The organism is Halopenitus sp. POP-27 (assembly GCF_029889855.1).
Classification (GTDB): Archaea; Halobacteriota; Halobacteria; order Halobacteriales; family Haloferacaceae; genus Halopenitus; species Halopenitus malekzadehii.
Genome location: NZ_JARANU010000002.1, coordinates 55,200 through 168,711, shown reverse-complemented (window position 1 = coordinate 168,711; position 113,512 = coordinate 55,200). Strand labels below are relative to the sequence as shown.

Below are 113,512 nucleotides of genomic sequence, written 5' to 3'. Positions count from 1 at the left end.
CGTGTCCGAGACGCCGATGGACTTGAGCTTCTCGAGCCGGTCGGCGATCACCTCGTTCAGCGCGTCGCGGATCGCCAGCAGCTCATCGGGGAGTTCGATCTGCTCCCAGCGAACGTCGGTGTCGTGGGTGTACTCGTCGACGTCGGCGTCGTCCTCGGTCATCACCTCGACGTTGTCGATCCCGAGGTTCTCACAGACGATCTCGATCTCCTCGAGGTCGCCGCCCGGGGAGGCGGACATCCCGGTCACGAGCGGGTCGGCGGCGTCGGCGTGGTAGCGCTCGGCGATGTAGACGTACGAATAGTCCCCGGTGGCCCGGTGACACTCGTCGAAGGTGAGATGCGTGACGTCCCGCAGCGATATGCGGTTGCCGACGAGGTCGTTCTCGATCACCTGCGGGGTCGCGATCACGATCCGCGCCGACTCCCAGAGATCGCCGCGGTCGTCCGGCGAGACGTCGCCGGTGAACACGACGATCTCGTCGTCGGGGACCGACAGCGCCTCCCGGTAGAAGTCGGCGTGCTGTTGGACGAGCGGCTTGGTCGGCGCCAGAAACAGCGCCGTCCCGCCCGCCTCCGCGAGTCGGTCGGCGGTGACGAGCAGGCTCACCGTCGTCTTTCCGAGGCCCGTCGGGAGACACACGAGGGTGTGGCCCGCACGCGCCGCGGTCGCGAGCTCGATCTGGTAGCGGCGTCGCTGGAGAACGCCCTCGACGAGCAGGGGGTGGTCGATGCTCACCGCGTCGGCCTCGGTCGCCATCGGCGAGTCTTGGCCGGCATCGCGGAAAAGGGTTCGCGAAGCGAGGTGGAAGTGGTCGGCGGACTCGAGGTCGGATCCGTCGGCCGCTGACGCGAGCCAGCGGCCGAATCGAACCAGCGACCGGAGGCGGGTGACCTATCGGTCCGTGTCGTCGTCGGGGATGCGGTCCTCCGACAGCCGGTCCTCCGGGACGTCCTCGCCCACGAGCGCGGCCCACTCCGCGACCCGCGATCGGCTCGTTCCGGCCGGGGTGGTGGGTGTGTGACCGTTCATCACTTGTACCTGATCGAAGCCGTCGTCTTAATCGTTACTCCGGTTGCCGCCGCTCGGGAACCCGTTCGGCGTCGTTGTCGGCCCGAAGCACCCGATACCCCTCGAGTACGCGACCCAGTCGGGGCATCGAGGCGACGACGGCGTCACAGGACGGTCGAACCGCGTCTTTCGGGACGAATCCGATCGAGAGCCCGGCGACCTCGAGCATCGGGAGGTCGTTGGCGCCGTCGCCGATCGCCACCGTGTCGGCCATCGGGACGCCGACCTCCTCGGCCAGCGACTCGAGCGCATCGTCCTTGGTCCCCTCGATGAGCGGCCCCTCGGCGTCCCCGGTCAGGCGACCGCCGGACTGCGGTAGCCGGTTCGCGACGATCGTGTCGACGGAGACGCCCTCGCGTTCGAGGGCCGCCTCGACGCCGCGCTCGAACCCGCCGGTGAGGATCGCGACGTGATGGCCCGCCGCCTGTAGCCGTTCGATGAGAGCCGCCGATCCCGGTCGAACCCGGACGTCGTCGAAGGCGGCCCCGACGTCCGCCTCGGGGAGCCCCTCCAGCAGTTCCGCTCGCTGGTAGAGGCTCTCCGCGTAGCTGATCTCGTCGTTCATCGCCCGCTCGGTGATCGCCGCGACCTCGTCGGCGACGCCGGCGCGCTCGGCGAGCAACACCGTCATCTCGGAGTCGGAGAGCGTCCCGTCGAAGTCGAACGCGATGAGTCGCATACCCACGGTTGCGTGGCGATCGATTAAACGTCGATGATCCGTCGTCTGGACGGATCGCTCCCGAACACCAGACTTCCTCCCGAACACCAGACTTCCTCCCGGACACACGACTTTTTACCGGACAGGCCGTCAATGACGTATATGGGTATCCTCTCACGCGCCTCGTACGTCATCCGCTCGAAGGTGAACTCGATCCTGAACCGGGCGGAGGACCCGACCGAGACGCTCGACTACTCCTACGAACAGATGCGCGACGAGCTCCAGGACGTCAAACAGGGGATCGCCGACCTGACGACCCAGAAGAAACGGCTGGAGATCCAGAAGCGTCGCCTCGAGGAGAACGTCGAGAAGCACAACCGCCAGGCGCGGGAGGCCGTCCAACAGGACCGCGACGACCTGGCGCGGCAGGCCCTCGAGAAGAAGAACTCCAAGATGCAGCAGATCGAGGAGATCGAGGGCCAGATCGCCGAGCTCCAGTCCACACAGGACTCGCTGGTCGAGAAAAAGAACGAGCTCCAGAGCCGGATCGAGGAGTTCCGGACCAAAAAGGAGACGATGAAGGCGCGCTACGAGGCGGCGGAGGCGTCCACGCGCGTGTCGGAGGCGATGACCGGCGTCGGCGACGAGATGGACGACGTCGGGCGGGCGATCGAGCGCGCGGAGGACCGGACCGACGAGATGGAGGCGCGGTCGCAGGCGATGGACGAACTCCAGGACACCGGCGCCTTCGACGACGCCCTCTCGGACAAGGACAGCATCGACCGGGAGCTCGAGGAGGTCTCCTCGGACCGGGAGGTCGAGACCGAGCTGGAGACGCTCAAGTCCGAGGCCGGAACCGGTGCCGATGGCGATGGGTCGGGTTCCGCGGCGTCGACGGACGAGGTCGAGTCGGAACTCGCCGATCTCGAGGCGGAGGTCGACACGGCGGACGCGGACGAGGACGTCGATGTGGCCGACCTCGAGGCGGAGGACCTCGAGGCGGAGGACGTCGACGCAGAGAATCGGTAACCGCCCGTCAGAACGCCGACCTCACTCCGTCCGAACGCCGATCCCTTACTCCCGGACGCCGATCCCCTACTCCCGAACGCCCGTTCCGTTCGCGTCCGCATCGAGCCGGATCCGTCCACTCGAGAGGTCGGGGCCGGTGAAGGGATCGGCGGCAAGCAACAGTGAGCCGTCGAGGTCGGCGTAATCGACGAGCGGCGCGAGCTGTGCCGCGGCGGCGATCGACGCGTTCGTCTCGATCATACAGCCAAGCATCACCTCGAGCCCGTGCGCGCGGGCCGCCGCGATCATCCGCCGCGCCTCCCGGATCCCTCCCGTCTTCATCAGTTTCAGGTTCGCGATGTCACACCGGTCGGCGATCCGCGGGACGTCCGAGAGCGTGACGCAGGATTCGTCGGCGGCGATGGGCAGCGCGGACCGCTCGTAGGCCACGCGCAGCCCCTCGGGATTCTCCGCCGGCACGGGCTGTTCGATGAACTCGACTCCGTACTCCGCGAGCCACTCGCTTTTCCGGACGGTCTCGGACGGTGACCACGCCTCGTTGGCGTCGACCCGGATCGTCGCCTCCGGCGCGGCCGACCGGACGGTCTCGATCAGCTCGCGGTCGCGGTCGGTCCCGAGCTTGATCTTCAAGATCGGGTATCCGGCGTCCACGGCGGCCTCGGTCTTCTCGCGGACGCGCTCAGTCGTGTCGAGGCCGATCGTGTAGGAGGTCCGCGGGGCCGCCGCTGGGTCGAGCCCCCACAACCGGTGGAGGGGGACGCCGAGCCGGCGGGCCGCGAGATCGTGTACGGCGATCGAGACGGCCGTTCGGGCGGCGGGATTGCCGCGAACCGTGTCGGCCATTCGGGACTCGATCGCGGCGAGCGCGTGGGGGTCATCGATCTCCTCGACGACGGCGAGCAGGTCCGGCAACACCGCCGCGACGGTCTCCGGCGTGTCACCGTAGTGGGCCGCCGGCGCGGCGCCGCCGATGCCGGTCATTCCGCCGCCGTCGGTGACCCTGACGATCACGTTCTCGGCGTGGGTCTGTGTTCCCCTGGAGATGGAAAAGGGGGTCTCGAGCTCGGCGGAGACGCGCTCGAACGACGTCGAGAGGCTCATTCCTCGAGGACCTCCGCCTCGATCGCCTCGACGATCGGGCCGGCACCGAAGCGGACCGGGTCGCTGACGGGCGCCGCGAGGTCGGCGGCCAGCTCGTCGACGGCGCTCCGGGCTGTGGCGTCGTCCGCCACGTCCTTAGTGTTGAGCGCGCCCGCGATCACGTCCGCGTCCGCGACCGGGGCCGAGAGGCCCTCGTAGAGGTCGACGTACTCGGGGATCGGCGGCAGCTCGAAGGACTCGTAGCCGTGGATCGCCTCGCGGCCGGCCGCGTGACACAGCACGAGCGCGTCGGGCATCGACCCGTGAAGGATCCCGCAGGTGACCGCCGAGTAGGCCGGGTGGACGATGCTGCCCTGTCCCTCGACGACGAGCAGGTCGTGTTCGTCGCCCTTCTCGAGGATCATCTCCTCGACCGCGCCGGCGGTGAAATCGGATATCACGCGGTCGATCGGGTTGCCCCAGCCCTCGATCAGGATCCCCGTCTGGCCGGTCGGTATCGCGGCGGCGTCGATCCCGCGATCGCGAGCGGCCGCGACGATCTCCATCGTGGCCGTCATCTTCCCGACCGAGCAGTCGGTTCCGACGGTACAGATCACGTCCGCGTCCACGTCGCCGGCACGTCCCTCGGCGACGCCGAGCCCCTCGTGGGGATCGCGCACGTCGATCAGTTCGACGCCGTGCTCGGCTGCGAGCGTGGCGAACTCCTCGTCCTCGTTGAGGAAGTAATGAAGCCCTGCAACGACGTCACAGCCGGCCTCGATCGCCGCCCGGATGTCCGCGCGCCAGGAGTCGTCCAGGCCGCCGCCGATCGGCGCGATCCCGACGAGAAGGGCGTCGATATCGTGGTCATCCGCGCCACCGTCTCCCGCCCCCGCCTCCGTCTCCGCCTTCGCCTCCAGCGCCTCCGCGAAGGACGCCGTGATCGGCGCATCGTCGATCGTCGCCGCGTCGCTCTCGACGAGGTGGTCGTGAACGCGCGTGCCGGCGGTTTCGCGGTCGAGAACCGCAGCGACCTCCTGATCACCGTACCGCATCACGCCGAGGGCGGTCTTCGCTCGGTCCGGGAACTTCTCGTGGGCGAGGATCGCGATTCGCTGGTGGTCCATACCGGATACAGATCCGGGATGGATATAAAAACGAGCGACTGGTCCTCGTCGAGGGCGCCGTCGAACGAGGTTCGAAACGCCGATGGGCCGGCGATCAGTAGAGCAGGTCGTCGTTGTTCTCGATCATGTACAGTGATCGGGCCGCGATATTGACGCCGTGATCGCCGACGCGTTCGAGATCGCGGATCGTGAGTAGCAGCCGTGAGACGTCGCGCATCGTCCCCTCGATGTCCTCGTCGCTTCCGAGCTGATCGCGCTGGATCAGGTCGCGCACGACCAGTTCGCTGGCAGCCTCACACAGCTCATCCACCTCGTCGTCCATCTCCGAGACCGCATAACACGCCTCGGCCGTCTCCTCGCGATAGGCGTTCATCGCGGTCTCGAGCATCTCCAGCGTGGCGTCGCCGATACGCTGGATGTCGACGTCGGGGTAGAGCTCCTGGTGTGCCTCCCCGGCGTATCCGCCGAGATTGGTGGCGAGGTCTGCGATCCGCTCGAGGTCGGTGATTATCTTGAAGGAGGCGGCGATGAACCGGAGGTCACCGGCCACCGGCTGTTGGAGCGCGATGAGGTCGATACAGTCCTGTTCGAGATCGAGATAGAGCTCGTTGACCTCCGCGTCGCCGGTGATCACCTCTTCGCCGAGATCGCCGTCCTGCTGTTCGAGCGCGTCGAGCGCCAACCGCAGGCGCTCCGCGACGACCTCGCTCATGTAGAGCACGTCGTCGCGCAGTTCGTCGAGTGTGGTCTGGTATTCCTTGCGAACCATCGGTGAACCCGTATATCGGTGAATCCGTGTCGTCGTTCCGTGCGGAGCATAACGCCCCGCCTCCGCGCGTCGATCCGATCGCTTCCAGTCGAATGGTCGGGGATACTTAAATATGCCCCCCGCCGCCGGTCGTCGGGTGTCTCATTCCGTAGTCACAGTCGATCGTCAACTGCCGACCGCTGAGCGGCGAACGTCCACCGCTGAGCGGCGAACGTCAACCGTTGACTCCCCGAAGCGGCGTGTGGCTACCCGAACTTGCCGGTGATGTAGTCCTCCACGCGTTGGTTCTCGGGGTTCTCGAAGATCTGGTCCGTGTTACCGAACTCGACGAGCTGGCCGCCGGTGAGAAACACCGCGGTCTTATCGGAGATCCGGGCCGCCTGCTGCATGTTGTGCGTGACGATGATCACGGTGTACTGTTCGGAGAGGTCCGCGATCAGGTCCTCGACCTTCGCGGTCGCGATGGGATCGAGCGCCGAAGCCGGCTCGTCCATCAGGACGACCTCCGGATCGGGCGCGATCGCGCGGGCGATACAGAGCCGCTGTTGCTGGCCGCCGGAGAGGTCGAGTCCGGAGCTGTCCAGTTGGTCTTTCACCTCGTCCCACAGGGCGGCGTTGCGCAGCGCCTCCTCGACGCGAGCGTCCATGTCGCCCTCGAAGCCCTGGATCTTCAGTCCGTAGGCGACGTTGTCGTAGATCGACTTCGGGAACGGGTTCGGCTTCTGGAACACCATCCCGATCTTCCGCCGGAGTGCGACCGGATCGATGTCCTCGGCGTAGATGTCAGTGCCGCGGAACCGGACGGTTCCCGAGATCTCTGCGGCGTCGATCATATCGTTCATCCGGTTGAGACACCGGAGGTACGTCGATTTCCCACAGCCGGACGGACCGATGATCGCCGTCACTTCCCGTTCGGGGATGCCGACCGTGACCGGCTGCAGCGCCTGTTCGTCCCCGTAGTGGACGGTGAGCTCCTCCGATCGGATCACCGATTCCGATTCGGGAACGTTCTCGATCGTCGGGACGAGCTCCTCGGTCTCGCCGGGCCGAACCGTCCCAGCGGCGGACGATCCATCAGTGGACGGTTCGCCGGGTGACGACTCGTCGGTGGCTCGGTCGTCGGTGGACGGATCGGCCGGGGATGACGAGTCGGCGTCGGTCTCTTGGATGTGGTAACTGTCGCTCATTGGTTGGTCGATCGCGATCGGAACACGCGTGGAGACTGCGTCGGGACGTGGGGGAGCCGTCGACGGCGACCGGCGGCGATCGAGGGCCCCTCGCGCTCGTCCGTCATCACTGAGAGACAGTTCTCGAGCACGTAAATAACCTACTATAAGGACTATATAGATATATGTTCAGGTACGAATATCCGCGCTGATAGTGCGGGATGATCGTCGCCGTCTGTTGCGTAGTACGGCCCTCCACTCGGCCTCGTCCCCGAATCAGTTGATCGATACGTCTTCCGATCGAGACAATATATATACAGTTACATTTATACATAGCCTACGGTGAGATACACTATGGAAACGCGGAAGGTCCAGGTGACGGGTGGGTCCACGTACACGGTCTCGATCCCCAAGACGTGGGCGAACCGGAACGACGTCGAGGCCGGCAGCGAGGTCGAGTTCTACCCCGACGGGGACTCGCTGCTTTTGAGCCCGCGATCCGACGACGAGGGGACCACCGGAACCCTCGACATCACCGACCTCACTGATCGCGAGCTCACTCGGGCAGTGATGACGATGTACGTGAGCGGCTTCGACGTCATCGCGCTTGAGGGCTCGGAGATCACCACCGAGCAGCGGTCGACGATCCGGGACGCGACCCAGAGCCTCGTCGGGCTGGAGGTGCTCGAGGAGACCCGCGATCGAGTCGTGGTCCGGGACCTACTCGACTCCTCGGAGCTGTCGATCCACAACGCGGTCACCCGTATGCGGCTGATCTCGACGTCGATGCTTTCGGACGCGCTGACGGCGCTTCGCGACCTCGACGACGGTCTCGCGCGCGACGTCATCCAGCGTGACGACGATCTTGACCGGCTGTGGATGGTCGTCTCCCGCATCTTCCGGTCGACGCTGCGGACGCCGAAGGCGGCCGAGGAGCTCGGGTTGCCCCGTGAGGCGTGTTTCGATAACCACTCCAGCGCCCGCCAGCTCGAGCGGATCGGCGATCACGCGACCAAGATCGCCCATCTGACCCTCAACATCGACGAGCCGCTCCCCGACGACGTCCTCTCGGCGATCGATGACCTTCACGAGGACGCCGTCGAGGTGATCGACACCGCCATGGACGCCCTCTTCGAGGACGACACGGAGCAGGCGACGGCGATGGCGAACGACGCGCGCGAACACGTCCGCGACATCGACGACCGGGTTCGCCAGATCGACGAGCTGCTCCGCGATCTGGACCCGACGCGGGCACAACTGCTCGGGCTCGTCGTCGATTCGGTCCTCCGGAGCGCCGATTACGGCGGCAACATCGCCGAGACGGCGCTGCAGAAGGCCGCTCCGACGCCGTAGATCCGGTCGATCGGGTTCCTGGATCCGGGGCTGTCGGCCGGTCCCGCAACCTCTTTCCGCTCGCTCCGCGAACCGCTGGGTATGAGCGACGAGCCGTTCGATCCGGACGAGATCGAGAGCTACCGGGAGGCGGGAGCGATCCTCGCCGACGCGATGAACGAGGCACGGGAGATGGTCGATCCCGGCACGACCCATCTCGAGGTCGCCGAGTGGACCGAGGACTACGTCCGGGAGCAGGGCGCCGGGCTGGCGTTTCCCGTCAACATCAGCGTCGATGAGGAAGCCTCCCACGCGACGCCGGGCGCCGACGACGACGCGACGATCAGCGAGGAGATGGTGTGTCTGGACGTCGGCGTCCACGTCGACGGCTACATCGCCGATGCCGCCGTGACGGTCGACCACACCGGCTCGACCGAGCTCGTCGAGGCCTCGGAGATGGCCCTCGAGGCCGCGGTCGACGAGGCCGGTCCGGGCGTCCCGGTCGGCGAGATCGGGCAGGCGGTCGAGGACGTCATCCGCGGCTACGGCTACACCCCGGTGTTGAACCTCTCGGGCCACGGCGTCGAGCGGTACGACGCCCACACCGGCCCGAACGTCCCGAACCGCGGCGTCGACCGGTCGGTCACGCTCGAGCCCGGCCAGGCGGTGGCGATCGAGCCGTTCGCGACCGACGGCCGCGGCAAGGTCGGGGAGGGGCCGACCGAGGAGATCTTCGAGCTCAAACACGACCGGAGCGTGCGCGACCGTCGCTCCCGACAGGCTCTGGAGGCGATCCGGGAATTCGACGGGCTCCCGTTCGCCGCCAGATGGCTCGACGTCGACGGCGTCGAGATGGCGCTGCGCCGGCTCAAACAGCGGGACGTGATCACGGGCTACCCGGTGCTCAAGGAATCCGACGGGCAGCTCGTGAGCCAGGCCGAACACACGATCCTGGTCACCGAGGACGGCGTCGAGGTCACGACCGCGGGCATTCACCGGTTCGATTGAGGCTGAGGCTGCTACGGGGTCGAGTTCGGTACGGGATTCGGGTTCGGTGCGGGGCCGGGAGCGGGTTCGGTGCGGGGCCGGGAGCGGGTTCGGTACGGGATTCTGGTTTCGTGTGGGATGAAACGTCCCGAGCGTCGTCGCGTCAAACGTCGTTCATCCGGGTTACGGTCTCGCGACCACAGCGCGTACAGACCGCAACGCGGTACGGCTCCCGGGAGAAGGCGGCGTTCTCGGGGTCCTCGCTTTCGGTCCGGATCTCGACGCGGACGCGATGGTGGGTCTCCTCACCGCAATCGGCACAGCGCTCACGAACGTCGTCGGGACCGGCGGCGGGCATCGCCATACGGCTCCGCCTACTCGGGAGCTCCGCAAAAAGCCTCGCCTCCCGGCGGATTTCGATCGATCCCGACGGCAAGCGGCGCGTCGATCGGGACGACCGCGAGCGTCCCGAACGAGTGGATTCAAGTCCGCGCCCTCGCAACCGGAGAGTATGAACCCAGGGGATCGCGTCCGCGTCGAACGGGCGGACGTCACGAACGAGGGCGTGTTGATGCCCTCCTCGACGGCCGAACACCTCGTGATCAAACTCGATGGCGGATACAACGTCGGCGTCGACCGCGAGGCGGCGTCGGTCGACGTCCTCGAGTCGGACGTCCACGTGGTCGACGATGAGCCGGATCCCGAGGCCGGCGACGTCTCGGAGATCACCTTCGACGACGACCTGCCGACGATCTCGCTCATCTCGACCGGCGGGACGATCGCCTCGACGGTCGATTACCGGACCGGCGCGGTGACCGCGCGGTTCGACGCCGAGGACGTTCTCCGGGCGGTCCCCGATCTGGCCGGGCGGGCCAACTACCGCGGGCGGGTGGTCGCGAACATCCTCTCGGAGAACATGGATCCCGCCATCTGGCAGGACCTCGCGCAGGCGGTCCACGAGGAGATCGCGGCCGGAGCCGACGGCGTCGTCGTGATGCACGGCACCGACACGATGCAGTACTCCGCGGCCGCGCTCTCGTTCATCCTCGAGACGCCGGTCCCGATCGTTCTCACGGGCAGCCAGCGCTCCGCGGACCGCCCCTCCTCGGACAACGTGATGAACGCGGTCTGTGCGGTCGAGGCAGCCAAATCCGACTGCGCGGAGGTGCTCGTCTGTATGCACGCCGATGAGTCCGACGATGCGTGCGCGCTCCACCGCGGGACGCGCGTGCGGAAGAACCATACCTCCCGGCGGGACGCCTTCGAGACGGTCGGCGCGAAGCCGCTCGGGGAGATCGACTACGAAACCGCCACGGAGGACGGTTCGGACGGGGCGGTCGCAGACGAGGCGATTACGCTCCGCCGCGAGTACGCGAGCCGCGGAGAGACCCTCGACATTGAGCCCGACCTCGCCGCCGACGTCGAACTTGCCACCTTCGCTCCGGGAATGGACCCGGCCGCCTGGGAGTACCTCGAGGACGCGGCGGGCGTCGTGGTCGCGGGCACGGGGCTCGGACACGTCCACACCGATCTCATCCCGCGGATCGAGGCGCTCGTCGACGACGGGACGCCGGTCGTGATGACGAGTCAGTGTCTCGAGGGGCGCGTCTGTGACCGCGTCTACGACACCGGCCGGGACCTGCTCGATGCGGGCGTGATCGAGGGCGGCGATATGCTTCCCGAGACGGCGATGGTGAAGCTGATGTGGGCGGTCGCCAACGCCGACGACGTCGCGGGGACGATGCGAACGTCGCTTGCGGGCGAGCTCACCGCCGAGTCACGGCCCTGGCGATGACCCGTCGCGATCGATCCGGCTGCGATCGGCGGTTCGGGGGCCGTTGATGGCGCCACCCGCCGCCTCCGATCTCCTCGTCACGGTGGTTCCCCTCGCCGTCGACCTCGCGACGGTCCGGTCGCTCGTGTATTACGGCGCCATCTACGGCGTCGTCCTCGCGGTCGCGGTCTGGATCTATCGCGACGCACGCGACCGCGAGATCGGGTATCCAGCCGTCTGGGCGGTCGCGACGCTCGTGTTGACGATCGTGCCGGTGCTTGCGTACCTCTACGTTCGCGGCCAGCGAACCCGAGAGCACGCGACCGAGCCGGCCGATCGGGATCCGTAGGGAACGGAACCGCCCGATCGAGACTTCCCAGAACCGACGGGAACTTGCCTTATGCCGTCTCGGTGTCCGTCTCGGCCCCGTTTCGTGGGAGCACGATGACGGGTCGATCGCTGTTCGTTACGAGCTTCGTGCGAACGCTGCCAGAGAGGAAATCGAGGATCCGTCCGCCGCCGCGTGACCGAAAGGCGACCGTGGTCGCATCGTGCTCGGCGGCAGCGGCGGTGATCGTTTCGGCGACGTCGGTTCCGTAGTGAATCGCGGTCTCGATCGGGACGTCGTCGTTCTCGGCGAGCCCGCGGATCGCCTCGAAGGCCTCCTCGGCGACCTCGCGACGCTGTTCGACGCTCGCCTTGTCGATCCCGCCGCCGGCCTTTTCGATCACGTTGATGACGACGAGTGCGGTCTCCGTGTCGAGGTATCCCGAGAGGGCGTCGTAGGTGGCGACGGCGTCGGCCTCGCTCGAGATCGGGACGAGTATGCGGTCGGTGAGATCGGTCATACTAGACGGTTTGAACCCCGTCGGTATAGTGTTGTGCGCTTCAGATTTCGCTCGCCCACACCCGGTAGTCGTCGTCGAGCTCGAAGACGGTTCGGAAGGTCCGCTCGATGAAGTCGGCGATCCGGTTGGCGTCCGAACGAGCCGTGATCACGGCGTTCGTCCCCTCGGCGTCCTCGGGGCTGTGCAGCTCGTCGATCCGGAACTCGGGATAGTCGTCAAGCAGGGTTTTCAGTCGATCGAGCTCGTCGTCGGTGACGTCGAGCACGACCTCGGTGCCCGCCACCTGGATCCACGGCGGGAGGTCGTCCTCGGTCGTCGTGGTGTCGCTGTCGGCGTCGACGTCGAGGGTCGCCACCGGGCTCGACCGGGCACGGTGGGCACTCACCGCGTCGGCGAACAGCGCGTGCCGCTCCGTCTCCTCGGCGGCGTCGAATCGGGTCATACGGCACGGTTTCGCGGCGGGCCTAATAAGGCGGGCGGTGGGACGGAGTTCTCGGATAGTGGAACGAGTTTTGGACGGTGGGACGGAACATACGATCTCGATGTGGGAGCATTCGATCGCGATGCAGGATCGATCGACAACGCGCGTCGCAGCTGAATGGTGGCATAGCGCAACTATAAATATATAAATTAAATATAATATATTGAATATTTATAATTCTGCAGATTAAAAACGCAGGAACTGGTACCATCGACCCCCTCCGGACCGGTTTGGGATCGACGGATGAACTGTTTGATCAACGAGTAGCGACGATAGAGCGACCGTACTACGGAGAAACGGCTGAGAAAGACCACTCAAACACTCCTTTCGGTGACGGCTGTTCACGGCTGATCGCCGAGTGACGGCTGCTCGACGCCGACCTGCGATCATCTTATCCACCGGAATCGTGGCGGTCTCCCGGACGATAGATAGTATGTATTTAAGTAAAATATACAATGTATTTGTATATTAGTATTATAACTAACCGTTCTGCCCCGCGATCGTTTTTGGTAATGACAAAAACTAACCGTCTTGAACGAGATGTGGTAGTATGGCTCGTGAGACCGAAAAACGAACCATCCAATCGGTCGATCGGGGGTGTGAGATCCTGGAGACCCTTCGCCGGAACGGACCGTCGACGATCTCGGAACTGGCGGCCGACTCGGAGCTGTCGGCCGGCAGCATCCACACGTACCTTGCGACGCTGCGGGATCACGGTTTCGTCGACAAGGACGGGACACAGTATCGGCTGGGATCGATGTTCATTCCCTTCGGCGTCCGTGTTCGAAACCGATCGGACCTCTATGCCGCCTCGAAGACCATCCTTCAGGAACTCGCCCAGGAGACCGGCGGCTGTGTCCACCTGACACGTGAGTACGACGATCGGCTTCTGATACTCGAGGAGGTCTACGGAGCGAACGCGATCGGCCAGGAGTTCCACGTCGAAAAGCGTGGCCGGCTGCAGCGACATCTGCACTGTACGGCGAACGGAAAGTCGATCCTGGCGTATCTGTCCGACGATCGGGTACGGGAGCTGCTTGCGGACCACGGACTCCCGTCCCGAACCTCACACACGATTACGGACCGCGAGACGCTGCTCACGGAACTCGAAACGATCCGGGAACACGGATACGCGCGGAACGATCAGGAACATATGCCGGGCATACGGGCGGTCGGCGCACCGATCCGCCGTGATGAGGATGGCGCGGTCATTGGATCGGTTAGCGTCTCCGGATCGGCCGCGAGCTGGACCGGCACCCGGTTCGAGGAGACGATTCCGGCTGCCGTCACGGAGGCGGCCACCGACATCGAAATACGGATTCACTCGCGAGAACGAGAGGTTTGGTGAGACGGGAGTTGGGGGGGCTTGGTGAAGCAAGAGCCAGGGAGATCCCTCGTCGATCCTCCGGAATAATTACACGTATATAGGTGTAATTCACCGGGGTGTGATGGCGAGATCTGTCTGGCTCGGCGCGCGAATACCCGCTGAGTTTGACTGTATTTGTCATTACCAAAAGATCTCATCGTGAGGCGATTCGGTCCTCGGGCGGTTGGCACAGCGATCCGTACCGGGCCGACGGAGTCGATCGACGACTCGTTGGAGGGCTGACGACGGAATGGGTGCGGTTTTCTGTCACGATTATAGTCCCACGGAATATGTTCACAACCACCGGAATATTTATAACGATTGTAACCAAGAGTTCGGTCGCATGGCAGAGGATGACTACTACGTGAGCATCGACACCGGTGGGACCTTCACCGACGGTTACGTGTCGTATCCTGATGGATCGACGACGGTCAAGGTCCCGACGACGGACCACGACCTCACGGTGTGTTTCCGTAACTGTATCGACAAGGCGGCGGATAAGCTCGACAAACCGACCGAGGAGTTCCTCGTCGACACGGACGTTATCCGATTCTCGACGACGATCGGGACGAACACGATCATCGAGCGGTCGGGACCGAAGATCGGGCTCATCGCGACGGCCGGCGAGGAGGACGGCCTGTTCAGCGCCGAGGACGATGACGGTCTGATCTCGGGGGAAGACCTCGTGATCGGCGTCGAGGAGCGGACCGACGCCGACGGCGAGGTGGTCGATCCCGTGGACGCCGACGAGGTACAGGCGGCCGCAAAGACCCTGATGAACAGGGGCGCGAAGCTCATCCTGATCAGCTTCGCCAACTCGTTCCACGACGAGACGAACGAGGAGCGGGCACGCACGGTCATCGAGACCGAGTATCCGCCCCACTACCTCGGCCCCAACCAGGTGCTGACCGCCAACGAGGTCAGCAGCCGACCGGGGTATCGAACGCGCACGTACACGGCTCTGGTCAACGCGTACGTCCATCGGCCGATGGCCCGCTCGCTTTACAAGGCGGAGGACGACGCCCGAAACAGCGGCTACTCGAACCCGCTGCTCATCGGCCAGTCGACCGGCGGCGTCGCCGGCGTCTCCAAGACCGTCGCGTTGCACACCTACAACTCCGGCCCGGTCGCGGGAGTGCTCGGCGCCGACGCGTTCCGGGAGCTGTACGACCTGGAGTCGGTGATGAGCGCGGATATGGGCGGCACGAGCATCGACCTCGGCACGATCGTCGACGGCGAGCTCGAACGAAACCTCCTGCCGGAGGTCGCCGATATGCCGGTCCACGTCCCGATGATCGACGTCCACACGGCCGGCGCCGGCGGCGGCAGCGTCGCCTCGGTGAGCGACGGGGAGCTCTCGGTGGGCCCCGAGAGCGCCGGTGCGGAACCGGGACCGGCGTGTTACGACCTCGGCGGGTTCCAGCCGACGACGACGGACGCGGACGTCGCGCTTGGGTACATCGACCCGGACTACTTCCTCGGCGGGGACCAGCAGCTCAGCGCGGACCGGGCCGAGGAGGCGATCGAGCGGCAGGTCGCCGACCCGCTCGACGCCTCGGTCGCGGAGGCCGCGCTCCAGGTCAGACGGCGCGTCGACCGAAACATCGCCGACAGCATCGAGTCGCAGCTGGCCGAGCGTGGCGAGGACCCGGCCGACGTCACCCTGATCGCCTACGGGGGCGCGGGGCCGACCCACTGCTGTACCTTCGCCGCAGCGGCCGGCGTCAACCGCATCATCACCGCCCCTGCCGCGGCCGAGTTCAGCGCCTTCGGCGGCGCGACTCTGGACGTCGAACACCGCTACTCGGCGGCGCTCGGCGAGACCATCGCCGGAGACGTTCCCTCGGTCGACGGGAACGCGTTCCGCCGAACCGTCGAGCGGCTGGAGGCGGAGGCGATCCAGGACATGGCCGGTGAGGGATTCGACGCGGACGACGTCGCGCTCCAGACGTCGATCCTGGCGCGTCTCGGCGACGAGACCCACGAGGTCGACGTGCCGTCCCGAATCGGCGGTCCGGACGACCTCGACCCCGTGATCGACGCGTTCGACGCCGATCCGGAGGACGAGATCGACCTCGACACGCTGGTGTTGACCGCGGTCGGGCCCGTCGCCACCGAGGATCTCGATCGACACGAACTCGGGGACGCGGATCCCAGCGACGCCCGGAAGGGATCCCGCGAGGCGTACTGGCCCGTCGACGGCTGGGTCGAGACCGACGTCTACCAGCGTGAGGAGCTCGAGCCCGGCAACGTCGTCGAGGGACGGGCGCTGATCGAGGCGACCGACACGACCTACGTCGTTCCCGACGACTGGACCTACACGATCGACGAATACGCCAACGGGATCATCGAACGATGAGCTTCGGATCGCCGCCGGCCGTCGACTACCTCGAAGGACTCTCGACGGAGCAGCCGTTCGTGCCCCTCGTCGACACGCTGGCGGCGGAGATCAACCAGGTGCCCCACGAGATCTACCACCGGAACGCCACGCAGTCCGCGAACGGCCGGCAGCGCGCACAGCGGCTCTTCGAGCACGACGCAGTGGCGACCACCCTCGACCGGACGCTGCTGTGTGACGTCCTCGACGCGGCCGTCGAGTGGAGCGATGACGCCGATCGCTTCGTCGTCGACTCAGTCTCCGGCGGCGGCGAGCTGAGCGCGCCGACCGACGTGGCCGCCGCGGGACGCGTCCCGACGGTCCTCGACGTGGCCGAACGACTCACCACGACCCTCGAGGACGTCGCGGTCGTCGGCGGACTCCCCGGTCCGGTCGCGACCTTCAACGAGCTGCTGCCGGACGCACGCCTCGACGCGAACCAGGAGACGACGGCGCTGATACGGGAGGTCTTCGGCGACGTGGCACGGGCCTACGGCCGGGCGGGCGTCGACGCGTTCCTCGTGACCGAGTTCGCCACGGGAGCCCAATCGCCGTCCGCCGTCATCGAGACGAACGTCGCGGCGTTGGAGATGCTCGGGAACATCGCCGAGTTCTTCGGCGTTCCCGTGGCGTTCGTGCCGGAGGGGTACGACGTGGACGTCGCGGCCGAGATCGCCGAGCGGACGTCGATCGACGGCGTGCTCCTCGACAGCAGCGATCCCGCGACGCTCGCCGACCGATTCCCCGACCTCCGCGTCGGCGGCGGGATCACTCCCGAGCTGCTCGCGGAGTCGACGGACGAGATCGAGTCCACGATCGAGGATCGCTTCACGGACGCGCCGGACGCGGTGTTTCCCGCCAGTGGAACCGAGATCCCGCCGGAAACGCACCCGAGCAAGCTCACGGCCGTCTCCCGCGTCGTGGAGGCGACGACGTGAGCGGACCGAGAAACCATGACAGGACATACCGACACATCGAACTCGACCGACCGCATCACAGCGACAGACAGCATCGACCGGCCAACCGAGCAGACCGACGGAACCGATCCGACTGACGGAATCGCAGCGACCGACGCGTTCGAACACGACCGACGGAGTGAGACCAGATGAGCACGACGAAACGGATCACGGAATACCTGGAGATCGACCTCGAGGACCGGACGTGGACCTGCACCGAGTGTGCCGAGACCATCGCGCCGGCCGACGAGAACTACAAACGCGGCTGTGTGGTGCGTGAACGCCATCCGCACGAGGTCCATCGACCCCTGATCGAGGACGCCGAGTACTCGTTCGCGCCGGACCCCGACTGGGTGCGGATCGTGGAGTTCTACTGCCCGGGCTGCGGGACGATGATCGAGAACGAGTACCTCCCGCCGGGTCATCCGATCACCCACGACACCGAGTTGGACGTGGACGCGCTCGTCGAAAACGGAGGGTCGCGATGACGACGCGCATCAACATCGACGCGGGCGGGACGTTCACCGACTGCTTCACCCTTCACGACGGCGAGGCGGTGTCGGCGAAGACGCCGACGACCGAACACGACATGTCGGAGTGTTTCTTCAAGGGGATCCGCAAGTGTGCGTCCCAGCTCGATGTCGACCTCGACGAACTCATCGCCGACGTGGACTCGATCCGGTACTCCACGACGACCGCGATGAACCGACTGATCGAGCGAAAGGGGCCCAAGCTCGGGCTGCTCACCACGGCCGGCGTGCAGGACTACCCGCAGATCGGTCGCGGCCCGCGGTGGGCGGACGGTCTCACCGACAACGAGCAGCGGAACATCTCCGACGCGGAGAAGCCGGAGTACCTCGTCCCCGACTCCCGAACCAATGGGATCCGTGAGCGCGTCGACAGCGAGGGAACCGTCCTCCGGCCACTCGACGAGGAGCACGCCCGCGAGCAGATCCGCGACCTCGTCGACCGGGGCGCGCGGGCGATCGTCGTCAACCTGCTGTGGTCCTACGAGTACCCCGAACACGAACAGCGGATCCGGGAGCTCGTCCGCGAGGAGTACCCGCCCTCGTACCTCGGGAGCATCCCCGTGTTCCTCTCCTCGGAGGTAATGCCGACCAAACAGGAGTACGAGCGGACCAACACGACGCTGCTGGACGCCTACCTCTCGGAGCTGATGCAGGAACACATCGCCGACATCAAGGAGCGGCTGGAGGCGTACGGCTACGAGGGGGACGTTCAGATGCTGCACAACACCGGCGGGATGGCCGAATCCTACAAGACGACCGCCGTCGAGACGTTCAACGGCGGGCCCGTCGCCGGGCTGAAGGGAGGCGAGTACCTCTGTGACCTGCTCGGCTACGACAAGGCGGTCGTGACGGACATGGGCGGCACGAGCTTCGACATCGGCATCCTCACCCAGGGCGGCGTCCAGTCCTACGAGTTCGAGCCCATCATCGACCGCTGGCGCGTCTCGGGGACGATGATCGAGTCGAAGTCGATCGGCGCGGGCGGCGGGTCGATCGCCTCCGTCAACGACGAGCTCGGCGGCCGGCTGGAGGTCGGCCCCGAGAGCGCCGGCGCGGACCCCGGTCCGGCCTGTTACAACCGCGGCGGCACGAAGCCGACCGTCACGGACGCGGACGTGGTGCTCGGGTTCATCAACCCGGAGAAGTTCTACGCCGGCAACCAGCGGCTGGCGGTGGACCGCGCCGAGGAGGCGATCGAGACCCACGTCGCCGACCCCGCGGGAATGTCGGTCACCGAGGCCGCGCGCAACATCCGCCGGATCGCCGACGGCAATATGGGTAACACGGTCCGCAAGGAGACGATGCTTCGGGGTCACGATCCCCGGGAGTTCATCCTCTACAGTTTCGGCGGGGCCGGACCCCTCCACGCCGCCTCCTACTCGTCGTACCTCGACATCGACACCGTCGTGACGACGCCCTACTCGCCGGTTTTTTGCGCGATGGGGTCGGCGACGATGGACACGCTGCACCTCTACGAGCAGTCCAACTCGATGTACCTGCGCGAGTCGGGCGAGGAGGCCGTCTACTCGGCCGACTACGAGTCGTTCAACGAGACCGTCGCGGATCTCCGTGCGAAGGGGCGTCGCGACATCGAGAGCGAGGGCTACGACCCCGACGACATCACCTACGAACTCGAGCTGGATATGCGGTTCGGCGGACAGATCCACGTCGCCCGCATCAGGTCGCCGCGGCTCGAGATCCACGACGAGTCCGACGTCGAGGCGATCTGTGACCACTTCATCGACCAGTACACGGACCGCTTCTCCTCGTACTCGGTGACGCCGAGCCACGGCATCACCGTCGAGAACTTCGCGCTGAAGTCCCGCGTCGAGAGCTCGGACATCGACCTGCCGACCACGACGGTCGGCGAGCGCGACCCGGCGGCGGCGAAGGCGGGCTCCCGGGACGTCCACTGGGAGTCGAGCGACGGGACCGTCTCGACCCCGGTCTTTGAATACGACGACGTCCGGCCGGGAATGGCGATCCGGGGGCCGGCAGTCGTCGACGCGGACTACACGACGACCGCGGTCCCCGACGGCTGGACGTACCGGATGGACGAATACCGCAACGGAATCCTCGAAACCGACGGAGCAACCCAATGACTGTCAACCGCGACCAACTGATCGACTGGCTCGACCTGGAAGAACCGACCGACGAGGAACTGGCCTGTATGGACGACCTCGGCCACGGCGACTACGAGATCTACTCGGAGCGCCTCCGGCTGATCCTCGACGAGGGCGTCGACGTCTTCGTCCGCTCGGGCGTCTCACAGTTCATCGCCGCCCGCGACCTGGCGGTGGCGATCTACACGCCACAGGGGGACCTCATCGACTCGGCGGCGGGAGCGTACCTGCACGTCGTCACGGGCATCCCGCCGCTGAAGTACGTCATCAACAACTTCGCCGACGACGAGACCGTCGGCGTCGAACCGGGCGACGTCTTCTACGCCAACGACGCCCTCTACGGCGGCATCCACAACCCGGACCAGATCGCCTTCATGCCGATCTTCCACGAGGGGGAGATCATGGCGTGGGTCTCCGCCGCCGTCCACACGACCGAGACCGGCGCGATCGAGCCCGGCGGGATGCCCATCTCGGCGCGGACCCGCCACGACGAGGGGATGAAGCTCTCGCCCATCAAGATCGGCGAGGACTACCAGCTCAAGACCGACATGCTCGAGATGCAGAAGAACTTCATCTCGCGAGCCCCCCGGATGCACGAGATCGACCTCCGGGCGCGGCTGACGACCTGTGACCGGGTCAGACGCCGGGTGAAAGACCTAATCATCGAGAAGCAAGGGCCCGATTTCTTCAAGGGACTCATCCGCCGGAACATCGAGGAATCCCGGAAGGGCGCGAAAGAACGGGTCGACTCCTGGAACGACGGGACCTTCCGAACCGTCCACTTCGCCGACTCCGTCGGGTACGAGGACGGCCTCTGGCGGCTGAACACGACGATGGAGAAGGAGGGACCGGAGATCTCCATCGACTACACCGGGACCTCCCCGGAGAACGACGGATCGTTCAACTCCCAACCGGTCGCCTCGATCGCCCACACGGCGAACTACCTGTTCAGCGTTCCCTTCCACGACCTGCCGAAGAGCAACGGGACCTACGACCTGATCGACTTCGAGATCCCGAAGGGATCGATCCTGTACCCGGACGCCGAGGCGTCGACCGTCCAGGCCGTGATGGTCAATCAGGTGGTGATGGACTCCACGACGACGCTGTTCTCGCGGTCGATGTACGACGACGAAACCGAGAACGAACACGTCACGGCCCCGATGGCCAACACCGGCGCCGGATACGCCTTCGGGGCGGTGAGCCAGCACGGGGAGCCGGTCGCCGACCTGATGTCGCACGCCCTGAACACCGACGGCACGGGGGGACAGGCTCGCCGGGACGGCGAGGACGAGGCGATCTTCCCGTGGTGTCCGTTCGGGCACGCCTCGAACATGGAGTTCGTCGAGAACGAGTACCCGTTCACCCACCAGTACTTCCGGCACGGAACCGACTCGTGTGGCCACGGGAAACACCGCGGCGGGATCGGGATGCAGATGGCGTACATGCAACACCACGTGCCCGCCGTCGAGTGGCTCTCGATCTGTCACAACTCGAAGCTCGTCACCGGACAGGGGCTGTTCGGCGGATATCCGCCCCGAACCATCCCCGGTCTCACGGTCACCGATTCGGACCTGAAGGAACGGATGGCGAACGGGGAGTACGTCCCGGACGACATGATCGAGCTCCTCCAGGAGCAGCCGCTCGACGCCGACTACAACGTCACGAGCCACGTCCGGGAGTCACAGCCCTACGAGAACGGCGACCTCTTCATCGGCCACTCCGGCGGCGGCTGCGGCTACGGCGACGCGCTCGAGCGCGACCCCGAGGCCGTGATGGAGGACATCGAAGCCGACCGCGTCTCCCACTGGGCCGCCGAGAACATCTACGAGATCGAATACGACGAGGAGTCGCTGACCGTCGACGAGGAGGCGACCGAAAAGCGCCGCGAGCGCTACCGGGAGCAGCGCCTCGAGGAGGCGGTCCCGTTCGAGGAGTTCCAGGACGATTGGGAGCAAAAGAAACCGCCCGAGGAGATCCTCGAACACTACGGCAGCTGGCCCGAGGCGGAGAAGGAAGGTCCCGTGCTCCGGATGTAACGATCCGGTGCCGGTATCGACACACATATTTCACTATCAACACACCATGACCGACGTATACGACCCGATCGAGACGGACCCGTGGGACGACGTCGTGGCACGCCACGAGTCGCTGCTGTCCGACCAGCTCGCGTACCTCGCCGAGCACTCCGACTACTACCGCCGGAAGTTCCGGGAGTGGGACGTCGACCCGGCGTCGATCACGACCCTCGAGGCGTTCCGGGAGATCCCCTTCACGACGAAGGAGGACGAGCGACGCAACCAGGCTGACCCGGACCCTGACCAGCCCCTCGGCGCGCACCAGGCGGCCCCGACCGCGGACCTGAACCGCACCATCTCGTCGTCGGGAACGACCGGCAAGCCGACCTACTTCGGGCTGACGGCGAGCGACCGCGAACACTGGAACGCGGTCATCAAGCGGTGTTTTCACGCCACCGGAATTCGCCCCGAGGAGACGGTGATCTTCGGCGTCGGCCAGACGATGGTCCCCGGCGGCACGCCGTATTTCGAGGCGATGACCGAGCTGGGGGCCAACGTCGTCCCCGCCGGTGGCGGGAGCACCGAGCGGCTGCTGGACGCCCTGCAGGACCTACACGCGCCGGTATTGTTCACGACGACCTCGCACCTTCGGTACCTCACGGAGCGGGCGCCGGAGATCCTCGACCGGAGCGTCGACGAGCTGCCGGCCGTCAAGCTGATCGGCGGCGGCGGGCCGGGGATCTCCTCTCCCGAGATCCGCCAGGCGCTTTATACGGAGTGGGACGCCGATCTGGTCCGCGAGCTGATGGGTCTCGGCGACGTCGTCGGCTGTCTGTGGGCCGAGTGCGCCGCGGAGGCCGGGATGCACTACTGCGGACAGGGACACGCCCACGTCGAGCTGCTCGATCCCGACACGGAGACGGTGATCCCGTTCGAGGAGGGTGCGGAGGGCGAGCTCGTGTACACCCCGCTCGGCCGCGAGGCGACGCCGCTGCTCCGGTACCGGTCGGGCGATTACGTCCGGATCACGGGCACCGACTGCGAGTGCGGGCGCACGTCGCCGCGGATGCAGTGTATCGGCCGCGTCGACGAGATGCTCATTTATAAGGGAATGAACGTGTTCCCGTCCGCGATCCGCGACGTCGTCGCCGAAGTCGAGGGCACGCTCCCGTACGCCCGGGTCACGGTTCCCGACTCCGACACCGTCCGCTTCGAGTCGCCGATCCCGGTGACCGTCGTGCTGGACCCGGATTCGGACCGGGAGGCCGACGCCGTCGTCGAGGACGCGATCGACCGCGTCCGGTCACGACTCAAGGTCCGGATCGACCCGCAGCCGGTCTCACCCTCGGCGATCGAGCTCTCCGAGTACAAGACGAACCTCGTGGAGGTGGAGTCGGAAGCGACGGAGGCGTAGGCGTCTCTCGGACGAACTCAATTATATACGATATAGTATATAAATATAAACCATTCATTCTACAAAGACGTTTGATCAGCGACTGAACGTCGATCGATGGCGGGTTCTCCGGTCCAGGACGCTCGATCGAGTCGTCCCCTCCCGCTTTGTCGTGTCGATCCGGGCACAGGATCAGCTCCCGCCATACTGAGCGACGTAGCGCCGGTGCGGGTCGAACGACCACATATACATTATAAATAAACACGGTGACTACCGCGTTCGAACCGGTGACCGCCGATCGCCACTGCGGAGACGCGACCCGCGCGATCGAGGATCGGTGGTTCCGAACGATGCAGTCGAACGCCACATAAATATTTAATATACATACATATAACTTACAATATATTTGGGACACGAAATTGGAGAGAGGGTACCGTGACGGAGCCGCGGCTCACGATCGATATCGACCCACCCACGGCCGGGCCACCATCGGACGCCGATCGACCCACCCACGGCCGGGCCACCATCCGCGCCGATCGACCCACAGGTCTTTCCCCTCGTGCGGTGACCGGACGGTATGAACCGACGGGAACTCGCCCCGCTGATCGACCACACCGTCCTCGGACCGACGACGACCTGGGACGACGTCCGGATCGTCCTCGAGGCCGCGGTCGAGCACGGGATGAACGCGTGCGTGCCGCCGTGTTACCTCGAGGAGGCGACCGCGTTCCTCGATGCGGAGTCGGACGGCGCGTCGGCGGAGACGCTGCTCGTGACCGTGATCGACTTCCCCCACGGACAGGGCTCGACCGCCGCCAGACGGGAGGCGGCCGTCGCCGCCTGGAACGACGGCGCCGACGAGTTGGACGTCGTGATCTCCATCGGTCGGCTGAAAGCCGGCGCGGACGACGCCGTCGCCGCCGACCTGGCGGAGGTGGTCGCCGCGGTCCCGATCCCGGTGAAGGTCATCGTCGAGACGGCCCTGCTGACCGACGCGCAGACGCGACGCGCCTGTGAGGCCGCGGTCGCCGCCGACGCCGATATGGTCAAGACCTCGACCGGATTCGCCGACGGCGGCGCGACGACCGACGACGTCGAACTGATGAGCGAACACCTCCCGGTGAAGGCGTCCGGCGGGATCGGCAGCTACGAGGCGGCGATGGCGATGATCGAGGCGGGCGCGGAGCGGATCGGTGCGTCCTCCGGCGTGACGATCCTCCAGGGCGCGCCGGAGTGACGGGCGGGCCCGAGTACTGGGCGGTCCCGAGTACGATCGACGACGAGTACCGATCCGATCGACCGTCGGCTCGATCTCCGGGCCGGCTCGGTCCTCGCGTCGGATCAGTCCCTGGATCAGTCCTCGCGTCGGCTCAGTCTTCGGATCGGTCGTCGTCGGACGTTCGCGACCGAGCGCCCGATCCGAACAGCCGGGACCGGATGCCGCGGTCGTGTTTCTTCTCGGCGAGCAACACCGAACAGTCGACGTCATAGAGGACGTCGAGCACGAGCGAGCCGCGCACGAGCCGCGAGAGCAGCCCCTTCTCGGTGGCGCCGATCACGAGCATCGTCGCGTCGGCGGCGGCCTCGGCGATCCGGGTCTGGACGTCGCCGGATTCGATCCGAAGGGTTGCGTCCGCGAGGTCGTTCTCACTCGCCCAGTCCTCGAGGAACCGCCGTCCTGCGGCCGGATCGTCGGCGACGTGTAACAGCGTGACCTCGGATCCGTACTCCGCACGGAGCATTCGGGCGACCGCGGCGGACAGCTCCGAGTCGGGGCCGCCGGCGGTCGGGATGAGGATCCGCGAGGGGTCGTATCCGCGGTCCTTGAACACGAGGATGTCGCTTGGCAGCGAGTGGGCGATCTCGTCGATCGCGGACTCGGCGCGACCGGGCGAACCGTGGACGTCATCGCCCCATCCCATCACGGTGAGGTCGGCGCCGTAGGTTCGGGCGGCGTCGAAGACCTCCTCGAACGTTCGGTGCGAGAGGATCACGTGCGTCTCGACGTCGACGCCGAAGGTCTCGGCGTCCTCCTTGGCGCGCTCGAGGAGGTCATAGGCCGCATCGTGAGCCCCGCGTTCGCGGGCCGCCTCGAGGGAGGTCTGGTCGGGAACGTTGGCGATGTTGACGGCGACGACGGTCCCGTCCCGCTGCTTGGCGACGGCGGCCGCAAGCGAGATGAGGTGGCCCTCGGTCGCGGGGTTCGCGAGGGGGACCATCACGCGGTAGTCGGCGGCATCGGGCTGGACGGACGTGGCCGCGGAGACGGCCGCATCGGGCATCTCCTCGGCGCGGTCGAGGACCCACGTCCCGAGCACGCCGGAGCTCTCCACCCGACTCCGGGCGTAGCCGAAGTACCAGAGGGTCGCGAACGCGACCAGTCCGGCCGAGAGCACGATGACCCGCGGTTCGATGTAGGCGATGAGCGCGAAGGAGGTGATCGCTCCGACGATCGGGACGATCGGATACAGCGGCACCGTGAAGTCGGGATCGTAGCCCTCGGGCTCGGCCTCGCGCATCACGATCAACGCGATGTTCAACAGCCCGTAGACGATGAGGTGAAGCACCGACCCCGCCGTCGCGAGGGTTTCGAGGTTCCCGAACACGAGGAAGACGATGATGAGCGCGCCCGTCACCGCGATCGATTTATACGGTGTCCCGAATCGACCGTGGATCTCGTTGAGCTTCGGGGTGACGATCTTCTCCCGACCCATCGCGAAGTTGATCCGGGACGAGGAGAGGATCGAGGCGTTCGCCGAGGAGGCCGTCGCGAGCAGGCCGCCGAACAGCAACGCGCCCCAGCCGAGAATCCCGATGCTGTACCCCAGTATCGAGTACTGGCCGAACAGCAGCTGTGCGGCCTCGACGACTGCGGTATCGTTGTTCGCCACCATCTCGGTCGGCACCGCCGCAAGCAGGACGACCAGGAACAGCGCGTAGATGGTGGTGACGATCACGACGGAGCCGATGACCGCGATCGGGAGGTTCCGTCCCGGGTTCTTGATCTCCTCGGCGACGGAGGTGATCTGGACGAACCCGAGGTAGGAGACGAAGATGATGGCCGTAACCGGCAACACTTCCCCGGCGGCGCCCGGCGGGGCGATCGGGCGCAGCGACGAGAGCTCGGCGTTCAGCATGCCGACGATCGTGAACAATCCGAGGATCCCAAGCAGGGTAAGCACGATGACGTTCTGCAGGCCGCCGGTCTCCTTGGCGCCGACGTAGTTGACCCCCACGAACAGGACGGCCCCGATCAGGCCGATCGTCTGGGCCGCGGACAACGATACCGGGCCGAGCGCGAGCGCCGGTGCGCCCACGAGCGCGTTGACGTACTCGCCGAAGCCGTACATATAGAACGAGGACGCGAACGCGAGCCCGAGCCAGTTCGCCCACCCGCTTATCGACCCGAACAGGGGCCCGAGTGCACGGTTGATGTAGAAATACGCCCCGCCGGACTTCGGCATCGCGGTCCCGAGCTCGGAGGCGGACAACGCCGTGAACAGGGCGACGACGCCGCCGATCACGAACGTGGCGGCCGACAGTGGTCCGGCCCGCGCCACGGCGGTCCCCGGAAGGACGAAGATGCCGGCACCGATCATCGTCCCGATACCGATCGTCAGCGCCGCCAGCAGCCCGAGGTCCTTCGCGAGCTCCTCGTCACTGCTCACGTGTGGTACCCCCCAGTGGTTTCCGATCGTCGGGACTGCCGGTGGGTCGATGGCTTGCTCACAGTAGCCGGTGACTCGTGTGCGAAGGATCGACGACTTCCCGAAAATCGATGCTCGAACATACCCGGTGTTCCACGCCAAGCCGCTTAGTTCGTTCCTTCTTCGCTCGTTGTGGGGTCAGTCCGACGACTCCTCGTCGTCTTTCATCTCGTCGAGCCGACCGACGAGATCGTCGGTCGAGGCGTCACTCTCAAAGGACATCGAGCCGTCGTGGTCGTTCTCGTGGACGTTGACCGCCTCGGAGTCGTCGTCCTCGTCGTCCCGGTTCGCGTTCTCCTGTTCGGATTCATCGTAGCTGCCGAAGCCCATACCGACACTTTACGGGCTCCCTGAAAACACCCCCGTCCCGGGACCGCAGTGGGGATCGGTACCGCACGTCGACGCCCCGCGGATCCGCCGTGCTTTTGGCCGCAGGCACGCTACCGTGTGTAACCGATGGCGACGTATCACATCGAGACGTACGGCTGCACGTCGAACCGGGGTGAGAGCCGCGAGATCGAGCGGGCGCTGCGCGACGGCGGCCACCGCCCCGTCGCGGGGCCCGACGAGGCCGACGTCGCCATCCTCAACACCTGTACCGTCGTCGAGAAGACGGAGCGAAACATGCTCCGCCGCGCCGAGGAGCTCGCCGAGGAGACCGCCGACCTGATCGTCACGGGCTGTATGGCGCTGGCGCAGGGCGAGCAGTTCCGCGAGGCCGGCATCGACGCCGAGGTGCTCCACTGGGACGACGTCCCGACCCACGTGCGCAACGGGGAGTGTCCGACTCCGGCGTCCGACACGGAGCCGATCCTCGACGGCGTCGTCGGGATCCTCCCGATCGCGCGCGGCTGTATGAGCAACTGTTCGTACTGCATCACCAAGTTCGCGACCGGTCGCGTCGATTCGCCGCCGATCGAGGAGAACGTCGAGAAGGCGCGCGCGCTCGTCCACGCCGGCGCCACGGAGATCCGAGTGACCGGCCAGGACACCGGCGTCTACGGCTGGGACGACGGCGATCGGAAACTCCCCGAGCTGCTCGACCGGATCTGCGACATCGACGGCGAGTTCCGAGTCCGGCTGGGGATGGCGAACCCCGGCGGAATCCACGGCATCCACGAGGAACTGGCCGACGTCTTCGCGCGCAACGAGAAGCTCTACGACTTCATCCACGCGCCGGTTCAGTCGGGCAGCGACGAGGTTCTCGAGTCGATGCGCCGACAACACCGCGTCGACAAGTTTCGCGAGATCGTCGAGACGTTCGACGACCGCCTGGACCACTGGACGCTCTCGACGGACTTCATCGTCGGGTACCCGACCGAGACGAGCGCCGACCACGAGCTGTCGATGGACCTCCTCCGGGAGGTCCGCCCCGAGAAGATCAACGTCACGCGCTTCTCGAAGCGGCCCGGCACCGACGCCGCCGAGATGAAGGGCCTCGGCGGCACCGTCAAGAAGGAGCGCTCGAAGGCGATGTCCGAGCTGAAGATGGACGTCGTCGGCGAGGCCTACGAGGCGATGATCGGGACGACGCGCGACGTGTTGGTCGTCGAGGAAGGCACCGGCGACTCGGTGAAGTGTCGCGACTCCGCGTACCGACAGGTGATCGTACAGAACGCCACCGATCACGGGCTCGAGCCCGGCGACGTCACGACCGTTGAGGTCACCGGCCACAACACCGTCTACGCGTTCGGCGAGCCCGTGTGACGCCGGACTGAATCCGGAGTGGACCCCGGACGGACCGCCGTTACCGCGGCGTCTCCGTCCCCCACTTCTCGATCGCCGTGGCGAGCGCGGGCTCCCGCTCGGCGGCAGCCTCGATGGCCTCGCCGGCCGCGGCCGCGTCGACGGCTGCCCGGAGCGCCTTCGCGCCCTCGTGGGTCCCGTCCGGGTGGCCGTGGATCCCGCCGCCGGCCTGGATGCACAGTTGCGTGCCGAGCCGGTCGACGAGCTCCGGGACGAGACCCGGATGGAGCCCGCCGGAGGCCGTGGGCAGCACGTCCGACAGGCCGTACAGCTCCGAGCCGAGCCACTCGTTGATGCCGACGGTGTCCTCGTTGGCGAGCTTGCCCAGATCCGCCGTCCCGGTGTGGATCTGGTCGACGCCGCACAGCCGGGCGATCTGGGCGATGACGCGCATCGAGACGCCGTGGTCGGGCAGGCGGTCGAAGCCGGCGTGCATCGCCCGGTGGGCGTGGATCGCGAGCCCGTGACGGTCACAGCGCTCGCGGACCTGCTGGACCGATGCCCAGCCGCAGGTGACGACGTCGACCATCACGTACTCGCCGCCCGCCTCGGCGACGGCGTCGACGCGGTCGAGCATTTCCCCGCCGGGTGCGGTGACGTTGACCAGGTACGACTTGCGCTCCCCGGTCTCCTCCTCGGCGCGGTCGCGCGCGGCGAGGCTCTCTGTGAGCCGGTCGTGGAACGGGTTGAACGCCTGGTCGGTGAGGTTCTCATCGTCCTTCAGCAGGTCGATCCCGCCCGTCCAGGCCTGGTAGCCGACCTCGACGTGCTGGTCGGTCGAGAGCCCGACCTTCGGCTTCGGGACCGTGGCCGTGATCGGCCGGTCGCCGGCGTCGAAGATCCGGTCGCGCACGGCGGAGCCGAAGGCGGGCCCGGGAAACGACGTCGCCAGCGGCTCGGGCCACTCGCAGTCGCGCAGTCGGATCCGGTTGACCGCCTTCATCCCGAGGATGTTGCCGGCGATACACGACAGCACCTGCGGCATACTTCCCGGTTCGAACAACGCCATTGGGTAGGCGACGCCGACCTCGTAGCCCTCGCGGCGGTCGGTGCCGGGCGTGTCGCCGCCCACGGTCGCCGGCTCGATGTCGAAGGCGATCGCCGAGAGGTCGGTGACCGACCCCTCGACCTGCAGCGCCGCCCACGTGCCGTTGGAGGATTCGGAGGCGACCCGCGAGGCGGCGGCCTCGGCGTCCATGTCCGCCGCCGGCTCGACGTAGAACCGGCAGACGAGGTCGTCGTCCGTCGGCTCGTAGGAGCGATCCAGGAAGTCCTCGTAGGTGATTCCGACCATGTCCCGTGATTCGGTCGGCCGGCGTATAAAGCCTCAGGGCGGCGGGGTCACTCAGGGTGGCGGCGTCGTCCCGGGACGATTGGCCGAACCGTCCCCGCAAACGGCGGTCGTCGATCCGGAACGCCGCGATGAAAAGCGATCGAGTCGCGCGGTTACTCGACGTCCTCGTAGACCCACGTCGTGCCCGAGCGGGTCCAGTCGACGAGCTCCTCGTCGTCGAAGAAGAGGTCGATCTCGCGCTCGTTGGCGCCCTCGTCCTCGTGATCGGAGGCGTGGATGACGTTGTGGCCGAGATCGAGGCCGAAGTCGCCGCGGATCGTGCCCGGGGCGGACTCGGCGGGGTCGGTCTCGCCGACCATCGCGCGGACCTGGCGGGTGGCGTCGGCGCCCTCCCAGACCATCGCGAAGACCGGGTCGGAGGTGATGAACTCGACGAGGCCGTCGAAGAACGGCTTGTCGGCGTGCTCGCCGTAGTGTTCGTGGGCGAGCTCCTCGTCGATCTGCATGAACTTCGCGCCGACGAGCTGGAGGCCGCGGTCCTCAAAGCGGGAGACGATCTCCCCGATGAGCCCGCGGTTGACGCCGTCGGGCTTGACCATCACGAAGGTACGCTCGTCGTGGTGGCTCATTCGTTCTCGCCCTTGTTGGCCTGCCCGGCCTCGGTCCACTCGAGGTCGCGGGATTCACGACCCATGAAGTAGTTCTTCTCCGCCTTCGAGTCGACGAAGTGGAGGATCGTTCCGTCCGTCTTCACGAACATCGTGCCCGTGCCGGGCTCGATCTCCTCGCCGGTGTAGTCACAGGTTCGTGTCTCGACCATCGTCATTGCCCCCCGATGGAGTCGGCGTCACGCTGGGTCTCCCGCAGCTGGAGCACGTCGCCCACGCGGGCGGGCCCCAGGACGTTTCGCGTGATGATGCGGCCCTGATTCGATCCTTCCTGGATGCGGCATTTGACCTGCATGGCCTCGCCGTGCATCCCGGTTTTGCCGACGACTTCGATGACCTCCGCGGCCGTCGAGTCGCCGGTTCCCTCTTCTGCGCTCATAACCGCTTATCGGAGTTCCTCGACCTTTCCGGCGATGTCCTCGACGTCGTCGGACGCCTCGCCGGCGTCGACGATCGCGGCCGCCGCGGAGCCGACCTCGAGGCCGGCCGCGTGACCGACGTCGTCCTGGGTCTCGACGAAGACGACCGGGATGCCCTTCTCCTCGGCGAGTTCGGGGAGGTGCATCACGATCTCCTCCGGCGAGACGTCCTCGGCGACGAAGGCGAGCTTCGCGTTGCCGCGTTCGACGGACTTGGTCGTTTCGTTCGTGCCTTTCTTTACCGTACCGGTGTCTCGGGCGACCTCGAGCGCGTCGAGCGCGCGGTCAGCGAGGTCGGCTGGGGTGTCGTAGTCTACGTAAACTGCCATAGTTGGTCACCGTTCCCCTTCGTGGGCTCGCGTGGCCGCGCCGCGGTCGGTCCCTATCGGCGCGCCACATCATCAACCCCGAAGAGGCTGTGCCCCGTGATACTTCGGGATGGCATAAAAGGGCTTTCAAACCGCTCGGAGCGTGCGAGGCGGCTGCATAGCACGCGGCGTCGTTCCTCCCGGTCGGGTCGGCGGCCCGCCGGCCTCAGAGCCCGAGGTACAGCTCCATCAGCTCGTCCTCCTCGGAGAGGTCCTCCGGCGGGCCGTGGAACTGTACCTCCCCCTCCGCGAGAATGTAGACGTAGTCGGCAAGCCGGAGCGCTGCTCGGACGTTCTGTTCGATCAGCACGACCTGGGCACCCCGGTCGACGAGCCGTTCGATTAGGCCGAACGCGTCGTCGACGAGCCGGGGTGCGAGGCCGGCCGAGGGCTCGTCGAGCAGGAAGGTGTCGGCGCCGGTCATCATTGCCCGGCCGAGGCTGACCATCATCTGCTGGCCGCCGGAGAGTTCCCGTGCCTTCTGGTCGAGCTTGTCCTCCAGTGCCGGAAACACCTCGAGCACCTCGGCCTTCCGATCGGCGATCGCGTCCGCGTCGTCCACGGTGAACGCGCCGACGTCGAGGTTCTCCTCGACCGAGAGGCTGGCGAAGATGCCGCCGCCCTGCGGCAGCGTCGCGATGCCGTGAGTGACGATGTCCTCCGGTTTCTCCTCGGTGAGGTCGACGTCGCCGTAGGTGATCGTGCCGTCCCAGACCGGGACGATCCCGTTCAGCGTCTTCAGGAACGTCGACTTGCCGGATCCGTTCGGGCCGAAGATGCACGTCACGCCGTCGCGGCTCTCGAAGGAGATCCCGTGGAGCACCTGGTGCTGATCGTAGCCGGCTTCGACGCCGGTCGCCGAGAGCGTCGGGACGGCGTTCGCGTCCCGGGTCCGGCCGGATCCGCTGCCGGTCGCGTCGGTCGCGTCGACCCCGTCGGTCGCGTCGCTCATACCGGCACCTCGTCGTCCTCCGCGGTCGTTCCGCCGAGGTACGCCTCCCGGACGGCCTCGTCCTGGGAGACCTCCTCGAAGTTGCCCTGTGCGATGTGGCGCCCGGAATCGAAGACGGACACCGTGTCGGCAAGCGTCTTCATCACGTGCATATCGTGTTCGATGACGACGAAGGTCGTCCCGTCGTCGTTCAGCTCGTGGATGTGGTCCATGATCCGTGACTCGAGTGCCGGGTTGACGCCGGCCGCGGGCTCATCGAGCATCACGACGTCAGGATCGAGCATCAGCACGCGGCCGAGCTCGAGCAGCTTCTGCTGGCCGCCGGACATCCCACGGGCCTCGTTGTCCGCGATGTGGTCGATCTCGAGGAACTCGAGGATCTCCCCGACCCGGTCGCGCTTCTCCTCACGGGAGCGGCCGTCGTCGGTCTGGACCGCGAGCATGTTCTGCCGGACAGTCATGTTCTTGAACGGGGAGACGATCTGGAACGTCCGCCCGAGCCCGCGCCGCGCGAGCCGGTGGGGCTCCCAGCCGGTCACCTCCTCGCCGTCGAAGTGGACGGTTCCGCCGTCCGGCTCGTAAAAGCCGGTGACGGTGTTGAAGAAGGTCGTCTTTCCGGACCCGTTCGGGCCGATGATTCCGCGGATCTCGCCGCGCTCGACCGCCAGCGAGATCTCGTCGTTGGCAGTCAGCGCGCCGAAGCGCTTCGTCAGGTCGGTCGTCTTGAGGATGGTATCGTCGTCGGTCATAGTAGATCGAACTTCTCCCCGAGCTCCTTGAGATTCTTTCGCACGTCCTCGCGACCGACTTCGCCGCGGAGGATCCCGATGATCCCGCTGGGCGCGAAGAGCACGGTAATCATGATGAGCAGCCCGATGAGCGGCAGGTAGAACGTGGTCGATCCGAGGAACACCGACGAGAGGCGTTGGAGCAGGAACACCAACAGCCCGCCGAACACCGGTCCGGTCAGGGTTCCGAGTCCACCCAGCAGCGCCATGATCACCATCCGGTCGGTGATGATGGGCGCCAGCACGTCGTTCGGGTGGATGAAGACGATGTACCACGCGTACACCGATCCGAAGGTCGCCGCGACGACACAGGAGAGGACGTACACCTGTCGCTTGACGCGGGTCGTGTCGATTCCGAGCGACTCGGCGGCGTCCTGATCGTCACGCAGCGCCTTTACCCGGTAGCCGAACTCGTGACGCTCGAAGAGGTAGTACGTGATGAGCATCGTGGCCGTACACAGGACGAGCATCGCGTAGTAGAAGAACGTCTCCGAGATCGCGAACGGGACCGCGATCCCGATGAACGTGTCCGGCGACCGTGGCAGACTCAACCCGAACGTTCCGCCGGTGATCTCGAGGATCAGCGCTGCCTGCTTGATCGACTCGGCAAGCGCCCACGTCGCGATCGCGAAGTACGCGCCCGTGAGCCGGAGCGTCGGCACCGCCACCAGGTACGCCAGGACGGCGGCCACGACGATCGCGAGGACGAACCCGACGACGAACGGATGGCCGAACTGCACCATCGCGATCCCGGCCGCGAAGCCGCCGATGCCGAAGTAGGCGCCGTGGCCGAAGTCCAGGTAGCCGGCGTACCCGCCGATCATGTTCCACGACTGGGCCAGTCCGATCCACATCAGCGCGCCGAGGCCGATCCGCGCCCAGAAGGTCCCGAACAGGAACGGCCAGGCGAGCAACAGCACGGCGATCGCGGCGAACCAGTATCGCCGGTCGCCGGGGAGCCGTCCGATGACGGGAGCGGACGCGCTCATGTGGCCCACTCCCCCTTCCCGAGAATGCCCGCCGGCGAGACGAGCAACACGACGTAGATGATCCCGAACAGAACGAGCAGCACCGCGTTCCCGCTGATGTACACCGCCGTGAACGACTGAGTGAGTCCGAGCACGACCCCCGCGATGATGACTCCCGGGAGGTAGCCCATCCCGGCGAGCACGACCATGAAGAACGCGAACGCCGTGTACTGCAGGCCCATTCCCGGGCTTGCGTTGAACGTCATCCCGATGAAGACGCCGGCGCTCCCGGTCAACGCCGCGTAGGCGCCGTAGGCGATCGACTGGTAGCGGTTGATGTTGATCCCCATCAGCCTGGCGTTCGTTCGGTCCTCGGCGATCGCACGGATGGCCATCCCGCCGCGCGTTCGGTACAGGTAGTACATGAACACGGCCAGGCCGCTCACGCCGAAGACGGCGGTCACCGTCCGAACCACGGGGAACGTTCCGAGTCCCGGCACGGCGATGCCGCCGGTCAACAGGGACGAGGGGACGTCCTGGCTGTTCGGGCCGAAGATCGTGAGCACGCCCCCGCGAAGGAACGTCGCCAGCCCGAACGTGAAGACGAGCCCCATCAACAGCGGATGGGGCCTATCGCCGGTCGTCACGTGGTGGATCAGCGGCTGGATGAGCGCGCCGACCGCGAAGAAGACGACGAGCACGATCGGGATCACGAAGATCCCCTCGGCGCCGAACAGGGGTGCAAGCACCGCGCCCATGAACGCGCCGACCATCACGTACTCGCCGACCGCGAAGTCGACGACCTCGAGCACGCCGAACGCCAACGAGAAGCCGACGCCGATGGTGACGTAGATCCCTCCGAGCAGGAGGCCGTTGATCACGATCTGCGTAAAGAGTCCAATATCGACCATTTATAACTGGTGGCGAGAGGATTACCGCTCGTCCCAGGCGGGGACGGGGTAGTTGGCCTCGCCGGTCGCGGCGTCCTCGGGACCGACGATCGTCGGTGATCCGTCCTCGCCGAGCTGGATGAGGAGGGTCTGCGTGTTGATGTTGTTGTGGTGGTACTCGCCGCCGACCTCGAAGGTGACGTCGCCGTAGAACGTGTTGACCTCGATCTCCTCGAGGATGCCGATGAGCTCGTCCTTGTCGTCCTGGGAGAGCGGCGGGGCCGCGTTGAGCTCCTTGAGTGCCTCCTGGTAGACGATCCCGGCCGCGGTCGAGCCGGCCTGCGTGTAGTCCGGTGCGGAGCCGTACGCGGCCTCGGACGCGTCGGCGTACGCCTGCGGGGAGTCGAACAGCACGCCGCCGGACCGTTCGACGCTCGGGATCCACACGGTCGCGCCGAAGGTGTAAGGCGCCTGGGCGCCGGCCCCGTCCTTGTAGGAGCCCGTGTTGACGCCGTAATGCATCAGGAACCCGTTCGGGGTGTACCCGAGCTGCTCGGACGCGCTGACGAGGTCGACGTGGCTTCCGATGTGGCCGCCGTGGAGGTGCAGGTCCGGGTCCGCGTTCTGTGCCGCGCTCACGACGTTCGTGTAGTCGGTGTCACGCGGGAACAGCTCGTAGTTCTCGACGGTGACGCCGGCCTCCTCGGCGGCGTCTCGCATCGAGACGGCGGTCGCCTCCGAGAACGGCTCGTTCACGCCCGTGACGTAGACCGATTCGGGCTGGGGCTCGAGGTTCAACAGCGCGGACGTCGCCTCGTTGCCGATGATGCTCACGGTCGGGATGGTCCCGAAGCTGTACTCGTAGCCCTCCTGCCAGATCTGCGGCGATTCGGCGCTGCCGGTGATGTGCGGCATCGAGTTCTGCTCGGCGATCGGGCAGACGGAGAGGGTCACGTTGCTCGAGTACGGCCCGAGGAGCGCGTCGGCGCCGGCGTTGATCATCTGCGAGGCCGCGTCGGCGCCGGCCGACGGGTTCGACTGCGCGTCGGCGTACTCGACCTCGACCTCGTAGGTGTCGCCGCCGATCTCGATCCCGCCCTGCTCGCGGTTGATCGTGTCCGCCCACATGTCGTAGCCGCGCTGGGTGACCCCGCCGCCGAACCGAAGGTCGCCGGACAGCGAGGTGACCGCGCCGAGCAGGAAGGTATCCCGTTCGGGGCCGCCCCCGAGTCCGGCACAGCCCGCGAGCCCCACGGTGGTTGCCGCAGCCCCGACGCTTTTGAGGAAGGTTCGACGATCGTCGTGTTTCCGTGGCATAGGTACACTTTCGCATATGAGCCATAGTACATAAACGTTTATGCTGTGAACGACTTTTGTGTTGGAATCGGCTGAAAACATCAAACCGTGTTTCAATATCCGGGTTGAGATGGAACGGTATCCACGGATCGGAACGGCGGCCGATGGGTTCCGTGGTATTCATTCTCCCTCGTCCGCGGGTTTCCTCATCTCCGTCCGCGGGTTTCCTCATCTCCGTCCGCGGTTCCTTCATCCCGATTTCCGGTTCCGATCCACTGGCGATTCACGTCGATAAACCGGCTATCTCGTGTCGATCGTGGCACCCCGCGTCGATCCCTTTTATTCGGTCCCCCACGTACGATCGATATCCGATGCCGCGCCTTCTCCACCATTCCGACGTCGAGAACGTCTTCGACACGCCCGCGCGGGCGGCCGCGCTTGCCGGCCGGCTCCGGGACCTTGACGGACCGGATGCCGTCGTCGTCGGGACCGGCGACACGGTCGCGCCGGGCGTGTGCTCGCTGGTCGCCCGCGGTCGCCAGGCGATCGACTTCTACGCGGCCGCCGGGACGCGCCTCGAGACCTTCGGAAACCACGAGTTCGATTACGGGCCCGACGTGCTTCGGGAGATCGTCGCCGACGCCGGCCCGACGTTCGTCTCCGCGAACGTCCGCGACGAGGACGGAGATCCCTTCGGCCACGCCGAGGGCGTCGTTCCATACACGGTTCGAACGATCGACGGCGAGCGCGTCGGGTTCGTCGGCGTCACCGACCCGGCCACGGACTCGTTGAACCCCCACGCCGCGGACCTCACCTTCAACGATCCAGTCACCGCCGTCCGAACCGCCGTCGCGGAGATGGTCGACCGGGAGGCCCCTGACCACGTCGTCGTCCTCTCACACCTCGGCGGCCGGGACGAGGAGCTTGCCCGCTCGACGCCCGTCGACGCGGTCCTCGGCGGCCACGTCCACGATCGGCGGGTCGACGTCGTCGATGGAACCCTCCTCGTCCGGCCGGGCGTCAACGGCCGGGCCATCGCGGAGGTTGACCTATCCGGGTCGGAACGATCGGGACCGCCGACGGCGCAGCTCCACGAGCGTGACGGCGCCGACCCGGTACCGGCGCTCCGGACCACGCTCACGGACCGGTTGGAGCGGGCGAACCTCTCGGACGTGGTCGCGACCGTTACCGAGCCCATCCACCGCGACGATGCGGTGGTTCACGGCGGCGAATGTCGGGTCGGGAACTTCGTCGCCGACGCCTTCCGGTGGGCCGTGGACGCCGACGTCGGGCTCTCGAACGCCGGCGGGATCCGGTCCGGCGACCCGATCGTCGGGTCGGTGACGAAGGCGACGTGTATCGGTCTCGTCCCGTTCGAGGAGCCGGTCGTTCGTGCCGCGGTCACCGGCGCGGAACTGCGGTCGATCCTCCGGGAGATGGCCGCTCCGGACGTCGATTTCGGCGCTGACGACTGGTGGCACGGCCACGTGTCGAACGCCCGGATCGTCTGGGACGCGGACGCCGAACGGCTTCGCGAGGCAACCGTCGGCGGCGAACCGATCGATCGCGACGCGACGTACACGATCGCGACCTCGGAGTACCTGCTGCACTCCGACCACGAGTTCCCGACCCTCGAGGAGCGTCACCGGGTCGGCGAGGGAGGCATCCAGTATGAGGAGCTGTACCGCTATGCCGCCGAACACGGGATCGATCCCGCGATCGAGGGACGGATACGGATCGTCTCGGAGGTGGATCCGGCCCGACCGAACTCGTGACGCCGAACCGGTCCCGAGGTCCGTGAGTGCCACCGAAACCGGCACCACGGTCAGGGAACGGCAGGGTCTTGTAACGGGCGGGCGAGGTGTCGGGTATGACCCTCGTCGTGGTCCCCGTTCGGTACCCGCTGACGAGCAACTCCGCGGCCACGCTCCGAGAGGCGACCCGGATCGCCGAGGACCGCGAGGCGGCCCTGACGGTGCTTCACGTCGATCTCTATCAGGACAGCCACAACGTCACGCGCGTCGACCTGAAGCGGGCCGTCGAGCGGGAGTTCGGGACGCTCGACCGGGCTCGGTACGTCGTTCGCAAGGGGTTCCTCGTCGAGGAGTCGATCCTCGAGGAGGTCGCCGCCGAGGGAGCCGACGTCGTCGTGATCGGGTCCCGACAGGCGAGTCGATGGCGTCGGACCCTCCGGAAAGTGTTCTCCGACCCGGACATCGACGAGTTTCTGCGCGAGAAGCTCGACTGCGAGGTCGTCACCGTCGACGACTCCTGAGCCGCGCTCCGATACTCCTGCCCGAGTTCGCCAGCGATCCTGCCTGCGTGCCCGTCACTCGAACTCGACGTCCGAGAGCGTCGTCGTCTCCCCGAACAGCCAGTCGGCGTGATCGACGGCGTACTCGCGATGGTCCGCCTCGATGTAGCCCAACGCGTCCTCGACGACGACGGGTTTGAAGTCGCGGAGCCCCGCGCTTCCGGCGGTGTGGAGGACGCAGACGTTCGCCAGCGTCCCACAGATCACCAGATCGCGGATACCGCGCGCGGACAGCCACCCCTCGAGGTCGGTCCGGTGGAACGCGTCGTAGGTGTGCTTCTCGACGACGTGGTCGTCCGCCCGGACCGATAGATCGTCGACGATCTCGGCCTCCCAGGACCCCTCCGTAACGTGTTCGCCCCACCGGTCGAACTCGTCGTAGTAGTGGGCGTCCTCGAACTGCTCGGGCGGATGGACGTCACGCGTGAACACGATCCGGGACCCCGCTTTGCGCCCGCGTTCGACGAGGGTTGCGACCGGCTCGATCGCCTCCCCGCTGGGCGGCGCATACAGGCTGCCGTCGGGGTGACAGAAGCCGTTCTGCATGTCGACGACCACGACCGCGGTCTCGCTCGGATCGAAGCGCATATCGATCGGTTGATCGAGGACCGCAAAAACCGTTCCCCGTCGCTCGACCGCGATCCGTCCGATCGTCGGTGCTCCGCTGATCGGTGCTCCGCTGATCGGTGCTCCGCTCGTCAGTTCGGTAAGGTACTTACGCCCCTGTGCCTATGACCCGGTATGCGACGGGTTCTCAGCCTCTTCGTCGCCGTGCTGTGTCTTACCGCGCTCGTGGGTCCGGTCGCAGCGTCCGCCACTCCCGTCGCGTCGGCCGGATCGGTCGAGGAGATGGAGCAGCCCGCGACGGTCGCCGCTCCCGCTCCCGAGACGGTCAGCGCCGATCCTCCGGGCCCCGCACGTCCGGCAGGATCGTCACAGGTCGACGGGACGTGTACTGCGGCCACAAACGAGACGATCGGGTACTGGGGCGGCGTCTGTCACGATGCCGACCTCGACGTCGACCCCTCTGACGGCCTCTCGGAGGCTGAGCTCACCGACCTCGTTCATCGCGGGATGGCGCGCGTCGAGTACGTCCGAAATCGGAGTTTCAACCGCTCGGTGCCCGTCGAGACGATGACGCGCGAGGAGTACGCGGCGACGTTCACGAGCGCCGATTCCGGATCCGACGCCGGCGACGAGAACACGTCCGCGGACGGGAACACGAGCGCGGACGGGAACGCATCCACGACCGGGAACGCCAGCACGTTCAACCGCTGGAACGACCAGGTCTGGAAGGCCCTGTTCATCGTCGGCGAGAGCGGGTCCTCCGAGCAGGCGATCCAAGGGACGCTCTCGGGGTCGGTCGCCGGGTTCTACTCGCCCGCCGGGGACCGGATCGTGATCGTGGTTCCCGAGGGAGAGACTATCCGGATCGACGAGGCCACGCTGGTTCACGAGTTGACCCACGCGATGCAGGACCAGTATCACAACCTCTCGGACCCGCGATACGCCGGACGGACCCAGGACACGGAGCTCGCCGTCAACGGGATCGTCGAGGGCGAGGCGTCCTACGTGGAGAACCGCTACCGCGAGCGGTGTGCGGCCGACGAGTGGCAGTGTCTGCCGACCCCGAACGACGACGGCGACGGGGGGAGCGGAAGCAGTCCCGAGAACTGGGGCGTCTACCTGACGGTGTTCCAGCCGTACTCGGACGGTCCGGCGTACGTCGCCGACATCATCGACGAGGAGGGCTGGAGCGGCGTCGCGGAGCGGATGGAGAACCCGCCGACCACGACCGCGGAGACGATCCACCGCGAGCCACGCCACCCCGCGAACATCACGTTCACCGACACCGCACGGAACGGCTGGCGGACCTATCCCGATCAGGGCGTGAACGGCTCCGACACCGTCGGCGAGGCATCGATGTTCACGATGTTCTGGTACCAGAGCCGCGAGTACGGCGCGGACACGTTCGACTGGCGATCGGTGTTGTTCGAGACTTCACACCCCGAGTCCGTCTACAACTACAACCATCCGTCCACCGCCGGGTGGGCCGGTGACCGGCTGTTCCCCTACCGGAACGACGAGGGGACGGCCGAGCGTGACGGCTACGTCTGGGTCACCGAGTGGCGGTCGTCGACCGACGCCAGGCAGTTCCAGGCGACCTACCGGCGAATGCTCGCGGCCCACGACCCGGTCCGTCGCGAGGACGGTACGCGGTACGTCGCCGACGGTGGGTTCAGCGGCGCCTACGCGATCGAGCGGAACGACACGCGGGTGACGATCGTTCACGCACCTACCCCTCAGGCCGTCTTCGACATTCGGCCCGACATCGATCCGGCCCAGCCGACGGCCGAACCCGAGACGGACGACGGCGGGATCCCGCCCTCGATCCCGGACGATCCGACGACCGGCGACGCGACGCCGACCGAGACCGACCCGACGGCGGAGCGGACGCCCGGATTCGGGGTCGGCGCCGCGGTCGCCGCGCTGACGGCGGTCGTTCTCGCGACGCTTCTACTGGGTCGGCGACGACCCTGAGCGACCGATCATCGCCGCTGTGGATCGGCGGGGGGCGGCGACGGATGGCTTTTTGCCGGCGCGGGCGAACCGTCCCGTATGAGCGAGTTCGACATCGTCGGCGCCGACGCGATCCGGGAGGGTCGGGCGACGGACGCGTATTTCGACCGAACCGAGCAGGTACTGGCGGCCGCCGGCCGAAACCCTCGGGTGGTCGCCGAGGTGACCGCGGACCAGTTTCCGGACGGTGACTTCGAGCTGTTCGCCGGGCTGGAGAACGCGGTCGAACTCCTCTCGGGGCTCGACGTCGACGTCGACGCGATCCCCGAAGGCCGGCTGTTCGACGGCGGCCCCGTGATGCGGATCGAGGGACGCTATCTCGAGTTCGGCCGCTTCGAGACGTCGCTTTTGGGGTTCCTGTCGCACGCGTCGGGGATCGCGACCGCGGCGCTCGACTGTCGGATCGCCGCGCCGGAGTCGGCGGTGCTCTCCTTCGGCGCCCGACACGTCCATCCGGCGATGACCGCGACGGTCGAACGATCGGCGCTCGTGGCCGGATTCGACGGGTTCTCCCACGTCGCCGCCGGCGACGTGATCGGCCGGGAGGCCTCGGGGACGATGCCGCACGCGCTCGTCATCTGTTTCGGGAACGGAAACCAGGAGGCAGCCTGGCGGGCCTTCGCCGACGAGGTCGACGCCGACGTGCCGCGGATCGCGCTCTGTGACACCTACTCCGACGAGAAGGATGAGGTCATACGGGCCGTCCGGGAACTCGGCGACGACCTCGACGGCGTCCGTCTCGACACGACCGGATCCCGGCGCGGCGACTTCCGACACATCGTCCGCGAGATTCAGTGGGAACTCGACGCGCGGGGCCACGAGGACGTCGACGTGTACGTCTCCGGCGGGCTCGATCCTGCCGATCTCCGCCGACTTCGCGACGTCGCGGACGGGTTCGGCGTCGGCGGCTACGTCTCGAACGCCGACCCGGTCGACTTCGCGCTCGACATCGTGAACGTCGGGGGTGAGCCCGCCGCGAAACGGGGCAAGCTCTCGGGGCGCAAGCAGGTCTACCGGACGGCTGACGGGGGCCACCACGTCGGCCTTGCCGACCGGGAGGGTCCAGCGGACGGCGAGCCGCTGTTGGAGCCGCTGCTCCGGGACGGCGAACTCGTCGACGACCGGTCATTCGACCTCGATGCGGCCGCGGAGCGGGCGCTGGTCGACGCCGATCGAGTCGGATACGGGTCCGAGGAGTAGTCCGTCAGTTCTCGGTCGAGAACGCCTCGACTGCGCCGCCGTCCTCGCGCTCTCGGAAGACCTGTCCCTCGATGAGCGTCACCATCGTGTCATCCTCCTGCCAGGCGTTTGGGGGCAGCTGGGCCTTCCGGCAGGCACGCGAGAGGAACTCGGCTGCCGACCAGTCGTTCTCGACGGGCAACATCGGGTACATCCAGCCGTGGCTCCCGTCGGCGTCGATCGCGACGCCGTGGACCCCGAGCTCGATATCCGCGATCGGATCGTCCGTGAGCGTCGTCTGGGAGACGATACACACCGAGATCTGCAACGAGTCGAGCTCTTTGGGGCCGACCTCCGAACCGCAGGAATCGTCGGAGGCAGCGGTGATCGCCGCGTCGACGATCGCGTGGCCGAGCTGGTCGCCCTCGCTGTAGGTTCCGGCACAGCCGCGGAGTCGACCGCGGCCGCGCGTTGACTGCAGACGGACGAACGCGCCGGTGCGGTTGTAGAAGGCGTCGCGCATACTGCCCGGCTGCTCACGCTGGCCGTGTCGTACGAACGATTCGACTGATTCACGCGCCAGTTCGACCGCTCGCGCGCCGTCCTCGTAAGAGAGCCGAACGGCCTGAGCCTCGGACATATCCGATCACAAGCGGGCTGGCGACTTGAACGTGTTCCTTCCGAGTGGACGATGATGAAGGATCCGATCACGACGACGCGTGGCGTCAATCACGGGAGGTAGCGAACGCTCACGAGGCCGGGCTCCGAGCGGATCTCGACCCGGTTTACGCCCAGCCTGGCGGCTCGAGAAAGCGTTGCCTCCCGGTCCTCGGCGACGTCGGAGACGGCCTCCTCGGTGGCATCCTCGGGTACCGTGAGTACGTGGAGTTCGCCGTCGCCTGCCCGGGGCTCCCGCGTGAGCTCGCCGACGGGCTGGTCGGCGGCGATCGACCGCTCCTGGGTCGTCGGTGGTTCCTCGCTCGTCTGGATCGGGACCGTTCGACGCCGGTCGACGGCGACGACCTGGTAGGTCACCTCAAGCGGCGGATCGGGGGCGATCGTGGCCTCGAGCACGTCCTCGGTCTCGACGCCGGGGTTCGAGCTCACGGTATGCACCTGCCCGTCGTGGACGTCCTTGAGCACCGCCGAATCCGTGTCGGCGTGGGTCACGAGGAACGTTCCGGCCTTGCCGTCGGCGGGGACGTCGTCGGTCGCCGTGCCGTCAGCGTCCCCGCCGGCGGGCGTCGTCGGGGGCTCCTTGTCGGTCATACGGTTCGATAGACGGTCAACCCTTTTCGGCGTTTCGAGCCGTCACCCGCCGAGGCGTCGATGGGCGAGGATCATCACGGCGGCGGCGACGAACGGCGGGAGGAGACCGAACAGCGGGTGTGCGGCGTACAACAGCGCCAACACCGTCGAGTCGGTCGGCGTCTGGAACTCCGGCGGCGCGGAGATCACGAGTGCGAGGTACAGGGACGCGAGGAACGCGTATCCACACGCCGCAAGCGCCTGGTCGTACTGTCGGTGAACGGCGGTCCCGAGCCGGTGGCGCCGCGCCACGAGCAACACGGGAGCGACGAGGGGCCCGACCGCGAGGAACCCGACGAGCACGAACAGCGATCGGGAGAACGAGACGAGGCCGCCACGAACCAGGTCGGCGGTTCGAGCCAGCTCGACGATCAGCCCCATCCCGACCACGAGGGCGATGAACAGTGCGGCCAGCGAGCCGACGAGCCAGTACACGCGGAAGAACCACGAGTCGCTGGCGCGAACCGCGTACGGAAACGCGCCGAGCGCCCCGCGATACGCCTCGGTCATCGCCCGGACTTCGAGTCCTCGAGCGATAAATCCCGCGACCTCGGTCCAAGGCGCGGATCGACCAGCAACCCGTCACCGGGCCGCGGCCGTCAGAACGCCCGCAGTTCCTCGAGAACCGCGGCGGCGGATCCGTCGTCGATCGCCTCGCGTGCCGCCGTCAGCCCGTCCGCGAGCGTCTCGACGTCGTCACGAGCGTAGATCCGGAACGCGGCGTTGAGCGCGATCGCGTCCGCGAAGCGGTCGGTTCGGTCGCCCTCGAGGACGGCCTCGGTGATCGCCGCCGAGTCCGCCGCGACGTCGTCGACCGCCAGGTCGTCCGTCTCGAAGTCCATCCCGTACTCGGCCGTCTCGATCTCGTAATCCGTGAACGTCGGGCCGTCGTCGGCATCAGTGGCGTCGTCGGCAGCAGCGTTCCACTCGGCGACCTTCGTGTAGCCGGGACGGATGTCGTCGTAGCCCTCCATCCCCTGGAACATGATCACCCGATCGAGGTCGTGGAACCGACTCGTCGCGAACGTGTCACAGATCTTCTTCGCGAACGCGAGGTGATAGAAGGATCCCAGGTGAACGTCCGCGCCCGCGGGATTCGCGAGCGTCTCGATCGTGTTCACGAACGTGCGGACGCCCATCCGCTCGCGCCGGTCGTGAAGGTCGTCGATCGCGGGGTTGAACGCCGGCTCGTAATAGAACCCGAAGCCGGTCTCGTCAACCATCGCTGCGGAGTCGCGGGGCGTGAGCTCGGTCGCGACGCCGAGTTCGTCGAGGACGTGCTTGTAGGCGTCCTGCTTTTGGGTCGGCACGCGGTCGCCGGAGTGGGCCACGACCGGGGTGCCGGCGGCGGCGGCGACGATCCCCGCCGCGGCGCCGAGAATCGCGGTATCGCCCTTCCCGTCGTAGTTGGCGCCGCAGTCGACCGGATCGGCGTCCGGTTCGGCGTAGTCGACGCGCTCGCACATCACGTCGGTGAACGCCGCAAGCTCCTCGGGCGTGTTCTTCTTCCACCGGTTCGCGAGCCAGAACGCACCAAGCGTCGTCGGGTCGGGTTCGTCGGCGAGGATGCGCTCGAACGCCTCCGTCGCCTGCTCGCGCGTCAGGTCTTCCGCCGATTTGGGGCCTGAGCCGCAGACCTCGGTCATCAGCCGTTCGAGGGGCCACTCGCCGAACTCGAGGGTCGCGTTCGCCATACGCCGAGTTCGATCGCCGTGCGCAAAAGCGTCCCGCTCGCCGGCCACGAGCACGGCCCTTGACCGAACTACCACTCCGAAAGCCGTAGGTACGCCCCGACCATACCGGGGGTAATGACCCTCGATGCCGACTGGCGTGCCGACCTCGACGCCGTCGACGCCGCGCTCATCGACGGCTACCAGAGCGGGTTCCCGGTCGTCGACCGTCCCTTCGAGACCGTCGCGGACGCGATCGCTGCGGAGACGGGCCACGACGTCGACGGGAACGAGATCCTCGAGCGCGTCCGTGACCTCCGGGAGGCGGGCGTCTTTCGCCGGTTCGGCGCCGTCCTCAATCCGCCGGTCATCGGATCCTCGACGCTGGCCGCGGTGCAGGCGCCCGCGGACCGGTTCGAGGAAATCGCCGAAACGGTGAACGGCCACCGGCAGGTGAACCACAACTACCGCCGCGACCACGAGTGGAACATGTGGTTCGTCGTCACCGCCGGATCCCGGACACGACGCGACGACATCCTCTCGGCGATCGAGTCGGAGACCGGCTGTTCCGTGCTCACGCTCCCGATGCTCACCGACTACTACATCGATCTCGAATTCCCCGTGGTCAACGGCGATCGGTTTGCTCGCGAATCCGTCGCCGGCGAGGATGCCTCGGCGACCCGGATCTCCGAGGACGCGCGCGGGGACCTGTCGCCGCTGGAGGCGGACCTCCTCGTCGCCATCCAGGACGGCTTTCCGCTGTCGGCGACGCCCTACCGGGACGTCGCCGCGGACATCAACTCGTCCTCCACCGGGATCGACGCATCGTCTGCGGCGGTTCGTGCCGCGATCCGGCGACTGTTGGCTGACGGCTGTATCAAACGGATCGGCTGCGTCGTCAACCACGTCGTCACCGGCTTCCGGAACAACTGTATGGTCGTCTGGGACGTGCCCGACGCGGACCTCGACGAGTACGGCGAACGCGTGGGCAGCCTGCCGTACGTGACGTTGTGTTACCACCGGCCGCGACGCCCCGAGCAGGATTGGCCGTACAACCTGTTCACGATGATTCACGGTCGCGAGGCCGAGGCGGTGGACGCGAAGATCGACGAACTCGCCGCCGACTACCTCCCGGTACCCCACGAACGGCTCTACTCGACGGAGACGCTGAAACAGACCGGTGCGCGGTACGAGGAGCTCCTCTCGGAGGCATAGCCGTCCCCGCCCCCGTCGAACCGATGGAACCGCGGAACCCTCGAACCACCGAACCCTCGAACCACCGAACCCTCGAACCACCGAACCCTCGAACCACCGAACCGTCGGACCGTCGAGGCCTGCTCCGGTCATCCGGGACCGACGGCTATTCGTGTCCGCTGGGCGAGCCTCCGGTATGCTCACCTACGTGACGACCAATCCCGGGAAGGTCCGGGAGGCCGAATCGTACCTCTCGTCGGGCTCGATCGACCGCCTCGAGTACGATTATACCGAGATCCAAAGCGACGATCTCGGGCCGATCGCTGCCCACGGTGCGCGGGAGGCGTATCGCCACGCCGGCGACCCCGTGCTGGTCGACGACGCCGGGCTGTTCATCGACGGGATCGATGGGTTCCCGGGGCCGTACTCCTCGTACGTCGAGGACACGCTCGGCGTCGACGGCGTCTGGGACGTCGCCGCCGACCTGCCGGATCGAAGCGCCGCGTTCCGGTGCGTGTTGGCCTACTGTGACGGCGAGGAGTTCGCGGCCACGCCCGACCCGATCGATCGTGACGACCGAGTGGCCGCCGCGGCCACGGCCGGTCCCGACGACGCCGCCGACGAAACGTCCGCCCAGGCCGACGCCACCGACGATCGGTCCGCTCTCCCGGTGAAGCTCTTCGAGGGGTACGTTCCGGGAACGATCGTCGCTCCGCGCGGCGACGGCGGCTTCGGGTACGATCCGATCTTCGAACACGATGGGACGACGTTCGCCGAGATGGACACCGAGCGCAAGAACGCGGTCTCCCACCGCGGCCGTGCGCTCGCGAAGTTCGCCGAGTGGTTCGCCCAGCGGTAGCGGGCGGACACCGGATTCAACACGAGCAACCGGCGATCCCGCCCGGAGGTATATCCGTGATCGGGAAGCACCCCGCCGCGTGCTCGACGAAACCGTCCCGACGTCTCCGCGATCGTGCGACACGCGGCGTCGGGTCGGGGATCCTCCCCACCGCGCACCCGTGTCGCCTGTTCGCCACTGACGCCGACCCACGGTCAGAGTGTCCCCGGCATCGCCACGGCAGGGCCGTGATCGTCGTTACGGTTCGACCGTGAGCCGATCACTCGTGAGGGTCACGGTCCGACCCCGGATACTCGCCACCGACCACCGTCGGGTACAGGCGTTCGGGGTCGAATACCGCCGTGAACGCCCGCGGTTCCCGAACGCTTAGGTCGACCCGGTCACGGAGTGCCACCCCCGCAGCGACGCCGGTCAGATCTGGATCGAAGGAGAGCACGTGCATCGCGCCGCCGCGGTACGCCGCCGCGAGTGCGGGATGGTCGCCGGGTGGTTGATCGACGACGACGAAACGGTCCGCCGCAAGCGACCGCCACGCGGACGCGAGCTCGAGACCCGCGAGATCGCTGATGACTGCCTGCGCGTCCGCAAGGAGGTCGGGGGTCGCGACGATGGTGAGCCACGAGTGACCACGGATCCGGTCCAACGCGGCGCGTGCCTCGCCGCCGACGAGGAGGTCGGCCGCCAGTACGTCCGCGTCGACAACGATCCGCGCGATCGAGGGATCGGGACCATCACCATCGTCCGCCGAGTCGTCACCATCGTCCGCCGAGTCGTCACCATCGTCCGCCGAGTCGTCACCATCGTCCGCCGAGTCGTCACCATCGTCCGCCGAGTCGTCGCAAGCGTCCCCTGTCTCGCTCGTTCGATCGTCCGCCGGCGACTCCGAGATCTCGTCATCCACCGGTGATGAGCGTCGCGCCGCGAGCGCGTCGCGAACATCCGAACGTGTGACTCCCGTCGGCGGTCGATCGAAGAGGTCGCTCCAGTGCACACTCCCGAACACGGGCCGATCGGATATCCGATTTACGACGGCGCCACCACGATCGAAGCCGTCGGTGACCGACGGTTCAGCCGGACGACCGCCGCGCGTCTGACGTGGGTTTATGGGCGTCGGGAATCCCGAATCGACTGGGCGCGCGAATCCACAGTTTCCCCCCATCCTCACCCCGCGCGCCCCCCGTCACACGCTCGTTCAGGGCTACACACCCGTTCGTCGGCCCTGGTCAATCCGAACTTCGCTCACGCGGTCCCGATCAGCGTCGCTTCGACGTCCTCGATCGAACCGGTCGCGACGAGCAGCGCGAGCCTGTCTCCAGCCTCGATCGCCGTCCCCGGGAGCGGGATCGTCAGGGGGTCGCCGTCGCGACCGTGTGCGTAGATGCGGCCGTGATCCCCCAGGTCGACCTCGTTGACGTGATCCCCGATAACCGGTGCGCTTGCAGTGACGGTCACGGTGAGCAGCTGGAGCCCCTCAGTCAGGTCGTCGAGAGCGTTGAAGTCGCCGCCGAGGATCGCGGTTTTGGCGCCCGCAGCGCCGAACCGCTCAGGGTAGATGACCGCATCGGCATCCTTCTCGTACCGCTCGTACGTGTCGCGTTCGACGTCTTCACTCAGCCGCATTACGGTCCGGCAGTCGTACGTCGACCCGATCCGACAGATCCGGTGGTTCGTCTCGACCGAACCGGTGAGCCCACCGACGGCGCGGGCATCGTCGATCCCTGCCTCCTCGAGGACCGACCGAACGCTGCCGTCGCCGTCGGTGACGTGGAACCCTCTCTCCCGAGCTCTGTGGACCTTCTCGCGGTCGTTGTCGACGACACGGACGTCGTGGCCCTCCGCGTCGAGTACCCGCGCAGTCCGTGCGCCGACCCGTCCGAATCCGACGACGAGGATTAGCATACCTCGCCGTACGGCGACCGGCACCAAAAACCTATGCGAGATGTTACCACGATACGGCAACGTCTCGGAGCGGAGGGAGATCACGATACGCCCGACCGGGGAGTCGACGGCTCACCCGGTGGACCGGTATCGGACGATCTCCGCGCGGATGGCCTCCCGTTTCACGAGGAGGAAGCCGCAGAAGATGAGGAGAAAGCCGAGAACGGTCGCGATCGTGATGATCTCATCGAGGAACACCCATCCCGAAAGCGCGGCGAACACCGGCGCGACGTACGAGACGAGGTTGATCTCGATCGGACCGAGGCGTTCGAGGAGGTCAAAGAAGACCAAGAACCCGATCGCGCTGGCGGCGATCGAGAGATATCCCAACGCGAGGATCGCTTCGGAGGACCAGACGACGTCGCCGACCGATTCGCCGAGGCCGATCGAGACGATATGCATAATCGCCGCACCGATCAGCATCGACCATGCCTCCATCGTCTCGATCGGCAGCTGAGCGTCGACGGTTCGCGTGAGAACGGTTCCGAGCGCGAAGGATGCGGCGGCGAGGAACACGAGGAGCTTCGGAACGGCTCCGTCGCCGAGAAGGGATCCAGGGTCGGGGTTGGTGAGCACGATCACGCCGCCCAGTCCGAACAGGAGCCCAACCGTTCCGACGATCGTCAACCGTTCCTCCGGAAGGAACCCGCGAGCGAAGACGGTCGTCAAGACCGGCGACAGACTCACGAGCACCGCGGCGACCGCGCTCGTCACGTGAGGATCCGACTCGCCGATGAACAGGAAGACGTGGTAGGCGGCGATGAGAAGGACGCCGCCGATCGCCACGAGCGTCCACTCGCCGCGCGTTCGCGGAATCGGGTCATCGACGATCAGCGCGGCGTATCCGAGCATCACGACCGCTGCCACGTCGTATCGAAACGCCGCGAACAGGACGGGCGGGAAGTACTCGAGTCCGGCGTTGATCGCCATAAACGCCGACCCCCAGAGGGTCGCAAGCAGGAGGAACAGGAGGAGGTTTCGGTAGCTGCGCACATCCCCACTGCGGAGGGGTTCACCCTGAGGGTTTCGAAGACCGAACTTCGAGCCGGATCCGCCCGGGTTGCGGAGAGCCGTTTCTCCGATCGCCGTCGCGGCGGCTCCGACCGTGTACGGGGCGATACGGCCGTGTACGGAGTTACAAGACCGTGTGTGACTGATACGGCCGTGTACGTTGCGATTTCTGCGGGTCAGTCCAATCCGCGGTCACGCAACGCCCGAATGACGTCCTGTCTGGCGATGAGTCCGACGAGTCGACCGTCCGCGTCGACGACCGGAACCCGGTTTACGTCCGGATCTCCGGAAAGCAGGTCGAGAACGGTTTCAGCGTCGGCATCGGGCTCCACCGTGACGACGTCGGTCGTCATCACCTTCGAGATCGGACGGCCGGATTCGCGAACGAAATCGAGGCCCGTGTCGATGTCGTTCCACGGGACGTCGATCTGGTAGGTGAGCGTGTCGACGAACGGCGGGAAGCCGATCGGGATCCAGAGCGTTTCGTCCTCGGGCTCAAAGAGGTCGACGAGGTCGGATTCGGAGACGATCCCGAGGAGGTACCGCTCGTCATCGATCACCGGAAATCCGGAGAACGAGACGCGAGCAAACCGCTTGAGTACGTCCGCGACGTCGTCGTCCGGCGACACCGTCTGTACGTCCGTGATCATCAGATCGCGGGCCTGCATACGTTCCTCTCGGTCGGCCCGGAAGGTAAACTCTCGGTCACATCGGATCCCATCGCTCATACGGATCGACGGTCAACATCGGGGTATGACCGACGACTACGCGAGCCGCGTCCGTGAGAGCCGCGCGGAGAAGGACGAGTTCTTCGCCGAGCATCCCCAGTCACCGATCCCGCCGGAACGCCGGGACGACTTCGACGGATTGGCGTATTTCGATCCCGATCCCGACTCCCGGGTTTCGGCGACCGTCACGGTTCACGAGGATCCCGAGCCGATCGAACTCGAGACGACCGCCGGACCGAACGTCCGGTACCTTCGCGTCGTCACGTTCGCGTTCGAGCTGAACGGCGCGGATCTGACGCTCGCGGCCTACCGCCAGGAGGGTGACGAGGACGCGGCCCTGTTCATTCCCTTCCGTGACAAGACGACCGGCCAGGAGACCTACCACAACGGGCGCTACATCGAACTCGAACCGGAGGGGGACCTCGTCGACGGCGACGAGGTCACGATCGACTTCAACCTGGCGTACAACCCCTTCTGTGCGTACACCGAGACGTTCTCGTGTCCGCTTCCGCCCGAGGAGAACTGGCTCGAGATCGCCGTGTACGCCGGCGAACGAACGCCGCCCTGGTGACCCTGTTCCCTACGGAAATTTGGGTTTCCACGCCGTACCACGTTGTATGCCCACAGATCCCACGGAACACACTGATGATTCCGCGACACGGTCCGCCGATCCGACACGCATCCGCGTCGTCGTCGTCCACGCCGCCGACGTCGTGACGGCGCTCGAAGCCCGAGAGCGGAGTCGTCGACGAACGGTCCTCCGAGTCACACCCCCGTTCTCAGGACGGATGCGTGCACGGCTTCACGATGCGGCTGCGGCCAAAGACCGCGATGCGGCCCCGGCGGACGGCGATGGCACGGTCGCGGGGAGCGTGGACCCCCCGCACCCGGAGGCGAGTTCGGAATCCGGGAGGGAGTCGACCGAAGCGGTCCACATCCGTCCTCGGGATCTGGTCATCGATCCACCGCCGTATCCCGATCCGGACGACACCGAGGACGCGCTCCGTGCTCGTGACGCCTACGACATCGAGACGCACCGAAGCCGACACGCCGCTGCGGTCGCCGACTGGCGGGACACGGTTCGCGGTCGGATCGCGGAGACGGTCCCCATCACCATCGAGGGAGAGACCGCTCCTCGAGACCAGAGCCGATCGCGGTCGGACGCAGCCGATACCCGGCCGCGAACACACGAGGTCCGTGTGAGCGCGCTGGGAACGTCACCTGACGACTCGGCGGATACCTGACGGGGCGGCTAGTCGTGGGTGTGGCCGGTGCCCTCGTCGTCGTGGTCGTGTGAGCCGGAGCCGCCGTCGCCGACGATTTCGGCGCCCTCTCCGTCGATCATGTCCATGTTCTTCAGGTTGTCCCGTTCTTCGAAGTCCTCGACGGCGGCGACGACGTCCTCCTGGGTGAGGGTCATTCGGTCCTCGGTCAGCGCGCGGAGGACGGCCTCACGAAGGACCATTCGGAGGTCCGACCCCGTCAGTCCCGCGGTCGATTCGGCGATCTCCTCGGGATCGAAGTCCGCGATGTCCATCTCCTCGGTGACGATCCGAAGGATGTCCGCCCGCATCTCCCGGTCGGGCTTGGGGAAGTTGACGATCTCGTCGAATCGTCGCCACGCGGCCGCATCCAGCTGATCGGGGTGATTCGTTGCACCGATGAGCAACACCTCATCGCGGATCAGCGAGATGTCGTCGATCGACTTGAGCAGCGTGTTGACCGCGCGTTTGAGCGCGGCGTGTTCGTCCGACCGGCGCGTCTTCGCGACCGAGTCGAACTCGTCGATGAAGAGGATACACGGGGAGAGTCGCTTTGCGACCTCGAAGGTCTTCTCGACGTTTTTGGCCGTCTCGCCGAGGTACTGGCTCGTGATCATCGAGAGCTTCACCTCGACGAACGGCAGGCCAAGCTCGTGTGCCAGCGCCCTCGAGATGGTCGTTTTCCCGGTTCCAGGGGGGCCAACGAACAGGAGCTTTCCGATCTCCCGGAGGCCGATGCTCGCCAGATACTCGCGGTGTTCGATCGCCTTGACGAGTTTCTGGATCTCCTCCTCCTGGTCGCCGGTGAGAACCAGGTCCTCGAGCGTCGTCTCGATCTCCTCAGGGGCGCGAACGTTGACCAGATCGAGCATCTCCGCGTCCTCCTCCTCGTCGAAATACTCGTCGAGCAGGGCGTCGATCCAGACGCGGTCGGCGTGGATCGGGCGGGTGTCCTCGCGGGCCTCCTCGTGGGTGACCGACGTCTCGAGGTCGTCGTGATCCTCGAAGGCGGCCGCAAGCGTCGGGTTCGTCGCGATCCGTTCGTCGTCGGCGCGTTCGTGGACCCATTCGAGGGCCATCTCGGGCTGGGTAAGCGAGATCTCCCCGGAGAAGTCGGTTCGCTGCGTGAACAGCAGGTCGGAGACGGCATCCCAGGGACGTTCCACGCCGGTCGCGGTGCGCACTGTGTCGTCGGTGGCTTTGAGCGGTCGCTCCACGCCGCCGGGGCCGTCCTCCCCCGGGGTATCCGTCCAGAACACCTGCCGAAACCGTGGCGGCAGGTCGTTCTCGTCGAGATCACGGCGGTCCGAATAGAGATGTGTCGTCAACACGAATTCGACCACGTCGAGGGCCGGGTCACTCATCCCCCAAAAGTTGGGACGGGCGGCGTTTAAGCGCGTCGAAGCACCCCCATACGTGGAGCGGAATCCACACGGAAGACGGATCCACCCGAACTTAAGCCGCCGCCGGCCCGAGCGATCGATATGTCGGCAGCTACCACACCGGTGATCGCGGTCGCCCGTCGGACCCCACAGGGCAAAGACGGCGGGGTCTTCAGCGAGGTTCGCAGCGAGGACCTCTCGATCACCCTCATCGACCACATCCTCGAAACGACCGGATTGACGGCCGATCATATCGACGACCTGATGTGGGGCGTCGCCCAGCAGCGGGACGAACAGGACAACAACGTCGCACGCGTCATCGCGTTGCTGTCGGAGCTCGGCGAGAGCGTCCCCGCGACGACCATCAATCGGTGGTGCGCCTCCTCGATGCAGGCGATCATCTCCGCGGCGGATGCGATCGCTGCCGGCAACCGCGAGTGCATCATCGCCGGCGGCGTGGAGAACATGTCCCGCGTGCCGATGGACACGAGCGCCTACGATCACCTTCACCCGGAGCTGTCCGAGCGGTACGACGTGTTCCAGCTGCAGATGGGGATGACCGCCGAGACCGTCGCCGAGGAGTACGGCGTGAGTCGTCGCACACAGGACGAGTACGCCGCACGAAGCCATCGACGGGCGGCTAAGGCGGTCGAATCCGGGCGGTTCGACCGGGAGATCGTCCCCGTCGAAACCGCCGACGGCCTCATCGAAGTGGACGAGGGAATCCGCCCCGACACGACCGTGGACGCGCTCTCGGAGCTGCCGCCGGCGTTCACCGGAGACGGCACCGTCACGGCCGGAAACGCCTCACAGATCTCCGACGGCGCCGCGGCGACGCTCGTCACGAGCCGGGCGTTCGCCGAGGACCACGGCCTCGACGTCCTCGCCGAGGTCGGCACGAACGCCGTCGCCGGTGTCGATCCGACCGTGATGGGGATCGGCCCGGTTCCGGCGACCCGTGAACTGCTCGACCGGGCCGGAACGTCGATCGAGGACTACGACCTCGTCGAGCTCAACGAGGCGTTCGCCTCACAGTGTGTCCACTCGAAACGGGAACTCGGCATTCCTGACGACCGGTTCAACGTGAACGGCGGCGCGATCGCGATCGGCCACCCCTTGGGTGCCTCCGGCGCACGGCTGCCGGTGACGTTGATCCACGAAATGAACGTTCGCAACGCCGACCGTGGGCTCGCAACGCTCTGTGTCGGCTTCGGGCAGGGTGCCGCGATCGAGTTCGAACGGTAGACGGTCGACGGAACGCGGACGTCAAGAGCGGGACCTCGAGGACGTCGGGGACGACTCAGCCCGAGAGGTCGCGTTTCGCCCGGCGGGCGCGGTCGGCCATCTCCGGATGCCCGTCGACGTCAGCGAGGGTTTCGACGGCTTCCATCGTCCGAATGGAGTCGTCGAGGAACGATCGGACGTCGCCGGTGTACGCGTAGACCAGATAGTCGTCGGTCATCACGTCGACGATCGCGTTCGGGCCGAGCCCCTCTGCCCGTAACTCGAGGAGATAGCGCGCGAACTTCCGCTCGGGACACCCACAGTAGGGGTTCTGGTCGCAGTCACAGTCCAGGAAATCCTCGGCGAAGTCGAGAACCCGATCGCGGGTGGCCGAATCGAGCTTCGCGATCCCGTCGCCGGTGAACAGGAGATCGAGAGTCGCCCCGGAGAAGGCACCCTTCGGCAGGCTCGCCTCCAGCTGGGAGGCGATCTGGCGGTGGTTCTTCACGTAGATCTTGTCCGTGATCGCCACAGTTGGACCGAAATAGGTGTTGGGTGAGTGAAGTGCCTTGGGGTCCAGTCCCGAGGCTTCCTGTTTCCACGACGCACTTTGCAGATTCCACGGTAGTCTCCACAGGGAGTGCAGTCTCCGCAGGCGTGGATTCGGCCTCTCCCCGGCCTACTTGATGGTCACGGCGGAGAGTCTGACCGTCCGTGTTTTTGGACTTGAAGCCAGACTCGAGTGGTGCCGCTACACTCCTTTGTTCGTCGTGTTGAAAATTAATGGTTTGGTTCACGAGTTGTGGGCTTCATCCACCGGGGTCAAGCTCCGTGGCATTCGCCTCGACACCCCGTAAAAGGACCGTGGTGTGTTGTCGACGTGGCGTGAGCGTGACCACCGGCGGCGAAGCATCGTGATAACACGACGCAGAGGGGTCGTAAGCCGTAACGTATATTTACAGGTCTCCGTTAGGTATGAATGCGTGTCCGGGCTGGGGTAGTGGCATCCTACAGGCTTGTGGTGCCTGTGAGGCGGGTTCAATTCTCGCGCCCGGACTCATAATTTAATTTATACTTTCTCCCTGTGAGAGTCCTGGGTATCGATACCGATCGGATACTTTCGCCGTACGGTGGAGATTAATATCGGGTCGCGGCCGTAATCGCAGTATGGCTCATCGGTGTCCGACGTGTGGTCGATCGTTCGAAGCGAAACGCGGCCTCGGCGTTCATCACGCTCAGGTTCACGGCGAAAAGCTACCGAACAGAACGTGTTCTCACTGTGGATCCGACTTCCATAGCCCCCACGAAAAGAAATACTGTTCCGATGACTGTCTCGAGGCTGCCGACTCCTATGGCGGCACGGACAACGGGAACTATCGCGGCGCGAAAAGCGAAGCCGTCTGTGAGCTATGTGAATCGACGTTCACGTACTATCCGTCCGAGAAGCCAGGAAAGTTCTGTTCGGATTGTGTGGAAGAGCGAAGCTGGCGAACACGCCCGAACGTGGATGGAGAACAGAACCCTCGCTGGAAGGGGGGCAAACGAACCATTACTTGCCACGAGTGTGAGGAGGAGTTCGAACGCCATCCGAGCGAGCTTGACGGCGAGGTACACTTCTGTTCGATCGAGTGTCGGTCGCTCTGGCTCTCCGAATCGTTCACGGGCGAAGGCCATCCGAACTGGACTGGTGGGAGCGACTGGAACTATGGGCCGGGCTGGGCTGCGGTCCGCCGACGGGCGCTCGATCGGGACGGCTACGCCTGTGTGATCTGTGGCACGACGCGTGACGAGTTGGGACGCAACCCCGACGTCCATCACCTCCTGCCGGTTCGGCTGTTCGCGGAGTCGGACCGGCATACCGTCGGCGACGCCCACTACCTCGGAAACGTCGTCACGCTGTGTCCGGGGTGCCATCGACGGGCCGAACACGATCGAATCCCCGAGACCCGCCTTCGGGAATCTGCCGGTTTGACGGGATGAATCGCGAGTCAGCCCCGTAGTCAGGACCGTTTCGTTCGCTTTGCGGACATCGTGCGATCGCTGTCGTCGTCGTCGATCGGCCCATACTGGTAAGTATCACCACGACAATAGACACCATATGTCGGATCAAGGTGACCCGAGTCGACTGACGGACGTGTACACAACCCGGATCGGAACGCCGCGAACCGACGACGAAGTGCGGGGATACTGGCTCTTCGCGCTCGGAGCGCTGCTCACGCTGCTCGGGGTGGTGTTGTATACGGCCGGCAATGCGGGTGGATCTGGAACGAGTGCGGTGAACTATGCGTATCGTCAGTACGGCGTCGTACTCAGCGGCGTCGGGGCGCCGCTCGTGATGCTGGGAGCGATCGTTCGGTTCCCGCTTCGACGGCGGGCCACGACGCTTGCAACCCTCGGGACTGGCATCTGCGTCGTCGCGCTCGCCTGGTTCGTGGTGGTCTATCCGGGCAGCTGGGAGCCGGGCGCCGGGCATACGGGCGTGATGGCGCTCTACGCGCTCGGGATCCTGCTCATCGCCCTCGCGGGGGCGATCGTGCCGATCGTCACCGATCCGGTATACGAAGCACACGAGCAGTTACAGGAGACGGCTGCCGGGACGTCGGCGGAACTCGAGGAGACCGAGACGCGCGTTCGCGAGCTAGAGGAGGAGCTGTCGGCGACCGAGGGTGAGCTGGAGGCGGTTCGAAGCAGTCGGGCCCGGTTCGAACTGTACGAGGACGCGGGCGGCAAACACCGGTGGCGGCTTCGCCATCGAAACGGGAACGTCATCGCCGACTCCGGACAGGGATACAGCTCCCGGCAGAAGTGCCAGCAGGGAATGCACAGCGTGATGCGGAACGCGCTCGGCGCCGGCGTGTTACGGATCGAGCCGGCCGAGTCCACGGCCACGGTCGAAGACGAGGCGGCGTCGGAGCCCGACGACGCCGCCGAACCCGATCTTGCGGTCCCCTCCGAATCGGTCGCGAGCCAGAGCAGCTTCGAGCTCTTCGAGGACGCTGCCGGCGAGTGGCGCTGGCGGCTCCGACACGACAACGGCAACATCATCGCCGACTCCAGCGAGGGCTACGCCTCGCGATCCAACGCGGTTCGAGCGATGAACGGCGTTCGCTCCCACGTTGCGAGTGCGGATTACCTCCGCGTCGATCCGACGGCGTTCGAACTCTACCGTGACGCCGCCGGCAAATACCGATGGCGCCTCCTTCACGAGAACGGCGAGATCCTGGCCGATTCCGGGCAGGGGTACTCCTCACGGTCGAAAGCCCGTCAGGGAGTCGACAGCGTTCGGTCGAACGCGGAGGACGCGCCCGTCGAGATCCTCGACGAGGAGTAGCGCTACCGGACCGGTTCGGGTCGACGCCGACGGTTCGGGTCGGCCCGCGATCACCCCTCGTTCGGCGGTACAGTTATGTCGCTGCCCGAACAGTATTACTCGAACCATGGCCGCAACCTTCGAAGTCTACGAGGACGCTGCCGGCGAGTGGCGCTGGCGGCTCCGACACGACAACGGCAACATCATCGCGGATTCCGGGGAGGGATACGCGTCGAAACGCAACGCGACGGACGCGGTCGAGCGGGTCCAGAGCTACGTTCCCGACGCGGACGTGCTCGACATTCAGGACGCCGCCTTCGAGATTTACGAGGACGCCGCCGCCGAGTGGCGTTGGCGGCTCCGGCACCGGAACGGGAACATCCTCGCCGACTCGGGCGAGGGATACGCCTCGCGGGCAGGGGCCGTGTCCGCGGTCGAGAGCGTCAAGCGGGACGCGCCTGACGCCGAGGAAACCGAACCCGACGCCGAGGAAACAGAACCCGACGAGTAGACGTGGAGACCGGGGTTGCCGCTCGACGCGGGTCTGCCCCCGCCGTCCCGATCCTGCCCAGTCCGTTCTCGCTACCCAGTCCGTTCTCGCTGGCCGGCCGGCTATGAACGATCCCCGTCGATCGCGGACGTGCCACGATCGCCGCCGAGCGCTCGGCCGGTGATCATCGTCGGCCGGCCGCTGTTTTGGATCACGTTGAACGCCGTCATCAGGTCGGTCCGCGAGACGAGCCCGACGAGGGTCCCGTCGGCGTCGACGACCGGGAGCCGACCGACGTCGTTGCGCTGCATCGTCTGGAGCGCGTCCATCGCCTCCGTGTCGGGCGAGACGGTTATCAGATCGCGTTCCATCACGTCCTCGACGTGGTAGGCGTCGCGTTCGACTTCGGAGACGCCCTGGGCATCCTCGAGCGTCACCATTCCGACGAGGATCTCGTTGTCCATCACCGGGAACCCGGTGTGGCGCTCCCGGAACATCCGGTCGATCAGCTCTGCGACGGTCGTCTCCTCGGTGACGACGTCGAGTTCGGGACCGGGCGTCATCACGTCGGCGACGGTCACGCCTTCGAACGCGGCGTTGAGTGTGGTCTGTTGGGCCTCGCCGGAGGCCGCGATGTAGATGAACAGTGCGAGGAAGATGAGGAACCAGTTCGAGAACAGTCCCACGATCGCGAGCAGAAAGGCGAACGCCTTGCCGATCGCGGCGGCACGCTGCGTCGCCACCGCGTGGGGGGCGCTCCGTGCAAGCAGCGCCCGCAGCACGCGGCCGCCGTCCATCGGAAACGCCGGGAGCATATTGAACACCGCCAGAACGATGTTCAACACCGCCAGGTAACCGAAGACGAACCGAACGGCGTCGACGCCGCCGAGGACCGCAAGCGAACTCGATGACAGCCCACTCGTGAGCAGGAGGACGCCGTAACAGCCGATGCCGACGGCTATCGACACCGCCGGTCCGGCGACGGCGATCCAGAACTCGTGGCGCCAGTCTTCGGGGAACTCGGTGAAGCTGGCGAGCCCGCCAAGCAGCCACAGGGTGATCGAGTCGATCTCGTAGCCGTACCGCATCGCCACCAGGGAATGGCCGAATTCGTGCAGCAGTACGCCGACGAACAGCCCCAGCGCGGACGCGAACCCCAGGATCCACGGCAGCGATCCACCCGTGAGGTTCGCGGCGTCGATCGAGACCGGAAGCGCACCACCGATCGCCGACGCGATGGTTGCGATGTCCTGTCCGATCAGGAAGGCGAAGAACGGCAGGACCAGCAGGAACGTCCAATTGAGTCTGATCGGGATGCCGAAGGCGCTCCCGATCTTGATGCCTCGCATATCCTTCCGTTCGGGCGCATCCGGTATAAGCGTGGGGCGGACACGTTGGCGATCGACGTGGGACGGACACGCGGGACGTCGGCGTGGCGTTCACCACCCGAATCCCCCATCGAAGCTTTGTCTCCCCTGCCGGTCCACTCGACCGCCTGCTGTGGCTTGCGGTCTCGTTTCACGGGCCGGGAGGGATTCGAACCCCCGACCGTCCGGTTAAAAGCCGGACGCTCTCCCTAACTGAGCTACCGGCCCGCATTCGCCTCTTACGGCAGGGTACGCATAAGCGTTTAGGAAACGACCGTCGGCCGGAGCGATCGCCGTGTCGTCGTCGGGCGAGCAGCGGTCGATCGCTCGGGCGTTCCTCGCGGCGATCGACGCCGACCGTTTAAGTTGCCCGTACCACGCGTGTCTGTATGCTCGATGAGTTGCTCGGCCGGGCCGAGCTCAAATCGCGGATCGAGGAGCTCGAGGAGACGAACCATCACCTCGAACGGCAGCTCGAGGCCGAACGGGAGCGCCGCGCCGAGGCGACTGCCGCCAAACAGGACGCCGAGGAGCGCATCAATCGCCTCGAGGACCGGATCGAGGAGCTCGAGGACCGCGTCGAGCGCGCGAGCGGCGATGACTCGGAGCGGGAGTTCCGACGCGTACACGACGCTCGCGGCGCCAGAACGCGTGACCTGTTGGATCGGTTGTCGGCGATCGAGGCCGGGAACGAGGGCGCGCTCACCGCGATGGTCGCGAGCGAGGATGCCGTTCCCGAGCCGGTCGCCGATCACTTCGGTGACGCCACGCCACTCGTCCGCCGCGCCGCACCCGCGGTCGTGGTCGCCGACGATTCCGGGATGATCAGCGCCGCGTTGCGCCCGCCGATCGAGCCCGCCGAGACGACCGCGAGCTGGGACGCCACGTTCGAACTCCCTCGACACCGATTCCTTCCGACCGGCCGGTTCGGATTTGCGCTCGTTCGATCGGATCTGTTCGCCGTCGGCGTCTATGGGGAGGGCACCGACCCCGACGGCGACGACGTCGAACGAACCGACTACGAGGGGTTCGAAAGCGACGTGAAAAGCGCCCACTCGAAGGGCGGCTTCTCGCAGGGTCGCTTCGAGCGCCGTCGCGATGACCAGATCGACGAGCACCTCGATGCAGCCCGGGACGCGCTCGAACCCCTTGCCGCCGACGCGGATCTCGATCGGCTGATCGTCGTCGGCGAGCGAAGCGTTCTCGGCGACCTTCGGGATCTAGCCGACGTGACGGACGTCTCCGACGCGACCGGCGATCCCGAGCCGGCGCTCGCGGCGGCCTTCGCCGACTTCTGGACCACGCGTGTGTACGCGATCTAGTCTCAGCTTGATCTCTCCTCGACTCAGCTTGATCTCTCCTCGACTCGACCGCTCGCCGCTTCCGATCCGATCTGCTCCATCGCCGCTTGCGAACCCTTTTCCCCGATTCCGGTGCCACGAATAGCCACGATGGCCCGCCGAGTTCGCGTGGCGACCCCCGAGGACGCGCAGGCGATCCGCGACATCTACGCGCCGTTCGTGGAAGAGACGCCGATCGCGTTTAGGACCGACCCGCCGACGACGGCGGGAGTCGCCGCCGACATCGAGGAGACGGTCGAGACGCACCCGTGGGTGGTCGTGGAACGGATCGACGGGGAGAGCACTCCCGAATCGGGGACTGCAGCTGCCCCCGAATCGGGGGGTGGAACCGTGATCGGTTACGCGTCCGCGAGCCAACTCCGCAAGACGGCGGCCTACCAGTGGACCGTCGAGCCATCGGTGTACGTCGCCGACGGGCACCGCGGATCCGGCGTGGGATCGGGGCTGTACGCGGCGTTGTTCCGGATCCTCCGGGCGCAGGGGTTCGTCAGCGTCTACGCGGTCACCACCCTGCCGAACCCGGCGAGCGTCGCCCTCCACGAACGGTTCGGTTTCGAGCCGGTCGGCACGTTCCCGGCCGTCGGCTTCAAACACGGCGACTGGCACGACGTCCGGTGGTGGCACCGGACGCTTCGCGACCGTCCCGTGGACCCCGATCCCCCGGTTCCGTTCGCCGACCTCGTCGGAACCGACGCGCTGCGGGCGCTCTTGAACCCTGACGATCCGGGCGAGGAGTCGCCCGGAGACGACAATCCCTAAGTCCGGTTCGCCCGGTCGTCCGGTATGGACGTCGACATCGGCAATACGCTCGGGACGACCCCGGGCCTGACGACGGAGTACCTCGACCGGCTCGACGACCGGGTCGCGGACGCACACGGGACCATCGCCGACGGGATGGCGACCGAGGAGTTCGGGTATGCAGCCCTGAACCTCCCCGAGACGGCGGATCCGGACGCGATCCGAACGACGGTTTCGGGGTTCGAGGACCCCGAGGCGGTCGTCACCGTCGGGATCGGCGGCAGCGCGCTCGGCGCGGCCACGCTCGCGAACGCGCTCGAGTCGGACGTCGACGCCTACTTCCTCGACAACGTCGATCCCGACCATACGGAGCGACTCCTCGCGGACCTCCCGCTCGCGGAGACGGTCGTCAACGTGGTGTCGAACTCCGGGACGACCGCCGAGACGCTCGCGAACTTCCTCGTCGTCCGCGAGGCGATGGATCGGAACGGCGTCGACTGGACCGAGCGCACCGTCGTCACCACCGGTCCGGAGGGCAACCTCCGGCGACTCGCCGATCGGCACGACCTCCCGGCGCTCGACGTCCCCGCGGGCGTCCCCGGTCGCTTTTCGGTGCTCTCGACGGTCGGGCTCGCGGTGGCCGCGCTCCAGGGCCACGACGTCGAGGCGATCATCCGGGGTGGCGCGGACGGGAAGGCGAGCCTCGCCGGATCGCTGTACGACTCGCCCGCGTACGCGTACGGCGCGGTCGCGTACGCGCTGGCGGAGCGCGGGGCGCTGACGAACGTCCTGTTGCCCTACGCCGAGTCGCTGGAGACGTTCGCCGAGTGGTTCGCCCAACTGTGGGCCGAAAGCCTCGGGAAGGACGGCGTCGGACAGACGCCCGCCCGGGCGCTCGGCGCGACCGACCAGCACTCCCAACTGCAACTCTACCGGGCCGGACCGCGCGACAAGCTCGTCACGTTCGTGCGCCCACGGGAACGCGCGGACGTCGCCATTCCCGAGACGGATCTGGAGGGACTGGCCTACCTCGGCGGCGGCTCCCTCGGCGGGTTGCTCGACGCGGAGTTCGAGGCGACGGAGGCGAGTCTGGCGGCCGCCGACCGGCCAAACGTCCGGATCGAGATCGACCGCGTCGACGAGCGCGCGCTCGGCGAACTCCTCTACGGGATGGAGGCCGCCTGCGTCCTCTACGGCGAACTCGCCAGTCTCGAGACGTTCACCCAGCCGGCCGTCGAGTGGGGCAAACGGGCTGCCCGCGGGCTTCTCGGCGGTGGGGACTTCCCGGAAGCGGACGCCGTCTCGGACAAGCGGGAGCTCGCCGTCTCCGGCGATCGGTGAGACCGGCCGGCGATCGTCGAATCACGTCGACGATCGGTGATGGTCGGACTCGATCCGGTCACAGCGTACGCGTGAACCGACGCCGGACGTGTTCCGGTGTGCCTATAGGACGCCCCGTCCTACCGGTTCTCAATGGCACGGCGACCGGCGATCGTCGAATACAGCGAGCACGCGTGGACGATCGGACAGGGGCTCCTCGTCGTGCTCGCGGCGCTGCTCGTCTCGAGCGCGATCACCCAACCCTTCACGGATCTCGTCGTCGGAGCGGGACTGGTTGCCGCCGACGGCTGGGGGGCAACGGTCGTCCGAACGGTCTTCCAGTTCGTCGGGTTCGGGGCTGCAGTCGGCGGGTACCTCGCGATCGCCGACGACTGGGACCTCATTGGGATCGGTCGAATCGATCCCCGGAACGCCGCGGTGGTCGTCGTCGGGACCGTCGTCCTCCTCGCGATCCAGTTTGCCGCCCTCTTCGTCTTCGACCAGATCGGCGTCTCGACCGGTGAGAACCAGGCGATCCTGGCGGGGCAGTCGGATCCGACCTACTTCCTCTATATGATCGCCGTCTCGATCCTCTTCGTCGGTCCCGGCGAGGAGCTGCTGTTTCGCGGCACCGTTCAAGGGCTGTTCCGCCGGTCGTGGGGAGCGTGGCCCTCGATCCTGGCCGCGAGCGCGATCTTCGGCGCGATCCACGTACCAGCGGTCGTGGGAGCGGCCGGCGAGGCAGCGTTGTACGCGGCCGTCGCCGCCGGGCTCGGCTGCGTGCTCGGCTATCTCTACGAACGGACCGACAACGTGCTCGTGCCGTGTCTGGTGCACGGGCTCTACAACGGCGCGATCTACGCGATCCAGTACGTTTCACACGTGACGTGACGGTGCTGCTGACTCCGGACGGACCGTCACACGGTCACCCCTCGACGTCGGGCCAGCGGACGTCGTCGTACGATCGCAGTTGGTCCGTGTCGAACTGCTCCGCGAACTTTCGGCGGATGGAGGCCGTCTCCGCCGACCCGATCCGGGCCAACGAGTCGGCCTTTGCGACCGCTTTCGGGGGGCCCCGTTCGGCGGCCACCTCGGCGAGAACCTGGGTCGTCAGCGCCCGCCGCGTGTCGGGATCGCGGGTGAACGCGTAGGGTGCCTCGAGCTTATAGGTCACGTCGGTTCTGGGGTCGTAGATGACGAGGAACGTCGGTTCATAGAGTTCCGGGTCGAGCCGCCGTTCGACGCCCAGCGCGTCCCCGTCGGCGGCGACGTGTCGATCGGTCCCGCCGCGGCTCCGGAACCACGTGGTCGCGGTGAGCTCGTCGGTCACGCGTTCTCCCCGGCGGGTCGACCCCGATGACGTCACGCTCGAGCCATCCGCGTCGGTGCGCCGCTCGAGCAACCGAGTGAACAGCGCGGCATCGTCCGGCCAGGGTGCGTCCATCCCGGCGTTCGAGAGCGCGCGCGTGATCGCCCGCCCGGAGGGATTCTTCACGAATCCCGCGATCGGCGTGCCGGATTCGATGAACGTCTCCACCAGCCGAACGTAGTTCTCGATGACCGATCGTGGCTTCGCCTCGCGGGCGAGGTCGCCGAGCTCGGGATCACGGTCGACCCAGGTGAACAACTCCTTGGGGTAGATGGGCCCGTCGAGCACGAGCAGGTCGGTGACCGTGTTGGCGTGGTCGAGCGCGTGTTTGCTCTCGGCGAGATACAGCGCCAGGGCGTGAACGACCCCCTCGGCATATCGATTGATCGGCGGCGCTTGCAACACGCGCTGTTGAGTGTACCCCTCATCGCGGCGCCCCCAGTCCGTGTCGTGATCGACGGTCGTGTCGGCGGTGTGGACGGTCGCGACGATCGTCCGCGAGCGGTGGAGGTCCAGGTCGGTCGGGTTGGCGGCCATCGCCGCGTGGGCGACGTCGACGACGAGCCCGTTCTTGAACGTCGTGGGGTTGATCGTTCCCGAATCGAGCCCGTGAACCGTCTCGAAGGGGGGATCCGTGAGCGCGACGTCGTCGATGTCGACGCGGTGGCGCGCGTGCTCGTCGACCGGCTCGAGGATCACGCGGCCGTCTTGGCGGAGTTCAGGCAGCCAGTCCGCCCACACCCGTTCGGCAAGCCCCTCCCGGTCGGCCGTCTCGACCGTGCCCGCGATGGTCGACGCGAGGCGCGCGATGTTGTCCACGTGGATCGGATCGAGCGTCACGAATACTCTGGGGGCGGGACGTCTCAAAAGTGGGTCGGTCACGGCACGGATCGCGTGGTGTGATGGCACTGATCGGTGGGCGTGGACGACCGAAACGGGCTAAACCGTCGACCGCGTTGGCGGACGTAATGCATCCGCTCGACAGTCCGGAGGTGATCGGCGTATGACCCGCGAACTCACTGAGATCACAGTCGTCGGAGGAGACAAGACCGGACTCATCGCCCGGGTCACCTCCGCGTTGTTCGAGCGCGGGGTCAACATCGAGGACCTCGATCAAGCCGTCCGCGAGGGTATCTTCCGGATGACGATGCGCGTCGACGCCAGCGAGCTCGAGACCTCCCGCGATGAGATCCGGCGGACGCTGTCGGATCTCGGTCGCGAGCTCGACGTCGAGATCCAGGTCCGCTACCCGAGCGACCGCACCGCACGCCGGGTCGCGCTGCTCGTGACGCAGGAAACCCACGCACCCGAGGCGCTGCTCGAGGCGGAAGCGAACGGCGACCTCCTCGAAGGGGAGGTCGACGGGGTCGAGATTCCGGTCGTGATCGGCAACCGCGGCGATCTCCGCGATCTCGCCGAGCGATACGGCAAACCCTTCTACGACATCGGCGACGGCAACGGATCGCCGGACGAGGACCGGCTGCTCGACCTGCTCGCCGAGTACGACATCGATCTCATCGTCCTGGCCCGATATATGCGCATTCTGTCGCCGGAGGTCGTCTTCCGGTATGAGGGTCGGATCATCAACGTTCACCCCTCGTTGCTTCCCGCCTTCCCGGGTGCGCAGGCCTACCGGCAGGCGAAGGAGGCCGGCGTTCGGATCGCCGGCGTCACCGCCCACTACGTGACGACCGATCTCGATCAGGGGCCGACGATCGCCCAACGCGCCTTCGACGTCCCCGACGGCGCCGACGTGGAGACGATAAAGCGCCGCGGACAGCCGCTTGAAGCGGACGTCCTTCTCGAGGCCGTCCGGCTTCATCTCGCCGACACGATCACGATCCACAAGGGTCGAGTCCACCTTCGCTCCGAGTTCGACTCGACCTCTGAGGAGGACAGCACGGCGATGACCGACACGATCGATGACGCACAGCTCGGGCTGGCGCCGGCCGCACAGGAGGCGAACCCCGAGTCGCCGGTCGACGGCGAATCCCTTACGGAGACCGTCATCGAGACGCCGACACCGGGCGACGACTGACGCGGTCCGGCTTTCCCGTTTTCGACGATCTCGTTCCGGATATCACAAGCCGGAGTGCTTCACAGTTCGCGAACGTCGTCGACAGCCTGGTCGATCGCGGGCGCGTCGAACAGGTCGCGTCCGGTGTAGGCATTCGCACCGGCGGCGTACATCGCTGAGACCGCCTCGATCACGCGATCAGGAAGCGGGACGGGCTCGTCGTCACAGATCGTCCGCCAGTCGGCGACGGATCGGTCAGCGACGGCCTGCTTGGCCTCCGAGACGGCCGCGACCCACTCGGAGTCGTTGCGTTTGTACCATTGCCGGACGACCTCCTTGGAGACCTCCTGGTCGTCGTAGGCGAACCGATTCTCGTCGAAGGTGCCGACGACGTCGGCGACGCGGATCTCGCCGTCGACGTACAGGCACTCGATCTTCCCGTCTTCGTGGTCGAACCCGGCTGCCTTCGCACGATCGGTCACGACACGGTTGACCGCGAGCGCCGTCGACTCGAGGTCCTCGATCGAGGCGACGCCGGCGATCCGCTCGGCCTCCTCGCGGGTGAGATACCGGTCCTGTTCCTCGTATTTCGTCGAGAACTCGACGACCGGTTCCGGGAGATCGACGACCGTCTCCGGCCACTCGGACGCGTCGATCCCCACGTCACTCGGCTCACGGCGATCACGGAGGCTCGACCCGATCGGCACCGTGTTCCGGAAGACGACCTCCAGGGGGATCAGGTAGTTCTCGGCCGCACTCGCGTGGTAGGCGTCGTAGTCGTACCCGTCTCCGTCGCCCAGATACGGGAGGTCCGGGACCTGGGTCAACTCGATCGCCATCTCGGTCGGCGGCGTCGAGACCGCGTCGAGGTCGACGATCGCATCGTCGGGGATCGGTTCGTCCGCATCCGGTTCGTTCGCACCCGGTTCGGCGGTCGGGTCACCCGCCCGATTCGGATCGACGACGCCGCGGTAATGCGTCGGAACGCCCGCATCCTCCAGCCGCTCGAAATTGAACGCGCCCATCGTACAGAGGCTCGCACCCTTCCGCGGGATCGGATCCGGCATTCGTCCCCAGTCGAAGACGGAGTACGCGTCGGTGAAGACGAACCGCCCACGTCCGAGGGATTCGGCCGTCGCCGGCTCGGCCACGCGGAACTCCTTGACACTCGTCATACCTCACAGCGCGGGAGCGGCCCCAATGAATCTTTCAGTGTTCGCCCGCGGCACCGCTCCGTGGTGTCCGTTGACTCGGCCGGATAGGTCTCACGGCTGGGAAGACGCTGCTGAGACGAAACGTTCCTTGCCCCCGAGGGAAAGGTGTGGGTATGAGTCTCACTCGGACCGTCGAACTCGAGGGCCACATCATCGATTCGGGGCGGATGCAGCAGTGTTTCACCGCCGTGATGGATCTGGGCGGGTCCTTCGAGGTCGAGGAGTTCAACGTCGGGAAGAACGAGGACGAAGCGTCCTACTGTCGGTTGTCCGTGTCCGCCGACGACGAGACGACCCTTCAGGGGATCCTGCACGAACTGCACCAGAACGGCGCGGTGCTTCGGGACCCACCGAACGTTACGCTCGAGCCGGCCCCCGCGGACCAGGTCGTTCCGTCGGGGTTCTACTCGACGACGAACCACCCCACCGAGGTCCGCTACGACGACGAGTGGATCCCGGTCGAACACATCGAGATGGACTGCGCGTTGGTCGTCGAACCGGAGGGTGGTTCCCACGGCGGTCCACGGGCATACACGAAGGTCCTCAACGCGATCGACGAGGGCGATCTCGTCGCGACCGACGAGTCGGGGATCCGCGTCAAACCCCCCGAGCGCCCGCGTGGCTCCGACGGTCCGTTCGGGTTTATGCAGGGCGGCATCTCCGCGGAACGACCCTCCGAATCGACGATCCGACAGATCGCCGAGGAACTCGCGGAGACCAAATCGAACGGCGGCAACGTGCTCGTCGTCGCCGGCCCCGCCGTCATCCACTCAGGTGCCGGCGACGCCCTCGCCGAACTCGTCAGGAAGGGATACATCGACGCGATCTCGGCCGGGAACGGGTTCGCGACTCACGACCTCGAGCGGTCGATCTACGGAACCTCGCTCGGGATGAACGTCGAGACGCTCGAACACCCCCGCAAGGGACACAAACACCACATCTGGTCGATCTCCGAGGTGATACGTGCCGGCGGGATCGAGGCCGCCGTCGAAAAGGGCGTGATCACCGAAGGCGTGATGTACGAATGCGTTCGCAACGACGTCCCCTACGTCCTCGCCGGCTCGATCCGCGACGACGGCCCCCTGCCGGACACGATCACTGACGCCGTCGAGGCGCAGGACGCCATCCGCGAGCAGGCCCGTGAGGCCGATCTCGTGTTGATGCTTGCAACCCTCCTCCACTCGGTAGCCGTCGGCAACTGTCTGCCCTCCACCACGAAGACCGTCTGCGTCGACATCAACCCCGCGACCGTCACCCAGCTGCTCGATCGTGGCTCCGCGCAGGCCGTCGGGATGGTGACCGACATCGGGACCTTCGTCCCCACGCTGGCCGAGTTCGTGCTCGAAGCCGACGACTGACGCCACGTCACGACGAGGGTTTATCCGGGATCTCGACGCACCCGTCCCGTGACCTGACCGACGTTTCCACGGCGGTCGAGGCGGGTGCTCAGGGCGCCGTCGTGGGGATCGAACACGCTCTGGCTGTTCGCCATCATCGCGGCCGGCATCATCGTGGCCGGCATCATCGCCGATCACTGTTACTGCTCACCATCGCCGTCATTGCTCATCGTCGCCGTCATCGTCACCGATCATCGTCATCGTCACTGCTCACCGTCTCCCGTCGTCGATCGATGCCATCAATGGACGCCGCTCACCGGGACCGGCGCTACCGCCCCGGTCCGAGCCGGATCGGATCGTCGGTCGGTCGGATCGAGACGGTGACCTCGTCCCCGACCGACAGCCCGTGATCACGCCAGACGATCTTGATCCCGGGGTCCGATCGGCGTGTGAGGAACAGCGAGAGTCCGGTCACCCGATCGCCGTTGGCGTACACGGCGACGTCCCGCCAGGTGACGGTCGTCCAGCCCGTTTCCTCCTCGAGACCGGCAGTATCCGACCGCTCCTCGGCGGTCCCGATCGGTTCACCGAGCAGCGACAGCGTTTCGCCGGCCGGACCGTCGATCGTCCCGGCACGTTCCGGCCCGGTGCGTGCCGTTGAGCCGGATGACTCGGTACCCTTGGTCCCCAAAACCTCCGTACCGGTGAGGACTGCTCCACCGCCACCGTAGTGTGTGAGCCCGCCGTCGAGCGGGACACCGCCGTCGCTCGCGAGCCCCGCGTAGGTCCCGTTCGTTCCCGATCGGTGCGGTCCATCGAGGCAGGGACTATCGAGTCGGACGTACGTCGACCCTGTTTCGACCACGTTGCCGGTTCCGTCCCACGGGACCGGTTTGACGGTCCCGTCGACCACGAGCCGATGGGACCCGCTTGCCCGATACGGGTCGACGCCACGGTCGCGAAACTCGAGATGAACGTGATTATCGACCCAGGGGCCGAAGAATCCGGATCGGACCATCTCGCCGAGGGCGTCGCCCCTGGCCACTCGATCTCCCCGTCCGACGTCCGGTTCGACGTGGAGGATCCGCGCAGTGAGTGGTCCATCAGCCACGAGGCCGATCTCGGCGGCCCAGTCGTCGTCGACGTCGATTGCGAGCACGTGATCGTGATCGACGGCGTACTCCCGGTCCGGACAGCCCACCGTCCGCACCCCACGAACGACGCCTTCGACCGGAGACGTGGCGACGTTCGACTCCGGATAGAGGTCGATCCCCGATGCGTCGTCGTGGGCCGGATACGGGGAGTTGTACAGCGAGAACCGTGGGTACGGCTCGATCAGCCGGTGAGGAACGGTCACACCCATCGGGACACCCTTTCGCGACGAGCCGCTTAGCCGCGTCGGAAGCATCGAATCGACCACCGACCCATCGAGTGCGGAGTCGACGACCGGTTTATATCGATCCCCGACGTGGGTCCGATATGCGAATCGTTCGCGGTCGGGGAGTGGATTTCGATGGGGACCAGCTCCCGAGTTCGGACGACGCCGAGGACCGTCGTGATCCCGGCACGCGATCCGTATCGACCGATCACGGGCCTCGTTCCACTCCGCCCCGGTCAACACGTGATCGGACGCGGGCGACCCTGGATCGGGTTGCGGAGACCCGCGAACCGGTGCTCCGGATCTGGCGTCCGGTTCGACAGGTCACCTTCGGGCGGCGTGACGCCCGATCCGACGGCTTCGAGACCGCGAAGCGTCTCGCTCGTCGAAAGGGATTTCCTCCCGTCGAACGCCGCGTCGGAGGGCGAGCGGTCGCCCACACAGGGGGGACCGTGGCGTTCGCGCTGGCGGTTCCCACCACCGGAATCCGTGCCGACATCACCGATCGATACGACCGCGTGGGGCGACTGCTCACGACCACGTTCCGCGATCTGGGTGCCGCCGTCGAACGGGGCGAGCCGCCGAACGCCTACTGTCCGGGGAGTCACTCGATACGCGTCGTCGACGGCGGTAAGGTGGCCGGCATCGCCCAGCGTGTTCGACGCGACGTCGCCCTCGTCTCTGGGTGTCTCACGGTACGTCGCCGCGACGTGGCTGCCACGATCGACGTCCTTGATCCCGTCTATGACGCCCTCGGCGTTCCCTTCGATCCGGAAGCAGTCGGGTGCCTCGCCGACGCCGGTGGCCCCTCGAGTCCGAGTCGCGCCGCGGCCGCGATCGCAACGGCCCTCTCGATGAGACCGTGGCACGTCCCCGACCAGTAGGTGCCGGGGCCTCGTTCGATCCGGATCGGTCGAACCTGACACGGTTTCGACGTGCTTTTACTCGACGGGGGAATCGATCACCGTATGGCAGAATTCAAGGTCGTCGTCGCCGACCCGGACGCCGGCGAGACGTATCAGCGCGACGTTGACGGACAGGACGCGAACCGGTTCCTCGGGCGGAGCCTCAGCGAGGAGGTCGACGGCGGCGCCGTCGGCCTGGACGGATTTACCCTCGAGATCACCGGCGGATCCGACGAGACCGGGCGGCCGATGCGCGCTGACGTCCCGGGAACGAGCCTCAAGGAGATCCTCCTCGACGGCGGCGTCGGCTTCGAACCGACCACCGATGGCGAACGCAAGCGCGTCACCGTCCGCGGCGCCGAGATCGACGATGACATCGCGCAGGTGAACGTCGCCGTCACCGACGGCGAGGGCGACGTCGCCGCGGCGTTCGGCGAGGGCGACGAGGCGGACGAGGACGCGGAGTAAGTCTCCCTGACGGTCGATGGCTCGGGTCACCTCGGACGATGAGCACGTTGCCGCTGTTCGTGTCGATATCGTTCGCAGCGGCGGCACACGTCGCCTCTGTGTTCGCCTCCCCGACGACGACGAGCTCGCGAGCCGCCTTGAGAGCGGTACTACCGAATCGATCGGCGTGAGTGGTGGCGATATCGTCCGCGTCATCGTCAACCGTCAAACCCGATATGCCCGCATCGAGGCAGATTCCCGTGGGCGAGTGCTTCGGGGACTGTTCGACAACCGCCGTTTGGTACGGACGCCGGGCGAGGGCAAGGATCGGCTTCGCGAGTGGCTCGGCGAACACGACCGTGAGGAGGGTGACGTACTGTTGCTGGACGTCGTCGTCTCCGGGGATGCCTACGGTCTCCGGCTCCCGGGGGACCGTACCGTCTACGACGTCGACGCCGATCCCCGCGGGTCGCTTGCCGACATCGCCCGCGATCTCGACGGGTGACGGTGTTCCGACCCCGGCAGCTCGGGTCTCGGCGGCATCGGATCCGGCTGCTCCGAACGGCTTAATCCGCCACGTCCCGAATCAACCCTATGGAACGGGTCGATGCGGACCTCTCGAAGCTCGACCGAGCGATCATCAACGCCTTTCAGGGCGGGTTCCCGGTCACGTCGCGGCCGTTCGAACCGGCGGCGGCAGCCCTCTCCGAGCGGGGGATCGAGGTGACCGGTCCGGAGCTGTGTGATCGTGTCCGACGGCTCGACGCCGACGGCGTCCTCTCGCGGTTCGGTGCGCTCGTCAACGCCGAGGCGATCGGCGGGGCCGCGTCCCTGGTGGCGATGCACGCACCGCCGGACCGATACGACGAGGTCGCCGAGACGGTCAACGAATTCACCGAAGTCGCGCACAACTACGAGCGCGAGCATCCGCATCTCAACATGTGGTTCGTCGTCAGCGTCGCCGATCACCCCGATCCCGGGAGGGACGGCGATGACCGGGTTCGAGAGGTGCTCGACGAGATCGAGGCGGCAACGGGACAACCGACGTACAACCTGCCCAAACAGCAGGAGTTCCACGTCGGCGCGAAATTCCTCCTCGACGGGCCGGTTTCGGACGGTGACCTCGATCTGTCCGACCTCGGCCCGTCGGTCGATCCCGTCGATCGGGAGACGCTCACGCCGGCTGAACGAGATCTCGTCGTCGAGATCCAGGGTGGGCTCCCGATTACGGAGACGCCGTACGCGGACGTCGCGGCGGCGATCGACGCGGACGTCGAGTGGGTGATCGAGACGATCACACGATTCAACGAGGCGGGGAAGGTCCGTCGCGTCGGCGTCATTCCGAACCACTACGCGCTCGGCTACACCGAGAACGGGATGACCGTCTGGGACGTTCCCGAGGACGTCCTCTCAGAGGTCGGGCCGGCCGTGGCCGGGATGGACTTCGTCACGCACTGTTATGAACGGCCGCGCCATGAGGGTGTCTGGGAGTACAACTTCTTTGCGATGACTCACGGGCGTAGCGAGGCGGAAAGCGAACGCCGGATCGCCGAGGTCGCCGAGACGATGAACGAGCACTGGGACGTCGAGCCGTCCGATTGGGACACCCTGTTCTCGACGCGTATCCTCAAGAAGACGGGGATCCGGATCGCGGAACGTGCGGACGGAAACACGTCGCCACAACGCTCGTCGACGTGATCCCGCTCGTTCACGACTTCGCCGGGGAGACCGTCCTCGTCGTCGGCGGCGGCGCCGTCGCGACTCGCAAGGCTCGGCGGTTCGCGGCCGAAGCGTCCGTGATCGTCGTAAGCCCGACGTTCACCGACCGGCTCCGGTCGGCGGACGGACGGGCTACTGAGGACGGGCGGGATGCCGAAACCACGACCGAAACCGATGGCGGACGGATCGAACTGGTTCGCCAGCGCCTCGAGCCCGACGACGTCGCGGCATTGATCGATCGCGCCGAACCTGCGCTCGTGGTCGCTGCCACGGACGATCCGGCGATCAATGCCGCGACGGAGGCGGCAGCACGCGATCGCGGAGTCCTGATCAATCGCACGGACGTGTCGGGCGGCCGCGATCCGGGAAGCGTCGTCGTCCCGGCCACGGTCGAGGACGGGCCGGTGACGTTCGCGATCACGACGGGGGCAACCAGCCCCGCGGTGTCGCGGTACCTCCGCGAGCGCATCGAGGCCGAATTCGACGGCGTCGGCGACCTCGCACGGCTCGTCGGGGACGTTCGCACGGATCTGATCGACCGGGACGTCGATCCCGAGACCCGTCGTGAGGCCGTCCGATCGGTCGTCCGATCGCCGGCCGTTCAGAAGGGTTTACAAACGGGGGAGACGAACCCCCGACAACTGGCGGACGGGATCGTCGAACGCGTTCGGGACCACGCAGACGACCCCGGAGACACGTCGGAGGGACAATGAACCAGACGGGAGTACTCACCGGAATAAGCGTTTCACACGCGAGTGCAAGCATCGACGAGATCAACGCCGCCGGGGCGGAGTCGGCTCGCGGAACCGTCTCCGACCTCCTCGCGCGGCCGGGCGTCGATGAGGCGTTCGCGATACGGACGTGCAACCGGTCCGAGGCGTACGTCGTCACCGATCGAGTCGCCCGTGGCTACCACGCGCTCGAGTCGTTCGCGCCCGACGTCCGTGACGGTGCGATCCAACGACTCGCCCACGAGGAGAGTCTTCGCCACCTGATGCGGGTCGCGGCGGGTCTCGAGTCACTGGTGATCGGCGAGGACCAGATCATCGGCCAGGTTCGAGAGTCCTTCGAGGCCGCGCGGGCGGCCGGGGGGATCGGCCCGGTCCTCGAGGACGCGATCACGAAGGCGATCCACGTCGGCGAGCGCGCGCGCACCGAGACGGCGATCAACGAGGGCGTCGTCTCGCTGGGATCGGCCGCCGTCGATCTGGCCGATCGCCGGCTGGACCTGGCGGACGCCACCGCGTTGGTCGTCGGAGCCGGCGAGATGGGCACCCTCGCCGCCCGGGCGCTCGACGACACCGGCGTCTCGCAGATCCACGTTGCAAACCGGACGATCCCTCACGCCGAGTACGTCGCAGCGGAGGTCGACACGGACGCGACCGCGATCGCGCTCGCCGACCTCGCCCGCGTGCTTCCACAGGCCGATCTCCTCGTCACGGCCACCGGGAGCCCGGAGCCGCTCGTCGACCCCGCCGACCTCACGGACGCCGGCGAGATGGTCTGTGTCGACATCGCTCGACCACGGGACGTCGATCCGGCGGTCGAGTCGGTCGACGCCGTCACGCTGTACGACATCGACGCGCTGGAGTCGGTCACCAGCCGCACCCGCGAGCAGCGGGAGGCCGAGGCGCGCGCGGTCGAGGAGATGATCGACGAGGAACTCGACCGGTTGCTGGAGTCGTTCAAGCGCCGCCGCGCCGACGACGCCATCGCGTCGATGTACGAGTCCGCCGACCGGGTCAAGGCACGCGAGCTCGAGGAGGCGCTCACGAAGCTCGACGCACAAGGCGGGCTGACCGCGGAGCAGCGCGAGACGGTCGAGGCACTCGCGGACGCGCTCGTCGGCCAGCTGCTCGCCGCCCCGACGAAGTCGTTGCGGGAGGCCGCGGGCGAGGACGACCTAACGACGATCCAGACCGCGATGCAGCTGTTCGATCCGGAGTTCGACGCGCCGCCGTCAGACGGTGCCGCCACGGGCAACGGGACCCAGTCACCGGACGCAGGTGGGGGTCACGAGGGGCGTTCCGACGGCGTCCACAACGAGGTCTCGGACTGACCACCGTCGGTGTTCCGTCCTCGATCTCCCGTCCTCAACCGCCCGTTCTCGACGGCGTCGAGTTCCCCTTCGCCGTCTTTAATTCGCGTCCCGTGGAATCCGGACGTATGGAACTCGCCACGCTCGTCGACAGGCTTGACGAGACGCTCTCGACGGCGGCATACGCCGACGTGGACGCGAGCGCGAACGGCCTCCAGGTCGGCCCCGAGGAGTCGTCCGTCGAGCACGTCGCGGTCGCCGTCGACGCCGCGGACGCGACGATCGAGACGGCTGCCGACGCCGGCGCCGACGTCCTCGTGACCCATCACGGGATCTCCTGGGGCGGGATCGAGCACGTGACCGGCCGGACCTACGACCGGGTCGCCGCGCTCGTCGAGAACGACGTCGCGCTGTACGTCTCACACCTCCCGCTGGACGGGCATCCGGCGCTCGGCAACGCGGCCGGGGTGGCCGAGGCGCTCGGGGTCGCCGACCGGAAGCCCTTCGGCGAGCTCGGCCCCGTCACGATCGGCACGATCGGCGAGCTTCCGGAGCCGGTCGACGTCGGGACGGTAGCGGAGCGGCTCGAGGAGTTCGAGGGGCGTCAGCGTCCCGTGCAGGTCCTCCCGTTCGGTCCCGAGGCGGTCGAGCGCGTCGCGATCGTGACCGGTTCCGGCGCCGACTGGCTCGATGAGGCCGTCGATCGCGGCGCGGACGTGCTCGTCACCGGTGAAGGGAAACAGCAGATCTATCACGAGGCGCGTGAGGCCGGGATCTCGGTCTGTCTGGCCGGCCACTACGCCACCGAGACGTTCGGCGTGCGGGCGGTCCAAGAGCGCCTCGAGGAGTGGGGTCTGGAGACGACGTACGTCTCACACCCGACCGGGCTCTAGGGCGGTGGGGAACTGCCTCGGGCGACGTCGGGCGACGGATGCTAGGCGCCGTCCGTCGGCGATGGCTCCGGGGATGCCCCGGTCGCGATCCGGTCGGCGGCCTCGAAGCCGGCGACGATCCCGCCGTTGAGCGATCGCTCGGGGTATTGGGCCCGGCTCGCCATCCCGGCGTAGGAGACGCCCGGAAGGCCCTCGGTGGCGAGATCGTACGGGATGACCATATCGAGGTAGCCACGCTCGTAGACCGGCGCGGCCCGGGGGTTTCTGGAGATCCGGACGTCCCGAACGGCGGCCCGTGAGAAGTCGGGAAAGAGGTCCGCGATCCCCTCGAGCCACCGGTCGGTCAGCGCCTCGTCGTCGTCGGTCCAGTTCGCCTCCGCGGGCGATTGGACGTAGCTGGCGACGTACAGGAGGTGCTCGCCGCCGTACCGGTCCGGCGGGATGAAGTTGGTGTGCTCGATCAGCGCACCGAAGGGCGCCTCCTCGCCGATGTTGAGCCAGTAGGTGTCGGTGAGCGGCTCCTCGAGCGTGAGGAGCGCACAGACCGCACCCTGGAAGTCGATGTCGCAGCGGTACCCCGTGAGATCCTCGAGAACGTTCGGCATCGTTGCGACGACGACGCCGTCGACCTCGGTCGTCGTGGTTCCGTCGGGCGTCTCGACGGTGATCGTCCGGGCGGCACCGCGGGATGGGTTGTCGTCGGCCGTTTCGGTGCGTTCGGGGCCGGTTGTTTCGGCGAACTCGTCGCCGGTCTCGTTCGCCGGGGTTCCGGCCGCGTCGGCGAACCCGACCTCCGTCACGCGGGCGTTCGTGGTGACGTTCTCCCGGCCGATCGCATCGATCAGCGCCTCGAGAAGGACGCCGACCGAGCCGTCGAAGTAGCCGAGGACCTCCCCACGCAGGAGGTCGCGCTCGCCGCGGAACTTGATGCGACCGAGCAGCCACGCGGCCGAGACGTCCGCGACCCGGTCGCCGAACTTCGCCTCCAGCAGGGGCTCGAAGAACCCCTCGTAGACGCCCCGCGTGGTGTGATCGAGCAGGAACTCCCGGACCGGCACGTCCTCGAAGTCGGTCAGGTCCTCGTAGGTATCGGTCGAGGGAATCCCGCCCCGGACGTCGATCTCCTGGGTGAGCATCGCGAGCCGAAACGTGTCGTACAGGCTCAGTTCCGGATACGCGAGGATCTCCCAGGGCGTATCGAGCGGGTGGACGGTCCCGTCGACGTAGTAGGCGTTCTTGCCCACGCGCCACTCGATCCGGTCCGCGACGCCCAGCTCCTCTGCCAGCTCGACGATCGTCTCCTCCGAGCGGGAGAGATGGTGGTAGAACCGCTCGATCGGGTCGCCGCCGGTCCCGTATAGGCCGGCCAGCCCGCCGACGTCGTCGGATGCCTCGTAGACGTGGACGTCGTGGCCGTGCCGCTGAAGCCGGTAGGCGGCCGCGAGTCCGGCGATCCCGCCGCCGACGACTGCATACATACGAAACCGTGTGCGCGAGCGGGGTAAGTGCGTTGTGGAGTCGCGGCCGTGTTCCGGAGTCGCGACCACGCCGTGGCGTGAATCGTCGGTGGACGATCAATCCGCCGTCACGCTGAACCGGGAGACGTCCTCGTCGGGGACGTGGTCGGTGACGAGCGAGACGCCGACGGCGAGGGCTCCCGCGAGGACCATCAGCCCGAGCGCGACGTCCCAGCCGGCGTAGGTCAGCGGCAGACTGAGCCGGGCGTTCGTGAACGGGATCGGAACGGACTCGAGGAGGACGTGTGCGAGGTAGATGGCCTGCGGGATCGCGATCGAGGCGACCATCCCGGTTCGGGTCGCGCCGTCCCAGTAGAGCGCGACGAGCGCGACCGGCGTGAGCAACGCGAATCCCGAGAACGCGGTGTCGCCGACCTCGATCAGGGTTCCCGGACGGGTGAGACTCGCGAGGAACGCCAGCGTCGCGAAGGCGGTGACGCCGAGGCGGGCGACCCACGCCTCCCGGCGCGCAGTCGCGTCCGGCCGGACGAAGGGGCGATACAGGTCACGGGTGAAATACGACGACCCCGATAGCAGCATCGAGTCGGAGGAGGACATCATCGCGGCCATCGCGCCGGCGACCACGAGCGCGGCGAACCAGACCGGCGTGTACTCGGTGAGCAACACCGGGAGGACGTTCGCGCCCTCCGGGACGTCGATCGGAAGGCCGGCCGCCCACGATCCGAGCAGGAACGCGGGGACGAACAGCAGGAGCACGAGCACGGGCCAGAGCGCGAACGACCGCTTGAGCACGCGCTCGGAGTCGGCGACGAAGAACCGCTGGTTGATCTGCGGGAACATCGTCACCCCGAAGGCGATGGTCACGGCCGAGGAGATGATGAACTGCGGCGTGTAGACGCCCCCGCCCAGCGCGGCGAACTCGGGGTTCGCCTCGACCATGGCGGTCGTCGCCGTCGAAAGTCCACCGATTGCCGAGAGGACCCAGCCGACGGCGATCCACGTGATCGAGAGCATGAACAGCCCCTGAACCGTGTCCGTCCAGGCGACGCCGCGCATCCCAGCGATGACCACGTAGCCGATCATGAAGGCGGTGATGAGCGCCGCCCCGCTCCAGTACGGGACCGCTCCGCCGGTGAGGCCGACGATCGCCTCGCCGGCGCCCATCTGCTGTAACATCACGTACGGGAACAGCCACAGCAGGCTGACCCCCGCCACGAGCGCGCGCAGTCCGGGCGATCCGAACCGATCGCCGAACATCTCACCGAGCGTCATATAGCCGTGCTTTCGCCCGATGAGCCACTGTTTGTAGCCGATAACGTACCAGAGGATCGCGAAGATGATCCCGTCCATCACACCCATCACGAGGATCCATTCGGGCCCCGCCGCGTACGCGAGGTTCGGACCGCCGAAGAAGGTGAACGCGGACAACAGCGTCGCGAAGGTCGTGAACAACAGCACGACGGTGCCGATCGAGCGCCCCGCGAGGTAGTAGTCCTCCGCACCGGACCCGGCCACCCGGTAGGCGACCACCCCGATCGCGAACGCGACCACCAGATACGCGATCACGATCCCGAGTTCAAGGGTCGCGCTCATCGCCGATCACCGTCCTCCTGACGGCCGGGATCGAGGCCCATTCCGCGATTCCACGCGGTGCGCGTGAACAGGTAAAACACCACGGAGCAGAGCCCCAACCACCCGATATGCCACCACAGCCAGACCGGCAGTCCGGCGATCACCGTCCCGGTTCCCCACAGGAACCACGGGACGGCGAACGCGACGAGGATCACGAACGTGAATATCCACGCCAGATCTCGTCTGGATCGATCCATATGCGGCGCTCTTTCCCTCGGACGCCTAAAGGTGTCCCTCCCGACAGTCGTTGCCCTGGATATGGTTGTTGCTCGCCAGATGGACGTTGCCCTCGAGATGAGCGTGCCCCGATAGGCGGTGGCTTCGGAAGGACGACGCATCCACTCACGAACCCGACGCTCACGGACGTTCGATGCTCGTCCCCCGTACGACAGCTATTTCCGCGACACGATCCTATATAAACGTACTGGCGGCAGCGTGTCGCCATTTATATCATCATCACTGATCACGTATGGAAGACACAGCGAAATACCTCATTCACGCGACCATCGCCGCCGACGGCGTCGTCGAGCGGTCCGACGTCGTCGGCGCGGTCTTCGGGCAGACGGAGGGACTGCTCGGGGAGGAACTCGACCTCCGGGACCTCCAGCAGTCCTCGAAGGTCGGTCGCATCGACGTCTCGATCGAATCGGAGAACGGACAGTCGTTCGGGGAGGTGACGGTCGCCTCCAGCCTGGACAAGGTGGAGACGGCGATCCTCGCCGCCGCCCTCGAAACCATCACCCGGGTTGGCCCCTGTCGGGCCTCCGTCGAGGTCACCCAGATCGAGGACGTGCGTGCCACCAAGCGCCGCGAGGTCGTCGATCGGGCCAAGGAGCTGCTCGCCGGCGGGTTCGAGGAAACGGCCCTCTCGAGCGACGAGGTGCTCGAGGAGGTCCGCGACGCGGCCCGCATCGAGGGAATCGCGGAGTACGAGGGGTTGCCGGCCGGCCCCCGCGTCCGCGACTCGGACGCGATAATCGTCGTCGAGGGGCGCGCGGACGTCCTGACGCTGCTCGACGCCGGGATCAAAAACGGCATCGCCGTGGAGGGAACGAACGTCCCCGAGGCGGTCGCGGACCTCTCCCAGGACCGAACCGTCACGGCCTTCCTCGACGGCGACCGCGGCGGCGAACTCATCCTGCGGGAGCTCGGACAGGTCGGCGACGTCGATTACGTCGCCTTCGCCCCCGCCGGCGAGTCGGTCGAGGACCTCGACCGCAGCGCGGTGCTCGATGCGCTCCGCGGGAAGGTCCCCTACGAGACGCTCGCGGAGGAGCCGAACGCACGGGAGGTCGCCCGCGACCCTCCGTCGGGGTCGCCGACGACTGAGTCGTCGACCCCTGGCGGAGCGACCGAAGACCCGTCCCCGACGGAGGAGGATGCGGATACGGACGCCGACGTCGACGTGTCTGCCGAGGCGGACGCCGGCGTCGATGCATCCGCCGAGGCGGACGCCCGCAGTGGGACGTCCGATGACGAGAACGCCAACGTGGAGACGTCCGCCGAGACGGCGGACGACGGCGATGTATCCACCGAGGAGGATGACGATGCCATCGCCGCCGCCGGACCTGGCGACACGAAGTCAGTCCGCGACCACGTTTCGGACGTGGTTGCCGCCGGTACCGGCCGCGCCAGGCTGCTCGGGCAGTCCGGTGAGGTGCTCGCTGAAGTCGACGCTGCGGCCGCCTTCGACGCCCTCGAGGACGCCGATCCACCCCCACACGCCGTGGTACTGGACGGGGAGATCTCCCAACGGCTGCTCGACATCGCCGCACAACGGGGCGTCTCCCAGGTCTTCGGTCGGTCGACCGGGTCGGTGGTCAAACAGCCCATCGGGACCCGCGTCACCACGGTCGAGGACGCGGCGGTCGAGGCCTGACTCGGGACTGCAGGCGGGATGATTTCTCCGGGCGTCGATCGCGTTCAGCCATCGTCGCCGGCGGTCGAGTCGCCTTCTCCGACGGCGTCGTCACGGCCCGGATCGGCGCGATAGCGGATCGCATCGCGGTCTCCGTACTCCTCCGGGAGCCGTTCGACCGGCCGGAAGCCGCAGGACGTATACAGCGACCGCGCCGCCTCGTTCCCGGCGGCCACGAGCAGCGTCACCGGCGTGTCGACTCCGGACCGGGCCGCAGCCAGGAGTTCACGGGCGCGTCCCTCCCGGCGGACGGCGGGATCGACGACGAGCTCGGCGAGGTGTCGAGTCTCGGGGGCGTCGATGAGGAGGGCGTACCCGACGACCGATTCGGCGCCGTCCTCGTCGATCGCCGTCGAGACGAGAACGGTTCCGCCGGCGGAGCCGCTCGCCGTGAGTCCGTACTCCAACAGCGCCGGCGAGGGGTCGGTGAGGTACCGCTGTAGACGGTGTAGCGGGAGTGAATCGCCGGGACGGGCGGGTCGAACGCGGCTGCTGCGGTCGGCGTGGCCGGGAGGGCTGCCGCGGTGATGATCGTGATCCATCACGGGAGCCACACGCTCCCCGCGGCGGCCGCGAGGGCGCCCGTCAGGGTCGCGAGGAAGTTGACCGTCTGGTTGCCGATCCGTCCGCCCTCGAGGATCGCACCGAGGAGACTGTCCGCGGTCATTCCGACGACGCCTGCCACTAGCACGAGTGCGCCGCCGGCGACCGGGTCGCCGACCGGCATCCCGACCGCGGCGAGTACGCCCACGAGGCCGGCCCCCGTGATGCCCGCGAGTTCGCCCTGAAGGGTCACCGCGCCGTCGGTCCCCGGATCGACCGGCTCCAGGGTGGTGATGAGTCGCGGGTCGTCATACAGGCCGCCGATCTCCGAGGCGAGCGTGTCCGCCATCGCCGTCGAGACGGCGCCGGCGAACGCGACCGAGAAGACGACGCCCGGCAGGGAGAGGTGTCCGGTCGCGGCGTAGCCCACGACCGCCGCGAGCGCGACCGCCGAGTTCGCGAGCACGTTGCCGCTTCCGCGGGCCCCCTCGTTCTCCTGGGCGACGCCCCGAGTGGTCTTCTCCTCGAACCGGAACTTGGAGGCGAGCCCGCCGATCGCGTAGAAGGCGATCAGGACGACGAACCACCCGACGCCGCCGAGAACGATCGTCAACAACCCCAACAGAACGCCGGTCACCATCCCGGGCACGGAGGCCGTCCCGAGCGCGTAGGAGACGTAGCCCAGCGCGATGGTGACGCCCAACGCGAGGACGATCCCCTCCACGGTCATCTCGGGGGTGATCTCGACGAACAGCCACGACAACAGCGCGACCGCGATCATCACGAGCGGGTCGTCACGCTCGAGCAGCATCGACCGGAGCAACGCCGCGGCCAACGCGCCGACGGCGGCGATGAACACGAATCCGGGCGGGGCGATCGGAGTTGCGCTGGCGACCGCCACGGCGACCTGCGCGCCGACGCCTGCGAGGGATCCGACGATGACGAACGCGGTCGCGTGTGCGAACTCATCGTCGGTGAGCGATCGAACCGCCTGCGTCCCGAGGTTTCCGAACGCGAGGAGAATGACCGCCGCCGCGTAGACACGCACCGGCATCGTCACGCGTGGGAGCGTCGCGAACAGGCCCAGTCCCGTGGCCGCGAGGGCGAACCCGGCGAGCCCGTTCAACCGGCGGTCCCGGCGATCGCCCGGTCGTGCGAACAGCTCGAAGACGGGCCCCTCGCGGACGACGAACGCCGCCAGTCCAGCGACGATGGCGAACGGCACCGCGACGGCCGCGCCCGTCCACGGCGCGGCGAGCGCAAGCAGCGACACCGCGGCGAACCCACCCGCCCGTCGGATCCTCGACTGCACGTCCGCGCATACCCTCGACGGTCACTTAACCCTCCCGACATCGGGGGGCGGCGCCGCAGTCGGGACCTGGCGTCGTCGAGGTGCGCCGTCCTCGAAGTGCGGTGTCGTCGAGACGTGGCGTGTTCGCTCCGTGTCCCGGTCGGTTTTTGCCGATCGACCGCGTTCTCTCCACTGTGGGACTGTACGATACGTATCTCGCGATCCGCCACCGGATCCACGAGGCGAACCCGCCCGGCCACGTCGCGGTCGTGATCACCGAGCGGGACCTGCTCGAGCAGGGCGCCTACGACACCCTCGAGCGGTTCTTCGGCTGGGCGTTCGGCCGCGGCGCCGACCGCGTGACGGTCCTCGTGTCGGTCCTCGATGCGGCGGTCGTGGAGACCCTCGAGCGTGAACTCCGCCGCGTCGACGCGCCCCGCCCGGTGGCCGTTCGCGGCCCGGGGGACACCGAGCGGGCCGACGCCCCGATCCAGGTGAGCATCGGGCTCGGCGGCAAACGTGAGTTCGCCGAGGCCGTCCGAGAGATCGCCGACGACGTCGCGGCGGGCGATCTCGATCCCGACGCGATCGACGAGGCGACGATCTCGGAGCGGCTCGTGTTCCCCGACGAGCCGGACCTGCTCATCAAGACCGGGGCCGAGCGGCTGTCGGATTTCGCCATCTGGCAGTCGGTCTACTCCGAGCTCTACTTCACCGACGTCAACTGGCGTGACTTCCGCGAGCGCGATTACCTCCGGGCGGTACTCGACTACCAGAACCGGAAGCGTCGGTTCGGGACCTGAGACGTCGTCGAGCGTCCCTCGAGACGCCGCCGATCGTTCCCCGAGACCCCGGCGAGCGTCCCCCGAGGCCCCGGCGACCGGTCTCGTCCTCGCCCTCGCCTGCGCCGTTCCCCTCACCTGCGCCGTTCCTCTCGCCTGCGCCGTTCCCCTCACCTGCGCCGTTCCTCTCGCCTGCGCCGTTCCCCTCGCCCACGGCGTCGGTCGGCGCGCTTATCGGCTCCCAGGCGTAACGGTACCGCGTGTCCCGACCCGTCGATCCGACGATCAGGGAGGTCTCCCGAGCCGACCTGCTGTCGGTGGTTCGGATCGAACGGGCGGTCTTTTCGGATCCGTGGCCCTACGACGCCTTCGAGCGGCTGCTCGATGCGCCGGCGTTCCTCGTCGCCGAGCTGGATGCGTCCACGTTCGACTCCGATCGACGGGATGCGATCGATTCCGGGGCGCCCATCGCCGGATACGTCGTCGCCGATATGACGCCCGATTTCGGACGCGATATCGGACACATCAAGGACATCGCCGTCCACCCGGACGTGCAGGGGAACGGGATCGGCAGCCAGCTACTTCGGTCCGCGCTCGCCCGGCTCCGGTTCCGCGGCGCCGCCGTCGTCAAGCTCGAGGTTCGGGCGAGCAACGGGCGGGCACGGTCGCTGTATAGCGATCACGGATTCACGCCGATGCGCCGGGTCTCGCGGTACTACAACGACGGCGAGGACGCGGTCGTGATGGTGCTCGACCTCGAGGACTGGACGCCGCCGTAGCCGGTCTGCACGGCGGGTCGTCCACACGGGAGTGGATACCGCGTCGGCGTCGCGGTCGGGGGGACGAATGTGGGAACTTTTAGGGTCGATCACGCCCTCCCGTTCGCTATGAGTACGGTCCCCGACCGGAGCGAGATCGATGCGCAGCACCGCTGGGATCTGGAGGACATCTACGCCGACGACGAGGCGTGGGAGACGGCCTACGAGTCGGTGTCCGACCGGGTGGATGAACTCGGCGAGTACGAGGGGCGAGTCACGGAGGACCCCGAAACGCTCCTCGAGCTGCTCGAACTCCGGGAGTCGGTGCTGCGCGAGGTCGCGAAGGTGGCGACCTACGCCCGGCTGCGCAGTGCCGAGGACACGACGAACCAGACCTACCAGGCGATGGCTGCCCGGGGGTCCTCGCTCGGCTCGACGGCCTCGAGCGAGATCTCCTACCTCGAACCGGAGCTCCAGGAACTGACGGGCGCGGAGATCGAGTCGTTCATCGACGCCGAGCCCGCTCTCGAGGCCTACGAGCACTACTTCGAGGACGTCCGCCGGATGAAGCCACACACCCGGTCGGCGGAGGTCGAGGAGGTGCTCGCGGACCTCTCGGAGGTCACCGGCGCCCCCTCGGAGATCTACTCGATGCTCACGAACGCGGACATGGAGTACGGGACCGTCGAGGGCCCCGACGGCGAGCCAGTCGAGATCACGCAAGCAAACTTCACGAAGCTGCAGACCAAACCCGACCGCGAGTTCAGACGCGACGTTCACGAGACCTTCTACGACCAGTGGGCGGACGTCCGCAACACCGTCGGCACGTCCCTCGAGAAGGCGGTTCGCGAACACGTGACGAGCGCGGAGATCCGCGGCTACGACACCGCCCGAGAGGCCGCACTCGATGGGTCGAACGTCCCGCCCGGGGTTTACGACACGCTCGTGGATACCGTTCGTGAGGACCTCGACGCGCTCCACCGCCACGCCGAGCTGAAGCGATCGGCGCTCGGCGTCGACGAGCTCCGGAGCCACGACCTGTACATGTCGCTCACCGGCGACGAGGGTCCCGACGTCGAGTACGAACAGGCGGTCGAGTGGGTGACCGAGGCGGTCGCCCCGCTCGGCGACGCCTATCAGGAGCGGATGGCCGAGGGGCTCGAGAGCCGCTGGGTCGACGTCTACGAGAACGAGGGCAAGCGCTCGGGGGCCTTCTCCTCGGGGACCTACGACACCCAGCCGTTCATCCTGATGAACTACCAGGACGACATCGCCTCGATGTTCACGCTCGCCCACGAGCTCGGCCACTCGATGCACTCCGAGCTGGCCGCCGACGCCCAGCCGTGGCACGACGCGAGCTACGACATCTTCGTCGCGGAGATCGCCTCGACGGTCAACGAGACGCTGCTGACCCAGCATCTCCTCGAGACGCTCGAGGACGACGAGCTGCGGACGCACGTCCTCGACGAGTATCTCGAGCGCTTCCGGAGTACGCTGTTTCGACAGACGATGTTCGCGGACTTCGAACACCGGATCCACGCCCGGATCGAGGACGACGAGGCGCTCACCCCGGACGTCCTCGATGCGACCTACGGCGACCTCAAACGGGAGTTCTACGCGCCGGCGACCCTCGAGGGCGGGATCGAGCGCGAGTGGGAGCGCATTCCCCACTTCTACTACGACTTCTACGTCTACCAGTACGCGACCGGGATCGCGGCCGCCGCCGCCATCGTCGACCGGATCCTCGAAACGGGCGAGCCCGCCGCGGCCGACTACCGCGATATGCTCGCCGCCGGCGGCTCGGACTACCCCCTCGAGGTCGTTCGACTCGCCGGGATCGATATGGCCGATTCCGAGCCGATCGAGTCGGCGATCGGCGTCTACCGGGGCTACCTCGACGAGATCGAGGCGCTGTTGGAGTTGTAGGCCCGCGCGCCGGTCGACGGGTGTCCGACTTCCGCACCGTTTTTCTTCCGTCCCGCGGACGGGTTGATATGGGTAAACAGCCGCACCTGCTCGTCGAGGAGGGCGACGTCGAGTCGATCGCGATCGTTCCCGGCGACCCCGGCCGCGTCGACCGCATCGCCGCCCAGTGTGCCGACGTCGAGACGGTCTCCGAGAACCGCGAGTACAAACTGGTCAACGCCACCTACGAGGGCGTTCCGCTCACGATCTGCTCGACCGGCATCGGCGGCCCCTCGGCCGCGATCGCGCTCGAGGAGCTGGCGAACGTCGGCGTCGAGACGGTCCTGCGCTGTGGCACCTGTGGCGCGCTCCAGTCAGACATCGAGATCGGCGACATGATCGTCGCCAACGGCGCCGCCAAGGAGGAGGGGACCTCCAAGCGCTACGAGTCGGCCGTCTATCCTGCGGTGCCCGACTACGGTGCCCTGTCGGCGCTGGTCGACGCCGCCGAGGCGAACGACGAGGCCGTCCACGTCGGGCCGATCGTCTCCGACGACGCCTTCTACAACGAGAGCGAGGATTTCGTCGCCGACTGGGAGGCCGCGAACCTGCTCGCGATCGAGATGGAGGCGGCGACGCTGTTCGCGCTCGCCCGACGGAAGGGGCTTCGCGCCGGCGCGATCTGTACCGTCGACGGCAACCTCGTCGAGGGGACACAGAAGGGTGCCGACTCCGACGACGAGCTTCCCGCGAAGGCGAAGAACAACGTCGAGCGGGCGATCACGCTGACGCTCGAGGCCGTCGCGTCCTTATAAGCAATCCGCTCGCGATCGGTGTCCCCTATTGAACACGTCCGGGGCCGACGTCCTCGGTGACGTTCACGGCCCGGAACGTTCACGGCCGTTCAGTCCGGATCTTCGCTCCGTTTCTCGTCGACTCACTCCTCGTCCGGAGGTTCCTCGTCCGGGTCGACGGCATCGGACGGCTCGCCGTTCGCGGACCCGCCGGCGGACTCGACGCCGAGCCCCTCGTCGTCCATGATCTCCTCGGCGACCGCCGTCGAGTCCGCCCCGAACGCCGAGTCGACGAGGAGGTGGCCACCAAGCGTCGCCGGCGAGATGACGTCGTCGGCCCCGGCCCGCCGAAGCTTGTCGACGTTCTCGCGCTGGGTCGCACCGGCGACGATCCGCACCTCCGGGTTGAGCTGGCGTGCGGTGAGGATCGCCAACGCGTCCTCGGCGTCGTCGTTGGTGGCCACCACGACCGCGCGGGCGTCCCCGATCCGGGCCGTTTCGAGGGGTCCGACGTCGCTGGGATCCGCCGCGAGCACCGCGACGTCGCGGTCCGCGAGCCGGCTCGCGTGGCGTTCGTCGTCGGTGACGACGACGTAGTCGATGTCGCGTTCGATGAGTTCTTCGAGGATCGGTTCCGTCAGGTCCCCGTACCCTAACACGAGGACGTGGCCGTCAAGGAGGTCGAACTGTCGTTGTGTCATCTTTCCGAGTGCCTTCGAGAATTGCGCCTCGATCGCGGGCGTCAACAGGACCCCCAGCGCGACCGCGAACGCGGCGACGTTTATCACGAGCACCGAGAGGCCGAACATCCGGCCGATCGCGCTCGTCGGGGTCACGTCACCGTAGCCGACGGTCGAGGCCGTCACGACGGTGTAGTAGAACGCGTCGACGATCGAGTTGATCCCGGTGAACTCCTCGCGCAGCGCGAACGAGCCGAACGTCCCGTAGCCGAGCGCGGTCACGAGCGCCGTCCCGGCCGCCAGCTGCGTCGGCGAGGGGCGATACGTCCGCGTGAACCGGTCACGATTGACGACCAGTGCCGGGATGGAGACGATCGAGAGGGCCACGAGCGGGAGCGAGACGACCGAGACCTGCAGTAGGCCCTGGATCCCGGTCAGCGGCAGCAGGATCGCGGTCGAGTAGAGACCGACCCGGTAGCCGCGTTTCAGCGCGTACCCGCTCGCCAGCATCGCGAACCCGGTGAGCGTCCCGGAGAACCCGACCACTTGCCGGACGATGTCGGGGATGTACGGGGAGAGCGGTCCCACGACGCTCACCCCCGAGATGTGGAGCAGCCCGACGACGATCGACAACACCGCGACCGCGAACGTCAACACGATCGACGCCCGCACGGTCACCCACTCGCGGCTCAACTCCATACCCGTGGGAGACGCAGGATCGACTTAAAAGGTACGCGGCATACTCACCGTGGATGCCGCCCGGCCCCCGACGGATCGACGATCGGTGGCGCTACCGATCCAGCGCGTCGAGTGCCTCGACGGCCTCACGGACCGCCTGCAGCCGTTCGCGAGCACGGCGGGGATCGTCGGTTCCCTCGGCGGCCTCGGCGAACCGGCGCACCGTTCGGGCCAGCGACTCGCGGGCCGCGTGGAGGTCCTCGGTGGGCGTGTCGGCGCTCGCCGTGGACGATGTCGTGTCCGCGGCGGTCGGTGCCGCAGCGTTCCGTGTCGGGTCGTTCGGCGCGACGTCGCCAGGCGTGCCGGCGGTCGGCGTGACGTCCGTCGGTGCGGAGGTGGAACCACTCGCCGCGGCGTCGATCTCGCTCCCCGAGCCGGTTGCAGACCCACCGGCCGAGGCGGTTCCGTTCTCGGCAGCCGGTTCGGCGGTTCCAGTCGCTCCGTCGTCGTCGATATCGATCTCGGTCGGGGAGTCCCCCGTTTCCGCTCCGGAAGCGGTCCGGTCGGGTGATCGACCGCCGGACGCGTCGATCGCCGCAGCATCGGCCGCATCAGCATCGCCCGCCGCAGCATCGGCCGCATCAGCATCGCCCTCCGTAGCGCCGGCCGCCTCAGCGCCGGTCGCGTCGGCGGCGGCCGCGTTCGCGGCTCCCTCACGCGAGCACGTCGGGCAGAACTCCTGGCCGTCGTGTCTGAAGATCGGGTCCCCGCAGGCGTCACAGTGGCTGTTGGTCATCGTCGCGCCCTTCAACAGCAGCTCCGACATGTGCTGGGTGTGTTCGCGTTTCTCGCGGTCCCGTTCGAACTTCTCGCGAAGCTTCTCGCGTTCGGCCTCCTTGTCGAACTCGTCGCTCATGGTTGGTGAGAGGGCGTCGATCCGCAAAAGTTCGGCGGGCTCGACCGCTCGGCGGTGGGGGTGGCGCGATCCCGCTGACGGGACGGGGCCGGCTCAATCCTCGGTCTTCGTCCGATCCACGTCGATCTCGCCGCGCTCGATCTTCACCCCGTCCTGGGCGACCTGCCGGCCCAGCACGGCACATTTCACGCGCATCGGCGAGATGTCGACGCCGAGCATCTCGGTGATGTCGTCGGTGTCGAGCGCCTCGAGCTCCGCGATCGTCATCCCGGCGAGCCGCTCGGAGAGCATGCTGGCCGAGGCCATCGAGATGGCACAGCCGTCGCCGGTGAAGGCGACGGCCTCGATCGTCTCGTCGTCGTCGGCGAGCCGGATGTCCATCCGGATGGTGTCCCCGCAGGAGGGGTTCTCGCCGACGTGCGTGACGTCCGGATCCTCCATCTCCCCGTAATTACGGGGGTTCTTGTAGTGATCGAGGATCTGCTGTCTGTACATGTCCGAGCCCAGTCCCATACTGCTTCAGGGTAGCCGGTTCGCCGGGAAAAACGTTCCGCAGCGGGGCGTTCACCGCGCTACGCCGGAGCGTTCACCGCGATATATCGGAGTATGGCTCCCGCGTGAGCGGGTCCCCGCTCAGGCGAACAGCTCGCGCGCCTCGTCGACGGCGTCGATCAGCGCGTCGACCTCCTCGACGGTGTTGTAGACGTAAAAGGACGCGCGGGCGCTTGCGGCCGCGCCCAGCTTGTCGTGGAGCGGCTGGGTACAGTGGTCGCCCGCCCGGATCGCGACGCCGAAGTCGTTGAGGATGCTCGAGAGGTCGTGGGCGTGGACGCCGTCGACGTTGAACGAGACGAGCCCGCCCCGTCGGTCGCCCGGTGGGCCGTAGACCGTCACGTCGTCGAACTCGCTGAGTCGGTCGTGGGCGTAGGCCGCAAGCAGGTCCTCATGGGCGCGGACGTGCTCCATCCCGATGTCGTCGACGTAGTCGACGGCGGCTGCGAAGGCGATCCCCTGGGCGATGCTCGGGGTGCCCGCCTCGAACTTCCAGGGGAGGTCCTCCCAGGTCGACTCCTCGTAGGTCACCCGGCGGATCATGTCCCCGCCGTACAGGAAGGGATCCATCGCGTCGAGCAGTTCCGTCCGACCGTAGAGCGCGCCGATCCCGGTCGGGCCGCACATCTTGTGGGCCGAGAACGCGAGGAAGTCGGCGCCCAGGTCCCCGACGTCGACCGGCCGCGTCGGCACCGACTGGGCGCCGTCGGCGAAGAGGTACGCGCCGTGGTCGTGGGCGAGGTCGGCCAGCTCGCGGATCGGGTTGATCGTCCCGAGCGCGTTCGAGACGTGGACCGCCGAGACCATCGCCGTCGAGTCGTCGATGCACTCGGCGGCGTGGTCCATATCCAGCGTTCCGTCCTCCTCGACGGCGATGAACCGGACGTCTGCGCCGGTCCGCTTGCCGACCTGCTGCCAGGTGACCAGCGAGGAGTGGTGTTCCATCTCGGTGAGGACGACGCTGTCCTCGGGGCCGAGTTCCCGGAGTCCCCAGGCGTGTGCAACGAGGTTCTCCGCCTCGGTCGTGTTCTTCGTGAACACGATCTCCTCGCGGCCGTCGGCGCCGATGAACTCGGCGACGCGGTCGTGGGCCTCCTCGTAGGCGACGGAGGCCTCCTGGCTCAGCTGGTGGATGCCCCGATGCACGTTCGCGTTGTAGCCGCGGTAGTAGTCGGCGATCGCGTCGACCACCGGGTCCGGCGTGTGCGTCGTCGCCGCGTTGTCGAGGTAGACGAGCGGCGTGTCGTCCTCCGGTCCCTCGCCGGGCGTCGTGGGATCGCCGCCCACCCGCCGGTCCAGGATCGGGAAGTCCGCTCGAACCGACTCGACGTCGAAGGCGTACCCTTCCTGTCGCTCCATTACCCGATCGTTCGGGCTCGAGTACCAACACGCCTTCGGTCCACGGTGGATCGATTCGGAGGCCGCCGGCGGCTCGATCACGGTTCGTTCGGTTGCAGGCGGCTCGATCGTCGCTCGATCAGCGGACTCGACCGTCTCCGATCCCGTCTCAACCGGCGCGTAAATACTTCCAGTTACACATATTCGGAAAAGGTTAAGTATGTTGTCGATGACCGTTGTATCGAATACGATGCAACGACGAGAATTCATCGCCGCGACCGCCGGCGGCCTGTCGCTGGGCGTCGCCGGCTGCCTCGGCGGCTCCGCCGAGCAGACTGCGGGCGTCGCCGGCGAGACGCTGACGCTGACGACGACCACGAGCACCTACGACACCGGCCTCCTGAGCGAGCTCAACGCGCCCTTCGAGGACATGTACGGCGTCACGGTCGATTCGGTCGCCCAGGGGACCGGCGCGGCCCTGGAGACGGCCCGGAACGGCGACTCCGACGTGGTGATGGTCCACGCGCGGTCCCTCGAGGACGAGTTCATGCGCGAGGGGTACGGCGTGAACCGCCGCGACCTGATGTTCAACGACTTCGTTATCGTCGGCCCCTCCGCCGACCCGGCCGGCATCGAGGGGACGGGATCGGCGACCGAGGCGTTCGCCGCGATCGCCGAGGCGGGCGCACCCTTCATCTCCCGTGGGGACAACTCCGGAACGCACACGAAGGAGCTCGCGGTCTGGGAGGCCGCCGACGTCGATCCCGGCGGCGACTGGTACCAGGAGACCGGCCAGGGGATGGGCGAGGTGCTCAACATCGCGAACGAGCAGGGCGGCTACACGCTTTCCGACCGGGGAACCTACCTCTCACAGCGGTCGGAGATCGACCTCACGATCCTCGTGCAGGGCCCCATCGAGGGCGGTCCGGAGCTGCTCGCGAACCCCTACGGGATCCTGGCGGTCAACCCGGCGGTCCACGAGGACGTCAACTACGACCTCGCGATGGCGTACATCGGGTACATCACGAGCCCCGAGGCCCAGGATCTGATCGCGGATTACGAGTCGAACGGGGAGCAGCTCTTCTTCCCGCGCGCGCTCTCCGAGGATCCGAACTTCCAGCAGTACGTTCCGGAAGGGTGGAGTGCGAGCGGTTCCGAAAGCTAACCGTGTTCCTCGAACCGATCGCATCGCTCGCGGCCGAGGGTCTTTCTCCGGCGATCGCACCGCCCACTTTCTCGCTCGTGTCTCTCGTCTCGTTCCCCTTCGAGACGGTCTACGTCCGCAGCATCGTCGCCGTCTCGTTGTACGTCAGCCTCTGTGCGGTCCTCGCGAGCACTCTGGTGAGTCTTCCGGTCGCGTTGCTCGTCGGGTTCAACGACTTTCCCGGAAAGGGGCTTCTCACCGCGGCGATCAACACCGGAATGGGGTTTCCGAGCGTCGTCGTCGGGCTCGTGGTGTTGTTCGCCGTCTCCAGTCAGGGGCCGCTCGGCGAACTCGAGTTGATGTTCACCCGCGAGGCGATGATCTTCTCGCAGTTCGTGCTCGCGACGCCGCCGATCACGGCGATCTCGCTGGCCGCGATCGACGGCGTCGACGGGGGCGTCCGCGACGCCGCACGTGCGCTCGGCGGGACGCGACTCGACGTGGCGCTCGTTACGCTCCGGGAGGCTCGATACGGGATCGCCACGGCGGTGCTTGCGGGGTTCGGCCGCGCGATCAGCGAGGTCGGGTCGGTACTCATCGTCGGCGGCAACATCGCGGGCGTCGACGGCATCTCGAAGACGCGCACGCTCACGACCGCGATCCAGCTCGAGGCCCGCCAGGGCCGCTACGAGACCGCGATGGTGCTCGGCGTCGTCCTCGTCGTGCTCGTGTTGGTCGTCAACGGGATCGTGGTGCGGATCGGCGACGGAGGGGTCCGGTGATGGTGCTTCGCGCACGTGACGTCGCCGTCTCCTACGGGGACGACCCCGTTCTCGAGGGCCTCTCGGTCGGCGTCGAGGCGGGCGACGTGCTCGCGGTGATCGGCCCCTCCGGGGTCGGCAAATCGACCTTGTTGCGCCTGCTCGCGCTCGCCGAAACGCCCGACGACGGCACGATCGAGCTCGACGGCACCGACGCCTGGGCGCTCGACAACGGCGATCGGCTCCGCCTCCGCAGGCGGATCGGGATGGTCTTTCAGGAGGCCAACCTCTTCGACGCCTCCGTCGCGCGGAACGTCGAGTACGGGCTGCGCGTCCGGCGGCCCTGGAGCGACCGCCTCCGCGACTGGGCCGCCTCGATAGCCGGCCCGTCCAGCCCCGCTGATGCCGTCACGGAGGCCCTCTCGGTCGTGGGACTCGCCGATCGTGGCGACCAACCGGCCGGATCCCTCTCGGGCGGTGAGGCCCAGCGCGTCTCCTTCGCGCGAGCCCTGGCGTACGACCCCGACGTCCTGTTGCTCGACGAGCCGACCTCCGATCTCGACCCGCGGAACACCGCCCTCATCGAGGAGGCGGTCTCGGCGGCCCGTGACCGGGGGATCGGCGTCGTCCTCGCCACCCACGATATGCATCAGGCCGAACGCGTCGCGGACCGTGCGGCCGTGCTGCTCGGCGACGGGATCGCGGAGATCGGCCCGGCCGACCGGGTCTTCGAGGATCCGAACGATGACCGCACCCGGCAGTTCATCTCCGGCGAACTCGTGTACTGACGTCGGCGGGTGATTCCGCGGCGGCTCGGCGATCGTAACCGTCCGATCGATCGTCGATCGGCGACTATCCGACCGGGGCTCACGCTCTTCGTCGATCCACGATGGCGGAAAAACGACGTCCTCCTCGACGGTCGGCGTCGACCTCAGAACGGGGCCTGCGGCCCTTCGTCGTCCTCGCCGTCGTCGCTCGTCTCGCCCGGGAAGGAGGGGGACATCCCGCCGCTGCTCGTGCCGCCGAGGTCCCCGTCCGCGCCCGAGCCCATCCCGGTGTCGGCGTGAACCGTCTCGATCTCCGGGATCTCCTTGACCATCCGGGACTTGATCGCCTGGATCGTCATCGGGGAGATGCCGCAGCCCGAACACGCGCCGCCGAGCTGGATGTGGACCTCGCCGTTCTCGCGGTCGAGATGGCTGATCGCGGCGTCGCCGCCGTGCATCTGAATCTGCGGGAAGTTGCGCCGCAGGAAGTTCGTGATCCGGTCGCGAAGATCGTCGGTGTCCGCCGCTTCCGTGCTCATACTGCCTGGTTGGCGGTGAACCGGCTTATGCCTTTGGTTCGGACCGGTATCCGCTGCCGTCAGCCGGTTCGGGACGGGCTCGGGAGCGCCTCACTCCGCGGGGTCCTCGTCGTCGGGACGGTCGACGCCGAAGACGCGGTACAGTTCCGACTCGATGCGGTCGACGTAGATCTCCAGCGTCTCGGCGAACTTCTCGTCGTCGACGAGCGCACCCTCGAAGCGTTCACGCGGGTTCTCGGGGAGTTCGACGACGAACTCGCCGTCCTCGTAGAACGGTTCGGACTCGTTCAACACGGTCTGGTCGATCCCGTGGATCAGCTGTGAGTCGTATCGCTCGTTCATATAGTTGAACGCGTTCTTGTACGCGCGCTGCAGTTCGGTGAAGTAGTTGGCGTACTTGTCCTCGAACTTCTCGGGGTCGAAGTCGGCGCTCATGGTCAGTTCTGGGCGTCGATCGGGGAAAAGTCGGCCGGTCGACGTTCGTCGGTCGGCCGGCCCGTCCGATGTCGGCAGCTCGACCGTGACCGCGGTCTCGCCCGACGGAACCGACTGAGCGACTTATATATCGTGATCCGATAGTCTCGCCTATGTCGGTATCGTTGCTCCTCCTCGTCGGCATCGTCGTCGCCGCGTTCGTCGGGGTCAATATCGGCGGCTCCGGAACCGGCGTCGCGTTCGGGCCCGCGGTCGGCAGCGACCTGATCTCCAAAATCGGTGCAGGCGCGCTGATGTCGGTGTTCGTTCTCGGTGGCGGCTGGACCATCGGCCGTCGAGTCGTCGATACCCTCGGCGCCGGCCTGCTCCGCGGGAACCCCTTTACCCTGGAGACGTCGATCGTCGTCCTCCTGTTCGTCGGCGGGGCGCTGTTCGTCTCGAATATCTTCGGCGTGCCCGCCTCGACGTCGATGACCGCGGTCGGCGCGATCGCCGGGCTCGGGGTCGCCCGCGGCACGCTGAACCAGGAGATCGCCCTCAAGATCGTCGCCTGGTGGCTCGTGGCCCCCGTCGTCGGGTTCTGGGTCAGCGCCGTCGTCGGGCGCTACTGGTACGATCGACTCGCGACGATCCTCGCGATCGACCGCACGGGCGGGTTTCCGGCCCGGATCGATCGGTCGGGACGCGTCCCGACGGTGCGAACCGCGCGGTCGGCGACGACGCGAGAGCTGATCGGCGCCGTCGTCGTCCTCGCGATCGCGTGTCTCAACGCGTTCTCGGCCGGCGCCTCCAACGTCGCGAACGCGGTCGCCCCGCTGGTCGGCAGCGGCGACCTCTCCATGAACGCCGGCGTCCTGCTTGCCGCCCTCGCGATGGGCGCCGGCGCGTTCACGCTGGGCCGACGTACCCTCGAGACGATGGGCAACGACCTCACCGAACTGCCGCTAACCGCCGCACTCGTCGTGTCGCTCGTCACGTCGGCGCTCGTCGTCGGGCTCTCCGTGCTCGGGATCCCCGCCTCCTTCGTCGTGATCGCGACGATGAGCATCGTCGGACTCGGCTGGGGGCGGGCGACCCGGCTCCAGGAGCTTCCCGATGCCCCGTCCACGCAGTCGACGGCGTTCGAGACGCCGGAGACGGAGTCAGGCGCAACCGAGGACGTGGCGGTGGACGCGACCGAGGATTCGACGGTGGATGCGACCGTGGACGTGACTGAGGATTCGACGGTGGACGTGAACGCGGCGCCGGCGGACGCGCTCAGCATCGCCGACCTGTATAAACCGACGACCACCGCGCGCGTCGTTCTCCTGCAGAACGCCGTTCCCGTGGCGGCGACGATCGGATCCTACGTCGTCTTTCGGGCTGTGCCCACGCTATAGCGTCGGCGGTCACTCTTCGGGCTGTTCCCGCGCTATAAGCGTCGACGGTCACTCGGTGGCCCTGACGGTCGCCTCGAAGTCCACGCCGTCGAGGTGTGCGTCCGGATCGTCGGGGATGTAGGTGCCGTCCGTGCCACACTCCCGCACGAGCGTACAGACGGACCGTTCCGGCGGCCAGATCACCTCGACGGCGTCGTCGGTCGTCTCCCCACCGCCGTCACCGTCGGCCTCCGCTCCGGCCTCAGTGGGGCGAACCGTCGCCTCCTGGCGATACGTGAGTGTGCCCCCGTCGGGTTGGACCAACGTGATCGTGAGCACGACCGTCTCGGCATCCTCGCCGATCGGGATCGTCCCCGAGCCGGAGTCCGTGGGTTCGCCGCCGGCGGCTTCGGCGCCGGGGAGTTCGACCCCCTCGGGCGTCAGTCGCCAGTCGACCGTCAGCGACTCTCCGGGATCGGCGATCCCGTATCCGAGATACGCCGACTCTCCCGTCTCGCTCGAGAGTCGAACCCGTGCTCGGGAGACGCGGTCGGGGACGCCGACGGTCGTTCGCGCCGTGAGCGTGGATCCACGACGGACGTCGAGCGCCTCGAGTTTCGGTCTCACGTGCTGATCGGGGTTCGCGGTCCACTCGCCCTGGTAGGTGAACCGGTGGTACTCGCGGTCCGGGTACGCGTCGATCACGGTGAAGTCCGCCACCGGGTCCCGATCGAGCGCGTACACCACCGGACCGTCGAAGCCGGGGTCGTTCCGGAGATACTGGAAGGGATGGCTCTGCCAGTCGCCGTACGGCGTCGGAACGAAGACGAGATCGTCCTCGAACGTGGCCGACTCGATCGGCTCGTAGGCCGTCTCGAACTTCTCGGTCTGTGCCGCGTTCCGTTCGATCGGGTCGGACGCGAGCGAGACGGTGACCGATCCCGCAAGCACCAGACCGATCACCGCCGCACCGATCGCGAGCACGCGGACGGCGCGGGCCGCCCGGTCCGCGTCTCGGCGATCGAACCGTGCGGCTCGGGCGGCCGCCCGGTCGGACAGTCGGCGCCAGCCGACGACGGCGGCGAGGGCTGCAAAGACGGACAGCGGTACGAGGAGATCGAAGTAGTAGATGGGGCCGATCACCGCGATCAGTCCCTCCGTCGGATCGCCCATCTCCCCGAGGACGTTGTAGTTCCCCCAGAACGCGAGGTTCGCGAGCGGGACGGTCACGAGGACGCCCGCCAGCAGGCCGCTCGCGGTCCGGTGGAATCCGTCTCCGGACGTCGAAGCGATCCACCGACGCGCCGCGATCGCGACCCCCGCAAGCGCCGCCGCGCTCCCGATGCCGCCCGCGGTCATCCACCGTGTGAGCAGATACTCGACGACGTGCCGGTTCGCTTCAAGCGCCAGCTCCGGCGTGTACTCGATCGAGTGGCCGAGGATCCGCCGGCGTCCGAATCCGGGACCGTCGAGCGGGGCGAACGCCTGATACGGGAAGACGAGCGGCGATCCGGTCAGCACCCGGTTGTACGCGAGCGTGACGCCGACGAACAGGAGCCCGAGCGCGCCGGTGAGAAGGTTCCGTCGGATCGGGTCAGGGAGGGCGGCGGCGTTCGACCGCACCGTCGCCAGCGTCCCCCGGTCGGCCGCCCGAAGGGTCCTCACCAGTGCGTGCAGAACGAACGGTGCGGCGACCGACACTGCCGTATAGGGACGCGCGAAGAACGCGAGCCCGATCGCGAGCCCGGCGACGCCGGCCCACCGGAGCGATCCGTCCCGAACGCCGCGCAGATACGAGACGATGAACAGGAGGTTCAATGCCGCGGTGGGCGCGTAGGGGAGGAAGACCGAGGTCGTCACGAGCGTCATCGGTGCCGCAGCGAAGACGACCGCCGCGACGAGCCCGACGCGGCGATCCGCGACCATCGATCCGAGTCGATAGACGAGGAAGACGTTCGCCGCGGCGATGACCGCGAGGGTGACCCGCGGCTCGCCGACCAGTGCCATCGCGACCGCGTACATCGCGGCCGGTACCGGCGTGTATTTGGGGTAGAGTCGGCCGCCGTCCTCGATGAAGAACCAGGGGTGGAACGCGTCGGCCAACTCGCCGGGATACAGCGCGATCTGTCCCTCGAGCAGCATCGCTGCCTGTTGGAGGTAGACGCCCTCGTCGTGGTTGCTCGAGTGGTACGCGAAGACGGTCATCGCGACGACGAACACCGCGATCCCGGCGATCGCCGCGACGCCGAGCGCCGCGAGGGTTTCAGGGGCCATCCGGCGGAGCCGTGATCGGAGCCGCCGCTGGAGCCTGCGGCGAACACGTCCGATCGCGGAGCGAACCCGGTCCGGCACGGCGACCGTTCGTCCTTAGAGTGCGCCCACGTCGCGCATCAGGTCGACCGTTTCCTCGAGGTTCGACAGCTGGGCGAGGTCGATGTCCGGCACGTCGAGTTCGTCGATCGTGGGCAGATCGCCGATCGGATCGACGTCCGGGATCAGCGGGTACTCGAAGGTCGACCGTGCGAAGTAGTCCTGTGCCTCCGCCGACAGCAGGTGGCGGATGAAGTTCTCGGCCAGCGTCGCCTCGTCGGTCGCCTCGACGACCGCCGCGCCGGCGACGTTGAAGACGGCGCCCGCGTCGCCCTCGGTGAAGGCGGTCGCGATCGGGGCCCCGGGGTTCCCGTCGAGGACGCGCTGGATGTAGTAGTGGTTCGTGAACGCGGCGTCGATCTCGCCGTCGGCGATCGCCTGGCAGGCGGCGAACTCGTCGGGGTACTCCTGGATGCCGGCGTCGAGGACGCCCTGGAGCCACTCGCGGGTCGCCTCCTCGCCCTCGATGATCCGCATCGCGGTGACGAATGCCTGGCAGGATCCGTACCGCGGTGCCCAGCCGAGGTCCCCGTCGAACTCCTCGGGATACGCCATGATGTCGCTCGGGAGGTCCGCCTCGGAGACGGAGTTCGTGTTGTACGGTACCGTTCGTGCCCGGCCCGACGTCCCGATCCAGTTCTCCGTGTGGAACTCGCCGCGCACGAGGTCGGTCAGATCGCTCGAGAGGGACGCGGCGTGGCCCGCGTCAGCGAGCGCGCCGAGCGATCCGGCGTTGACCGAGTAGAAGACGTCGGCCGGCGTCCCGGCGCCCTCGTTGGCGATCTGGTTGACGAGGTCGGTCGAGCCGCCGTACCGAACGGTCAGATCGAAGTCGTCGTACAGGTCGCCGATGTAGCTCACGATCTCGCCGACGAGGAACTCCCCGCGGCCGGAGTAGACGGTGAGTTCGCCCTCGAGGTCGGGCATCTCCGCCATCGGCGTGCCGCCGGGTGCGTCACGTCCCGCCCGCCCGGATCCGATCTGTCCGACGTCGGAGCCGGGATCGGTGTCGCCGTTGCCGTTGCCGTTCCCGTTGCCACCGCCGTTGCCGTTGCCGTTCCCGCTACCGTTACCGTTCCCTGTACAGCCGGCGATCCCGACTGCGGCCAGCGTGCCAGCGCTTGCGAGGAACCGCCGCCGATCCGTCGATCGTTGCGAATCCGTCGCGTTCCGTCGATCGTCGTCTCGTCCGTCGATGGAGTCGTCGGTCATATTTTTAGGTTTACCTAAAACAATATATACCCGTCGGTTCAGTTCCCCGTCGCCGTCCGCGCGTCCCGCGACCGGCTCACGCCCTCGAGGCCGTTGAGCGTCTCGAGGCAGTCGAGCCACTCACACATGTGTTCGCCGACGTAGTTGAAGAACGCGCCGTTGTTGTACGATTCGTAGTCGCCCTCGGCGAGTTCCCGACCCATCGCCGCGAAGACGTCCGCGTAGGTCTCGGCGTCGCCGCCGACGTCGTCGATGATCTCGTAGAGGTGTTCGTTGAGCTCGAGACCGGCGACCTCGTTCGTCAAGTCGTCGAAGGTCGACCGCGGCGCCTTGTTGTGTTCACACAACGGGTAGCCGTTGTAGATCGTCGTTCCGAGCACGTCGCAGGCTCGCTTGAGGAACACGCCGCTCCAGATGTCGTCGAACCGCCCGACGTCCCACTCGTTGTCGTCCATCGGCAACTGGTAGAACGCCGGGATGACCTCCCGCTTGAACGCGAGGTTCATGGAACAGACCGTCAGGTAGTTCCCCTCGGCGGCGACGAAGTCGCCGGTGAAATCGGACCGGCTCGTCCGCGTCTGGGCCTGTCCCTGTAGGTCGCCGTCCATCAGGATTCTGACTGCATCGAGGTCGGGGACGTTGGTCCACAGTCCCTGGGACGCCACGACGTCGTCGACCGTCTCCGTCGACGTCTCGACCGTCTCGTCCATCGCCGCGTAGGGGTACCCGCGCGGGTAGAGGCCGTGTTCGTCGGCGTTCTGGTGGAGCACGTTCACCCAGTCCTCCGAGGAGGACACCGACTCCACCTCGCCCTCGAACGCGAGGTTCTCCATGTGGCGGCCGAAGAAGTCGTCCTCGGGCTCCGGCAGCGTGTCGTCGTCGATGAAGAAGCCGTACTCGAAGCGGTCGTGAGCCCACATATACAGCAGCCCGAAGCTCGTCTCCGCGTGGCTGGCCGCCGGCACGAGGTGGTCGTACTCGGCGATCCCGTGTTCCTCGTACCACTCCTGTCGACGCGTCCCGTCGAAGACCTCGCCGGAGACGCCCTCCTCCTCGAGCATCGACGCCATCGCGTCCGTCTCACAGAAGTCCTCGGTCACGAGCACGACGTGGAGTCGCGAGAGATCGAACCCGTGTTCGCGCGCGTTCTCGAAGTACGTCCGCATACACTCGTACTCCCGGATCGTCGGGACCACGACGCAGATGTCCTGAGTCATTCATCCCCGTCTCTTTAGGGCTGCCTAAAGAATGTGCCGGGATCGGACCGTTCATCGAGACTTTACCACACCCGACGGTTCCGGTACCGTCGCGATCGGCGGTTGCGTCGATCCGCTCCGATCGGGGACGATGATGCGATTTACTATCGCGATATATGATTTATAATGGGGTTCTCGCCAGATCCGTCCGCCATCGACTGGTGTCCAGATACCCACCCCATACGGCCACCGAATGCCGATCCCCCTGGTGGTCCGCCGGCGTGGGTCACGTTCGGTTCGAATGAGGGGTTCAAACGCCGATATCGTGCCTCACGACTCAGCAGGGAGCGGTTCGGTCGATACCCAGACTGTGAATGTCGGTTCTCGTCGCCGCCGGGAGTGCCGGCGATCGGTCGGTGGCAGCGATGTCGGTCCCGACCGGCGGGTATCCTTCGTACCGGGATTCGTACCGTGTCTCTACTTGTGACGTGGTTCCCGTGTATGCGCGAGGAGGCCGAATCAGTCCCCGGTTCCGGCGTCGGGTTGGTGTGGACGTCATCGTCCGGAATCCGTCGCCGGGACTGGATCCGGATCGAAGCACCGGTCGCTTCGGAGATCGACACAGCAGCCGGTCAGGGGATCCTCGGAGCACGGACCATCGATCGCCGTCCGATCGATCCGGGTCGCTGAATCGGCGGTTAGGAGAATCGGCCCGCCGATTCGGGTGTCGAGGCCACGTTCGTGTCCCGGGCGCCGATCGCCGACCGGGATCCCGCGTCGACTAGGCGGGAAGGGTGTCGATCCCGTTGATCGCGATGAAGCCGTACTCGCACTCCGGACACCGCCACTTCTGCTTCTCACCGAGGTGAAGCGTCGTCGCCGCGGTTCGGTAGAACGACTGCTCCTCCTCACACCGCGGACACGTCGTCGATCGTTCAAGCGCCATACGTGCCGGTTGTGACTCGTGTCGCTTAATGGTTGCTCGTTCCCCCGTAGCGTCAAGGATAAATTGTATATCGCGATATCAAAACATCCCGTGCGGCGACGGCGAAACATATTCGGGTAAACCCACACCCGAGCGCGACCCGTTCGATCGACCGTATGCAGACAGCATGTGTGTCGATCGAGGGTGGCTATCGGCGGGATCGGGTACCGAGCGTCGGCGATGCGGACGGAGGGCGGTGAGTATGCCGGCGATCGACTTCGACGCCGAACGGGAGTACGACGAGTCGCGGTTCAGCGCCCAGGGCGTCTTCCGGACGGAGCGTGTCAAGGTCGTCTGCGGCTTCTTCGAGCCCGGTCAGTTCATCCCCGTCCACGCGCCGAGCAGCGATCTCGTGGTGCGGGTTCGGTCGGGGACCGGGATCGTTCGGGAGGGCGACCGCGAGCATCGCGTCGAGCCCGGCGACGTCGTCGCGGTCGAGGCGGACGTCGACCGCGGGATCCGCGCCGACGAGGACGGTCGTCTCGAGGCGCTGTTGGTGACGGCGCCGCCGCCGACCGACGCGGAACACGAGCCGGTTCGGCGTGGGCTCAAGCGTGGCGAGTTCGACCCCGACGGCGGGGATGCGGACACGGCGGATCGCGGCGCCGACGGGGGGCGGTGACCGATGGCCACCGTCCGGTCCCTCGCAGACCTCGAGGGTGTCCCCCACGCGAACGCCTTCCCGAGCGCCGAGCCGAAGACGATCCGGCTGCAGCTCGAGTCTGGCGAGCGCGTGGATCCGCACCGCCATCCCGACCGGGAGATCGTGGCGTATCTCCTGTCTGGCGCGATCGATCTGCACCTCGACGACGAGATCCACGAGCTCGAACCCGGCGACGTCGCCCGGTTCGACGGGGATCGGGAGGTCTCGCCGGTCGCCAGGGCCGACAGCACCGCGCTGCTCGTGTTGGCACCGCGGTCCGAGGAGTAGCGGGTCCCGTCCTCGAAGCCGCCGGTGATCTCGCAACGTTGGTGGCAGCGGTAGCGTCGGTCACTCCGTGACGGCCGATGGCTACATATCGATCCTCGCCGAGGGATCGCTATGAGCACGTTCACCACGGAGATCGCGGTTCGATTCCGCGACGTCGATTCGATGGGGCACGTCAACAACGCCGTCTACGCGACCTACCTCGAGCAGGCGCGGGCCGCCTACTTCCGGGAGGTGTTGGACCGCGACCTCTCGGCGGTGGAGACCGTGCTCGCGAGCCTTTCGATCGACTACCGTTCCCCGATCGGACTCGACGACGAGGCCGTGACGGTCACGGTCGACGTTCCCGAGATCGGTACCACGAGCGTTCCGATGACCTACACGATCGCCACCGACGAGGGCGTCGTCGCCGAAGCGGAGTCGGTTCAGGTCAGCTACGACGCCGAGGCGGGTGAGCCCGTGACGCTTCCCGCGGACTGGCGGTCGACGATCCGCGAGTATCACGGCTTGTAGGTTCCGTCGCCGCCGCCTTTATGGCCTGTCGGTCCGCCGTCGCCGTTCTCACGGCCCACGTTCAGGCGGTTCGCAGCACCGTTGCGGGAAACCGTTCGCGGCGCTCAACCGGATCGTTCGGCAGCTCGACCGGTCCCGACTCGAAGTCGGGCGCCGCCCACAGCAACGTCGTCTCCGCTGTGAGCGTCCGATACTCGTCGGCCGTCGTCGGCGAGATGCGACCGACGGCGAGCGTTCGATCGTCGAGATCGATCCGCTCCAGCTGTGCGAGTCCGCCGTCCTCAGGTAGGTTGGTCTCTCCCGTATCCGGGAAGATCGGATGGAGGTGGGCGCCCGCGCCCGCGGGCTCGGTCGCGACCGCGAGCGCGTGGCCGCCCGCATCGCGGACGCGATCGACCACTTCCGGAAGGGTCCCCTCGACCGCGACCAGGGCGTCCCGAAGCCGGTCGCTTCCGATTTCGGGATCGATCCCCTCGGTCGCGTCGTACACGGCGAGGTGTGACTGCTCGCGCCGGGGCTCGGCACGCTCCTCGACTCGGAACGGGATCGGCGTCCCGTCGACGGTGACTGCGTCGGCCTCCGCGACCGTCTCGACCGTGACGTCGCCGGGCGCGTGCGCGACGATCCGGAGGTGTTCGTCCCAGTTCCGGTAGACGGTCTCGATGGCGACGTACTCGCTGCCGGCGGCCTCGCGATAGGCTGCGACCAGATCGGCCATCGGGATCGATGCGAGCGTCTCGTCGAGCAGTCGCTCGAGGAGGTCGCCGTACGTCTCCTCGGGACCGGCCCGGCGGCGGAGCCGATCGGCGACCGCTCCCTCGACCCACACGAGCGCCGGCTCCTCGTAACAGTCGTCGGGATACGGCGGCGGGCCGGTTCGCTTGACGGTCTCCTCGGCACGGTGGACCTTCTCGGCGGCGCGGTCGGCGTAGTCGGTGACGATCGTCCGCGAGAGCGGGTCGCCGTCGGTCGACCGGCCGATCGCCCAGATGTAGAGCCCGACGGCCTCGTAGGAGAGCCGATCGGCGCCCTCGTGCACGAGCCGCGTGAGGACCCACGTCTGAGCCTCACGCTGAGACAGCGTCGTCTCCGCGACGATCTCGTCGACGTACTCGCCGTACAGCGTCCGCAGCGCGTAACAGTGCTCCTCGATCTCGTCCCGCGTCACGCCGTCCGGGATCGGATCCACGACCGTGAAATCCAACTCGCCGGCGATGACGTTCAGCTTCGTCGACGGGTGCCACTCCGTTTCCAGCTCGACCATACCCTCGATTCACGGTCGGGCCCTAAAATCGGTCCGGCCGGATCGGCCGGATATGGGGCGATACGCCCCGACGTCTCAGATCTTCCCCTCGAAGTAGGAGACGGGCACCTCCTCCTGGAGCACGGCCTCGCCACCCTCGACCTGCAGGATCCGGTAGGGGACGACCGGCTCGAGGTTCTCGTTGAAGTCGACGTTGCCGGAGGCGCCGTCGTAGTTGACCTCCTCGCCGTTCTGGAGGGCCTCCTTGCCGGCCTCGAACCCGGCGATGCCGACGTTCGTGTCTCCATCCGTCGGCCGCGAGACGGCGCGGATGTTCTCTGCGATCGCCGTACCGCTGGCCTCGCCGCCGCGCTGGAGCGCCAGCGCCTCGAGGTAGGTCGCGTCGTAGGCGTGGGGCGCGAACTGGGTGATCTGGTCCTGGCCGCCCATGTTCTCCTGGAAGGTCTCGCTGTCGGCCGTCTGCGGAGAGGTGATGTACATCCCCTCGACGATGTCGGACAGCCGCGAGAGCAGGTCCGGGGACCAGATTGCCTCGGCGGCGACCCACTGGCCGCCGTAGCCGCCCTGGTTCCACTGGTTGAGGATCGTCTCGCCGTTCCCCGGGTACATCACGGCGCCGACGACGTCCGGGTCGCCCTCGTAGAGCGAATCGAGCGTCGAGGTGTAGTCGCTCGCCTCCTGGGCGTAGCCGACCATGTTGAGCGTCTCGCCGTCGAAGCTCTCGCTTGCGACCTGTGCGAGCCCCTCGCCGTAGGGGTTGTCGACGTAGAGGAACGCGGCGGTCTCGGCCTCCAGCGTCTGGTTCATGATCCGGGCGACGACCAGTCCCTGCTGGGTGTCGTTCGGCGAGGTTCGGCCGTAATACTTCACGCCGTTGCTGTCGTTGATTCCGGCCGTCGCCAGCGCCGGCGAGGTGTTGCCGTTCGAGACCTCCATCACCCGATTGTCCCTGGCGATCGGCGCGAGCGTGGTTCCGATCCCGCTCGAATACGGACCGATGAGACCGACGATCCCCTGCTCGTTGATCATCGTCCGGAACTTCTGGCCCGCCCGTGCGGGGTCGCCCTCGGTGTCGCGGTTGGTGACCTGTATCTCCCGGTCGAGGGGACCCCCCGCGGCGTTTATCTCCTCGATCGCAAGGTTCGCAGCCTCCTGATGGCCGCCGCCGTAGGCGCTGTTCGTGCCGGTGATCGGGAACAGCGTCCCGAACTGGATCGGATCGCCGCCACCTCCGCCGTTCCCATCGCCGTTTCCATCGCCGTTGCCGCCGCCGTTGCCGTTTCCGTCGCCGTTTCCATTACCGCTGCCATTACCGTTGCCGCCGTCCTGCTGTGAACAGCCGGCGAGCGAGACGACGCCGGCCGTTCCGGCCGCGGCGCCGAGTCGCTTGAGCGTCTCTCGTCTGTTGTACGATGACATGGCCCATTCAATGGTTTCGTCCTTCTGTGTAATTAAACCATGTGCTCGTTGTGAGGTTCGTCTGCAACGGATTTCCGCGCATAACCGCCTGAATACGGACGAAATACGGCAGAGCGTGACCGATCCGTCGGTGATCTGATCGGTGGCCCATCCCGCGTCACGCGATTTTGGAGTTCACGAGCCGAGACGTATCCGTTTCCCTTCGAGATGATATCCTGACAGATGGTTGAAAAATACCATAATCGTATAGGTACTGCGGTATGAGATGTCATACATGGCAGTCGAAACGGGGTTGTTGAACGCGATATCGAACGGGATCGTCACCGGGAGCATCGTGGCGCTCGGCGCGATCGGGCTCGCGTTGGTGTACGACATCGGCGACGTGCCCAACTTCGCTCACGGCGATCTCCTGACGCTCGGCGCCTACACGGCGTTGTTGGTGAACAGGCCCGGAACGGTTCCCGGGTTCGGTGCCCTCGCGACGGACACGCGCGGGGTCAGCATCGGTGGACTGGCGTTCCTGTTCGTGGTCTCGTTCGTTGGCGTGTTGGGCATCGTGTATCACCTCGGCGGGATACGCGCGCTGAAGGGCGGCTGGTGGGGGATCGACGCCCCGCCATCGGTGGCCGTCGGAACGCACGTGCTGGCGGCGGGCGTCGTCGGTGTTCTCGTGGTGACCGGGACGCCGTCGTTCCTCGCCGCGCTCCTGTTCGCCGTCGTCGTCGTGGGCGCGCTCGTCCCGTTGATGGAGTCGCTCGTCTTCCGAAAGTTCCGTGCGAAGGACGCCTCGGTTGCGATGCTGCTCATCGTGTCGCTGGCCGTGGCGTTCATCGTCCGGTTCGGCGTCCAAACGATCTTCGGCGGGGAGATCCGGTCCTACGAGGTCGACACGACGATTCCCTTCGCGGGCGGCCAGCTCGACATCACGTTCGCGAAGTTCTTCGACTTCTTCGTGGCCGGTAACGGGTTCTCGCTCGCGATCCGTGAGACGCGTGGGGGCAGCGAGATCCCGCTGGCGACGTTCTCCTACTCGTGGGTCGAGGTCGTCGCCGTCGTCGCCGTCGCCGCCGCCGTCGCGGTCGCAGCCTACCGATGGCGGACCGACACCGCGGGGGTCATCGGCGGTCGGCTCGCGGCCGCGCTTGCCGTCGTCGCAACGGTCGTCGTCGGCGGAACGGCGCTCGCTCCCGGGTCGATCCCCGAGACGGCGTGGTACGCCACCCGCGTTCGCGCGTCCCCGCTCCGAGTCGGCATCATTCTGACCGCGCTCGCGATGATGGGGCTGCTACACTACCTGCTCAGAGCGACGACGCTGGGGAAGGCGATGCGGGCGACCAGCGACAACCGCGACCTCGCGATGGTGCGCGGGATCAACACTCGACGCGTGATGATGACCGTCTGGATCATCGCCGGCCTGTTCGGGTCGCTCGCGGGCGTGTTGTTGGGGTTCCTCTTCTCGAACCTCTCCATCAACCTCGGATTCAACCTGCTGTTGCCGATGTTCGCCGGCGTCATCCTCGGTGGGATCAACGTCTACGGCGCCATCCTCGGCAGCTACGTCGTCGGGCTGGCGATGGAGGTCGGCATCTTCGCCATCCCCGGACTCAGCGCGACCTACCGCATCCCGGTCGCGTTCATGGTGTTGCTCGTGGTGTTGCTCGTGAAACCGGAAGGCATCGTGGGGGGGAACTGAGATGGCGGTCTCCGACGTCGTCGTCTCGTTCGCGTTGCTCGTGGCCATCTACGGCGTCCTCTCGCTCGGGTTGAACGTCAAGTTCGGTCACACCGGACTGTTGGACTTCGGCCACGTCGGGTTCTTCCTGATCGGCGCGTACACCTCCGCGCTGTTCGTGTTGCCGCCGGACGACCCGGCCGACTTCACCAACTACGTCATCGGACTCGGGGATGTCCCCCTCGTGGGAACCTGGGCGTTCGGGATCATCGTCGCGACGATACTGACGGGGGTGATCGGCGGGCTCGTGGCCCTGCCGACGATACGGTTGCGCGAGGACTACCTCGCCATCACCCTGTTGGGGATCTCGGTCATCTTCCAGCGGGTCGTCCAGTCGGAGAGCTGGCTGGCGAACGGTCCGGACGCGCTCCGGGGGTACTCCCCGCCGTTCCAGGGGCTCTTCCCGATCGATCCGGGGACCGTCGTGGGCGCGGTCGCGTTCGCGCTCGTGGTGTTCGTCGTCTGGGCGGTCGCCACGGCGGCGCTGTCAGTGCAGCGCGAGAACGACTCCCGGCTGCCGCTCGACCGGATCTATGCGGTCACGTCGTTCGGTCTCGGGACGCGTGCCACGGGCGTCCTCGGATCCCGGTTCGCGGTGGCCGGCGTTTCGGGGCTGATCGCGGCGGTGATATCGGCGGGCCTCCTGCTTGCGGCCTCCCTCGTGTTGGTCGTCGGCGTCCTGGTCTCCGTCTACGGCTGGCTCGTGGTGCTCGTGGCGATCGGCCAGCACTACGCCGGTCTCGAGCGCCGCGAGCTGGCCCTCGGCGTCGGGTTCGGGACGGGACTGCTCGTCGCGCTGTTGCCGCTGCCGCTCACCGATCGACTCTCGGTCTCGATCATCGGAACGCTCGCGCTGTTGGGCGCGCTCGTGTACGCCTACTACCACGCGATCACGTCCTACGAGTGGGTCGCGGACGTCAAACTGGCCGTCATCGGGCTCGGCGCCGTCTGGTTCGTCGGGATCTGGTACGTTCTGTTGCCGATCCTCGGCCCGCTCGGATCCGGGGACGTCTCCGGCGTGCTCGGCACCCTCTTCCGGAACGCGGTCTGGTTCCTCCAGTTCGGCAGCAGCGCCGGGATCGGCTACTCCATCGCGGTCATCGGGGACGTCACTGTCCAACTGGATTACAGCCGGTTCCAGCTCGCGCTGTTCCTCCTGTCGCTGGGCGCGCTGTACGCGATACTGGAGGCCGCGGTCCAGTCGCCGTTCGGCCGCGTCCTGCGGGCGATCCGCAACGACGAGGCGGTGGTGAAGTCGCTCGGGAAGGACCCGTTCGTCTACAAGGTCCAGAGCATGGTGATCGGCTCGGCGCTCGGCGGCTTCGCCGGGGCGATGTGGGCGATGTACTCTCAGGGACTCACCTTCCGGACCGGCGCCCCCGAGACGACCTTCATTGCGCTGCTCATCGTCTTCGTCGGTGGCGTCGGCAACAACAAGGGCGTGCTGCTCGGGGCGGTGCTCTACTGGGCGTTCCAGCAGGCCACCACGCAGCTGGCCGGGTTCTTCCCGCCCGCCCTCCGGGTGAACGTCCTCGCGTTCAGGCTCGTCGTCGTCGGGGTGTTGTTCCTGATCGTGTTGTACTACATGCCGGACGGGCTGCTTGGTCGCGAGGAGTACTCCTCGGGGGTGGGTGAGTCATGACGGCGATCCTCGAGATCGAGAACCTCCAGAAGCGGTACGGCGGCATCACCGCCGTCGACGGCGCGACGTTCGGGATCGAGGAGGGGTCGATCACCGGCCTCATCGGCCCCAACGGCGCGGGCAAGACGACGACGTTCAACCTCATCAGCGGCTTCGAGGAGCCCGACGGCGGCAGCGTCCGCTTCCGCGGCGAGGACCTCCAGGACCTGATGGAACCCAGCCGCGACGAGCGCGTCATCTGGGGCGGCGCCTCGGCGATCACCGCCGGGACGATCGGCGGCATCGCGGGCGTCGCCGGCCTCGGGCTCGGCACCGTCGGTGGTCTCGGGACGCTCGCGGTCGGCGCGGGCCTGGGGGCCGGGTTCTACGCCGGCCAGGAGCGGGTCCGACAGGCTCGGGAGGGCCACACCAACAGCCGCCCGTTTATGCTCGCCCGTCAGGGGCTCGTCCGAACCTTCCAGATCACCCGCGAGCTGACCGAGATGACGGTCCTCGAGAACCTGATGCTCGCCCCGCAGGGGCAGGCCGGCGAGAACCTGCTGAACACCTGGCTGCGCCGGGACCTGATGGCCAGCGAGGAGGCCGAGGTCCGCGAGCAGGCCCGCGAGATGCTCAAGCTGTTGGAGCTCGACCACGTGAGCGACGAGCGCGCGGGCAACCTCTCTGGCGGTCAGCGGAAGCTGCTCGAGTTGGGCCGGGTGCTGATGATCGACCCGGAGGTCATTCTGCTCGACGAGCCGGTGGCGGGTGTCAATCCCTCGCTCACCCGGAAGCTGATGGATCGCATCGAGACGCTCCGGGACGAGGGATACACCTTCTGTATCGTCGAACACGATATGGAGGTCATTATGAACCTGAGCGACACCATCGTCGTGATGAGCGAGGGGGACGTCCTCGTCGAGGGCGACCCCGAGGAGATCCAGGAGGACGAGGCGGTCATCGACGCCTATCTCGGCGTCGACTGATCGGCCGGTCCCGTTTGGGGCGACCCGACGCACAGGGGGAAGAGGTAACCGACACGACGCGACACGACACACATATGGCACTACTCGAAGCCCGGGACGTAGTTTCCGGATACGGCGACGCGACGATCCTCCACGGCGTCGACCTCGACGCCGACGAGGAGGAGATAGTGACGATCATCGGCCCAAATGGGGCTGGCAAGTCGACGCTTCTCAAGGCGATCTACGGGCTCATCGACTGCTGGGAGGGGACGGTTCGCTTCGACGGCCAGGATATCACCGACCGCCGGGCCGACACCGTCAGCGAGCTCGGGATGTGTTACGTCCCCCAGCGGGGCAACGTCTTCCCGACGCTGTCGGTCAAGGAGAACCTGGAGATGGGCGCGTACATCGAGGACGAGGTGACCGAGGCGGATTTCCAGGAGGTGTGGGACCGGTTTCCGATCCTGGAGGAGCGGAAACACCAGCGGGCCGAATCGATGAGCGGCGGCCAACAGCAGATGCTCGCGCTCTCCTCGGCGCTGATGGTCGACCCCGACCTCCTGGTCGTCGACGAGCCCTCCGCGGGACTGGCGCCCGACCTGGTCGACGACATGTTCGACCGGCTGGTCGACATCCGGGACGGGACCGAGACCGCGATCCTGATGGTCGAACAGAACGCCAAGCAGGCGCTGCGCGTCTCCGACCGGGGATACGTCCTGGACATGGGCGAGAACCGCTTCGAGGGGACCGGTACGGAGCTGCTCGAGAGCGACGAGGTGATGGATCTCTATCTCGGCGGGGCCTGATCCGAACGACACGGCGGGAGTTTGACCGGGCCGGAACGCCCGAAGCACGATCGGGCCGGAACGCCGGAGCTCGCGATCGGGACCGGCCGGCGGGAGCTTGATGGGCCCGCGGGCCCAACGGCGCGTATGGCACTGACGCTGTACGCCCTCGAGGGCTGTCCGTGGTGTGAGAAGGTCCACGATGCGTTGCAGGCGGCGGACCTGGAGTATCGGACCGAGTGGGTCGAGGGGCTCCACTCGACGCGCGACGAGGTGAAACGCGTGAGCGGTCAGCGGGCCGTGCCGGTGCTCGTCGACGACGAGCGCGGCGTGACGATGGCCGAGAGCGCGAACATCCTCGAGTACGTGGAGCGGACCCTCGCGTGAAGATCTACACCGGACGCGGGGACGCCGGGGAAACCGACCTCCGCACGATGGAGCGCGTCTCCAAGACCGATCCCCGCATCGAGGCCTACGGCACGGTTGACGAGGCGAACGCGCTGATCGGGACGGCCCGCCCGACGGGCTACCCCGACGTCGACGAGACGCTCGCCGGGATCCAGAACGACCTCCACGTCGTCCAGGCCGACCTCGCGAACCCCGATCCCGACGCGGAGGACCCGCGCGTGACCGACGAGCACGTCGCGGCGTTGGAGGACCGGATCGACGTCCTCTCCGAGGAACTGGCGCCGCTGCAGTCGTTCATCCTTCCCGGCGGCGGCGAGGTCGGCTCGCGGCTCCATCACGCTCGCGCCGTGGTTCGGCGGGCCGAGCGGCGCACGGTCGCGCTCGCCCGCGAGGAGCCGGTCGACGAGGCCGTGGTGGCGTACCTGAACCGCCTGTCGGACGCGCTGTTCACGCTCGCGCGCGTGGTGAACGCCCGCGAGGAGGAGCCCGAGGAGTCGCCGACGTACTGACGCGTGGTGGTCGAGGTGTCGACGCCGTTGGTGGTCGAGGTGTCGACGCCGTTGGTGGTCGAGGTGTCGACGCCGTTGGTGGTCGAGGTGTCGACGCCGTTGGTGGTCGAGGTGTCGACGCCGTTGGTGGTCGAGGTGTCGACGCCGGCTCGTTCTTCGACGTCCGCTCGCGATCGTGGACGCCCTCCCGCGATCAGGATTCTGTTGTCGCCACAAGGACTATATCCGTCGGCCCCCTATCGGGAGGTATGAGCAAGCACTTCCACGATGCACGGTACTACCTCGGACGCGCGGTCGACCACGCTGCGGCGGGCGTGAAGGAGGAACTCGAGCCGGTCGCGGAGCGGGCCCGCGAGCTGGCGGGCGTCGAGCAGGAGCCGGAGCCCTCCCGCGTCGAGGCGATCCGGGGCGACCTGGTCGAGACCGGCGAGCGCGCCGCGGAGACGGCCCGCGGGGCGTCGGCGTCCCTCCGGGAGGCGGTCGACAGTTCCCGTGGCGACGGCGACGCCGCATAGCGATCGACGACCGCTTTGCCGACCGATCGTCGCCGACGGAGCGCGCGACAAGGTAATCCTTAAGTCGGAACGCCGGCTATCGGTCGATAGC

General features: G+C 67.1%; 110 protein-coding genes, 2 tRNA genes and 1 pseudogene (1 of these 113 running past the window's edge). 58 read left to right on the top strand and 55 right to left on the bottom strand.

The window, feature by feature from the left end:
• The 3 genes from OQF70_RS02560 to serB form a co-directional block, all read right to left on the bottom strand.
• A protein-coding gene (locus tag OQF70_RS02560) for a DEAD/DEAH box helicase (RefSeq protein WP_280535658.1) crosses the window boundary here: on the bottom strand, positions 1–759 show its beginning. 1,803 nt of this gene lie to the left of the window's left edge; the window shows 759 of its 2,562 coding nt (coding positions 1–759); its start codon is at positions 757–759; its stop codon lies off the left edge, out of view.
• 135 nt (positions 760–894) lie between these two features.
• The gene (locus tag OQF70_RS02555; RefSeq protein WP_177167468.1) at positions 895–1,032 is read right to left on the bottom strand and encodes a hypothetical protein; all 138 of its coding nucleotides are present in this window, start codon (positions 1,030–1,032) and stop codon (positions 895–897) included.
• Positions 1,033–1,066: 34 nt separating this feature from the next.
• Positions 1,067–1,750 carry a phosphoserine phosphatase SerB gene (gene serB, locus OQF70_RS02550; protein WP_280535656.1) on the bottom strand — a complete coding sequence of 228 codons (684 nt, stop codon included), beginning with the start codon at positions 1,748–1,750 and terminating at the stop codon, positions 1,067–1,069.
• 141 nt (positions 1,751–1,891) lie between these two features.
• Here serB and OQF70_RS02545 point away from each other — a divergent pair, with 141 nt between their 5' ends.
• Entirely contained in the window at positions 1,892–2,758 is an 867-nt protein-coding gene (locus tag OQF70_RS02545) for a PspA/IM30 family protein (protein WP_280535655.1), read from the top strand.
• Positions 2,759–2,824: 66 nt separating this feature from the next.
• On the opposite strand, the gene OQF70_RS02540 is transcribed toward OQF70_RS02545, so the two are convergent.
• From OQF70_RS02540 to pstB, 4 genes are all read right to left on the bottom strand, one after another.
• Positions 2,825–3,859: a dipeptide epimerase gene (locus OQF70_RS02540; protein WP_280535654.1), complete on the bottom strand. Its 1,035-nt coding sequence runs from the start codon at positions 3,857–3,859 to the stop codon at positions 2,825–2,827.
• Entirely contained in the window at positions 3,856–4,965 is a 1,110-nt protein-coding gene (locus OQF70_RS02535) for a DUF1611 domain-containing protein (protein WP_280535652.1), read from the bottom strand. The genes OQF70_RS02540 and OQF70_RS02535 overlap by 4 nt, the downstream gene beginning before the upstream one ends.
• A 94-nt stretch (positions 4,966–5,059) precedes the next feature.
• Complete coding sequence (gene phoU / locus OQF70_RS02530) at positions 5,060–5,734, bottom strand: phosphate signaling complex protein PhoU (protein ID WP_280535649.1); 675 nt, start codon at positions 5,732–5,734, stop codon at positions 5,060–5,062.
• Positions 5,735–5,979: 245 nt separating this feature from the next.
• A complete protein-coding gene (pstB, locus tag OQF70_RS02525; RefSeq protein WP_280535648.1) occupies positions 5,980–6,921 on the bottom strand; it encodes a phosphate ABC transporter ATP-binding protein PstB in 942 nt (313 codons plus the stop codon).
• Between the two features lie 333 nt (positions 6,922–7,254).
• On the opposite strand from pstB, the gene OQF70_RS02520 reads away from it, so the two are divergent.
• Positions 7,255–8,253 (top strand): phosphate uptake regulator PhoU, encoded by a 999-nt coding sequence (locus OQF70_RS02520; RefSeq protein ID WP_280535646.1) that lies wholly within the window; start codon positions 7,255–7,257, stop codon positions 8,251–8,253.
• A gap of 81 nt (positions 8,254–8,334) precedes the next feature.
• Positions 8,335–9,240, top strand: coding sequence for a type II methionyl aminopeptidase (gene map / locus OQF70_RS02515; protein ID WP_280535645.1), 906 nt, complete (start codon positions 8,335–8,337; stop codon positions 9,238–9,240).
• A 142-nt stretch (positions 9,241–9,382) separates the two neighbouring features.
• Here the strand turns inward: map and OQF70_RS02510 are convergent, their stop codons facing one another.
• Entirely contained in the window at positions 9,383–9,583 is a 201-nt protein-coding gene (locus OQF70_RS02510) for a hypothetical protein (protein ID WP_280535644.1), read from the bottom strand.
• A gap of 147 nt (positions 9,584–9,730) precedes the next feature.
• Between OQF70_RS02510 and gatD the strand changes: the two genes are divergently transcribed.
• Together gatD and OQF70_RS02500 are read left to right on the top strand one after the other, a co-directional pair.
• Entirely contained in the window at positions 9,731–11,014 is a 1,284-nt protein-coding gene (gene gatD, locus OQF70_RS02505) for a Glu-tRNA(Gln) amidotransferase subunit GatD (protein WP_280535643.1), read from the top strand.
• Positions 11,015–11,060: 46 nt separating this feature from the next.
• On the top strand, positions 11,061–11,342 hold the full coding sequence (locus OQF70_RS02500) for a hypothetical protein (protein ID WP_280535642.1): 282 nt from the start codon (positions 11,061–11,063) through the stop codon (positions 11,340–11,342).
• Between the two features lie 49 nt (positions 11,343–11,391).
• Here the strand turns inward: OQF70_RS02500 and OQF70_RS02495 are convergent, their stop codons facing one another.
• Positions 11,392–11,841 carry a universal stress protein gene (locus OQF70_RS02495; protein WP_092816950.1) on the bottom strand — a complete coding sequence of 150 codons (450 nt, stop codon included), beginning with the start codon at positions 11,839–11,841 and terminating at the stop codon, positions 11,392–11,394.
• A 40-nt stretch (positions 11,842–11,881) separates the two neighbouring features.
• Positions 11,882–12,283 carry a hypothetical protein gene (locus OQF70_RS02490; protein WP_092816951.1) on the bottom strand — a complete coding sequence of 134 codons (402 nt, stop codon included), beginning with the start codon at positions 12,281–12,283 and terminating at the stop codon, positions 11,882–11,884.
• 589 nt (positions 12,284–12,872) lie between these two features.
• Between OQF70_RS02490 and OQF70_RS02485 the strand changes: the two genes are divergently transcribed.
• The 8 genes from OQF70_RS02485 (at position 12,873) to deoC (ending at position 24,319) form a co-directional block, all read left to right on the top strand.
• Positions 12,873–13,670 carry an IclR family transcriptional regulator gene (locus OQF70_RS02485; protein ID WP_092816952.1) on the top strand — a complete coding sequence of 266 codons (798 nt, stop codon included), beginning with the start codon at positions 12,873–12,875 and terminating at the stop codon, positions 13,668–13,670.
• A 361-nt stretch (positions 13,671–14,031) separates the two neighbouring features.
• Positions 14,032–16,047, top strand: a complete 2,016-nt coding sequence (locus tag OQF70_RS02480) for a hydantoinase/oxoprolinase family protein (RefSeq protein ID WP_280535640.1) — start codon at positions 14,032–14,034, stop codon at positions 16,045–16,047.
• The gene (locus OQF70_RS02475; RefSeq protein WP_092816954.1) at positions 16,044–17,003 is read left to right on the top strand and encodes a uroporphyrinogen decarboxylase family protein; all 960 of its coding nucleotides are present in this window, start codon (positions 16,044–16,046) and stop codon (positions 17,001–17,003) included. The genes OQF70_RS02480 and OQF70_RS02475 overlap by 4 nt, the downstream gene beginning before the upstream one ends.
• Positions 17,004–17,170: 167 nt before the next feature.
• On the top strand, positions 17,171–17,509 hold the full coding sequence (locus OQF70_RS02470; protein ID WP_092816955.1) for an acetone carboxylase subunit gamma: 339 nt from the start codon (positions 17,171–17,173) through the stop codon (positions 17,507–17,509).
• Complete coding sequence (locus OQF70_RS02465; protein ID WP_092816956.1) at positions 17,506–19,653, top strand: hydantoinase/oxoprolinase family protein; 2,148 nt, start codon at positions 17,506–17,508, stop codon at positions 19,651–19,653. The genes OQF70_RS02470 and OQF70_RS02465 overlap by 4 nt, the downstream gene beginning before the upstream one ends.
• A complete protein-coding gene (locus OQF70_RS02460) occupies positions 19,650–21,710 on the top strand; it encodes a hydantoinase B/oxoprolinase family protein (protein WP_280535639.1) in 2,061 nt (686 codons plus the stop codon). The genes OQF70_RS02465 and OQF70_RS02460 overlap by 4 nt, the downstream gene beginning before the upstream one ends.
• A 46-nt stretch (positions 21,711–21,756) precedes the next feature.
• Entirely contained in the window at positions 21,757–23,103 is a 1,347-nt protein-coding gene (locus tag OQF70_RS02455) for a hypothetical protein (RefSeq protein WP_280535638.1), read from the top strand.
• A 556-nt stretch (positions 23,104–23,659) separates the two neighbouring features.
• The gene (gene deoC, locus OQF70_RS02450) at positions 23,660–24,319 is read left to right on the top strand and encodes a deoxyribose-phosphate aldolase (RefSeq protein WP_280535637.1); all 660 of its coding nucleotides are present in this window, start codon (positions 23,660–23,662) and stop codon (positions 24,317–24,319) included.
• A 133-nt stretch (positions 24,320–24,452) separates the two neighbouring features.
• Here the strand turns inward: deoC and OQF70_RS02445 are convergent, their stop codons facing one another.
• Both OQF70_RS02445 and OQF70_RS02440 read right to left on the bottom strand, forming a co-directional pair.
• Positions 24,453–26,750, bottom strand: coding sequence for an amino acid permease (locus OQF70_RS02445; RefSeq protein WP_280535636.1), 2,298 nt, complete (start codon positions 26,748–26,750; stop codon positions 24,453–24,455).
• A gap of 177 nt (positions 26,751–26,927) precedes the next feature.
• The gene (locus OQF70_RS02440) at positions 26,928–27,119 is read right to left on the bottom strand and encodes a DUF5786 family protein (protein ID WP_280535634.1); all 192 of its coding nucleotides are present in this window, start codon (positions 27,117–27,119) and stop codon (positions 26,928–26,930) included.
• Between the two features lie 126 nt (positions 27,120–27,245).
• Here OQF70_RS02440 and OQF70_RS02435 point away from each other — a divergent pair, with 126 nt between their 5' ends.
• Positions 27,246–28,496 carry a tRNA (N(6)-L-threonylcarbamoyladenosine(37)-C(2))-methylthiotransferase gene (locus OQF70_RS02435; protein WP_280535632.1) on the top strand — a complete coding sequence of 417 codons (1,251 nt, stop codon included), beginning with the start codon at positions 27,246–27,248 and terminating at the stop codon, positions 28,494–28,496.
• 40 nt (positions 28,497–28,536) lie between these two features.
• Here the strand turns inward: OQF70_RS02435 and rbcL are convergent, their stop codons facing one another.
• The 10 genes from rbcL to OQF70_RS02385 all read right to left on the bottom strand — a co-directional run bounded on the left by rbcL (position 28,537) and on the right by OQF70_RS02385 (position 36,199).
• A complete protein-coding gene (gene rbcL / locus OQF70_RS02430; RefSeq protein WP_280535631.1) occupies positions 28,537–29,829 on the bottom strand; it encodes a type III ribulose-bisphosphate carboxylase in 1,293 nt (430 codons plus the stop codon).
• Positions 29,830–29,981: 152 nt separating this feature from the next.
• Entirely contained in the window at positions 29,982–30,458 is a 477-nt protein-coding gene (ndk, locus tag OQF70_RS02425) for a nucleoside-diphosphate kinase (RefSeq protein WP_280535630.1), read from the bottom strand.
• Positions 30,455–30,649 (bottom strand): 50S ribosomal protein L24e, encoded by a 195-nt coding sequence (locus tag OQF70_RS02420; RefSeq protein ID WP_092817028.1) that lies wholly within the window; start codon positions 30,647–30,649, stop codon positions 30,455–30,457. The genes ndk and OQF70_RS02420 overlap by 4 nt, the downstream gene beginning before the upstream one ends.
• Before the next feature lie 2 nt (positions 30,650–30,651).
• Complete coding sequence (locus tag OQF70_RS02415; RefSeq protein ID WP_280535629.1) at positions 30,652–30,876, bottom strand: 30S ribosomal protein S28e; 225 nt, start codon at positions 30,874–30,876, stop codon at positions 30,652–30,654.
• Positions 30,877–30,882: 6 nt separating this feature from the next.
• Positions 30,883–31,245, bottom strand: a complete 363-nt coding sequence (rpl7ae, locus tag OQF70_RS02410) for a 50S ribosomal protein L7Ae (protein WP_039400712.1) — start codon at positions 31,243–31,245, stop codon at positions 30,883–30,885.
• A 205-nt stretch (positions 31,246–31,450) separates the two neighbouring features.
• Positions 31,451–32,236, bottom strand: a complete 786-nt coding sequence (locus OQF70_RS02405; protein WP_280535628.1) for an ABC transporter ATP-binding protein — start codon at positions 32,234–32,236, stop codon at positions 31,451–31,453.
• Positions 32,233–32,985 carry an ABC transporter ATP-binding protein gene (locus OQF70_RS02400; protein WP_280535627.1) on the bottom strand — a complete coding sequence of 251 codons (753 nt, stop codon included), beginning with the start codon at positions 32,983–32,985 and terminating at the stop codon, positions 32,233–32,235. The genes OQF70_RS02405 and OQF70_RS02400 overlap by 4 nt, the downstream gene beginning before the upstream one ends.
• Positions 32,982–34,013, bottom strand: a complete 1,032-nt coding sequence (locus OQF70_RS02395; protein WP_280535626.1) for a branched-chain amino acid ABC transporter permease — start codon at positions 34,011–34,013, stop codon at positions 32,982–32,984. The genes OQF70_RS02400 and OQF70_RS02395 overlap by 4 nt, the downstream gene beginning before the upstream one ends.
• A complete protein-coding gene (locus OQF70_RS02390) occupies positions 34,010–34,903 on the bottom strand; it encodes a branched-chain amino acid ABC transporter permease (RefSeq protein ID WP_280535625.1) in 894 nt (297 codons plus the stop codon). The genes OQF70_RS02395 and OQF70_RS02390 overlap by 4 nt, the downstream gene beginning before the upstream one ends.
• 21 nt (positions 34,904–34,924) lie before the next feature.
• Positions 34,925–36,199 carry an amino acid ABC transporter substrate-binding protein gene (locus OQF70_RS02385; RefSeq protein ID WP_280535624.1) on the bottom strand — a complete coding sequence of 425 codons (1,275 nt, stop codon included), beginning with the start codon at positions 36,197–36,199 and terminating at the stop codon, positions 34,925–34,927.
• A gap of 350 nt (positions 36,200–36,549) precedes the next feature.
• Between OQF70_RS02385 and OQF70_RS02380 the strand changes: the two genes are divergently transcribed.
• Positions 36,550–37,953: a bifunctional UDP-sugar hydrolase/5'-nucleotidase gene (locus tag OQF70_RS02380; RefSeq protein ID WP_280535623.1), complete on the top strand. Its 1,404-nt coding sequence runs from the start codon at positions 36,550–36,552 to the stop codon at positions 37,951–37,953.
• 95 nt (positions 37,954–38,048) lie between these two features.
• Complete coding sequence (locus OQF70_RS02375; RefSeq protein WP_280535622.1) at positions 38,049–38,453, top strand: universal stress protein; 405 nt, start codon at positions 38,049–38,051, stop codon at positions 38,451–38,453.
• Positions 38,454–38,507: 54 nt separating this feature from the next.
• Here OQF70_RS02375 and OQF70_RS02370 read toward each other — a convergent pair whose 3' ends face one another.
• Positions 38,508–39,080: an isochorismatase family cysteine hydrolase gene (locus OQF70_RS02370; RefSeq protein WP_280535621.1), complete on the bottom strand. Its 573-nt coding sequence runs from the start codon at positions 39,078–39,080 to the stop codon at positions 38,508–38,510.
• Between the two features lie 153 nt (positions 39,081–39,233).
• On the opposite strand from OQF70_RS02370, the gene OQF70_RS02365 reads away from it, so the two are divergent.
• Both OQF70_RS02365 and OQF70_RS02360 read left to right on the top strand, forming a co-directional pair.
• Complete coding sequence (locus tag OQF70_RS02365) at positions 39,234–41,033, top strand: Hvo_1808 family surface protein (RefSeq protein WP_280535620.1); 1,800 nt, start codon at positions 39,234–39,236, stop codon at positions 41,031–41,033.
• 78 nt (positions 41,034–41,111) lie between these two features.
• Complete coding sequence (locus OQF70_RS02360) at positions 41,112–42,272, top strand: nicotinate phosphoribosyltransferase (protein WP_280535619.1); 1,161 nt, start codon at positions 41,112–41,114, stop codon at positions 42,270–42,272.
• Between the two features lie 4 nt (positions 42,273–42,276).
• Here the strand turns inward: OQF70_RS02360 and OQF70_RS02355 are convergent, their stop codons facing one another.
• The 4 genes from OQF70_RS02355 to OQF70_RS02340 form a co-directional block, all read right to left on the bottom strand.
• Complete coding sequence (locus tag OQF70_RS02355; RefSeq protein WP_280535618.1) at positions 42,277–42,891, bottom strand: TIGR00296 family protein; 615 nt, start codon at positions 42,889–42,891, stop codon at positions 42,277–42,279.
• A gap of 89 nt (positions 42,892–42,980) precedes the next feature.
• Entirely contained in the window at positions 42,981–43,520 is a 540-nt protein-coding gene (locus tag OQF70_RS02350; protein ID WP_245710129.1) for a DUF5812 family protein, read from the bottom strand.
• A gap of 42 nt (positions 43,521–43,562) precedes the next feature.
• Positions 43,563–44,069, bottom strand: coding sequence for a hypothetical protein (locus OQF70_RS02345; protein WP_280535617.1), 507 nt, complete (start codon positions 44,067–44,069; stop codon positions 43,563–43,565).
• A gap of 89 nt (positions 44,070–44,158) precedes the next feature.
• Complete coding sequence (locus OQF70_RS02340; RefSeq protein WP_280535616.1) at positions 44,159–45,253, bottom strand: anthranilate phosphoribosyltransferase; 1,095 nt, start codon at positions 45,251–45,253, stop codon at positions 44,159–44,161.
• Positions 45,254–45,367: 114 nt separating this feature from the next.
• On the opposite strand from OQF70_RS02340, the gene OQF70_RS02335 reads away from it, so the two are divergent.
• Complete coding sequence (locus OQF70_RS02335) at positions 45,368–46,444, top strand: Lrp/AsnC family transcriptional regulator (RefSeq protein WP_280535615.1); 1,077 nt, start codon at positions 45,368–45,370, stop codon at positions 46,442–46,444.
• 175 nt (positions 46,445–46,619) lie between these two features.
• Positions 46,620–47,282, top strand: a complete 663-nt coding sequence (locus OQF70_RS02330) for a non-canonical purine NTP pyrophosphatase (protein ID WP_280535614.1) — start codon at positions 46,620–46,622, stop codon at positions 47,280–47,282.
• Between the two features lie 259 nt (positions 47,283–47,541).
• Here OQF70_RS02330 and OQF70_RS02325 read toward each other — a convergent pair whose 3' ends face one another.
• The 4 genes from OQF70_RS02325 to OQF70_RS02310 form a co-directional block, all read right to left on the bottom strand.
• Positions 47,542–48,183: a hypothetical protein gene (locus OQF70_RS02325; RefSeq protein WP_280535613.1), complete on the bottom strand. Its 642-nt coding sequence runs from the start codon at positions 48,181–48,183 to the stop codon at positions 47,542–47,544.
• A 338-nt stretch (positions 48,184–48,521) separates the two neighbouring features.
• Positions 48,522–49,181, bottom strand: a complete 660-nt coding sequence (locus OQF70_RS02320; RefSeq protein WP_280535612.1) for a TrkA family potassium uptake protein — start codon at positions 49,179–49,181, stop codon at positions 48,522–48,524.
• 111 nt (positions 49,182–49,292) lie between these two features.
• Positions 49,293–50,213, bottom strand: coding sequence for an EamA family transporter (locus tag OQF70_RS02315; RefSeq protein WP_280535611.1), 921 nt, complete (start codon positions 50,211–50,213; stop codon positions 49,293–49,295).
• 194 nt (positions 50,214–50,407) lie between these two features.
• Positions 50,408–50,899 carry a CBS domain-containing protein gene (locus OQF70_RS02310; RefSeq protein ID WP_280535610.1) on the bottom strand — a complete coding sequence of 164 codons (492 nt, stop codon included), beginning with the start codon at positions 50,897–50,899 and terminating at the stop codon, positions 50,408–50,410.
• Between the two features lie 85 nt (positions 50,900–50,984).
• On the opposite strand from OQF70_RS02310, the gene OQF70_RS02305 reads away from it, so the two are divergent.
• Positions 50,985–51,530 (top strand): DUF1684 domain-containing protein, encoded by a 546-nt coding sequence (locus OQF70_RS02305; protein WP_280535609.1) that lies wholly within the window; start codon positions 50,985–50,987, stop codon positions 51,528–51,530.
• A gap of 46 nt (positions 51,531–51,576) precedes the next feature.
• Positions 51,577–52,203, top strand: coding sequence for a hypothetical protein (locus tag OQF70_RS02300; RefSeq protein WP_280535608.1), 627 nt, complete (start codon positions 51,577–51,579; stop codon positions 52,201–52,203).
• An 8-nt stretch (positions 52,204–52,211) separates the two neighbouring features.
• Here the strand turns inward: OQF70_RS02300 and OQF70_RS02295 are convergent, their stop codons facing one another.
• Entirely contained in the window at positions 52,212–53,585 is a 1,374-nt protein-coding gene (locus OQF70_RS02295; RefSeq protein WP_280535607.1) for an ATP-binding protein, read from the bottom strand.
• 120 nt (positions 53,586–53,705) lie between these two features.
• Here OQF70_RS02295 and OQF70_RS02290 point away from each other — a divergent pair, with 120 nt between their 5' ends.
• Positions 53,706–54,848: a thiolase family protein gene (locus OQF70_RS02290; RefSeq protein WP_280535606.1), complete on the top strand. Its 1,143-nt coding sequence runs from the start codon at positions 53,706–53,708 to the stop codon at positions 54,846–54,848.
• Between the two features lie 55 nt (positions 54,849–54,903).
• On the opposite strand, the gene OQF70_RS02285 is transcribed toward OQF70_RS02290, so the two are convergent.
• Positions 54,904–55,359, bottom strand: coding sequence for a DUF5814 domain-containing protein (locus OQF70_RS02285; protein WP_280535605.1), 456 nt, complete (start codon positions 55,357–55,359; stop codon positions 54,904–54,906).
• A 454-nt stretch (positions 55,360–55,813) separates the two neighbouring features.
• Between OQF70_RS02285 and OQF70_RS02280 the strand changes: the two genes are divergently transcribed.
• The 3 genes and pseudogenes from OQF70_RS02280 (at position 55,814) to OQF70_RS02270 (ending at position 58,648) form a co-directional block, all read left to right on the top strand.
• A tRNA-His gene (locus OQF70_RS02280) sits at positions 55,814–55,884 on the top strand.
• A 413-nt stretch (positions 55,885–56,297) separates the two neighbouring features.
• Positions 56,298–56,807 (top strand): hypothetical protein, encoded by a 510-nt coding sequence (locus OQF70_RS02275; RefSeq protein ID WP_280535604.1) that lies wholly within the window; start codon positions 56,298–56,300, stop codon positions 56,805–56,807.
• A 118-nt stretch (positions 56,808–56,925) separates the two neighbouring features.
• Positions 56,926–58,648 (top strand): annotated as a pseudogene (locus tag OQF70_RS02270) (HVO_2922 family protein).
• Between the two features lie 101 nt (positions 58,649–58,749).
• Here OQF70_RS02270 and OQF70_RS02265 read toward each other — a convergent pair.
• Both OQF70_RS02265 and OQF70_RS02260 read right to left on the bottom strand, forming a co-directional pair.
• The gene (locus tag OQF70_RS02265; RefSeq protein ID WP_280535603.1) at positions 58,750–59,976 is read right to left on the bottom strand and encodes a CBS domain-containing protein; all 1,227 of its coding nucleotides are present in this window, start codon (positions 59,974–59,976) and stop codon (positions 58,750–58,752) included.
• Between the two features lie 172 nt (positions 59,977–60,148).
• Positions 60,149–60,222 (bottom strand) — tRNA-Lys (locus tag OQF70_RS02260).
• Between the two features lie 161 nt (positions 60,223–60,383).
• Between OQF70_RS02260 and OQF70_RS02255 the strand changes: the two genes are divergently transcribed.
• The 4 genes from OQF70_RS02255 to OQF70_RS02240 all read left to right on the top strand — a co-directional run bounded on the left by OQF70_RS02255 (position 60,384) and on the right by OQF70_RS02240 (position 64,304).
• Entirely contained in the window at positions 60,384–61,316 is a 933-nt protein-coding gene (locus tag OQF70_RS02255; protein ID WP_280535602.1) for a Vms1/Ankzf1 family peptidyl-tRNA hydrolase, read from the top strand.
• A 129-nt stretch (positions 61,317–61,445) separates the two neighbouring features.
• Positions 61,446–62,114, top strand: coding sequence for a GNAT family N-acetyltransferase (locus OQF70_RS02250; RefSeq protein ID WP_280535601.1), 669 nt, complete (start codon positions 61,446–61,448; stop codon positions 62,112–62,114).
• A gap of 24 nt (positions 62,115–62,138) precedes the next feature.
• Complete coding sequence (locus OQF70_RS02245; RefSeq protein ID WP_280535600.1) at positions 62,139–63,434, top strand: glucose-6-phosphate isomerase; 1,296 nt, start codon at positions 62,139–62,141, stop codon at positions 63,432–63,434.
• Between the two features lie 132 nt (positions 63,435–63,566).
• Positions 63,567–64,304 (top strand): type II CAAX endopeptidase family protein, encoded by a 738-nt coding sequence (locus OQF70_RS02240; protein WP_280535599.1) that lies wholly within the window; start codon positions 63,567–63,569, stop codon positions 64,302–64,304.
• Positions 64,305–64,338: 34 nt separating this feature from the next.
• Here the strand turns inward: OQF70_RS02240 and OQF70_RS02235 are convergent, their stop codons facing one another.
• Entirely contained in the window at positions 64,339–65,622 is a 1,284-nt protein-coding gene (locus OQF70_RS02235) for a DNA double-strand break repair nuclease NurA (RefSeq protein ID WP_280535598.1), read from the bottom strand.
• A 163-nt stretch (positions 65,623–65,785) separates the two neighbouring features.
• Between OQF70_RS02235 and OQF70_RS02230 the strand changes: the two genes are divergently transcribed.
• Entirely contained in the window at positions 65,786–66,820 is a 1,035-nt protein-coding gene (locus OQF70_RS02230; RefSeq protein WP_280535597.1) for a formyltransferase family protein, read from the top strand.
• A 59-nt stretch (positions 66,821–66,879) separates the two neighbouring features.
• Here the strand turns inward: OQF70_RS02230 and OQF70_RS02225 are convergent, their stop codons facing one another.
• On the bottom strand, positions 66,880–67,974 hold the full coding sequence (locus OQF70_RS02225; RefSeq protein ID WP_280535596.1) for a phosphoribosylaminoimidazolesuccinocarboxamide synthase: 1,095 nt from the start codon (positions 67,972–67,974) through the stop codon (positions 66,880–66,882).
• Positions 67,975–68,126: 152 nt separating this feature from the next.
• On the opposite strand from OQF70_RS02225, the gene OQF70_RS02220 reads away from it, so the two are divergent.
• Positions 68,127–69,371, top strand: a complete 1,245-nt coding sequence (locus OQF70_RS02220) for a TIGR00300 family protein (RefSeq protein WP_280535595.1) — start codon at positions 68,127–68,129, stop codon at positions 69,369–69,371.
• Positions 69,372–69,678: 307 nt separating this feature from the next.
• Here OQF70_RS02220 and OQF70_RS02215 read toward each other — a convergent pair whose 3' ends face one another.
• Positions 69,679–70,707: a hypothetical protein gene (locus OQF70_RS02215; protein WP_280535594.1), complete on the bottom strand. Its 1,029-nt coding sequence runs from the start codon at positions 70,705–70,707 to the stop codon at positions 69,679–69,681.
• A gap of 473 nt (positions 70,708–71,180) precedes the next feature.
• Between OQF70_RS02215 and OQF70_RS02210 the strand changes: the two genes are divergently transcribed.
• The 7 genes from OQF70_RS02210 to OQF70_RS02180 all read left to right on the top strand — a co-directional run bounded on the left by OQF70_RS02210 (position 71,181) and on the right by OQF70_RS02180 (position 76,730).
• On the top strand, positions 71,181–71,612 hold the full coding sequence (locus tag OQF70_RS02210) for a hypothetical protein (protein ID WP_280535593.1): 432 nt from the start codon (positions 71,181–71,183) through the stop codon (positions 71,610–71,612).
• 84 nt (positions 71,613–71,696) lie between these two features.
• On the top strand, positions 71,697–72,101 hold the full coding sequence (locus tag OQF70_RS02205; protein ID WP_280535592.1) for a 30S ribosomal protein S6e: 405 nt from the start codon (positions 71,697–71,699) through the stop codon (positions 72,099–72,101).
• A 16-nt stretch (positions 72,102–72,117) separates the two neighbouring features.
• The gene (locus tag OQF70_RS02200) at positions 72,118–72,585 is read left to right on the top strand and encodes a hypothetical protein (RefSeq protein WP_280535591.1); all 468 of its coding nucleotides are present in this window, start codon (positions 72,118–72,120) and stop codon (positions 72,583–72,585) included.
• A gap of 89 nt (positions 72,586–72,674) precedes the next feature.
• Positions 72,675–73,778 (top strand): Lrp/AsnC family transcriptional regulator, encoded by a 1,104-nt coding sequence (locus OQF70_RS02195; protein WP_280535590.1) that lies wholly within the window; start codon positions 72,675–72,677, stop codon positions 73,776–73,778.
• Entirely contained in the window at positions 73,775–74,512 is a 738-nt protein-coding gene (locus OQF70_RS02190) for a bifunctional precorrin-2 dehydrogenase/sirohydrochlorin ferrochelatase (RefSeq protein WP_280535589.1), read from the top strand. Before OQF70_RS02195 ends, OQF70_RS02190 begins: the two co-directional genes overlap by 4 nt.
• A complete protein-coding gene (gene hemA, locus OQF70_RS02185; RefSeq protein ID WP_280535588.1) occupies positions 74,509–75,858 on the top strand; it encodes a glutamyl-tRNA reductase in 1,350 nt (449 codons plus the stop codon). The genes OQF70_RS02190 and hemA overlap by 4 nt, the downstream gene beginning before the upstream one ends.
• A gap of 107 nt (positions 75,859–75,965) precedes the next feature.
• Positions 75,966–76,730 (top strand): Nif3-like dinuclear metal center hexameric protein, encoded by a 765-nt coding sequence (locus tag OQF70_RS02180; RefSeq protein ID WP_280535587.1) that lies wholly within the window; start codon positions 75,966–75,968, stop codon positions 76,728–76,730.
• 41 nt (positions 76,731–76,771) lie between these two features.
• On the opposite strand, the gene OQF70_RS02175 is transcribed toward OQF70_RS02180, so the two are convergent.
• From OQF70_RS02175 to OQF70_RS02165, 3 genes are all read right to left on the bottom strand, one after another.
• A complete protein-coding gene (locus OQF70_RS02175; protein ID WP_280535586.1) occupies positions 76,772–78,208 on the bottom strand; it encodes an NAD(P)/FAD-dependent oxidoreductase in 1,437 nt (478 codons plus the stop codon).
• A gap of 96 nt (positions 78,209–78,304) precedes the next feature.
• Positions 78,305–79,801, bottom strand: coding sequence for a sodium:solute symporter family protein (locus OQF70_RS02170; RefSeq protein ID WP_280535585.1), 1,497 nt, complete (start codon positions 79,799–79,801; stop codon positions 78,305–78,307).
• The gene (locus OQF70_RS02165) at positions 79,798–80,037 is read right to left on the bottom strand and encodes a DUF3311 domain-containing protein (RefSeq protein WP_280535584.1); all 240 of its coding nucleotides are present in this window, start codon (positions 80,035–80,037) and stop codon (positions 79,798–79,800) included. Before OQF70_RS02165 ends, OQF70_RS02170 begins: the two co-directional genes overlap by 4 nt.
• A gap of 272 nt (positions 80,038–80,309) precedes the next feature.
• Between OQF70_RS02165 and dnaG the strand changes: the two genes are divergently transcribed.
• Positions 80,310–81,719, top strand: coding sequence for a DNA primase DnaG (gene dnaG / locus OQF70_RS02160; RefSeq protein WP_280535583.1), 1,410 nt, complete (start codon positions 80,310–80,312; stop codon positions 81,717–81,719).
• 44 nt (positions 81,720–81,763) lie between these two features.
• Here dnaG and OQF70_RS02155 read toward each other — a convergent pair whose 3' ends face one another.
• Complete coding sequence (locus tag OQF70_RS02155) at positions 81,764–82,300, bottom strand: N-acetyltransferase (protein WP_280535582.1); 537 nt, start codon at positions 82,298–82,300, stop codon at positions 81,764–81,766.
• Positions 82,300–83,613, bottom strand: coding sequence for a DUF92 domain-containing protein (locus tag OQF70_RS02150; protein WP_280535581.1), 1,314 nt, complete (start codon positions 83,611–83,613; stop codon positions 82,300–82,302). Before OQF70_RS02150 ends, OQF70_RS02155 begins: the two co-directional genes overlap by 1 nt.
• Positions 83,614–83,786: 173 nt before the next feature.
• Here OQF70_RS02150 and OQF70_RS02145 point away from each other — a divergent pair, with 173 nt between their 5' ends.
• From OQF70_RS02145 to OQF70_RS02130, 4 genes are all read left to right on the top strand, one after another.
• Entirely contained in the window at positions 83,787–84,395 is a 609-nt protein-coding gene (locus OQF70_RS02145) for an undecaprenyl diphosphate synthase family protein (RefSeq protein WP_280535580.1), read from the top strand.
• Positions 84,396–84,634: 239 nt separating this feature from the next.
• A complete protein-coding gene (locus tag OQF70_RS02140) occupies positions 84,635–85,153 on the top strand; it encodes a GNAT family N-acetyltransferase (protein ID WP_280535579.1) in 519 nt (172 codons plus the stop codon).
• 108 nt (positions 85,154–85,261) lie between these two features.
• A complete protein-coding gene (gene pepF, locus OQF70_RS02135) occupies positions 85,262–87,058 on the top strand; it encodes an oligoendopeptidase F (RefSeq protein WP_280535578.1) in 1,797 nt (598 codons plus the stop codon).
• Between the two features lie 68 nt (positions 87,059–87,126).
• Complete coding sequence (locus tag OQF70_RS02130; protein WP_280535577.1) at positions 87,127–87,852, top strand: nucleoside phosphorylase; 726 nt, start codon at positions 87,127–87,129, stop codon at positions 87,850–87,852.
• Between the two features lie 122 nt (positions 87,853–87,974).
• On the opposite strand, the gene OQF70_RS02125 is transcribed toward OQF70_RS02130, so the two are convergent.
• From OQF70_RS02125 to OQF70_RS02110, 4 genes are all read right to left on the bottom strand, one after another.
• Entirely contained in the window at positions 87,975–89,210 is a 1,236-nt protein-coding gene (locus tag OQF70_RS02125; protein WP_280535576.1) for an NAD-binding protein, read from the bottom strand.
• A 91-nt stretch (positions 89,211–89,301) separates the two neighbouring features.
• Positions 89,302–90,105 (bottom strand): Sjogren's syndrome/scleroderma autoantigen 1 family protein, encoded by an 804-nt coding sequence (locus OQF70_RS02120; protein ID WP_280535575.1) that lies wholly within the window; start codon positions 90,103–90,105, stop codon positions 89,302–89,304.
• Between the two features lie 93 nt (positions 90,106–90,198).
• The gene (gene sufU, locus OQF70_RS02115) at positions 90,199–90,618 is read right to left on the bottom strand and encodes a Fe-S cluster assembly sulfur transfer protein SufU (protein WP_280535574.1); all 420 of its coding nucleotides are present in this window, start codon (positions 90,616–90,618) and stop codon (positions 90,199–90,201) included.
• Between the two features lie 120 nt (positions 90,619–90,738).
• Positions 90,739–92,016, bottom strand: a complete 1,278-nt coding sequence (locus OQF70_RS02110; RefSeq protein ID WP_280535573.1) for a cysteine desulfurase — start codon at positions 92,014–92,016, stop codon at positions 90,739–90,741.
• Positions 92,017–92,245: 229 nt separating this feature from the next.
• Here OQF70_RS02110 and OQF70_RS02105 point away from each other — a divergent pair, with 229 nt between their 5' ends.
• Genes OQF70_RS02105 through OQF70_RS02095 form a run of 3 tightly spaced genes read left to right on the top strand, consistent with a single transcriptional unit; the run spans position 92,246 to position 94,688 of the window.
• On the top strand, positions 92,246–93,160 hold the full coding sequence (locus tag OQF70_RS02105) for a substrate-binding domain-containing protein (protein ID WP_280535572.1): 915 nt from the start codon (positions 92,246–92,248) through the stop codon (positions 93,158–93,160).
• A gap of 53 nt (positions 93,161–93,213) precedes the next feature.
• On the top strand, positions 93,214–93,921 hold the full coding sequence (locus OQF70_RS02100; RefSeq protein ID WP_280535684.1) for an ABC transporter permease: 708 nt from the start codon (positions 93,214–93,216) through the stop codon (positions 93,919–93,921).
• A gap of 2 nt (positions 93,922–93,923) precedes the next feature.
• On the top strand, positions 93,924–94,688 hold the full coding sequence (locus tag OQF70_RS02095; protein WP_280535683.1) for a phosphate ABC transporter ATP-binding protein: 765 nt from the start codon (positions 93,924–93,926) through the stop codon (positions 94,686–94,688).
• A 143-nt stretch (positions 94,689–94,831) separates the two neighbouring features.
• Here OQF70_RS02095 and OQF70_RS02090 read toward each other — a convergent pair whose 3' ends face one another.
• Complete coding sequence (locus tag OQF70_RS02090; RefSeq protein WP_092817698.1) at positions 94,832–95,206, bottom strand: NifU family protein; 375 nt, start codon at positions 95,204–95,206, stop codon at positions 94,832–94,834.
• Positions 95,207–95,296: 90 nt separating this feature from the next.
• Positions 95,297–95,641 (bottom strand): DUF5783 family protein, encoded by a 345-nt coding sequence (locus OQF70_RS02085; protein WP_280535571.1) that lies wholly within the window; start codon positions 95,639–95,641, stop codon positions 95,297–95,299.
• Between the two features lie 152 nt (positions 95,642–95,793).
• Here OQF70_RS02085 and OQF70_RS02080 point away from each other — a divergent pair, with 152 nt between their 5' ends.
• On the top strand, positions 95,794–97,020 hold the full coding sequence (locus OQF70_RS02080; RefSeq protein WP_280535570.1) for an inorganic phosphate transporter: 1,227 nt from the start codon (positions 95,794–95,796) through the stop codon (positions 97,018–97,020).
• Between the two features lie 48 nt (positions 97,021–97,068).
• On the opposite strand, the gene OQF70_RS02075 is transcribed toward OQF70_RS02080, so the two are convergent.
• The 4 genes from OQF70_RS02075 to OQF70_RS02060 all read right to left on the bottom strand — a co-directional run bounded on the left by OQF70_RS02075 (position 97,069) and on the right by OQF70_RS02060 (position 102,723).
• Positions 97,069–99,273 (bottom strand): glycosyltransferase family 39 protein, encoded by a 2,205-nt coding sequence (locus OQF70_RS02075; RefSeq protein ID WP_280535569.1) that lies wholly within the window; start codon positions 99,271–99,273, stop codon positions 97,069–97,071.
• Between the two features lie 93 nt (positions 99,274–99,366).
• Complete coding sequence (locus tag OQF70_RS02070; RefSeq protein ID WP_280535568.1) at positions 99,367–100,581, bottom strand: extracellular solute-binding protein; 1,215 nt, start codon at positions 100,579–100,581, stop codon at positions 99,367–99,369.
• A 38-nt stretch (positions 100,582–100,619) separates the two neighbouring features.
• Entirely contained in the window at positions 100,620–101,798 is a 1,179-nt protein-coding gene (locus tag OQF70_RS02065; RefSeq protein WP_280535567.1) for an alpha-1 4-glucan-protein synthase, read from the bottom strand.
• A 760-nt stretch (positions 101,799–102,558) separates the two neighbouring features.
• Positions 102,559–102,723, bottom strand: a complete 165-nt coding sequence (locus OQF70_RS02060; RefSeq protein ID WP_177167508.1) for a hypothetical protein — start codon at positions 102,721–102,723, stop codon at positions 102,559–102,561.
• 241 nt (positions 102,724–102,964) lie between these two features.
• Here OQF70_RS02060 and OQF70_RS02055 point away from each other — a divergent pair, with 241 nt between their 5' ends.
• From OQF70_RS02055 to OQF70_RS02045, 3 genes are all read left to right on the top strand, one after another.
• Positions 102,965–103,384 (top strand): cupin domain-containing protein, encoded by a 420-nt coding sequence (locus OQF70_RS02055; RefSeq protein ID WP_280535566.1) that lies wholly within the window; start codon positions 102,965–102,967, stop codon positions 103,382–103,384.
• Between the two features lie 3 nt (positions 103,385–103,387).
• Positions 103,388–103,693, top strand: a complete 306-nt coding sequence (locus OQF70_RS02050; RefSeq protein ID WP_280535565.1) for a cupin domain-containing protein — start codon at positions 103,388–103,390, stop codon at positions 103,691–103,693.
• Positions 103,694–103,804: 111 nt separating this feature from the next.
• On the top strand, positions 103,805–104,203 hold the full coding sequence (locus tag OQF70_RS02045; RefSeq protein WP_280535564.1) for a thioesterase family protein: 399 nt from the start codon (positions 103,805–103,807) through the stop codon (positions 104,201–104,203).
• 61 nt (positions 104,204–104,264) lie between these two features.
• On the opposite strand, the gene OQF70_RS02040 is transcribed toward OQF70_RS02045, so the two are convergent.
• The gene (locus OQF70_RS02040) at positions 104,265–105,467 is read right to left on the bottom strand and encodes a hypothetical protein (protein WP_280535563.1); all 1,203 of its coding nucleotides are present in this window, start codon (positions 105,465–105,467) and stop codon (positions 104,265–104,267) included.
• A gap of 75 nt (positions 105,468–105,542) precedes the next feature.
• Positions 105,543–106,886, bottom strand: a complete 1,344-nt coding sequence (locus OQF70_RS02035) for an ABC transporter substrate-binding protein (protein WP_280535562.1) — start codon at positions 106,884–106,886, stop codon at positions 105,543–105,545.
• 274 nt (positions 106,887–107,160) lie between these two features.
• Between OQF70_RS02035 and OQF70_RS02030 the strand changes: the two genes are divergently transcribed.
• From OQF70_RS02030 to OQF70_RS02000, 7 genes are all read left to right on the top strand, one after another.
• Positions 107,161–108,579, top strand: coding sequence for a branched-chain amino acid ABC transporter permease (locus OQF70_RS02030; protein WP_280535561.1), 1,419 nt, complete (start codon positions 107,161–107,163; stop codon positions 108,577–108,579).
• Position 108,580: 1 nt separating this feature from the next.
• The gene (locus tag OQF70_RS02025; protein WP_280535560.1) at positions 108,581–110,260 is read left to right on the top strand and encodes a branched-chain amino acid ABC transporter permease; all 1,680 of its coding nucleotides are present in this window, start codon (positions 108,581–108,583) and stop codon (positions 110,258–110,260) included.
• Complete coding sequence (locus OQF70_RS02020) at positions 110,257–111,225, top strand: ABC transporter ATP-binding protein (protein ID WP_280535559.1); 969 nt, start codon at positions 110,257–110,259, stop codon at positions 111,223–111,225. The genes OQF70_RS02025 and OQF70_RS02020 overlap by 4 nt, the downstream gene beginning before the upstream one ends.
• 74 nt (positions 111,226–111,299) lie before the next feature.
• Complete coding sequence (locus OQF70_RS02015; RefSeq protein ID WP_280535558.1) at positions 111,300–112,010, top strand: ABC transporter ATP-binding protein; 711 nt, start codon at positions 111,300–111,302, stop codon at positions 112,008–112,010.
• 126 nt (positions 112,011–112,136) lie between these two features.
• Positions 112,137–112,376, top strand: a complete 240-nt coding sequence (locus tag OQF70_RS02010) for a glutathione S-transferase N-terminal domain-containing protein (protein ID WP_280535557.1) — start codon at positions 112,137–112,139, stop codon at positions 112,374–112,376.
• A complete protein-coding gene (locus tag OQF70_RS02005) occupies positions 112,373–112,906 on the top strand; it encodes a cob(I)yrinic acid a,c-diamide adenosyltransferase (RefSeq protein WP_280535556.1) in 534 nt (177 codons plus the stop codon). The genes OQF70_RS02010 and OQF70_RS02005 overlap by 4 nt, the downstream gene beginning before the upstream one ends.
• A gap of 248 nt (positions 112,907–113,154) precedes the next feature.
• Complete coding sequence (locus OQF70_RS02000) at positions 113,155–113,421, top strand: hypothetical protein (RefSeq protein ID WP_280535555.1); 267 nt, start codon at positions 113,155–113,157, stop codon at positions 113,419–113,421.
• Positions 113,422–113,512: the final 91 nt, after the last annotated feature.

Coding starts and splice junctions, on each gene's coding strand:
- OQF70_RS02440 (WP_280535634.1), bottom strand. CDS start 27,119: ATGGGCTTCGGCAGCTACGATGAATCCGAACAGGAGAACGCGAACCGG.
- OQF70_RS02125 (WP_280535576.1), bottom strand. CDS start 89,210: ATGGAGTTGAGCCGCGAGTGGGTGACCGTGCGGGCGTCGATCGTGTTG.
- phoU (WP_280535649.1), bottom strand. CDS start 5,734: ATGGTTCGCAAGGAATACCAGACCACACTCGACGAACTGCGCGACGAC.
- pepF (WP_280535578.1), top strand. CDS start 85,262: ATGAGTACGGTCCCCGACCGGAGCGAGATCGATGCGCAGCACCGCTGG.
- OQF70_RS02460 (WP_280535639.1), top strand. CDS start 19,650: ATGACTGTCAACCGCGACCAACTGATCGACTGGCTCGACCTGGAAGAA.
- OQF70_RS02330 (WP_280535614.1), top strand. CDS start 46,620: ATGCTCACCTACGTGACGACCAATCCCGGGAAGGTCCGGGAGGCCGAA.
- OQF70_RS02170 (WP_280535585.1), bottom strand. CDS start 79,801: ATGAGCGCGACCCTTGAACTCGGGATCGTGATCGCGTATCTGGTGGTC.
- OQF70_RS02510 (WP_280535644.1), bottom strand. CDS start 9,583: ATGGCGATGCCCGCCGCCGGTCCCGACGACGTTCGTGAGCGCTGTGCC.
- OQF70_RS02030 (WP_280535561.1), top strand. CDS start 107,161: ATGGCAGTCGAAACGGGGTTGTTGAACGCGATATCGAACGGGATCGTC.
- OQF70_RS02055 (WP_280535566.1), top strand. CDS start 102,965: ATGCCGGCGATCGACTTCGACGCCGAACGGGAGTACGACGAGTCGCGG.
- OQF70_RS02180 (WP_280535587.1), top strand. CDS start 75,966: ATGGAACTCGCCACGCTCGTCGACAGGCTTGACGAGACGCTCTCGACG.
- OQF70_RS02250 (WP_280535601.1), top strand. CDS start 61,446: ATGGCCCGCCGAGTTCGCGTGGCGACCCCCGAGGACGCGCAGGCGATC.
- OQF70_RS02320 (WP_280535612.1), bottom strand. CDS start 49,181: ATGCTAATCCTCGTCGTCGGATTCGGACGGGTCGGCGCACGGACTGCG.
- OQF70_RS02375 (WP_280535622.1), top strand. CDS start 38,049: ATGACCCTCGTCGTGGTCCCCGTTCGGTACCCGCTGACGAGCAACTCC.
- OQF70_RS02350 (WP_245710129.1), bottom strand. CDS start 43,520: ATGACCGACAAGGAGCCCCCGACGACGCCCGCCGGCGGGGACGCTGAC.
- OQF70_RS02305 (WP_280535609.1), top strand. CDS start 50,985: ATGACCGACGACTACGCGAGCCGCGTCCGTGAGAGCCGCGCGGAGAAG.
- dnaG (WP_280535583.1), top strand. CDS start 80,310: ATGGAAGACACAGCGAAATACCTCATTCACGCGACCATCGCCGCCGAC.
- ndk (WP_280535630.1), bottom strand. CDS start 30,458: ATGAGCCACCACGACGAGCGTACCTTCGTGATGGTCAAGCCCGACGGC.
- sufU (WP_280535574.1), bottom strand. CDS start 90,618: ATGGGACTGGGCTCGGACATGTACAGACAGCAGATCCTCGATCACTAC.
- OQF70_RS02535 (WP_280535652.1), bottom strand. CDS start 4,965: ATGGACCACCAGCGAATCGCGATCCTCGCCCACGAGAAGTTCCCGGAC.
- OQF70_RS02200 (WP_280535591.1), top strand. CDS start 72,118: ATGGCTCGGGTCACCTCGGACGATGAGCACGTTGCCGCTGTTCGTGTC.
- OQF70_RS02385 (WP_280535624.1), bottom strand. CDS start 36,199: ATGCCACGGAAACACGACGATCGTCGAACCTTCCTCAAAAGCGTCGGG.
- OQF70_RS02395 (WP_280535626.1), bottom strand. CDS start 34,013: ATGAGCGCGTCCGCTCCCGTCATCGGACGGCTCCCCGGCGACCGGCGA.
- OQF70_RS02025 (WP_280535560.1), top strand. CDS start 108,581: ATGGCGGTCTCCGACGTCGTCGTCTCGTTCGCGTTGCTCGTGGCCATC.
- OQF70_RS02365 (WP_280535620.1), top strand. CDS start 39,234: ATGCGACGGGTTCTCAGCCTCTTCGTCGCCGTGCTGTGTCTTACCGCG.
- OQF70_RS02465 (WP_092816956.1), top strand. CDS start 17,506: ATGACGACGCGCATCAACATCGACGCGGGCGGGACGTTCACCGACTGC.
- OQF70_RS02040 (WP_280535563.1), bottom strand. CDS start 105,467: ATGGTCGAGCTGGAAACGGAGTGGCACCCGTCGACGAAGCTGAACGTC.
- OQF70_RS02225 (WP_280535596.1), bottom strand. CDS start 67,974: ATGACGAGTGTCAAGGAGTTCCGCGTGGCCGAGCCGGCGACGGCCGAA.
- OQF70_RS02230 (WP_280535597.1), top strand. CDS start 65,786: ATGACCCGCGAACTCACTGAGATCACAGTCGTCGGAGGAGACAAGACC.
- gatD (WP_280535643.1), top strand. CDS start 9,731: ATGAACCCAGGGGATCGCGTCCGCGTCGAACGGGCGGACGTCACGAAC.
- OQF70_RS02295 (WP_280535607.1), bottom strand. CDS start 53,585: ATGAGTGACCCGGCCCTCGACGTGGTCGAATTCGTGTTGACGACACAT.
- OQF70_RS02220 (WP_280535595.1), top strand. CDS start 68,127: ATGAGTCTCACTCGGACCGTCGAACTCGAGGGCCACATCATCGATTCG.
- OQF70_RS02175 (WP_280535586.1), bottom strand. CDS start 78,208: ATGTATGCAGTCGTCGGCGGCGGGATCGCCGGACTCGCGGCCGCCTAC.
- deoC (WP_280535637.1), top strand. CDS start 23,660: ATGAACCGACGGGAACTCGCCCCGCTGATCGACCACACCGTCCTCGGA.
- OQF70_RS02035 (WP_280535562.1), bottom strand. CDS start 106,886: ATGTCATCGTACAACAGACGAGAGACGCTCAAGCGACTCGGCGCCGCG.
- OQF70_RS02205 (WP_280535592.1), top strand. CDS start 71,697: ATGGCAGAATTCAAGGTCGTCGTCGCCGACCCGGACGCCGGCGAGACG.
- OQF70_RS02240 (WP_280535599.1), top strand. CDS start 63,567: ATGGCACGGCGACCGGCGATCGTCGAATACAGCGAGCACGCGTGGACG.
- OQF70_RS02415 (WP_280535629.1), bottom strand. CDS start 30,876: ATGAGCGCAGAAGAGGGAACCGGCGACTCGACGGCCGCGGAGGTCATC.
- OQF70_RS02045 (WP_280535564.1), top strand. CDS start 103,805: ATGAGCACGTTCACCACGGAGATCGCGGTTCGATTCCGCGACGTCGAT.
- OQF70_RS02490 (WP_092816951.1), bottom strand. CDS start 12,283: ATGACCCGATTCGACGCCGCCGAGGAGACGGAGCGGCACGCGCTGTTC.
- OQF70_RS02345 (WP_280535617.1), bottom strand. CDS start 44,069: ATGACCGAGGCGTATCGCGGGGCGCTCGGCGCGTTTCCGTACGCGGTT.
- OQF70_RS02050 (WP_280535565.1), top strand. CDS start 103,388: ATGGCCACCGTCCGGTCCCTCGCAGACCTCGAGGGTGTCCCCCACGCG.
- OQF70_RS02380 (WP_280535623.1), top strand. CDS start 36,550: ATGCCGCGCCTTCTCCACCATTCCGACGTCGAGAACGTCTTCGACACG.
- OQF70_RS02360 (WP_280535619.1), top strand. CDS start 41,112: ATGAGCGAGTTCGACATCGTCGGCGCCGACGCGATCCGGGAGGGTCGG.
- map (WP_280535645.1), top strand. CDS start 8,335: ATGAGCGACGAGCCGTTCGATCCGGACGAGATCGAGAGCTACCGGGAG.
- OQF70_RS02400 (WP_280535627.1), bottom strand. CDS start 32,985: ATGACCGACGACGATACCATCCTCAAGACGACCGACCTGACGAAGCGC.
- OQF70_RS02060 (WP_177167508.1), bottom strand. CDS start 102,723: ATGGCGCTTGAACGATCGACGACGTGTCCGCGGTGTGAGGAGGAGCAG.
- OQF70_RS02310 (WP_280535610.1), bottom strand. CDS start 50,899: ATGCAGGCCCGCGATCTGATGATCACGGACGTACAGACGGTGTCGCCG.
- OQF70_RS02070 (WP_280535568.1), bottom strand. CDS start 100,581: ATGACCGACGACTCCATCGACGGACGAGACGACGATCGACGGAACGCG.
- OQF70_RS02495 (WP_092816950.1), bottom strand. CDS start 11,841: ATGACCGATCTCACCGACCGCATACTCGTCCCGATCTCGAGCGAGGCC.
- OQF70_RS02475 (WP_092816954.1), top strand. CDS start 16,044: ATGAGCTTCGGATCGCCGCCGGCCGTCGACTACCTCGAAGGACTCTCG.
- serB (WP_280535656.1), bottom strand. CDS start 1,750: ATGCGACTCATCGCGTTCGACTTCGACGGGACGCTCTCCGACTCCGAG.
- OQF70_RS02370 (WP_280535621.1), bottom strand. CDS start 39,080: ATGCGCTTCGATCCGAGCGAGACCGCGGTCGTGGTCGTCGACATGCAG.
- OQF70_RS02555 (WP_177167468.1), bottom strand. CDS start 1,032: ATGAACGGTCACACACCCACCACCCCGGCCGGAACGAGCCGATCGCGG.
- OQF70_RS02520 (WP_280535646.1), top strand. CDS start 7,255: ATGGAAACGCGGAAGGTCCAGGTGACGGGTGGGTCCACGTACACGGTC.
- OQF70_RS02010 (WP_280535557.1), top strand. CDS start 112,137: ATGGCACTGACGCTGTACGCCCTCGAGGGCTGTCCGTGGTGTGAGAAG.
- OQF70_RS02085 (WP_280535571.1), bottom strand. CDS start 95,641: ATGAGCGCCGACTTCGACCCCGAGAAGTTCGAGGACAAGTACGCCAAC.
- OQF70_RS02390 (WP_280535625.1), bottom strand. CDS start 34,903: ATGGTCGATATTGGACTCTTTACGCAGATCGTGATCAACGGCCTCCTG.
- OQF70_RS02120 (WP_280535575.1), bottom strand. CDS start 90,105: ATGAGCGACGAGTTCGACAAGGAGGCCGAACGCGAGAAGCTTCGCGAG.
- OQF70_RS02130 (WP_280535577.1), top strand. CDS start 87,127: ATGGGTAAACAGCCGCACCTGCTCGTCGAGGAGGGCGACGTCGAGTCG.
- OQF70_RS02065 (WP_280535567.1), bottom strand. CDS start 101,798: ATGACTCAGGACATCTGCGTCGTGGTCCCGACGATCCGGGAGTACGAG.
- pstB (WP_280535648.1), bottom strand. CDS start 6,921: ATGAGCGACAGTTACCACATCCAAGAGACCGACGCCGACTCGTCATCC.
- hemA (WP_280535588.1), top strand. CDS start 74,509: ATGAACCAGACGGGAGTACTCACCGGAATAAGCGTTTCACACGCGAGT.
- OQF70_RS02090 (WP_092817698.1), bottom strand. CDS start 95,206: ATGAGCACGGAAGCGGCGGACACCGACGATCTTCGCGACCGGATCACG.
- OQF70_RS02080 (WP_280535570.1), top strand. CDS start 95,794: ATGTCGGTATCGTTGCTCCTCCTCGTCGGCATCGTCGTCGCCGCGTTC.
- rbcL (WP_280535631.1), bottom strand. CDS start 29,829: ATGGTCGGAATCACCTACGAGGACTTCCTGGATCGCTCCTACGAGCCG.
- OQF70_RS02335 (WP_280535615.1), top strand. CDS start 45,368: ATGACCCTCGATGCCGACTGGCGTGCCGACCTCGACGCCGTCGACGCC.
- OQF70_RS02545 (WP_280535655.1), top strand. CDS start 1,892: ATGGGTATCCTCTCACGCGCCTCGTACGTCATCCGCTCGAAGGTGAAC.
- OQF70_RS02500 (WP_280535642.1), top strand. CDS start 11,061: ATGGCGCCACCCGCCGCCTCCGATCTCCTCGTCACGGTGGTTCCCCTC.
- OQF70_RS02105 (WP_280535572.1), top strand. CDS start 92,246: ATGCAACGACGAGAATTCATCGCCGCGACCGCCGGCGGCCTGTCGCTG.
- OQF70_RS02405 (WP_280535628.1), bottom strand. CDS start 32,236: ATGAGCGACGCGACCGACGGGGTCGACGCGACCGACGCGACCGGCAGC.
- OQF70_RS02470 (WP_092816955.1), top strand. CDS start 17,171: ATGAGCACGACGAAACGGATCACGGAATACCTGGAGATCGACCTCGAG.
- OQF70_RS02340 (WP_280535616.1), bottom strand. CDS start 45,253: ATGGCGAACGCGACCCTCGAGTTCGGCGAGTGGCCCCTCGAACGGCTG.
- OQF70_RS02255 (WP_280535602.1), top strand. CDS start 60,384: ATGCTCGATGAGTTGCTCGGCCGGGCCGAGCTCAAATCGCGGATCGAG.
- OQF70_RS02355 (WP_280535618.1), bottom strand. CDS start 42,891: ATGTCCGAGGCTCAGGCCGTTCGGCTCTCTTACGAGGACGGCGCGCGA.
- OQF70_RS02195 (WP_280535590.1), top strand. CDS start 72,675: ATGGAACGGGTCGATGCGGACCTCTCGAAGCTCGACCGAGCGATCATC.
- OQF70_RS02540 (WP_280535654.1), bottom strand. CDS start 3,859: ATGAGCCTCTCGACGTCGTTCGAGCGCGTCTCCGCCGAGCTCGAGACC.
- OQF70_RS02435 (WP_280535632.1), top strand. CDS start 27,246: ATGGCGACGTATCACATCGAGACGTACGGCTGCACGTCGAACCGGGGT.
- OQF70_RS02420 (WP_092817028.1), bottom strand. CDS start 30,649: ATGGTCGAGACACGAACCTGTGACTACACCGGCGAGGAGATCGAGCCC.
- OQF70_RS02455 (WP_280535638.1), top strand. CDS start 21,757: ATGACCGACGTATACGACCCGATCGAGACGGACCCGTGGGACGACGTC.
- OQF70_RS02075 (WP_280535569.1), bottom strand. CDS start 99,273: ATGGCCCCTGAAACCCTCGCGGCGCTCGGCGTCGCGGCGATCGCCGGG.
- OQF70_RS02000 (WP_280535555.1), top strand. CDS start 113,155: ATGAGCAAGCACTTCCACGATGCACGGTACTACCTCGGACGCGCGGTC.
- OQF70_RS02165 (WP_280535584.1), bottom strand. CDS start 80,037: ATGGATCGATCCAGACGAGATCTGGCGTGGATATTCACGTTCGTGATC.
- rpl7ae (WP_039400712.1), bottom strand. CDS start 31,245: ATGGCAGTTTACGTAGACTACGACACCCCAGCCGACCTCGCTGACCGC.
- OQF70_RS02015 (WP_280535558.1), top strand. CDS start 111,300: ATGGCACTACTCGAAGCCCGGGACGTAGTTTCCGGATACGGCGACGCG.
- OQF70_RS02290 (WP_280535606.1), top strand. CDS start 53,706: ATGTCGGCAGCTACCACACCGGTGATCGCGGTCGCCCGTCGGACCCCA.
- OQF70_RS02110 (WP_280535573.1), bottom strand. CDS start 92,016: ATGGAGCGACAGGAAGGGTACGCCTTCGACGTCGAGTCGGTTCGAGCG.
- OQF70_RS02300 (WP_280535608.1), top strand. CDS start 51,577: ATGCCCACAGATCCCACGGAACACACTGATGATTCCGCGACACGGTCC.
- OQF70_RS02020 (WP_280535559.1), top strand. CDS start 110,257: ATGACGGCGATCCTCGAGATCGAGAACCTCCAGAAGCGGTACGGCGGC.
- OQF70_RS02485 (WP_092816952.1), top strand. CDS start 12,873: ATGGCTCGTGAGACCGAAAAACGAACCATCCAATCGGTCGATCGGGGG.
- OQF70_RS02155 (WP_280535582.1), bottom strand. CDS start 82,300: ATGGATCACGATCATCACCGCGGCAGCCCTCCCGGCCACGCCGACCGC.
- OQF70_RS02245 (WP_280535600.1), top strand. CDS start 62,139: ATGGACGTCGACATCGGCAATACGCTCGGGACGACCCCGGGCCTGACG.
- OQF70_RS02480 (WP_280535640.1), top strand. CDS start 14,032: ATGGCAGAGGATGACTACTACGTGAGCATCGACACCGGTGGGACCTTC.
- OQF70_RS02265 (WP_280535603.1), bottom strand. CDS start 59,976: ATGCGAGGCATCAAGATCGGGAGCGCCTTCGGCATCCCGATCAGACTC.